The sequence below is a fragment of the Streptomyces sp. NPDC056628 genome, from assembly GCF_042792555.1.
Taxonomy (GTDB): domain Bacteria; phylum Actinomycetota; class Actinomycetes; order Streptomycetales; family Streptomycetaceae; genus Streptomyces.
In genome coordinates, this window is sequence record NZ_JBHTWG010000008.1 from 55,967 (window position 1) to 169,657 (window position 113,691).

Genomic DNA, 113,691 nt, shown 5'->3' on the forward strand with positions numbered 1-113,691 from the left:
CCGACGGGGCCGGGTTGGGGCTGTTGAGCGGCGGAAGGTCCGTGTAGTACGGCGAGTTGCCGGTCGCGCTGTCGGCGGCGGGGGCGTCCGGGGACGGCTGGGTGCCGGTGGTCACCTGTCTGCCGGCGCCGTCGGTCGTCACTCCCGGAGCCTGGGACGCGGCCAGCGCCGCGACCACGACCGCGGCGACCGTGGTGTTCACCGCCCCCTTGCGGAGCCTGCCGAATTCCGCCGCCATGTGGTGGACCCCTCCCGTGGACGCCCTGACGTCCGTGTCGGTCTGCCGGGCCCGCCGTGCCGGGCCCGCCCCTGTAGTGACGATCGACCCGCCACGACAGTTGCCCTCGCGGCGGGGATTGCGTCGCCGTTCATCTGTTCGTTCGCGGGTCCTGGCACTGTGACCCAGGCGACCCTACGACAACTTCCCTTGCACGCACACCCGTTGCCGCCCGATATTTCCCGGTTGGCCACACGCCGTCCTCCGGCCGGGCCGTCCCGCATACTGGCTTCGCCGACGAGGGGGGCCGGACGGGTCCCGTCAAGACCGCATCCGAGGAGCCCTGTTGCCGTTCACGCTCAGCCACGCGGCCGCCGTCCTGCCCGCCCTGCGCATCGGGGGAACCGGCCGGGCTGGACTCGTACCGGCGGTCCTGGTGGCCGGTTCCTTCGCTCCCGACATGACCTACTACGCGGCGAGTGTCCTGTCCGGGGCCATGGAGTTCGGGGACGTCACGCACTCCGTCCCCGGTGTCCTCACCGTCGACGTCGTCATCGCCTGGGCGCTGGTGGGGGTGTGGCTGCTGCTGCGCGAGCCGCTGGTGGCGCTGCTGCCGGCCCGGCTCCAGCCGCGGCCGGCCGCGCTGCTGCGGTGCGGGGCGCCTCGCGCGCGGGTGACGCCGGCGCTCGCCGGGCGCTGGTACCTCTCCGCCGTCCTGGGCGGGCTCACCCATGTGGTGTGGGACGCGTTCACCCATCTCGACCGCTGGGGGATGCGGTTGTTCCCGGTGCTCGGTGAGGAGGTCGCGGGGTCGCCGCTGTACTGGTACCTGCAGTACGGGGGGTCGGCGGTCGCGGCGGTCGTCATCGCGGTGTTCGTGTCGGTGGCGCTGCGGCGCGCGCGGGTGGCGGGGCCGGGGAGTCCGGTGCCGGGGGTGCCGGTGCTGTCCGTGCGGGACCGGTGGTGGGCCGTGCTGGCCGTCGGCGGGTGCGCGGCGGTGGCGGCGTTCCAGCGGGCGTCCCGCTGGTGGGAGTACTGGGGGGCCACCGCGAAGTACTGGGAGCTGATCCCGACGCTGTGCTTCGGAGCGGGCGCCGGACTCGTCGTGGGGCTCCTTCTGTACGGCGCCGCCGTCAGGCTGTGGCGTCCCGTCCCGGTCCCTGGCAGTACGGGGACGGGTGGTACCGAGCGGGAACGGAGCCGGCCGGGGGTGCGGTGACGTTGTCCGTGCCGGTTGCCGTGCCGGTTGCCGTGCCGGCGGCTTCGGGAGTGCTGGTTCCTGTACTCGCCTCGAAGATCGTGACCCTGCGGTGTGGGCGGCAGCGAGGGATCAGGGTGAGGGCCAGGGCCGCGTAGGAACGGGCGAGTTCGGTCCAGGCGCGGAGCCGTCGGATCAGATGCCGGCGGGCGGCCGTCATGGTGCGCCGTACGGTGCCGATGAGTTGGGCGGGGATGCGGGCGGTGCTCGCGTCGGGGGCGAGTGCGGGGGCCTGCGGCGGTGTGGGGGGCTCGGGCCGGTCGGCGTGCGCCGGCGCCCTGGCCGTCCGGCGGTTGAGCGTGCGTATACCCATGTCGGCATCCTTACGGGCGGGGAGTGCCGGGGGCGTTCTGGCGGGGGCCAGGTGGGTGACCGGTCCCTGCGGGGCTGGGCGGGGGCGCCTCTTCGTGTGCCGGGGGCGGTGTGTTTCGCGGGTGCGGGCGAGTGGGGGCTGGGCGCGCAGTTCCCCGCGCCCCTGAGGGGGTGGTCCTGCCCGGTGAGTCGTGTGCGGGCCGTAGGGGTGCGGCGCGCAGTCCCCGCGCCCCGGGGGCGGGCCTCCGGCACGCCGGGCCGGTGTGGGGCCGGTCCGGCGTGCTTGCGTGCCGTCTGCCGGAGGCGTCAGTGGGCCGCGGACTCCCAGTCGGGGCCCACGCCCACCGAGACGCCCAGGGGGACCCTCAGGTGGACCGCGTTCGACATTTCGCGGCGGACCAGTTCCTCCACCGCGTCGCGCTCGCCGGGGGCGATCTCCAGGACGATTTCGTCGTGGACCTGGAGGAGCATGCGGGAGGCGAGGCCGGACTCGCGCAGGGCCCGGTCCACGTTGAGCATGGCGATCTTGACGATGTCGGCCGCCGTGCCCTGGATCGGCGCGTTCAGGGCCATGCGCTCGGCCGCCTCGCGGCGCTGGCGGTTGTCGCTGTTGAGGTCGGGCAGATAGCGGCGGCGGCCGAAGAGGGTCGCCGTGTACCCGGTGGCCCGCGCCTCGTCGACCGCGCGGCGCAGGTAGTCGCGGACGCCGCCGAACCGCTCGAAGTAGGCGTCCATCAGGGTGCGGGCCTCGGCCGCCTCGATGTTCAGCTGCTGGGAGAGGCCGAAGGCCGAGAGCCCGTACGCCAGGCCGTACGACATCGCCTTGATCTTGCGGCGCATCTCCGCGTCCACGGCGGACGGCTCCACCCCGAAGACCTGGGAGGCGGCCGTGGTGTGCAGGTCCTCGCCGGAGGTGAACGCCTCGATCAGGCCCTCGTCCTCGGACAGGTGGGCCATCACGCGCAGCTCGATCTGGCTGTAGTCCGCGGTCATCAGGGACTCGAAGCCCTCGCCGACGACGAAGCCCCGGCGGATCGCGCGGCCCTCGTCGGTGCGGACCGGGATGTTCTGCAGGTTGGGGTCCGTGGAGGAGAGGCGGCCGGTGGCGGCGACGGTCTGGTTGAACGTGGTGTGGATCCGGCCGTCCGTGGCGATCGTCTTGATCAGGCCCTCGACCGTGACCCGCAGCTTCGCCTGCTCACGGTGGCGGAGCATGATCACCGGCAGTTCGTTCTCCGTCTGGCCGGCGAGCCAGGCCAGGGCGTCGGCGTCGGTGGTGTAGCCGGTCTTGGTCTTCTTCGTCCTGGGCAGCGCCAGCTCGCCGAAGAGGACCTCCTGGAGCTGCTTGGGCGAGCCCAGGTTGAACTCGTGCCCGGCCGCGGCGTGCGCCTCCTTCACGGCCTGCTGCACGGCGCCCGCGAACAACAGCTCCATGGCCTCCAGGTGGGCCCGGTCCGCGGCGATGCCGTGCCGCTCCATGCGCGCGAGCAGGGCGGAGGTCGGCAGCTCCATGTCCCGCAGCAGCTCGGCGGCGCCGACCTCCCGCAGCCGGCCCTCGAAGGCCTCGCCCAGGTCGAGGACGGTACGGGCCTGGACCATGAGCGCCTCGGCCTCGGCTCCCTCGTCCGCCCCGAAGGCGAGCTGGCCGTCGGCGGTGGCGGCGGGCGCCAGCTCGCGGTGCAGGTACTCCAGGGACAGCGCGTCCAGGTCGAAGGAGCGGCGGCCCGGCTTGACCAGGTAGGCGGCGAGCGCGGTGTCCATGTGGACGCCCTCGATGCTCCAGCCGTGCTCGGCGAAGACCCGCATGGCTCCCTTGGCGTTGTGGAAGACCTTGGGACGCTCGGCGTCCGCGAGCCACCCGGCGAACGCCCGCTCGTCGGCCTCGTCCAGCTGGGAGGGGTCGAACCAGGCCGCCGCGCCGCTGTCCGCGGCCAGCGCGACCTCGGCGACCGAGCCGGCGCCGAGGGCCCAGGTGTCGACGGTGGCCACGCCGAGCGCCCCGCCGGCGTGCTCCGCCAGCCAGGGAGCCAGCTCGCCGGTGCCGAGGACGGTGCCGTCCAGGGCGACGCCCTCGGTGGAGATCGGGGCGGTCTCGGCCTCCTCGGCGCCCGGGTCGACGCCGAAGAGCCGCTCGCGCAGCGACGGGTTCCGGATCTCCAGGGTGTCCAGGATCATCGCGACGGCTTTGCGGTCGTACGGCTCGCGCGCGAGGTCGGTGACGGCCTTCGGCAGCTCGACCTGCCGCTCCAGCTCGGTGAGGCGGCGGTTGAGCTTGACGGCCTCCAGGTGCTCGCGGAGGTTCTGCCCGGCCTTGCCCTTGACCTCCTCGACGCGCTCGACCAGCTCCGCGAAGGAACCGAACTGGTTGATCCACTTCGCGGCGGTCTTCTCGCCGACGCCGGGGATGCCCGGCAGGTTGTCGGACGGGTCGCCGCGCAGGGCCGCGAAGTCGGGGTACTGGGCGGGGGTGAGGCCGTACTTCTCGACGACCTTCTCCGGGGTGAACCGGGTCAGCTCGGAGACGCCCTTGGTGGGATACAGCACGGTGGTGTGCTCGCTGACCAGCTGGAACGAGTCACGGTCGCCGGTGACGATCAGCACCTCGAAACCGGCGGCCTCGGCCTGGGTGGCGAGCGTGGCGATCACGTCGTCGGCCTCGAAGCCCTCGACGGCGAACCGGGAGACGCTCATCGCGTCCAGCAGTTCGCCGATCAGCTCGACCTGGCCCTTGAACTCGTCCGGGGTCTTGGAGCGGTTCGCCTTGTACTCCGTGAACTCCTGGGACCGCCATGTCTTGCGGGAGACGTCGAACGCCACGGCGAAGTGCGTGGGCGCCTCGTCACGCAGCGTGTTGGCCAGCATCGACGCGAAGCCGTAGATCGCGTTCGTCGGCTGGCCCGTCGCCGTCGTGAAGTTCTCCGCGGGCAGCGCGAAGAAGGCCCGGTAGGCCAGCGAGTGCCCGTCCATGAGCATCAGGCGGGGCCGGCCGCCGCCGGAGGTGCTGTCGGTCTGCTTCGATGCTGTCTCTGCCACGTCCCCGATCCTGCCACGCCGCACTGACAGCCGGGCCCCGCCGGGGTGCCGTCCGAGCCGCCGAGGTGGTGTGCGGAGCCCGAACACCCGCTCCCCGTAGGGCCGGTTCCGCGTGCGAGGATCAGAGACGTACCTCACACGTGTACCCGAAGGAGAGCGCGCGATGGCCAGCAAGCCGCCCACGGATGATCCGGTCCAGGACGCGCCCGAGGTCGCCCAGCCCCAGCACGCGGCGGCGGGGCTGCCCGCCGTCGGCCACACCCTGCGGGTCGCCCAGCGCCAGATGGGGATCAAGCGCACCGCGCTGACCCTGCTCCGGGTCAACCAGAAGGACGGCTTCGACTGCCCGGGGTGCGCCTGGCCCGAGCCGGAGCACCGGCACACGGCGGAGTTCTGCGAGAACGGCGCGAAGGCGGTCGCCGAGGAGGCCACCCTGCGCCGGGTCACCCCGGAGTTCTTCGCCGCGCACCCCGTGGCCGACCTGGCGACGCGCAGCGGCTACTGGCTCGGGCAGCAGGGGCGGCTCACCCACCCCATGTACCTGCCGGAGGGCGGCACCCACTACGAGCCGGTGACCTGGGAGCGGGCCTTCGACATCGTCGCCGAGGAGATCGCCGCGCTCGGCTCGCCCGACGAGGCCGTCTTCTACACGTCGGGCCGCACCAGCAACGAGGCGGCCTTCCTCTACCAGCTCTTCGCCCGCGAGCTCGGCACGAACAACCTGCCGGACTGCTCGAACATGTGCCACGAGTCGTCCGGGTCCGCGCTGTCGGAGACGATCGGCGTCGGCAAGGGCAGCGTCCTGCTGGACGACCTGTACCAGGCCGAGCTGATCATCGTCGCCGGGCAGAACCCGGGGACGAACCATCCGCGGATGCTCTCCGCCCTGGAGAAGGCGAAGGCGAACGGCGCCCGGATCATCACCGTCAACCCGCTGCCCGAGGCCGGACTGGAGCGGTTCAAGAACCCGCAGACCCCCCAGGGCATGCTCAGGGGCGCGGCGCTCACCGATCTGTTCCTGCAGATCCGCATCGGCGGCGACCAGGCGCTGTTCCGGCTGCTGAACAAGCTGATCCTGGAGACCGAGGGCGCCGTCGACGAGGACTTCGTCCGCGACCACACGCACGGCTTCGAGGAGTTCGCCGAGGCCGCCCGCGCCGCCGACTGGGACGAGACGCTGGCGGCGACGGGCCTCGCGCGTGAGGACGTCGACAGGGCGCTGGAGATGGTGCTGGCCTCGCGGCGCACGGTGGTGTGCTGGGCGATGGGCCTGACGCAGCACAAGCACTCGGTGCCGACGATCCGGGAGGTCGTCAACTTCCTCCTGCTGCGCGGCGACATCGGCCGTCCCGGCTCGGGCGTGTGCCCGGTGCGCGGCCACTCCAATGTGCAGGGCGACCGCACGATGGGCATCTTCGAGCGGCCCGCGCCCGCCTTCCTGGACGCCCTGGAGCGGGAGTTCGGGTTCGCGCCGCCGCGTGAGCACGGCCTGGACGTCGTACGGGCCATCCGGGCGCTGCGCGACGGCGAGGCGAAGGTGTTCTTCGCGATGGGCGGCAACTTCGTGGCGGCCACGCCGGACACGGCCGTCACCGAGGCGGCCGTGCGGCGGGCCCGGCTGACGGTGCACGTGTCGACGAAGCTCAACCGCAGTCACGCGGTGACGGGCGCGCGGGCGCTGATCCTGCCGACGCTGGGCCGTACCGAGCGCGATCTGCAAGGCGGCGGGGAGCAGTTCGTCACCGTCGAGGACTCCATGGGCATGGTGCACGCCTCCCGGGGGCGGCTGGAGCCGGCGAGCGGTCATCTGCTGTCGGAGCCGGCGATCGTGTGCCGGCTGGCCCGCCGGGTGCTGGGCGAGAAGAGCCGTACGCCCTGGGAGGAGTTCGAGAAGGACTACGCGACGATCCGGGACCGCATCGCCCGGGTCGTCCCCGGCTTCGAGGACTTCAACGCGCGCGTGGCGCGTCCCGGCGGCTTCACGCTGCCGCACGCCCCGCGCGACGAGCGGCGCTTCCCGACGGCGACCGGCAAGGCCAACTTCACGGCGGCGCCGGTGGAGTACCCGGAGGTCCCCGAGGGGCGGCTGCTGCTGCAGACACTGCGGTCGCACGACCAGTACAACACCACGATCTACGGCCTGGACGACCGCTACCGGGGCATCCGCAACGGCCGCCGGGTGGTGCTGGTCAACCCGGAGGACGCGCGGCGCCTCGGGGTCGCCGACGGTTCGTACGTCGATCTGGTCGGCGAGTGGAAGGACGGCGTCGAGCGGCGCGCGCCCGGTTTCCGGGTGGTGTCCTACCCGACGGCGCGGGGCTGCGCGGCTGCCTACTACCCGGAGACCAACGTGCTGGTGCCGCTGGACGCCACCGCTGACACCAGCAATACACCGGCCAGCAAGTCCGTGATCGTGCGTCTGGAACAATCGGCGGCCGACTGAGCGTTTGCTCAGGCGGTTGTCACACCGGTGACAACCGCCGACAGACCGCTGATCACACACACCGGGTGATCACGACGAACGGAGCCTGGCCCATGGGCGAGCAGCAGCACGTGACGTTCCCGCAGGAGATCATCGACGAGTACGCCGCGCTCGGCGTCGATCTCCAGGCCCTGTTCTCGGCCGGGCACCTCGGCACGCGCATGGGCGTCGAGATCGTGGAGGCGTCCGCCGAGCGGGTCGTGGGGACGATGCCGGTGGAGGGGAACACCCAGCCGTACGGGCTGCTGCACGGCGGCGCGTCCGCGGTGCTCGCCGAGACGCTCGGCTCGGTGGGGTCCATGCTGCACGGCGGCACCTCGAAGATCGCGGTGGGGGTGGACCTCAACTGCACCCACCACCGGGGCGCCCGCTCCGGCCTGGTGACGGGTGTCGCCACGCCGCTGCACCGGGGCCGCTCGACGGCGACGTACGAGATCGTGATCAGCGACGAGCAGGGGCGGCGGGTGTGCACCGCGCGGCTGACCTGCATGCTGCGGGACGTGAACCCCAAGGACGCGGAGCGGGTCCGCCCGACGGCGTGACGGCGGGTCAACTCTCCTTTCCCACCCCGCCGTTGATCCCGGCCGTGCGGCGGCATACGGTCGAGGCATGACCAAGGCAGGAGTGCGCCGGAAGGGGGCCGCGCTCGGACTGGCCCTGCTGGCCGCCTGCTCGGCGGGCGGCTGCGGGGGGCCGGGCGCGGACCTCTCGCCGACCGCCGCCCCGGCGAGCCGCGACTCCCCCTCCCCCACGGCGACTTCACCGGCCCGGCTGTGCACGCGGATCATCGCGTACTGGTCGCGCCGGGCGCTGAGCGGCGACACCTACGGCGACTACCAGTCGATGGGGCTGTCCGACGGGCAGTACGAGATCCTCCGAACGGTGGTGGACGCCGCCCGCGCCGAGCGCGAACGCACCGGTGACGAGGGGGCCGGCCGGCTCATCGACCGCCGCGCGCGCACGGCCTGCGAGAAGCGGTACCGAAACGGCGGACCCACCGGAGGCCCATGGGGCTGAGGAGTGACATCAGAAATTCCACTTTCGTGCCCTCTACACGAATACGGGGAGGCGCGCCGGGCGTCTTTCACCCGCGTAACTGTGCGTAATACGGCTGCAATAAACGGCGCCCCCTCTCCCGCGGCGCGACGCTTTGCCACGGAGCCCCGCGAGACCCCCGGCAGCCTTCGGCAACGAATGCGGTCATCACCAAAACCCCTGAACACTCGTGAAGAAGCTACGCGCGAACGCTGCGGGTTCTCACTATGTGGACAGGGCGAATCGGCCGGAAATCCGCTCTTCCCCCCACGCAGTACCGCTCAGGGATACCGCGTGTCATAACAAGAGCGTCACAGCCTTGGTCAGAGCCTCCTCCATGTTCCCCACCCGCGCTTAGAGTCACGGCCAGTCACCGAGCCATCGGATTCGAAGTCACTTCGTCCCCAGCGCTCGACTCGGCGCGTTCCATGGGGAACCGCCGTGCCAGGGAAAGGACCTGATTCGTGCGTCAACGTTCGATCATCGCCATTACCGCCGCGCTCGCGGCGGGATCGCTGACACTCACGGCTTGTGGGTCGCGTGACGACGACGGCGGCAGCAGCAACGGCGACAAGACCACGGTTGTGATCGGCCTCGACGCCCCGCTGACCGGCGACCTCTCCGCGCTCGGCCTCGGCATGAAGAACTCCGCGGACCTGGCCGCCAAGACGGCCAACAAGAAGGAGTTCGTCAAGGGCGTCGAGTTCAAGATCGAGGCCCTGGACGACCAGGCCCAGCCCCAGGTCGGCCAGCAGAACGCCCAGAAGTTCATCAGCAACAAGGACGTCCTCGGCGTCGTCGGCCCGCTGAACTCCAGCGTCTCCCAGCAGATGCAGAAGCCGTTCAGCGACGCCGGCCTCACCCAGGTCTCCCCGGCCAACACCGGCACCGAGCTGACCCAGGGCGACGGCTGGAAGACCGGCGACTCGGTCCGCCAGTTCAAGACCTTCTTCCGCACCGCCACCACGGACGAGATCCAGGGTGCCTTCGCCGCCGACTACCTGTACAACAAGGCGAAGCTCAAGAAGGTCTACCTGATCGACGACCAGAAGACCTACGGCGCCGGCCTCGCCGCGTCCTTCAAGGCGAACTTCACCAAGTTCGGCGGCAAGATCGTGGGCACCGACCACATCAACCCCGACGACCGTGACTTCAACGCCGTGGTCGCCAAGATCAAGAAGACCGGCGCCCAGGCCCTGTACTACGGCGGCGAGTACCCGGCCGCCGGCCCGCTGAGCCAGCAGCTCAAGGACAGCGGCCAGAACATCCCGCTCATGGGCGGCGACGGCATCTACTCCGGCGAGTTCCCGAAGCTGAACAAGAAGGCCGAGGGCGACCTCGCCACCTCCGTCGGCCGGCCCGTCGAGCAGCTCCCGTCCGCCAAGACCTTCATCGCCGACTACAAGGCCGCCGGCTACGAGGACGACTACGAGGCCTACGGCGGCCTCACCTACGACGCCACCTGGGCCATCATCGAGGCCGTCAAGCTGGCCGTCGAGGGCAACGACGGCAAGGTCCCGTCCGACGGCCGCAAGACGGTCCTGGACGCCATGGCCAAGGTCAAGTTCGACGGCGTCACCGGCACCATCTCGTTCGACGAGTTCGGTGACACCACGAACCACACCATGACCGCGTACAAGGTCAAGGACAACGCCTGGGCGCCCGAGTTCAGCGGCGAGCCCAAGCTCGGCTGACGAAGGACGAGTCAGGGAACCCATCCTCCTCACACATTGATCCAGGCCGCGCGGGAAGCGCCCACCAGCGCTCCCCGCGCGGCGCCATATCCGAACCACTCCACGGAGGCCCTGCGGTGCACGAACTGCCGCAACAGCTGGCCAATGGACTCATCCTCGGCGCGATGTACGGACTCATCGCGATCGGTTACACGATGGTCTACGGCATCGTCCAGCTCATCAACTTCGCCCACGGCGAGATCTTCATGGTCGGGGGCTTCGGGGCCCTCACCGTCTGGATGGTCCTCCCCGACGGCTTCGGCCTCGGGGCGGCGGTCCCCCTCATGATCATCGGCGGTGTCCTCGTCTCGGTCGCCGTCGGCACCGCGGCGGAACGGTTCGCCTACCGTCCCCTGCGCGGCGCACCCCGCCTGGCGCCCCTCATCACCGCGATCGGCCTGTCCATCGTCCTCCAGCAGGCCGTATGGATGTGGTACCCCGACGCCAAGAAGGACGTCCCCTTCCCCCGCTTCCAGGGCGACCCCGTCGAGATCCTCGGCGCCAACATCCAGCGCGGCGACCTCTTCGTCCTCATAGCCGCCCCGCTCTGCATGATCGCCCTCGGCCTGTTCGTCAACAAGACGCGCTCCGGCCGCGGCATGCAGGCCACCGCCCAGGACCCCGACACCGCCAAGCTCATGGGCATCAACACCGACCGCATCATCGTCATGGCCTTCGCCATCGGTGCCGCGTTCGCCGCCGTCGCGGCCGTCGCCTACGGCCTGAAGAACGGCCAGGTCGGCTTCCGCATGGGCTTCCTGATGGGCCTCAAGGCCTTCACCGCCGCCGTCCTCGGCGGCATCGGCAACATCTACGGCGCCATGCTCGGCGGCCTCGTCCTCGGCGTCGCCGAGTCCCTCGCCACCGGCTACATCGGCGAGATCCCCGGCATGGACCTCTTCGGCGGCGGCGCCTGGAAGGACGTGTGGGCGTTCAGCCTCCTCATCCTCGTCCTGCTGTTCAGGCCACAGGGCCTGCTCGGCGAACGCGTCGCGGATCGGGCGTGATACCCATGACCACCGACATCCCCATGGACAAGACCACCGGCGACACCCCCAAGGTGTCCACCCCCGAAGCCACCCCGATCATCCCGCTGCCGCACGCCGCGGCCCGCGGACTGACGGTCGCCGGCTCCGCACTCGCCCTCGTCGGCACCTTCCTCGCCTGGACCTGGACCGACGAGTTCCCGGGCAACCTGACCGTCACCGGCTACCCCGGCGGCCTCCAGGTCCTCACCCTCGTCGGCTCCCTGCTCACCCTCCTGTTCGCCCTCGCCGGCTACGGCATCCGCGGACTGGGCTGGCTCACCCCCGGCGGCAAGAACAGCCCCGTCCTGCTCGCCGCCCTCGGCGTGCTCGGCGTCACCGGCTACGCCATGGGCGCCATCGCGCAGGAACTCGGCGGCCTCGTCAACCTGGAACCGGGCGCCTGGGTCTCCGGCCTCGGCGCCCTCGTCGCCGTCGTCGGCGCCCTCGGCCTCCCCGTCGACCAACCCTACGACGCCGGCGACCCCGACCCCCACCTGTGGGGCCGCGTCCGCCACGCGCTCACCTCCCCCGAACCCGGCCCCGCCAAGGAACTCCCCTCCTGGCTCGAGATCCTGATCATCGCCGCAGGCTTCGGCGTCGGCCTGTACGTCTTCGCGTACGGCATCAGCACCGAGTACTCCGAGCTGTTCATCGGCTTCCTCATCCTCGCGGCCTTCGGCTTCACCGCCGTCACCCGCGCCGGACTGCTGAAGCGGCTCTCCGCACTCACCGCCAAGCACCGCAACGTCACCCTCGGGGCGGCGTTCGCCGCGGCGATCTGCTTCCCCTTCACCCAGACCAACGACCAGTTCGCCCTCATCGGCGCGAACATCCTGATCTTCGCCACGGTCGCCCTGGGCCTCAACGTCGTCGTCGGCCTCGCCGGCCTCCTCGACCTCGGCTACGTCGCCTTCCTCGGCGTGGGCGCCTACGCCGCCGCCCTGGTCTCTGGCTCCCCGTCGTCGACCATCGGCGTCACCTTCCCGTTCTGGGCCGCCGTCCTCACCGGCGCCGTCGCCTCGCTGATCTTCGGCGTCGTCATCGGCGCACCGACCCTGCGACTGCGCGGCGACTACCTCGCCATCGTGACGCTCGGCTTCGGTGAGATCTTCCGCATCACCATGAACAACCTGAACGGCAACAGCGGACCGGACGTCACCAACGGCTCCAACGGCATCCCGCAGATCCCCGACCTGGAGATCTTCGGCTTCAACCTCGGAGTCCCCCACGACGTCCTCGGCCACGAGCTCACCCGCTCGGCCAACTACTACCTGATGATGCTGCTGTTCACAGCCATCGTCGTGCTGGTCTTCCGCCGCTCCGCGGAATCCCGCATCGGCCGCGCCTGGGTCGCCATCCGCGAGGACGAGACCGCCGCCACCGCCATGGGCATCAACGGCTTCCGCCTGAAGCTGCTCGCCTTCGCCCTCGGCGCCTGCCTCGCCGGCCTCGCCGGCACCGTCCAGGCCCACGTCTCCTACAGCGTCACCCCCGAGCAGTACCAGTTCGCCGGCTCCGTGCCGCCGAACTCGGCCTTCCTGCTCGCCGCCGTCATCCTCGGCGGCATGGGCACCATCAGCGGACCGCTGATCGGCGCCGCGCTGCTCTACCTGATCCCGGCCAAGCTCCAGTTCATGGCCGAGTACCAGCTGCTGCTCTTCGGTATCGCCCTGATGCTCCTGATGCGCTTCCGCCCCGAGGGCCTGGTCGCCGACCGCAGGAAGCAGCTCGAATTCCACGAGACCGGACAGCTCGACGTACCGGAGGACAAGCCATTGCCCGAAGGCGCGACCGGCGTCGCCAAGGCAGGGGCGTGACCGCCATGACCACCACCACGACCGCACCCACCACGACGGTGCTCGACGCCAGCGGCGTCACCATGCGCTTCGGCGGCCTCACCGCCGTCCGCGACGTCGACCTCACCGTCAACACCGGCGAGATCGTCGGCCTCATCGGCCCCAACGGCGCCGGCAAGACGACCTTCTTCAACTGCCTCACCGGCCTCTACGTCCCCACCGAGGGCAAAGTCGCCTACAAAGGCACCGTCCTGCCGCCCAAGCCCCACCTGGTCACCCAGGCCGGCATCGCCCGGACCTTCCAGAACATCCGGCTCTTCGCCAACATGACCGTTCTGGAGAACGTCCTCGTCGGACGGCACACCCGCACCAAGGAAGGCCTCTGGTCCGCCCTGCTGCGCCTGCCCGGCTTCAAGAAGGCCGAAGAGGCGTCCCGCGAACGGGCCATGGAACTCCTGGAGTTCACCGGCCTCGCCGCCAAGGCCGACCACCTCGCCCGCAACCTGCCCTACGGCGAACAGCGCAAGCTGGAGATCGCCCGGGCCCTCGCGAGCGAACCCGGCCTGCTCCTCCTCGACGAACCCACCGCCGGCATGAACCCCCAGGAGACCCGCGCGGCCGAAGAACTCATCTTCGCCATCCGGGACCAGGGCATCGCCGTCCTCGTCATCGAGCACGACATCCGGTTCATCATGAACCTCTGCGACCGGGTCGCCGTGCTCGTCCAGGGCGAGAAGATCGTCGAAGGACCCGCCGAGGTCGTCCAGGCCGACGAGCGCGTCATCGCCGCCTACCTCGGCGAGCCCTTCGAGGGCGCGCCGGGTGCCGCCGAAGCCGCCGAGGTCGAGGCCGCGGAGGGCGACGCGCACAGCACCACGGAAGGGGACGACAAGTGACCGCTCTGCTCGAGGTCGAGGACCTCAGAGTCGCCTACGGCAAGATCGAGGCCGTCAAGGGCATCTCGTTCAAGGTCGAAGCGGGCGAGGTCGTCACCCTCATCGGCACCAACGGCGCCGGGAAGACCACCACCCTGCGCACCCTCTCGGGACTCCTCCAGCCCCTGTCCGGCGACATCAAGTTCGACGGCAAGTCGCTGCGGAAGATCCCCGCCCACAAGGTCGTCTCGCTGGGACTCGCCCACTCCCCCGAGGGGCGGCACATCTTCCCCCGCATGACGATCGAGGACAACCTCCGCCTCGGCGCCTTCCTGCGCAACGACAAGGACGGCATCGAGAAGGACATCCAGCGCGCCTACGACCTCTTCCCCATCCTCGGGGAACGCCGCAAGCAGGCCGCGGGCACCCTCTCCGGCGGCGAGCAGCAGATGCTCGCCATGGGGCGGGCGCTGATGTCCCGGCCGAAGCTGCTCATGCTCGACGAGCCCAGCATGGGCCTCTCGCCGATCATGATGCAGAAGATCATGGCGACCATCCGGGAGCTCAAGGCGTCGGGCACCACCATCCTGCTCATCGAGCAGAACGCCCAGGCCGCGCTCTCCCTGGCCGACCACGGCCACGTCATGGAGGTCGGCAAGATCGTCCTCTCCGGCTCCGGGCAGGACCTCCTGCACGACGAGTCGGTCCGCAAGGCGTACCTCGGCGAGGACTGACGCCCCACGGCAGAGGCCCGTGCCCCCCGGTCAGGGGCACGGGCCTCACGCTTGTCCGGGAAGGTCAGCCCTTGGCGGCCTTCTTCTCCTCGGCGTCCTGGATCACGGCCTCGGCGACCTGCTGCATCGACATGCGGCGGTCCATCGACGTCTTCTGGATCCAGCGGAACGCGGCCGGCTCGGTCAGCCCGTACTGCGTCTGCAGGACGGACTTCGCCCGGTCCACGAGCTTGCGGGTCTCCAGGCGCTGGCTGAGGTCCGCGACCTCCTTCTCCAGCTCCTTCAGCTCCGTGAACCGCGAGACGGCCATCTCGATCGCCGGGACGACGTCGCTCTTGCTGAACGGCTTGACCAGGTACGCCATGGCACCGGCGTCGCGGGCGCGCTCCACGAGGTCGCGCTGCGAGAACGCCGTCAGCATCAGCACCGGGGCGATGCTCTCCTCGGCGATCTTCTCGGCCGCCGAGATGCCGTCGAGCTTCGGCATCTTCACGTCGAGGATCACGAGGTCCGGCCGGTGCTGGCGCGCCAGCTCGACAGCCTGCTCACCGTCACCGGCCTCACCGACGACGGTGTACCCCTCCTCCTCGAGCATCTCTTTGAGGTCGAGCCGGATCAGGGCCTCGTCCTCGGCGATGACGACACGGGTCGTCAGCGGAGGCACGTGCGACTTGTCGTCGTCGGGCGTGTCCACGGGCTGGGGCGACTCGGGGGCGGTCACGGGGGCTCCTTGTTGCGGGCCGGGCAGGTGCTGCTGCTTAGGCAGCCTACCTAGAGGCGGGGAAGTGCGGTGACCCGGTATGCTTTCGCGCAGCCATACTCGCCGGGTTGGCGCAACTGGTTGACGCGGAGGTCTCAAACACCTCTGTCCGCAAGGACGTGTGGGTTCGAATCCCATACCCGGCACCGTGGAAAAGCGGATGTTCCCGTTCTCGTGAACATCCGCTTTTTGCTGCTCACTGTCACCATCCATGACACAGAGTGGCCATATGAACGCGCATGGCACTGCCGTACGAGCCAAAGCTCTCGCTCTTCTGCACGCCGGTGCGAGCAACGCGGACGTGGCACGTCACCTCGCGATCGCTCCCGGCACGATCGGCTACTGGAAGCACCTGGACCGCACGCAGCGCGGCGAGTGTCCCGGCCGGCACGACCCGAAGTGCCCCCGGTGCGACGGCCGGGATCTCGACCGGCCGGCCTACGCCTACCTGCTCGGCCTCTATCTCGGCGACGGGCACATCAGCCACTACTCAGCACATCGCGTCCCGAACCTCATGATCACCTGTGCCGAGTCGTGGCCGGGTCTCATGGACGCCTGCGAGAGAGCCATGCGTGCCGTGTTCCCCGACAACGCCGTCTGCCGCGTCCGCAAGACGGGCTGCCGGAACGTGAAGGTGTACTCGAAGCATCTCCCCTGTCTGTTCCCGCAGCACGGGCCGGGCCACAAGCACGAGCGGACCATCGCCCTCGCACCGTGGCAGCAGGAGATCGTCGACGATCACCCCTGGGAGTTCGTCCGAGGGCTGATCCACTCCGACGGCTGCCGCATCACCAACTGGACCACCCGGCTGGTCGCCGGCGAGCGCAAGCGGTACGAGTATCCGCGCTATCTCCTGGCCAACAGGTCGGACGACATCCGGAGACTCTTCACCGACACGCTCGACAAGCTCGGCGTGCGGTGGACCACCCTCGCACGCGGCAGCGACCCGTTCACCGTCTCCATCGCCCGCAAAGCATCCGTAACCCTCATGGACGCCCACGTGGGCCCCAAGTACTGACCGTCAGTTCGGGGTGTCGGCCTCGCCGATGCGGTGGACGCGGACGAGGTTGGTCGAGCCCGGGACTCCCGGTGGGGAGCCCGCCGTGATGACGACCGTGTCGCCCTTGCGGCAGCGGCCGTACTGGAGGAGCAGTTCGTCCACCTGGTCGACCATCGCGTCCGTGGAGTCCGCGTGCGGCCCGAGGAACGTCTCCACGCCCCAGGTCAGGTTCAGCTGCGACCGGGTGGCCGGCTCGGGGGTGAAGGCGAGGAGGGGGATCGGCGAGCGGTAGCGGGAGAGGCGGCGGGCGGTGTCGCCGGACTGGGTGAAGGCGACGAGGAAGCGCGCGACGAGGAAGTCGCCGATCTCGGCGGCCGCGCGGGCGACGGCGCCGCCCTGGGTGCGGGGCTTGTTGTGTTCGGTCAGCGGGGGCAGCCCCTGGGAGAGGAGGTCCTCCTCGGCCGCTTCGACGATCCTCGCCATGGTGCGGACGGTCTCGACGGGGTACTTGCCGACGCTGGTCTCGCCGGAGAGCATCACGGCGTCGGTGCCGTCGATGACGGCGTTGGCCACGTCGGACGCCTCGGCCCGGGTGGGCCGGGAGTGGTCGATCATGGAGTCGAGCATCTGGGTGGCCACGATGACGGGCTTGGCGTTGCGCCGGGCCAGTGTGATCGCGCGCTTCTGGACGATCGGCACCTGTTCGAGCGGCACCTCCACGCCGAGGTCGCCGCGGGCGACCATGATGCCGTCGAAGGCGGCCACGATGTCGTCGAGGGCGTCGACGGCCTGGGGTTTCTCGATCTTGGCGATGACGGGGAGGCGGCGGCCCTCCTCGTCCATGATGCGGTGGACGTCGTCGATGTCGCGGCCGGAGCGGACGAAGGACAGGGCGATGACGTCGAAGCCGGTGCGCAGGGCCCAGCGCAGGTCGTCCTCGTCCTTGTCGGAGAGGGCGGGGACGGAGACGGCGACGCCGGGGAGGTTGAGGCCCTTGTGGTCGGAGACGATGCCGCCTTCGACGACGGTGGTGCGGACGCGGGGGCCGTCGACGGCGGTGACTTCGAGGCAGACCTTGCCGTCGTCGACGAGGATGCGTTCGCCGGGGGTGACGTCGGCGGCGAGGCCGGCGTAGGTGGTGGCGCACTGGTGGCGGTCGCCTTCGGCGGCCGGGTCGACGGTGAGGGTGAAGGTGTCGCCGCGTTCGAGGAGTACGGGTCCTTCGGTGAAGCGGCCGAGCCGGATCTTCGGGCCTTGAAGGTCGGCGAGGAGGCCGACGCTGTGCCCGGTCTCGTCGGACGCCTTGCGGACCTGCCGGTAGCGCTCCTCGTGCTCGGCGTGGGTGCCGTGGCTGAGGTTGAACCGGGCGACGTCCATTCCGGCCTCGACCAGTTCCCTTATACGGTCGTAGGTGTCGGTGGCGGGGCCCAGGGTGCAGACGATCTTGGCTCGGCGCATGGTTCGACTCTATGACTTACCGGCGGGTAGTGGATTGGCCGCGAGTGACGACCTGAAGGGTTATTGACAAGAGTTGAATTGTGCGGCGGGGTGCTCCGATGAGCAATTCCGGGGCACCCCATCGGGGGATCCGGGGAATGCGCGAGGTCTCACAGCCGGGGCGGGGTCATGGTGAAGCGGGCGTCGACCTGGGCGGTGACGTGCTGTCGTTGGGGTTCGAGGTCGAGGGGTGCGGCGGGGGCGTCCTCGGCGGCTCCGTAGGCCAGGGAGCGGGTGCGGACGCCGCGGGGCGGTGCGGGGCTGTCGGAGCCGGTGTCGGCGAGTTCGACGAGGGCGGCGAGGCCGGCCCCGAGGGCTTCGGCGTATTCGCGGGCGCGTTGGACGGCCTCGCGGACGGCCTGCTGCCGGGCCTGCCGGTGGGCGGGTGAGCCGGGGCGCAGGGCCCACCAGGGGCCGTCGACGCGGGTGAGGTCCAAGTCGGCCAGTCGGGTGGTGAGTTCGCCGAGGGCGGTGAAGTCGGTGAGGTCGGCGGTGAGGTGGACGCTGCCGTGGTAGGCGTGGACGCGTTCGCCGCGGCCTTTGTCCTTCAGTTCGGGGCTGAGGGAGAAGGCGCCGGTCTCCAGGCGTTCGACGGCGTCGCCGTAGCTCTTGACGAGGTCGAGGACGGCGGTGTTGCGCCGGGTGAGGTCGTCGAGGGCGGTGCGGCGGTCCTTGCCGCGGGAGGTGACGGTGACGCCGATGCGGGCGATCTCGGGGTCGACTTCGAGGTGGGCCTCGCCGCGGACGGCGATGCGGGGGGCGTCGGGGGTTCCGTAGGGGGCGGCGGGCTGGGGGTCCTCTGAAGGGGTGGCCATACGTCCCACTCTGTCATCGCTTGCTCGGTTACGAGCCCGGCGGGTCATCAATTCGAAACCTGTGGGGGCTGTTGCCGGCTGCCGTGCTCAGGTCAGAATCTACGCGCGTTGTTGGCCCTTTCCCCCGGGGAGATGCACTCATGCCGTTGGACCGCCGGAAGTTCCTGAAGAAGTCGGCCGTGACCGGAGCGGGAGTGGCGGTGGCCGGCGCGGTGGGCGCCCCGGCGGCCCAGGCCGCGCAGCCGGCGCAGGCGACGGGGCCGAAGAAGAAGCGGTACGCGCTGAGCGTGCTGGGCACGACGGACCTGCACGGCAACGTCTTCAACTGGGACTACTTCAAGGACGCGGAGTACTCCGACACCGCGGGCAACGCGAGGGGCCTGTCGCGGGTCTCGACGCTGGTCGACCAGGTCCGCAAGGAGAAGGGGCGCGGCAACACGCTCCTCATCGACGCGGGCGACACGATCCAGGGCACCCCGCTGACGTACTACTACGCGAAGGTCGACCCGATCACCGCGAAGGGCGGCCCGGTCCACCCGATGGCGGCGGCGATGAACGCGATCGGGTACGACGCGGTGGCCCTCGGCAATCACGAGTTCAACTACGGCATCGAGACGCTGCGCAAGTTCGAGTCCCAGTGCGACTTCCCGCTGCTGGGTGCGAACGCGCTGGACGCGAGGACGCTGAAGCCCGCCTTTCCGCCGTACTTCATCAAGAAGTTCCATGTGCCGGGCGCGCCGCCGGTGAAGGTGGCGGTGCTGGGTCTGACGAACCCGGGCATCGCGATCTGGGACAAGGCGTACGTCGAGGGCAAGCTGGTGTTCCCGGGTCTGGAGGAGCAGGCGGCGAAGTGGGTGCCGAGGCTGCGGTCGATGGGCGCGGACGTGGTCGTGGTGTCGGCGCACTCGGGTGCGTCGGGCACGTCGTCGTACGGTGACCAGCTGCCGTACGTGGAGAACTCGGCGGCGCTGGTGGCGCAGCAGGTGCCGGGGATCGACGCGATCCTCGTCGGGCACGCGCACACGGAGATCGCGGAGCTGCGGGTCACGAACGAGAAGACGGGCCGGACGGTCGTGCTGTCGGAGCCGCTGTGCTACGCGCAGCGGCTGTCGGTGTTCGACTTCGAGCTGGTCCTCGAGCGGGGCTGCTGGAAGGTCGAGTCGGTCAGGGCGTCGCTGCGGGACTCGAGGACGGTTGCGGACGACCCGCGGATCACGCGGCTGCTGAAGGACGACCACGACCTGGTCGTGGAGTACGTCAACCAGGTCGTCGGCTCGGCGACCGAGACGCTGACGACGGTGGACGCCCGGTACAAGGACGCCCCGATCATCGATCTGATCACCAAGGTCCAGGAGGACGTGGTGAAGGCGGCGCTGGCGGGTACGGAGTACGCCGCGTTGCCGGTGATCTCGCAGGCGTCGCCGTTCTCGCGGACGTCGGAGATCCCGGCCGGTGACGTGACGATCCGGGATCTGTCGAGCCTGTACGTGTACGACAACACGCTGGTCGCGAAGCTGATGACGGGCGCGCAGGTCAGGGCGTACCTGGAGTTCTCGGCGGGGTACTTCGCGCAGACGGCGGCGGGTGCGCCGGTGGATGTGGAGAAGCTGACGAACGCGAACAACCGGCCGGACTACAACTACGACTACGTGTCGGGGCTGTCGTACGACATCGACATCGCGCAGCCGGCCGGGAAGCGGATCAGGAACCTGTCGTACCAGGGTGCGCCGCTGGACGACGCGCAGAAGTTCGTGTTCGCGGTGAACAACTACCGGGCCAACGGTGGCGGGGCGTTCCCGCATGTGGCGTCGGCCCAGGAGCTGTGGTCGGAGTCGACGGAGATCCGGACCCGGATCGCGGAGTGGGTGACCGCGAAGGGTGTGCTGGATCCGAAGGACTTCGCGTCGGTGGACTGGAAGCTGACCCGTGAGGGCACTCCGGTGTTCTGACGGTGGCTCTCAGGAGCCCCGGATCCCGTCGGTGAGCGGTGTCAGTGCCTCGGGGCGCCGCGCTCGCGGGATCCGGGGCTCCTGCTGTTTTAGGCCGAAGGTGGTGAAGGCGGTCCGGTTGGGCAGGGGGTAGGTCTCCTTGCCGGTCACGGAGTTGAGGATGGTGGCGCTGCGCCAGGCGGCGAGTCCGAGGTCGGGGGTGCCGACGCCGTGGGTGTGGCGTTCGGCGTTCTGGACGTAGACGTGGCAGCCGGAGCTCGTGACGGACGGGTCCATGAGGAGGCGGTAGGCGTCGTCGACGCGGGGGCGTTCCTGGCTGTCGCGGCGCAGGTAGGGGTCGAGGCCGGCGAGGAGGCGGTTCAGGGGGCGTTCGCGGTAGCCGGTGGCGAGGACGACGGCGTCGGTGGTGAGGCGGGTGCGGGCGTTCTGGTCGGGGTGCTCCAGATGGAGTTCGATCTTGGTGGTGGCGAGGCGTCCGGCGGTGCGGACGGCGACACCGGGGGTGAGGACGGTGTCGGGCCAGCCGCCGTCCAGGGTGCGGCGGTAGAGCTCGTCGTGGATGGCGGCGAGGGTGTCGGCGTCGATGCCTTTGTGGAGCTGCCACTGGGAGGCGACGAGCCGGTCGCGGACGGGTTCGGCGAGGCTCTGGAAGTAGCGGGTGTAGTCGGGGGTGAAGTGCTCCAGGCCGAGCTTGGAGTACTCCATGGGGGCGAAGGACTCGGTGCGGCCGAGCCAGTGGAGCCGTTCGCGTCCGGCGGGCCGCCGGCGGAGCAGGTCGAGGAAGATCTCGGCGCCTGACTGTCCGGAGCCGACGACGGTGATGTGGTCGGCGGCGAGCAGGGTGTCGCGGTGGGTGAGGTAGTCGGCGGCGTGGACGACGGGGACGCCGGGGGCGTCGACGAGGGGTCGGAGCGCGTCGGGGACGTCGGGTTCGGTGCCGATGCCGACGACGATGTTGCGGGCGTAGGTGCGGCTGAGTTCCTCGGTGCCGCCGTCGGGGTCGCGCCGGATGTGGTCGACCTCGAAGACGTCGCGTTCGGGGTTGAAGCGGACGGCGTCGACGTGGTGGCCGAAGTGCAGTCCGGGGAGGTTCTCGCTGACCCAGCGGCAGTAGGCGTCGTACTCGGCGCGCTGGATGTGGAAGCGCTCGGCGAAGTAGAAGGGGAAGAGCCGGTCGCGGGTGCGCAGGTGGTTGAGGAACGACCAGGGGCTGGCGGGGTCGACGAGGGTGACGAGGTCGGCGAGGAAGGGGACCTGGATGCGGGCGCCGTCGAGGAGGAGTCCGGGGTGCCAGGAGAAGGCGGGGCGCTGTTCGTAGAAGACGGCGTCGACTTCGGCGAGGGGGTGGGCGAGGGCGGCGAGGGAGAGGTTGAAGGGGCCGATGCCGATGCCGACGAGGTCGCGGGGGGCGTCGGGGGCGGGGCGCCGGGGCTGGGACTGCGGGGTCATCCGGGGGTGTTTCCTTCCACCAGTTTCAGGAGGGCGGCCAGATCGTCGGGGCGGGCCCGCGGGTTGAGCAGGGTGGCTTTGAGCCAGAGGCGCCCGTCGGCGTGGGCGCGGCCGAGGACGGCCCGGCCGTCGGCGAGGAGCCGGCGGCGTGCGGCGGCGACGGCGGTGTCCGTGGCGTGCGCGGGCCGGAACAGGACCGTGCTGATGGTGGGCTGGTCGTAGAGGTCGAAGCCGGGGTGGTGGGCGACGAGGTCGGCGAGGTCGGCGGCGCGGTCGCAGACCTGGTCGACGAGCCGGCCGAGCCCGTCGCGGCCGAGGGTGGCGAGGGTGGCGGCGATCTTGAGGACGTCGGGCCGGCGGCTGGTCCGCAGGGAGCGGCCGAGCAGGTCGGGCAGGCCGGCGTCGGTGTCGTCGTCGGCGTTGAGGTAGTCGGCGCGGTGGTGCAGCGCGGCCAGGTCGGCGGGGTCGCGGGCGGTGAGGAGTCCGGCGGCGACGGGCTGCCAGCCGAGTTTGTGCAGGTCGAGGGTGACGGTGTGGGCGGCGTCGAGGCCGGTGAGCCGGTGGCGGTGGCGGTCGCTGAACAGCAGGCCTCCGCCGTAGGCGGCGTCGATGTGGAGGCGGGCGCCGTGGGCGGCGCACCGGGCGGCGATCTCGGGGAGCGGGTCGATGAGTCCGGCGTCGGTGGTTCCGGCGGTGGCGGCGACGAGGTGGGGGCCGGGGAGCCGGGTGAGGGCTTCGTCGAGGGCGGCGGGGTCGAGGACGCCGGCGGGTGCGGGGACGGTGACGGGTTCGGGGAGTCCGAGCAGCCAGGCGGCGCGGGGCAGGGAGTGGTGGGCGTTGGCGCCGTGCAGGAGGCGCGCGCCGGTGCCCTGGGTCTCGCGGGCGAGGAGGACGGCGAGTTGGTTGGACTCGGTGCCGCCGGTGGTCATGAGGGCGTCGGGGGTCGCGGGCGGGGGGTGGATCTCGTCGGCGAGGGCGCGGGTGACGAGGGCTTCCAGGGCGGAGGCGGCCGGGGCCTGGTCCCAGGAGTCCAGGGAGGGGTTGAGGGCGCTGGCGGCGAGGTCGGCGGCGACGGCCACGGCGAGGGGCGGGCAGTGCAGGTGGGCGGCGCACAGCGGGTCGGCGGGGTCGGCGGAGCTTTCGGCGAGGGTGTGGACGAGGCGCTGGAGGGCGTCGGGGTCGCCGCGCTCGGGCAGGACGTCGGGGAGGGCGGCCCGGACGCGGGCGGTGACGGCCCGAGGGCCGCCGGCGGGCAGGGGGCCGCCGCGGGCGCGGGTGCCCGTGTCGAGCGCGGTGAGCACGGTGTCGAGCATCGGCCGCAGGGCTTCGGGGCCTTCGGGGCCTGAGGCGAGCGGTGAGGGCGTGCTCATCGTGTCCTCCCGGGCGCGCTGGACGAGAAGGACCTCCAGCTTGGACCCGGTGGGGCGACGGCACCCGGAAAGCCCCCTGACCGGAACCCGAAAGGGGGTATTCCCGCACGGGGTGTGCGTGTCGTACGGCGTGTCGCCCGTTCGGCGGAGTAGGGGGCGCCGGCGGAACCGGCACCCCCTGCCGCCGCGTCCTAGTCGCCCTGTGCTTCCCGGACGCGCAGCGCCCGGGCGAGGTCGTCGAGGTGGTCGGCGAGCCGGCGGCGCAGGGCCGGGGCGGGGTCGGCGTCGTCCAGGCAGGTCTGCCCGAGCCGCAGGGTCTCGGTGTCGACGGCGTGCGCGGGGAAGGCGTAGCGGCCGGCGGCGTCGGCGATGGCGGGGCCGCGGCGGGCCGCGACGGTGGGCGCGTCCTGGAAGTACCGCGCCACGTACGGCCGTACCAGGTCGGCCTGTTCGGGCTGCCAGAAGCCCTGGGCGGTGGCGGTGAACAGGTAGTTGGACAGGTCGTCGGAGCCGAACATGGCGTCCCAGGCGCGGGCCTTGGACTCCTCGCCGGGCAGGGCGGCCCGGCAGCGTGCGGCGCCCTCCTGGCCGGTGGCGCTGGGGTCGCGGTCGAGTTCGGCGGCGATGGCGTCCTCGTCGACGGCGCCGAGGACGGCGAGCCGGGCGAGGGCGCGCCAGCGCAGGTCGGGGTCGAGTTCGGGTCCGCCGGGGACGGTGCCGTCGGCGAGCCAGGCGGCGATGGTCTCGGGGTGGGCGGCGACGTCGATGAAGTGGCGTACGGCGATCAGGCGCAGGCCGGGGTTGTCGCCGTCCTCGGTGCGGCGGATGAGGTCGCGGCACAGGCCGGCGAGCAGGGCCAGTCCGCCGGGCCGCTGTGCGGGGGTGAGGTAGCGATCGGCGATGTGCCCGGCGGCGAAGGCGAGGACGCCCTGGACGACGGCGAGGTCGTGTTCGCGCGGGAGGTGGGTGCGGGCGGCCTCCAGGTAGGCGAGGGGGGCGAGTTCGCCGTCGCGGACGGCGTCGCGCAGGGCGTTCCAGACGACGGCGCGGGTGAGCGGGTCGGGCAGTCCGGCGAGGCTCTTGCGGACGGTCTCGAAGGACGCGGGATCGAAGCGGACCTTGGCGTAGGTCAGGTCGCCGTCGTTGAGGAGCAGCAGCGCGGGGCGTTTGCCGACGGGCAGCGGGGCGCTCCGGGGGACGTCGAGGTCGAGGCGTTCGCGCAGGGTGAGGTGGCCGTCGTCGGCGCCGAGGTCCTGGTCGTAGAGGCCGACGGCGATGCGGTGGGGGCGGCTGCCGGCGCGGTCGACGGTGAGGGCGCAGGTGCCGTTCTCGCCGGGGGTGACGGCCGGGGTGAGGGTGTCGACGCCGGTGGTGCGCAGCCAGGCGTCGGCCCAGGCGTGGACGTCGCGTTCGGTGGCGGAGGCGAGGGAGTCGATGAAGTCGGCGAGGGCGGCGTTGGCGAACTTGTGCCGGGCGAAGTGGGTGTTGATACCGGCGAGGAAGTCCTTCTCGCCGAGCCAGGCGACGAGCTGGCGGAGCGCGGAGGCGCCCTTGGCGTAGGAGATGCCGTCGAAGTTGAGCAGGGCGGAGGCGGTGTCGTCGACGTTCTCGGGGGCGACGGGGTGGGTGGTGGGCCGCTGGTCGGCGTCGTAGCCCCAGGCCTTGCGGGCGACGCCGAAGTCGGTCCAGGTGTCGGTGAAGCGGGTGGCTTCGGAGCAGATCTGGTAGCCCATGTACTCGGCGAAGGACTCGTTGAGCCAGATGTCGTCCCACCAGCGCAGGGTGACGAGGTCGCCGAACCACATGTGGGCCATCTCGTGGGCGATGACCATGGCGCGGGTCTGGCGTTCGGTGTCGGTGACGGCGGAGCGGTAGACGAACTCGTCGCGGAAGGTGACGAGGCCGGGGTTCTCCATGGCGCCGGCGTTGAACTCGGGGACGAACGCCTGGTCGTAGGAGTCGAAGGGGTAGGGCTCCTCGAACTTCTCGTGGAAGCGGTCGAAGCACTGCCGGGTGATCTCGAAGAGTTCCTCGGTGTCGGCGTCGAGGTAGGGGGCCAGGGAGCGGCGGCAGTGGATGCCGAAGGGCAGGCCGCGGTGCTCGGTGCGCGCGGAGTGCCAGGGGCCGGCGGCGACGGCGACGAGGTAGGTGGAGATCAGCGGGGTGGTGGCGGCGCGCCAGCGGCCGTCGCCGAGGTGTTCGGTGACGCCGTTGGCGAGGACGGTCCAGCCGTCGGGGGCGGTGACGGTCAGGTCGAAGACGGCCTTGAGGTCGGGCTGGTCGAAGGCGGCGAAGACGCGCTGGACGTCGTCGAGGAACAGCTGGGTGTAGACGTAGGTCTCGCCGTCGCTGGGGTCGGTGAAGCGGTGCATGCCCTCGCCGGTGCGGGAGTAGCGCATGGCGGCGTCGATCCGCAGTTCGTGCTCCCCGGCGGTGAGGCCCTTCAGGGGGAGGCGGTTGCCGTCCAGGGTCTCCGGGTCGAGGGGGCGGCCGTCGAGGGTGACGGAGCGCAGCTGGGCCGGCTTGAGCTCGATGAAGGTGTCCGCGTCGGCGCGCGTGGTGAACGCGATGACGGTGTGCGAGTCGAAGGTGTCGTCCCCGGTGGTCAGATCGAGTGCGATCGTGTAGCGGTGGACGTCGAGGAGCTGGGCACGGGTCTGCGCTTCGTCGCGCGTCAGTACGGACATGAACGACATGCTGCCTGATGCCGCCGGTCAGGCACAGAGGAGGCCCGGTACGGGCGTGATGTCCGGTTCACCGGGGAGGGTGTGGGGCTGAGGGGGCGGAGCCGGTACCGGACCGGGGCGGCGCCGCCCCGCGGTCACTCGCCGGGGCCGGACCCGTTCGCGGCGGGCGTGGCGCCGGTGGTGTTGTCGACGGCGATGCTCTCGTGGTGCCGGATGACCTCGGCGATGATGAAGGTGAGGAACTTCTCGGCGAACGCGGGGTCGAGTTTCGCGTTCTCGGCGAGGGTGCGCAGCCGGGCGATCTGGCGGGCCTCGCGGGCCGGGTCGGCGGGCGGCAGCTGGTGGCGGGCCTTGAGGTGGCCGACCTGCTGGGTGCACTTGAAGCGTTCGGCGAGCATGTGGACGACGGCCGCGTCGATGTTGTCGATGCTGTCGCGCAGCCGGGCGAGTTCCTCGCGGACGGCGGGGTCGACGGCGTCGGGTGACGTGTTGCTGGTCATGGGCGCCCAGCCTACGGGGCGGGTGGGTGGTCCGTTCACCCGATCACGGGGGGGATCGGCGGGGTCGGGGGGATGACCGGGGGCGTCCTGCACGAGCGGCCCTGTCCGCCCGGCGTACGGGCGCGCGGGCTCTGCGGCTGGCGGCGCCGGACGGCGTCGGGGCGGGGCGGGAGGTGGCGTCGGGCGGGGTGCCCGGGACGGTGCCCCGGGGCTGTGCCGGGGCACCGTCGTGGTGCGGGCGCCGGTGACGCCCGGCTGGAGCTGCCGGAGGACCCGCGGGTCCGTGTGGGTCGCCGGCTTCCGCCTGGGCCGCTCCTGGTCCGCGGGCCCCGGTGTGCGCCGTACGTGCCCGGGCCGGTCCCGCGGGAGGGCGTCAACGACGTGTGGCTGCCGGAGCTGGAGGGCGCGTCCCCGGTCGGCGCGGGACGCGGTGCGCTCCTGCGGCCCGTGCGAGCGGGCCCGGCGGCCGTCCTACAGGGCGTCCGCCGCGCGGGCGATGTCCTTGGCGAAGTGGCTGACCTCCGTGTAGACGCCGGGCACACCCGTGCGGGCGCAGCCGTCGCCCCAGCTGACGATGCCGACCTGGATCCACTTGCCGGCGTCGTCCCTGCGGAACATGGGGCCGCCGGAGTCGCCCTGGCAGGTGTCGATGCCGCCGCTCTGCCAGCCGGCGCACAGTTCCTCCTTCGACACCAGCCGGTCGCCGTAGTGGCGCTCGCAGGTACGGTCGGCGACGAAGGGGACGGTGGCCTTGCGGAGCTTGGTCGTGCCCGTGCCGGCCCCTTCCCGGGTGTCGCCCCATCCGGCGATCGTGAACATGCCGCGGTTGTAGCGGTCCGTGGTGGCGATCTTCAGCGTCGGCTTGTCGATCGGCCGGGCCAGCTTGATCAGCGCCCAGTCCTTGCCGGTGCCGTCGTAGCCGCTGGCCACCTTGACCTTGGTCGACTTGACCTTGATCGCGGAGGAGGAGTTCAGGTCGTTGACGCCGGCGGTGACGGTGATGCCGGTGTTGGGGCCGGAGCCGTCCATGCAGTGGGCGGCGGTGAGGACGACGTCCTTCTTGTAGAGCGCCCCGCCGCAGCCCATGGAGAGGTGGACCATGAACGGGAACTCGTTCTGCGCGGCGGTCGTTCCACCGACGACGCGGGTCTCGGCGTGCGCGGTGAGGGGCTGCAGCGAGGCGGCCGCGAGCGCGACGGCGCCCACCGCCGCGGCTCGGGTGGCCAGGGATATGCCGGTTCTCTTCGGCGGACTCTGGGTCAACATACGTCCTTTCATGGCGTGTTGAGCGGCCCGCAGTATGAAGATCGGCCGGGTGGTGTGGCAAGGACGGATCTCACGCCGGGGGTGTGGAACCTCGCCGGGGAAATCCCCCTCACCTCCCCGTAGAGTGGAATCGGGTTCGAGACGTCCAGGGGGTGCGGCGTGGCGAACGGCGGACCGGTCGAGCACGGCTTTCCGCACCTGGACACGGTGCGGGCGTCGATCACCGCGCTCTACCGGCGTCTGTCGTACGAGACCGTGCGGACCTTCGCGGCCAGTGTGGCGCCCGCCGACGTGGCGTTCGGCGACCTCGACGACCTGCATCTGGGGGCGCAGCGGGTGGCCCGCGAGCTGGTGCGGCACTTCCGGCTGCCGGACGCGCGCCTGGTCGTGGGATTCCGGGAGATGAGCCATGCGGCGAACGTCGAACTGACGGCGGGCCCGGAGTACTTCGTCGAGCTGAACGACCGTTTCCGTACGCATCGGCGGGACATCGGGGCGGCCTTGGCGCACGAGGTGGCCCATGTGTATCTGCACCGGCTGGACCTGTCGTTCCCCGGTACCCGGGACAACGAGATCCTGACGGACACGGTGACCACGTACCTGGGCGCGGGCTGGCTGCTGCTGGACGCCTACCGGGAGGACTCCGCGTCCTCGCAGAAGCTGGGCTATCTGACGCCGGAGGAGTTCGGGTACGTCCTCGCCAAGCGGTCGCTGCTGTTCGGTGAGGACCCGTCGGTGTGGTTCACCAGTCCGCAGGCGTACACGGCGTACGGCAAGGGCATGGACCGGGCGCGTGAGGACGCGCGGCAGCCTCCGCTGACCGCCGCGGGCTGGGCGGGCCGCCGGCGCTACGCGCACGACCGGCGCCGCGCGCGGGAGCAACGGGAGGGCGGGGAGCGGCCGGGGGTGCCGTACGCGTTCACCCCGCAGGACCGGGAGCCGCTCGGGGTGTCGTTCCCGTGCCCGACGTGTCAGCAGCGGATCCGGGTGCCGGTGCGGGGGCGGGTCCGCGCCCGGTGCGGGCTGTGCCGGACGGTCCTGGAGTGCGACACCTGACAGGGGAAGCGCGCGGTCAGGTCCCGTACACGCGGCGCGGGGGTGTCGCCTCCCGCAGCAGCGTCCGTGCCGTCTCCCCCGCCTCCCCGGGGGTCCACCGGGCCCCCTTGTCCGCCGTCGGGCCCGGCGTCCAGCCCTCCATCACGGTGATCCGGCCGCCCTCCGCCTCGAAGACCCGGCCGGTGACCCCGGTGCTCGCCGCCGAGCCCAGCCAGACGACCAGCGGGGAGACGTTCTCGGGGGCCATCGCGTCGAAGCCGGTGCCGGGCGCCGCCATGGTCTCGGCGAAGACGTCCTCGGTCATCCGGGTGCGGGCCGCCGGGGCGATCGCGTTGACCTGGACGCCGTAGCGGGCCAGCTCGGCGGCGGCGACCAGGGTGAGGCCCACGATCCCGGCCTTCGCGGCACTGTAGGCGCCCTGTCCGAGGGAGCCGAGCAGGCCGGCGCCGCTGCTGGTGTTGACGACGCGGGCGGCCGGGACGCGGCCCGCCTTCGTCTCCGCGCGCCAGTGCGCGGCGGCGTGCCGCAGGGGCAGGAAGTGGCCCTTGAGGTGGACGCGGACGACCGCGTCCCAGTCGTCCTCGGCGAGGTTGACCAGCATCCGGTCGCGCAGGAAGCCCGCGTTGTTGACGAGGGTGTCGAGCCGGCCGTACGTCCGCAGGGCCGTCGTGACCAGGGACGCCGCTCCGCCGGCGGTGGCCACGTCACCGGTGTGGGGGACGGCCTCGCCGCCCGCCGCGCGGATCTCGTCGACCACCCGCCGGGCCGGGCCGCCGTCGGCCGCCGTGCCGTCCGGGCCGACCCCGAGGTCGTTGACGACCAGGCGGGCGCCCTCGGCGGCGAACGCCAGCGCGTGCGCGCGGCCCAGGCCCCGGCCCGCGCCGGTGACGACGACGACCCGTCCCGTGCAGATCCCGCTCATGGCATGCCTCCGTCGGTGTCGGTCACGGCGTCCAGGAACGCGGGCCGCTCGCCGCCGCCGTGCACGAGCAGGCTCGCGCCGCTGATGTAGGCGGCGGCGTCGGAGGCGAGGAAGACGGCGGCCGCTCCGACGTCGGCGGGGTCGGCGAGGCGGCCCAGCGGGACGGTGCGGGCGACGCGGGCGGCACCGGTGTCGCCTCCGTAGTGCGGGCCCGACCGCTCGGTGCGGACCATGCCGACGACCAGGGTGTTGACCCGCACGCGCGGTGCCCACTCGACCGCCATGGACCGGGCGAGGCTCTCCAGCCCGGCCTTGGCGGCCCCGTACGCCGCCGAGCCGGGTGAGGGCCGGCCGCCGCTGACACTGCCGATCATCACGACGGAGCCCCGCGCGCGGGCCAGGTGCTCGTGGGCGGCCAGGGACGCGGTCAGCGGGGCCAGGAGGTTCAGCTCGATCACGCGCGCGTGCCGCTCGGCGCCGGCGTCGGTGAGCCGCCGGTACGGGGTGCCGCCCGCGTTGTTGACGAGGACGTCGAGGCGTGGCAGCGCCCCGAAGAAGTCCTGGACGGCCCCGGTGTCGCGCAGGTCCAGGGGGACGAACTCGGCGCCCGGTGAGGGTGCTTCGGGTGGGCGGCGGGCGCAGGTCAGCACCTCCGCGCCGGCCTCGGCGAAGGCCCGCGCGATCCCGGCGCCGACGCCGCGGGTGCCGCCGGTGACGACCACGACCTTCCCGTCCAGTCCCATGCCCCGCTACCCTCCACCTAACAAACGTTTGGTGGAAAGGTAGCTGATGCGGCCATGGGTGTCTCCACCTCGTCCCCCGGAAAGGGGACGGACCACGAGGGAATCGCCGTCGTCACGGTCGCCTTCCCACCGGTGAACGCCCTGCCGGTGGACGGCTGGTCCGCCCTGGCCGACGCCCTGCGGGCCGCCGGCCGCGACCCGGGGGTCCGCTGTGTCGTCCTGACGGCCGAGGGGCGCGGGTTCAACGCCGGGGTCGACATCAAGGAGCTCCAGCGCGGCGGCCACGACGCGCTGATCGGCGTCAACCACGCGTGCGCGGACGCGTTCGCGGCGGTGTACGAGTGCCCGGTGCCGGTCGTGGCGGCGGTGCACGGGTTCTGCCTGGGCGGCGGCATCGGCCTGGTGGGCAACGCGGACGCGATCGTGGCGAGCGAGGACGCCGTGTTCGGGCTGCCCGAGCTGGACCGGGGCGCGCTGGGCGCGGCCACCCATCTGGCCCGGCTGGTCCCGCGGCATCTGCTGCGCGCCCTGTACTACACCGCGCGCACGGCCACCGCGGCCGAGCTGCACGCGCACGGCTCGGTGTGGCGGGTCGTGCCGCGCGCCGAACTGCCGTCCGCCGCCCTGGAGCTGGCCCGGGAGATCGCGGCGAAGGATGGGCGGCTGCTGCGCCTGGCCAAGGCCGCGCTCAACGGCATCGACCCGGTCGACGTGCGCCGCGGCTACCGCTTCGAGCAGGGCTTCACCTTCGAGGCGGCCCTCAGCGGCGTCGCCGAGCGGGTGCGGGCCGGCTTCGGTGCGCCGGGAACGCGAGGGACGGAGGGGGCGTAGATGCGGGACAAGACGATGACCGCCGACGAGGCCGTCTCCCGGTTACGGGACGGCATGACGGTCGGGATCGGCGGCTGGGGCTCGCGCCGCAAACCGATGGCCCTGGTCAGGGCACTGCTGCGGTCCGAGGTCACGGGCCTGACCGTCGTGTCGTACGGCGGCCCGGACGTCGGGATGCTGGCGGCGGCGGGCCGGATCCGCCGCCTGGTCGCCCCGTTCGCGACGCTGGACTCCCTCCCCCTCGAACCGCATTTCCGCGCGGCGCGCGAGCGCGGGGAGCTCGACCTGACGGAGGTCGACGAGGCGATGTTCCTGTGGGGGCTGCACGCGGCGGCGAACCGGCTGCCGTTCCTGCCGGTGCGGGCCGGGCTCGGCTCCGACGTGATGCGGGTCAACCCGGGCCTGCGGACGGTGACCTCGCCGTACGACGACGGGGAGACGTTCGTGGCCATGCCCGCGCTGCGGCTCGACGTGGCCCTCGTGCACGTCAACCGCGCCGACCGGCGGGGCAACGGGCAGTATCTGGGCCCCGACCCGTACTTCGACGACCTGTTCTGCGAGGCGGCGGACACGGCGTACGTCTCCTGTGAACGGCTCGTCGGCACCGCCGAGTTGTCCAAGGGCGGGCCCCCGCAGTCGCTGCTGGTCAAGCGGCACAGGGTCACGGGCGTGATTGAGGCGCCGGGCGGCGCGCACTTCACGTCCTGCGCCCCCGACTACGGCCGGGACGAGGAGTTCCAGCGGACGTACGCGACGACGCCGTGGCCGGAGTTCGCCGCCCGCTACCTCGGCGGCGACGAACGGGCGTACCGGGCGGCGGCGGCCGGGGGGCGGCCATGACGGAGGTCTCCCGCGCGGAGTACTGCGTGATCGCGTGCGCGGAGGAGTGGCGGGGCGACGGGGAGGTGCTGGCGAGCCCCATGGGCCTGATCCCGTCCATCGGTGCCCGGCTCGCCCGGCTCACCTTCGCGCCGGAGCTGCTGCTGACGGACGGGGAGGCCCTGCTCGTCACACCGGACGGCACGGTCGAGGGGTGGCTGCCGTACCGGCAGCACCTCACGCTGGTCACCGGCGGCCGCCGGCACGTGATGATGGGCGCGAGCCAGATCGACCGCCACGGCAACCAGAACATCTCGTGCGTCGGCCCCTGGGAGCGGCCGGTGCGCCAGCTGCTGGGGGTGCGCGGGGCGCCGGTCAACACCCTGAACAATCCGACGAGTTATTGGGTGCCCCGGCACTCGCGGCGGGTCTTCGTGGAGCGCGTCGACATGGTGTGCGGGGTGGGCCACGACCACGCGGCCGGCGCCCGGTACCACTGTCTGCGGCGGGTGGTGTCCGACCTCGGCGTCTTCGACTTCGGCGCACCCGGCCGCACGATGCGGCTCGTCTCGGTGCATCCGGGCGTCACCGTGGAGCAGGTCCGGGAGGCCACCTCCTTCGATCTGGCCGTGGCCGGTGACGTGGCGGTGACCCGGTCGCCGTCCGCGGCCGAACTGCGGCTGATCCGCGAGGTCGTCGACCCCGGGAACACCCGGGCGAGGGAGGTCGCCGGGTGATGGAGACGGCACTGACCCGGCTGACCGGGGTGCGGCACCCGGTCGTGCAGACGGGGATGGGCTGGGTGGCGGGCCCGCGCCTGGTGGCGGCAGCGGCGAACGCGGGGGCGCTGGGCGTCCTGGCGTCGGCGACGATGACGGTGGACCGGCTGCGCGAGGCGGTGCGCGAGGTCAGGTCCCGTACGGACGCGCCGTTCGGGGTGAACCTGCGGGCCGACGCCCCGGACGCCGGTGACCGGGCCGACGTCCTGATCGCCGAGGGGGTGCGGGTCGCCTCGTTCGCTCTCGCGCCCTCCCCGGAGCTGATCGCCCGGTTCAAGGAGAAAGGGGTGCTGGTCGTCCCCACCGTGGGCGCCCGGCGGCACGCCGAGAAGGTCGCCGGCTGGGGCGCGGACGCGGTGATCGTGCAGGGCGCGGAGGGCGGCGGGCACACCGGCGCGGTGGCGACGACGGTGCTGCTGCCGCAGGTGGTCGACGCCGTGCGGATACCGGTCGTGGCGGCGGGCGGATTCTTCGACGGGCGGGGCCTGGTGGCGGCGCTCGCCTACGGGGCGGCCGGGGTCGCGATGGGGACGCGGTTCCTGCTCACCTCGGACTCGACGGTGCCGGACGCGGTGAAGGCGCGCTATCTGGCGGCGGCCGTCGGGGACGTGACCGTCACGCGGGCCGTGGACGGGCTGCCGCACCGGATGCTGCGCACGGATCTGGTCGACGCGCTGGAGCACTCCGGCCGGGTGCGGGCGCTGGCGCGGGCGGTCCGCGCGGCGGCCGGCTACCGGGCGCTGTCGGGCACCGGCTGGTGCCGGATGGTCCGGGAGGGCCGCGCGCTGCGCCACGGCAAGGACCTGACGTGGAGCCAGGTCCTGCTGGCCGCGAACACGCCGATGCTGCTGCGGGCGGCCATGGTGGACGGCCGGACGGATCTGGGGGTGATGGCCGCCGGGCAGGTCGCCGGGGTGATCGGCGACCTGCCGTCGTGCGCGGACCTCGTGGCCCGGATCATGCGGGAGGCCGAGGAGGCGCGGGGGCGGGTCGGGGGCTGCTGACGGGCGCTCAGAGCCGCTCGATGATGGTCACATTGGCCTGTCCGCCGCCCTCGCACATGGTCTGCAGCCCGAACCGGCCGCCCGTGCGCTCCAGTTCGTGCAGGAGCGTCGTCATCAGCCTCACGCCGGTCGCGCCGAGCGGATGCCCGAGCGCGAGGGCGCCGCCGTTCACGTTGACCCGGTCGGGGTCGGCGCCGGTCTCCTTCAGCCAGGCGAGGACGACCGGTGCGAACGCCTCGTTGATCTCCACGAGGTCCATGGCGTCGATCGGCAGGCCGGTCTTCTTCAGGGCGTGGGCGGTGGCGGGGATCGGTGCGGTGAGCATCCGCACGGGGTCCTCGCCGCGCACCGAGAGGTGGTGCACCCGGGCCCGGGGCGTGAGCCCGTGCTCGCGCACCGCGCGCTCGGAGGCGAGCAGCATCGCCGCCGCGCCGTCGGAGACCTGCGAGGAGCACGCCGCGGTGATGGTGCCCCCCGCGACGACGGGCCGCAGCGCGGCCATCTTCTCCAGCGAGGTGTCCCGGCGCGGCCCCTCGTCCACGGCGACCGGCCCGTAGGGCACGATCTCCCGTTCGAAGCGGCCCTCGTCGACGGCCCGCAGCGCCCGCCGGTGCGAGCGCAGCGCGAACTCCTCCTGTTCGCGCCGGCCGATCCGCCACTTCGCGGCGATCATCTCGGCCCCCGCGAACTGGTTGACCGGCTTGGTCCCGTACCGGGCGCGCCAGCCCTCGCTGCCCGCGAAGGGGCCCTCGGTCAGGCCCAGCGGTTCGGCGGCCTGCCGGGTGGCGAAGGCGATGGGGATCATCGACATGTTCTGCACGCCGCCCGCGACCACCAGGTCCTGGGTGCCGGACAGCACGGCCTGCGCGGCGAAGTGGACGGCCTGCTGCGAGGAGCCGCACTGCCGGTCCACGGTGACGCCCGGCACCTCCTCGGGCAGTCCGGCCGCCAGCCAGCAGGTCCGCGCGATGTCGCCGGCCTGCGGCCCCACCGCGTCCAGGCAGCCGAAGACGACGTCCTCGACGGCGGCCGGGTCGACGTCCGCCCGGCCGAGCAGCGCGGTGAGGACGTGGGCGCCCAGGTCGGCGGGGTGGACCGCGCCGAGCCCTCCCCCGCGCCGCCCGACGGGCGTACGGACCGCTTCGACGATGTAGGCCTCGGCCATGGCGACTCCCTGCCGTCTAGGGGCTATTCACGTACGGCGATCCCGTCCAGCACCATCGACAGGTACTGCCGGGCGATCTCCTCGGGGCTGTGCTGTCCGCCGGGCCGGTACCAGGACGCGGCGACCCACACGGTGTCGCGGACGAACCGGTAGGTCAGGCGGACGTCGAGGTCGGGCCGGAACACCTCGGCCGCGACGCCGCGCTCCAGCGTCGACAGCCACGCCTTCTCGAACCGGCGCTGCGACTCGGCGAGGAACGCGAACCGCTGCTGGGCGGCGAGCTGCCGGTTCTCCTTCTGGTAGATCGCGACGGCGGCCCGGTGCCGGTCGATCTCCCGGAACGACTCGGTGACCAGCGCCTCCAGCGTCTCGCGGGGGCCCAGCCCGGCCTCCAGGACGGCGTCGTAGCCGGCCCACAGCTCGTCGAGGAAGGTCCGCAGGATCTCCTCGAGCATCGACTCCTTGGAGTCGAAGTGGTAGTAGAGGCTGCCCGCGAGCATGCCGGCGTGGTCGGCGATCGTTCGGACGGTGGTCGCGTTGTAGCCCTGTTCGGCGAAGACCTCGGCCGCGGTGTCGAGGAGTTCACGGCGTCGGGCGGCCGCGGCGGTCACCTGGGGTTCCTTCTTCTTGGTCGGCACCGGTCCATTGTCGTCGGTCGTCCTAGGCGTGCTGGCTGCTGACGGAGACGGTCTCCCCGGTCATGTACGAGGAGTAGTCCGACACGAGGAAGACGATCACGTTGGCCACCTCCCAGGGTTCGGCGGCCCGCCCGAACGCCTCGCGGGCGGTGAGTTCCTCCAGCAGTTCGGGGGTCGTCACGCGGGCCAGGTGCGGGTGCCGGGCCAGGCTCGGCGCCACCGCGTTGACGCGCACCCCGTACGCGGCGGCCTCGATCGCGGCGCACCGGGTCAGAGCCATCACCCCGGCCTTCGCGGCCGCGTAGTGGGCCTGCCCGGCCTGGGCGCGCCAGCCGACGACGGAGGCGTTGTTGACGATGACGCCGCCGGTGGCGCGCATCCGGCGCAGGGCGGCCCGGGTGCAGCGGAAGGTGCCACCGAGGGTGACGTCGAGGACCTGCGTCCACTGCGCGTCGGTCATGTCGACCAGGGGTGCCGTCCCGCCGAGCCCCGCGTTGTTGACGACGATGTCGAGCCGGCCGTGCGCCCGTTCCGCGGTGTCGAACAGGGCGCGTACCTGGGACTCGTCGGTGACGTCGCACACCGCGGACGTCACGGCGTCCTCGAATTCGCGGGCCAGCCGCGCCCGGTGCTCCTCGAGCCGCCGGGTGTGCGGATCGCTGATCAGCACCCGCGCGCCCTCCTGGAGGAGGCGCCGGGCGGTCGCCCCGCCGATGCCGGTGCCCGCCGCCGCGGTGACGACGGCCGTGCGCCCGCGGAGCAGTCCGTGCCCGGGAACGTACGCCGGTGCCTCGACGGGTGTCATGGCAGCACGCTAACCTACCAAACACTTGTTAGGGAAGACCGTCAGGGAAGGCTCCGCTCGTCCGTAGGGAGGGGGACGGCCGTGGACCTCACGTACTCCACCGCCGACGAGGCGTTCCGCGCCGAGGCCCGCGCCTGGCTGCGGGCGCATGTGCCGGCCCGTCCGCTGCCGTCGCTGGAGACCGCGGAGGGCTTCGCCGCGCACCGCGCCTGGGAGGCCGAACTGGCCGCCGGCCGCTGGTCGGTCGTCGACTGGCCGGCCCGGTACGGCGGCCGGGACGCCCCGCCGGCGCGCTGGCTGCTGTTCGAGGAGGAGTACTACGCGGCGGGCGCACCGGGCCGTGTCGGGCAGAACGGCATCAGCCTGCTCGCCCCGACCCTCTTCGCGCACGGCACCGAGGAGCAGCGCGCGCGGGTGCTGCCGCCCATGGGCACCGGGGAGGTGGTGTGGGCGCAGGCGTGGTCGGAGCCGGAGGCGGGCTCGGACCTGGCCGCCCTGCGGTCGAAGGCCGTCCGGGTGTCCGGCGGCTGGCTGCTGTCGGGGCAGAAGACCTGGTCCTCGCGTGCCGCGTTCGCGGACCGGGCGTTCGGGCTGTTCCGCTGCGACCCGGATGCCGAGCGGCCCCACCAGGGGCTCGTCCACGTGATGTTCGACCTGCGCGCCCCGGGCGTGACGGTCCGTCCGATCGCCCGGCTGGACGGCAGTCCGGCCTTCGCGGAGCTGTTCCTGGACGACGTGTTCGTGCCGGACGACGACGTGATCGGGGAGCCCGGCGAGGGCTGGCGGATCGCGATGGCCGCGGCGGGCAACGAACGCGGTCTGATGCTGCGCTCCCCCGGCCGCTTCCTCGCGAGCGCCGACCGGCTGCACCGGCTGTGGCGGGCGCGGGGCGAACCGGAGAGCGCGCGGGCCCGGGTGGCCGACGCGCTGATCGGGGCCCGCGCCTACCAGTTGTTCGCCTGCGCCGCGGTCTCCCGGCTCGCGGACGGCGGATCGATCGGCCCGGAGTCCAGCCTGAACAAGGTGTTCTGGTCGGAGTACGACATCGCGCTGCACGAGACCGCCCTCGATCTGCTCGGCCCCGAGGGCGAGGCGGCCGACACCGAGTGGGCCGAGCGGTACGTCTTCTCGCTGGCCGGGCCGCTGTACGCGGGCACGAACGAGATCCAGCGGGACATCATCGCCGAGCGCCTGCTCGGCCTGCCGAAGGGGCGCCGCCGATGACGTGTCCGCCCACCCTGCCGAAAGGGCGCCGCCGATGAGGTTCCCGCCCGCACCGCCGAAGGAGTGCCGCCGATGAGGTTCCTGCTCGACGCCGAGCAGCGCGCCTTCACCGGCTCGCTGGACACGATGCTGACGGCGGCGGACACCCCGGCGGTCGTCCGGGCGTGGAGCCGGGGCGAGCACGCGGCGGGGCGCGCGCTCTGGTCCCGGCTCGCCGAGGCGGGCGTGTGGGCGCTCGCGGTCCCCGAGTCCCGGGGCGGGCTGGGCCCCCGGCCCGTGGAACTCGCCGCCGCCTTCGTGGAACTGGGGCGGCACGCGGTGCCGGGCCCGCTGGCGGAGACGGTCACGGCGGCGGTGCTGCTGGCCGGGCTGCCCGGTTCGGGTCCCGCCGGGCGGCTGCTGCCGGCCCTGCAGGCGGGCGAGGCGCTGGCGACCGTGGCGTGGGACGCGCCGTACGCGCTGGACGGGGACGTGGCCGACGTCCGGCTCGCGCTCACCGGCGAGGGGATGTTCCTCTCCCCCGGGCACGGTCCGGTGCGCCGCTCCCTGGACCCGGCCCGCCGTCTGACCCCCCTCACGCCCGGAGGGGAGCCGCTCGCCTCCGGCCCGCCGCCCGCCCGGGCCCTCCGGTACGCCCGCCTGTGCACCGCCGCGCAGGCCCTCGGCGTCGGGGAGGCCCTGCTCGGCCGGGCGGTCACCCATGTCCGGCGGCGCACCCAGTTCGGGGTCCCCGTCGGCTCGTTCCAGGCGGTCAAGCACCGGCTGGCCGACGCGAGGATAGGGCTGGAGTTCGCCCGGCCCCTGGTGTTCGGGGCGGCGCTCACCCTGGACCCCGCCGACATCGCCGCCGCCAAGGTGGCCGCCGGTGAGGCCGCGTACGCCACCGCCCGCGCCGCGCTCCAGGCGCACGGGGCGATCGGCTACACCGCCGAGTGCGACCTGTCGCTGTGGCTGACCAAGGCACGTGCGCTGCTGGGCGCCTGGGGCGACCCGGACACCTGCCGGACCGAGGTGCTGCGGAGCGCGGGCCTCGGGTGAGCGCGGGCCGCCGTCAGGCCGGGGGCACGATGCCCCGCGCCCGCGCCGCCGCCAGCCACTGCGGGAACTCCCCGACGAGACGGTCGTACAGCTCGCCGTCCGGCATCGCCGACGGGTTCGAACCGGCGTGGAAGAACCCGGCGTTGTCGACGACCCGCTTGTCCGGCACCGGAAGCTCGTCGAGCCGGCGCAGGAAGTCGAACTGCTTGCTCCCCCGGTCGCCGAACCCGACGAACTGCCAGAACAGCGGCAGCCGCGCCGCCTTGCACAGGTACCGCTCGGCGGCGAGCCGGTTGACGGGCCCGCCGTCGGTCTGGAAGACCACCAGGGCGGGATCCTTGGAACCGCTGTCCAGGTAGTGGTCGATGACCGCGTCCATGGCCAGGTGGTAGCTGGTTCTGCCCATGTGCCCGAGTCCGGACACGATCCGCTCGATCCGGCCCCGGTGGCCGTCCAGCGCGATCTCCGTGACGGCGTCGACATCGGTGGAGAAGAAGACGACGGGGACCCTGCCGTCGTCGTCCAGGTGCGCCGACAGCCCGAGCACCCGGTCGGCCAGGACCTGCACACTGCCGTCCTTGTAGAACGGCTTCATCGACCCGGAGTAGTCCACCACCAGGTAGACGGCGGCCCGCGCCCCGTCCAGCCCGTGCTTGCGCAGGGACACCCCGGCGCTGCGATACGGGCCCGCCAGCGCGGGCGCGGTCTCCTCCACCTTGCTCAGACTGATCGCGGCCATGTCCCCTGCCCCCCTCGTACGGCACCCCGGCGGCCCGACCCTACGGCACACCCGTCCCGCTCCCCCCTGCCGTTCTGCACCGGCATTCGATTTCGGCACCGGGGTTCGATATTTTGTTCGCCGCCGCCCCCACCGGCTCACCGTTCATTCGATCTCCAGGGAGCCGGCAGTGGAGCCCGAGCCCACCGACGCAGCCGTCACCACGTGCTACCGCCACCCCAAGGTGGAGTCCCACGTGCGCTGCACGCGCTGCGACCGCCACATCTGCCCGTCCTGTATGCGGGAGGCGGCCGTCGGGTATCAGTGCGTCGAGTGCGTGAAGGAGGGGGCGCGCTCGGTCCGGCAGGCCCGCACGCTCGTCGGCGGACGGATCACGAGCACCCCGCTGGTGACGACGGTCCTCATCGGCCTGAACGTGATCGCGTACCTCGCCGAGCTGGCCCGTCCGGAGCTGGTCGACCGGTTCGCGATGGTGTCCGCCCGCCTGACCGGTCCGGACGGCGGCTTCTACGTCTACCGGCCCGGGCACCCGCCCGACTTCCAGCCGTCCGGCCTGGTCGCCGGGGAGTGGGAGCGGTTGCTCACCAGCGGCTTCCTCCATCTGCCGCCGACCGAGGGCACCTTCGGGCTGCTGCACATCGTGCTGAACATGCTCGCGCTGCTGCAGCTCGGCCGGGTCGTCGAGCCCCTGCTGGGGCGGCTGCGATTCGTCGCGCTGTACCTGCTGTCGACGCTGGGCGGCTCCGTCCTGGAGCTGATGCTCACCGACGTGAACACGGAGTCGCTGGGTGCGTCCGGCGCGATCTTCGGACTGGGCGCGGCCTCCTACGTGCTGGCCCGCCGGATCGGCGCGGACATGCGGAACGTCAACCGGCTCATGGTGTTCCTGCTGCTGTGGCTGCTGCTGTCCGCGGGCCTGACCTCCTGGCAGGGCCACCTCGGCGGGCTGCTGACCGGCGCGGCGGTGTCCGCCGCCTTCGCCTACGCCCCGCGCGGACCGCGCCAGGTTCCGATCCAGGCGGCCGCGTGCGCGGGCGTCCTCGTCCTGCTGGCCGTGGCCGCGTTCGCCAAGGTCTCCGAGCTGACCGGTGGAGGGATTCCCCAGTGAAGCGTTCCGGCATCCTGATCTTCGCGGCGGCCCCGCTGGCGCTCACCGCGGCGGCGTACTTCCTCATGCCGGCCGACTCCGCCGGGAGCCCGGGCTCCCCGGCCGTCACCACCCAGGCGGCGGCCCGGCAGGAGGCCAAGTCCCGTGCGGAGAAGGAGAGGTCGGCGGACGACGAGCTGATCGCGGACCAGCCGCCCGGCCTCGCCGCCCCGGCCATGAAGACCCTGGCCCAGCAACTGGTCTCCAGCGCCGAGAACTCCACCCTGAACTGGCGTGACACCTTCGGCTACATCGAGGACATCGGCGACGGCCAGGGCTACACGGCGGGCATCATCGGCTTCTGCACCGGCACCAACGACCTGCGCGTCCTGGTCGAGCGCTACACCGCCGACCACCCGGACAACGGGCTCGCGAAGTACCTGCCCGCGCTGCGCGCCGTCGACGGCACCGACTCGCACGAGGGCCTGGACCCCGGCTTCACCGACGCGTGGAAGGCGGAGGCCCGCAAGCCCGAGTTCCAGCAGGCCCAGCTCGCCGAACGCGACCGCGCCTACTTCGAACCGGCCGTGCGCCTCGCCAAGCTCGACGGCCTGGGCACCCTGGGCCAGTTCATCTACTTCGACGCGATGGTCTTCCACGGCCCCGGCATCGACGACGACGGCTTCTACGTGCTGCGCGAACGCGCCCAGCGCGAGGCGGACACCCCCGCCCAGGGCGGCTCCGAGAAGGCGTACCTGGACATCTTCCTCGACATCCGCCGCGCGGCCATGAAGGACAAGCGCACCGGCATCGACACCACCCGCATCGACACCGCCCAGCGGGAGTTCCTGTACGACGGCAACCTCGACCTCGAGCCGCCGCTGACGTGGAAGGTGTACGGGGAGACGTACCACCTGCCGTAGACCGCCGGCCCGGACCGTCCGGGACATGCCGACGGCGCCTGCCCGTTCGTCCGGTCGGGGACGAGGCAGACGCCGTCTCGGGGGGTCCGGGGGAAGCCCCCGGATTTCCCGCCCGTACGCCGTTGTACGGGACGTTCTCGGTTGATCCGGGGGATCAGACCGCCAGGGCGCGGTCCGTCGGGCGGATCGGGGCCGGCAGCTCGCTGACGCCGGTCAGGAAGCGGTCGCAGCCGCGTGCGGCCGAGCGGCCCTCGGCGATCGCCCACACGATGAGCGACTGGCCGCGGCCCGCGTCACCGGCGACGAACACACCGGGCACGTTGGTCTGGAAGTCGGCGTCGCGCGCGATGTTGCCGCGCTCGTCGAGCTCCAGGCCGAACTGCTCGACCAGGCCGTTCTCCCGGTCGGTGCCGGTGAAGCCCATCGCGAGGGTGACCAGCTGGGCGGGGATCTTGCGCTCGGTGCCCGGCTTCTGCGTCAGCTTGCCGTCGACGAACTCGACCTCGGTGAGGTGCAGCCACTGGACGTTGCCGTCCTCGTCGCCCTCGAAGTGGGTGGTGGAGACGGAGTAGACCCGCTCGCCGCCCTCCTCGTGCGCGGACGTCACCTTGTAGAGCATCGGGAACGTCGGCCACGGCTGGGCGACCTGGTTCCGCTCGTCGCCCGGGCGGGGCATGATCTCCAGCTGCGTCACCGAGGCCGCGCCCTGGCGGTGGGCGGTGCCCACGCAGTCGGCGCCGGTGTCGCCGCCTCCGATGACGACGACGTGCTTGCCCTCGGCGGAGATCGGGGAGGTGACGTAGTCGCCCTCCTGGACCTTGTTCGCCAGCGGCAGGTACTCCATCGCCTGGTAGACGCCCTTCAGCTCCCGGCCGGGGACCGGCAGGTCGCGGGCGGTGGTGGCGCCGGCGGCGATGACGACGGCGTCGTACCGCTTGCGCAGGTCGGTCGCCTTGAGGTCGCGGCCGATCTCGACGCCGGTGCGGAAGCGGGTGCCCTCCGCGCGCATCTGCTCGATACGGCGGTTGATGTGCCGCTTCTCCATCTTGAACTCGGGGATGCCGTAGCGCAGCAGGCCGCCGACGCGGTCGGCGCGCTCGTACACGGCCACGGTGTGGCCGGCCCGGGTCAGCTGCTGGGCGGCGGCCAGGCCCGCCGGGCCCGAGCCGATGACGGCGACGGTCTTGCCGGACAGGCGCTCGGGGATCTGCGGGGCGACGTCCCCGGTCTCCCACGCCTTGTCGATGATGGAGACCTCGACGTTCTTGATGGTGACCGGCGGCTGGTTGATGCCGAGGACGCACGCCGACTCGCAGGGCGCGGGGCAGAGGCGACCGGTGAACTCCGGGAAGTTGTTGGTCGCGTGCAGCCGCTCCTGGGCGGCCGCCCAGTCCTCGCGGTAGGCGTAGTCGTTCCACTCCGGGATGAGGTTCCCGAGCGGACAGCCGTTGTGGCAGAACGGGATGCCGCAGTCCATGCAGCGGCTGGCCTGCTTGCTGATGATCGGCAGCAGGGAGCCGGGGACGTAGACCTCGTTCCAGTCCTTCAGACGCACGTCGACCGGACGGGACCGGGCGACCTCGCGGCCGTGGTTCAGAAAGCCCTTGGGATCAGCCATTGGTCGCCGCCTCCATCATCTTCTCGGTGATCTCGGTCTCGGTGAGACCGGCTCGCTCGGCGGCGTCCTTGGCGGCGAGCACTGCCTTGTACGTGCTGGGGATGATCTTGCTGAAGCGGTCCACCGCGGTGTCCCACTCGGCGAGGAGCTTCTCGGCGACCGTGGACCCGGTCTCCTCCTGGTGGCGGCGCACGACGTCGTGCAGCCACTGCTTGTCGGCCTCGTCGAGCGCCTCGACGGCACCCACGTTGCCGGCGTTGACGTTGTCCCGGTCGAGGTCGATCACGTAGGCGACGCCACCGGACATGCCGGCCGCGAAGTTGCGGCCCGTCTCGCCCAGGACCACCGCGTGACCGCCGGTCATGTACTCGCAGCCGTGGTCGCCCACGCCCTCGGAGACGACCAGCGCGCCGGAGTTGCGGACGCAGAACCGCTCGCCGGACCGGCCGCGCAGGAACAGCTCGCCGCCGGTCGCGCCGTACGCGATCGTGTTGCCCGCGATCGTCGAGTACTCGGCGAGGTGGTCGGCGGCCCGGTCCGGCCGGACCACGATCCGCCCGCCGGACAGGCCCTTGCCGACGTAGTCGTTGGCGTCGCCCTCCAGGCGCAGCGTGACACCGCGCGGGAGGAAGGCGCCGAAGGACTGGCCCGCGGAACCGGTGAAGGTGATGTCGATGGTGTCGTCGGGCAGGCCCGCGCCACCGAACTTCTTCGTCACCTCGTGGCCGAGCATGGTGCCGACCGTGCGGTTGATGTTGCGGACCTTGACCTGGGCGCGCACCGGCTGGGCGTCGTTCGCGGAGTCGGCGGCGAGGGCGTCGGCGGCGAGCTTGACGAGCTCGTTGTCGAGCGCCTTCTCCAGGCCGTGGTCCTGCTCGACCAGCTGGTGGCGCACCGCGCCGGCCGGAAGGTCGGGCACGTGAAACAGCGGCTCCAGGTCCAGGCCCTGCGCCTTCCAGTGGTCGACCGCGCGGGTCACGTCGAGCGCCTCGGCGTGGCCGACGGCCTCCTCGATGGAGCGGAAGCCCAGCTCGGCGAGGAGCTCGCGGACCTCTTCGGCGATGTACCGGAAGAAGTTGACGATGTACTCGGCCTTGCCGGCGAAGCGGTCGCGCAGCACCGGGTTCTGGGTGGCGATGCCGACCGGGCAGGTGTCCAGGTGGCAGACGCGCATCATGACGCAGCCGGAGACGACGAGCGGCGCGGTCGCGAAACCGAACTCCTCGGCGCCGAGCAGCGCGGCGATGACGACGTCACGGCCGGTCTTGAGCTGGCCGTCGGTCTGCACGACGATCCGGTCGCGCAGGCCGTTGAGCAGCAGGGTCTGCTGGGTCTCGGCGAGGCCGAGCTCCCAGGGGCCGCCCGCGTGCTTCAGCGAGGTCAGCGGGGAGGCGCCGGTGCCGCCGTCGTGACCGGAGATGAGGACGACGTCCGCGTGCGCCTTGGACACACCGGCCGCGACCGTGCCGACACCGACCTCGGAGACCAGCTTGACGTGAATGCGCGCCTGGGGGTTGGCGTTCTTCAGGTCGTGGATCAGCTGGGCCAGGTCCTCGATGGAGTAGATGTCGTGGTGCGGCGGCGGGGAGATGAGCCCCACGCCCGGCGTCGAGTGACGCGTCTTCGCGACCCACGGGTAGACCTTGTGGCCGGGCAGCTGGCCGCCCTCGCCGGGCTTGGCGCCCTGGGCCATCTTGATCTGGATGTCGTCGGCGTTGACCAGGTACTCGCTCGTCACACCGAAGCGGCCGGAGGCGACCTGCTTGATGGACGACCGGCGCGCGGGGTCGTACAGGCGGTCCGGGTCCTCGCCGCCCTCACCGGTGTTGGACTTGCCGCCCAGCTGGTTCATGGCGATGGCGAGGGTCTCGTGCGCCTCCTTGGAGATGGAGCCGTACGACATGGCGCCGGTGGAGAAGCGCTTGACGATCTCGCTGACCGGCTCGACCTCCTCGACCGGGATCGAGGGGCGGTCCGACGCGAAGCCGAACAGGCCGCGCAGCGTCATCAGGCGCTCGGACTGCTCGTTCACGCGCGCGGTGTACTTCTTGAAGATGTCGTAGCGGCCGGTGCGCGTGGAGTGCTGGAGGCGGAAGACCGTCTCCGGGTCGAACAGGTGCGGCTCGCCCTCGCGGCGCCACTGGTACTCGCCGCCGATGTCCAGGGCGCGGTGCGCCGGGGCGATGCCGCTGGCCGGGTAGGCCTTGGCGTGCCGGGCGGCGACCTCCTTGGCGACGACGTCGATGCCGACGCCGCCGATCTTGCTGGTGGTGCCGTTGAAGTACTTCTCGACGAAGGCCGCCTCGAGGCCGACGGCTTCGAAGACCTGGGCGCCGCGGTAGGAGGCGACGGTGGAGATGCCCATCTTGGACATGACCTTGAGCACGCCCTTGCCGAGGGCGTAGATCAGGTTCCGGATGGCCTGCTCGGCCTCGATGCCGGGCAGGAAGGTGCCGGCGCGGACCAGGTCCTCGACCGACTCCATGGCGAGGTAGGGGTTGACGGCGGCGGCGCCGTAGCCGATCAGCAGGGCGACGTGGTGGACCTCGCGGACGTCGCCGGCCTCGACCAGCAGGCCCACGTGGGTGCGCTGCTTGGTGCGGATGAGGTGGTGGTGGACGGCCGCGGTGAGCAGCAGCGACGGGATCGGCGCGTGCTCGGCGTCGGAGTGGCGGTCCGACAGGACGATCAGCCGGGCGCCGTTCTCGATGGCGGCGTCGGCCTCGGAGCAGATCTCCTCGATGCGCGCGGCGAGGGCGTCGCCGCCGCCGGAGACCCGGTACAGGCCGGACAGGGTCGCGGCCTTGAAGCCGGGCATGTCGCCGTCGGCGTTGATGTGGATGAGCTTGGCCAGCTCGTCGTTGTCGATCACCGGGAAGGGCAGGGTGACCGAGCGGCAGGAGGCGGCGGTCGGCTCCAGCAGGTTGCCCTGCGGGCCCAGCGAGGAGCGCAGCGAGGTGACGAGTTCCTCGCGGATGGCGTCCAGCGGCGGGTTCGTGACCTGCGCGAACAGCTGGGTGAAGTAGTCGAAGAGCAGCCGGGGGCGGTCGCTCAGCGCGGCGATCGGCGAGTCGGTGCCCATCGAGCCGATCGGCTCGGCGCCGGCCTTGGCCATCGGCGCGAGGATGATGCGCAGTTCTTCCTCGGTGTAGCCGAAGGTCTGCTGGCGGCGGGTGACCGAGGCGTGGGTGTGCACGATGTGCTCACGCTCGGGCAGGTCCGACAGCTCGATCTCGCCGGCCTCCAGCCACTCCGCGTACGGCTGCTCGGTGGCGAGGGCGGCCTTGATCTCGGCGTCCTCGATGATGCGGTGCTCGGCCGTGTCGACGAGGAACATGCGGCCCGGCTGGAGGCGGCCCTTGCGGACGACCTTGGCGGGGTCGATGTCGAGGACGCCGACCTCGGAGCCGAGGACGACGAGGCCGTCGTCGGTGACCCAGTAGCGGCCGGGGCGCAGGCCGTTGCGGTCGAGGACCGCGCCGACCTGGGTGCCGTCGGTGAAGGTGACACAGGCCGGGCCGTCCCAGGGCTCCATCATCGTGGAGTGGAACTGGTAGAAGGCGCGGCGGGCCGGGTCCATGGAGTCGTGGTTCTCCCACGCCTCCGGGATCATCATCAGCACCGAGTGCGGCAGGGAGCGTCCGCCGAGGTGGAGGAGTTCGAGCACCTCGTCGAAGGACGCCGAGTCGGAGGCGTCGGGCGTGCAGACCGGGAAGATCCGCTCGAGGCCGCGGTCGCCGAACAGGTCGGAGACGAGCCGCGACTCGCGGGCCCGCATCCAGTTGCGGTTGCCCTTGACGGTGTTGATCTCACCGTTGTGGGCGACGAAGCGGTAGGGGTGCGCGAGCGGCCACGACGGGAAGGTGTTCGTGGAGAAGCGCGAGTGGACGAGCGCGATGGCCGAGGCGAAGCGGCGGTCGGACAGGTCCGGGAAGAAGGGCTCGAGCTGGCCGGTGGTCAGCATGCCCTTGTAGACGATGGTGCGGGACGACAGCGAGGGGAAGTAGACCCCGGCCTCGCGCTCGGCGCGCTTGCGCAGGACGAACGCCTTGCGGTCGAGCGCGATACCCGTCGAAGGCACCGCGGAGCCGTCCGCGACGAAGATCTGGCGGAAGGCCGGCATCGTCGAGCGGGCGGTGGCGCCGAGCAGTCCGGGAGCGACCGGGACCTCGCGCCAGCCGAGGACGTCGAGGTCCTCCTCGGCGGCGATCGCCTCGATGCGCGCGACGGTGTCCTCGGTGCCGTCCTCCGGCAGGAAGGCGATGCCGACGGCGTAGGCGCCGGCCTGGGGGAGCTCGAACCCGGCGACCTCGCGCAGGAAGGCGTCCGGCACCTGGGAGAGGATGCCCGCGCCGTCACCCGAGTCGGGCTCGGAGCCGGTGGCGCCGCGGTGCTCGAGATTGCGCAGAACGGTCAGCGCCTGCTCGACCAGCGTGTGGCTCGCCTCTCCGGTGAGGGTGGCCACGAAGCCGACGCCGCAGGCGTCGTGCTCGTCGCGGGGGTCGTACATACCCTGCGCAGCAGGGCGAGCATCCATGAAGGACCAGTTCTGGCCGTTCGCGGAGTGCTGGGACGGCTGGCGCGGCGTACGCATCGGCTCTCCCGTCGTCGTCATTTGGCTGGAGGTTCCCCGGAAACCGAGCCGGGGAACAGGTGCAAGGGACGACGTTGGCCCTCTGCGTGATCGCAAAATTTCGTGCAGGTTACATGATGGAACGGCTCTCGGGAACCGGGATACTCCGTTCCACCATGCGGACACCACGGCCTGCGACAGGGGTTCCGCGCACGTGGCTCGAAGTATGAGGGGGACCGGACGAGGCAGATCCTTGCCCGCCGGTCCACAGGGAGGCGGAAGGGGCGTTGCCGCCCACCCCGCGCGTGCGCCGCAGGCGTCATTGCCCACAGTGCTTACGGCTCATGCCCGGTGGTCACGCTCCCGAAACCAGCGAGTAACGGAAACTTATGCGGTCCCTCGCATATGTTCCGGCCGCGCTATCCTACGGCCGTCCCGAAGAAGCTGCCCAGGGCGTACGTCACACCGGCCGCCGCGCCACCCAGGGCGAGCTGCCGCAGACCGCTGTACCACCAGTTGCGCGCCGTCACCTTGGCCACGACCGCGCCGCACAGGAAGAGCCCGGACAGCGCGAGCAGCACCGCCGGCCACAGCGCGGTGGCGCCGAGCAGGTACGGCAGGACAGGCAGCAGGGCGCCGAGGGCGAACGACCCGAACGACGACACGGCCGCGACCACCGGCGAGGGCAGGTCGCCCGGGTCGATGCCGAGCTCCTCCCTGGCGTGGATCTCCAGGGCGATCTCGGGGTCGCGGGAGAGCTGTTCGGCGACGGCCCGGGCGAGGTCCGCGTCCACGCCCCGCGCCTCGTAGAGGGCCGCCAGCTCGGCCTCCTCGTCCTTGGGGTGCTTGCTCAGCTCCCGCCGCTCGACGGCCAGTTCGGCCTCGACGAGCTCGCGCTGCGAGGCGACCGAGGTGTACTCGCCGGCCGCCATGGAGAAGGCGCCGGCGGCGAGCCCCGCGAGGCCGCTGAGCACGATGGTCTGATGGCTGACGGCACCGCCGGCGACACCGGTCATGAGGGCGAGGTTGGAGACCAGGCCGTCCATCGCGCCGAAGACCGCGGGGCGCAGCCAGCCGCCGTTCACATCGCGGTGGGTGTGGTTGTCGCGGTGCGCCTCGTGCAGCGCGGCCTCGGTCTCGATGATCGCCATGAGATTCCCCCCGGAGGAAGTCAGGTGGTCCGAAAGCCTCGAAGCCTGGAAGTCAGGTAAGGCTGTCTTTAGACGCGTTCTACTCTTCGACAACGCCAAATCTACGCCTCCACATTCCCTCCCGCCAGCAAGGAAAGGCTGCGCTAACCTGCGGTTTTCCCCGGGAAGCCGCCATGCGGCCGGGGCCTCGGCGGACAGGTCGACCGGGTGACAGTGGCCCCGGTGAGGCACAGGTCAACCGCCGACGGTGGGACACATCCGCAAAGGGCTCCGGCGCCCTGGGCGGAGCCCCCGGAGGAGAGGCCGCGTATGGCATCGATCGCCTGCATCCCCTCGGTTCCGGCGCCCGGTGGCGCCGGAGACCTCCGCGAGCGGGCCCGGGGCGCCCTGCTGGGCCTGGCGGTGGGCGACGCGCTGGGCGCCCCCGCCGAGAACATGAAGCCCTCGGAGATCCGTGCCCGGTGGGGCCGTATCACCGGTTTCGTGGCCGAACGCCCGTGCGGCACCGACGACACCGAGTACGCGATCTTCTCGGGGCTGCTGCTCGCCCGGCACGGCTCGGCCCTCACCCCGGCCCATGTCGAGGCGGCCTGGCACGAGTGGATCGCGGACCGGGCCGAGGGGCCGTTCCGGGGCGCCGGGTTCAGCGAGCGGGGCACGCTGGAGAATCTGCGCCGCGGCCTCGCCGCCCCCATCTCCGCACAGCACCGGCACGCCTGGAGCGACGGGCTGGCCATGCGGGCGGCGCCGTTCGGCGTGTTCGCCGCGGGCCGCCCGGCGGAGGCGGCCCGGCTGGTCGCGATCGACGGCTCGGTGAGCCACGACGGCGAGGGCATCTACGGCGGCCAGGCCGTGGCGGCCGGCGTGGCCGCGGCCATGGCGGGGGCGCCCACCCCGGTGGTGGTGGCCTCCGCGCTGGCCGTGGTCCCGGACGACTCGTGGACGGCGCGTTCCCTGCGCCGGGCCGCCGCGGTCGCCCACGAAGGCGAGCGCGCGGTGCGCTCCGCGGTCGTCATCGGCGGCTACCCGTGGACGGACCTGGCGCCCGAGGCGGTCGCCCTGGCCTTCGGGGCGTACGCGGCGGCCGACGGCGACTTCGTGCAGGCGGTGCTGACGGCGGTGAACATGGGCCGCGACGCGGACACGACGGCCGCGGTCGCGGGAGCGCTGGCCGGAGCGACCCAGGGCGAGCGGGCGATCCCCCCGGACTGGGCGGCCGTGATCGCCCCGGCCCGCGGCAGCTGCCTGCCGTCGATGGCGGGCCACCACGTGCTGGAGGTGGCGGAACTCCTGGCCCCCGGGGACGACCGCAAATGGATCACCGGAGCCCTCACCCCTACCAAGGAGCCCCTCGGATGACACCCCCGACCCCGTGGTCAGAACCCCAGGACGGAGACACGGCCTCACCCACCGCCGGCCCGGCGCTCCTGCCCCCACCCCCCGATCCCGAGACCGCCGACGGCGGGCCCGCCGGGATGGGGCCACCGCCACCCGCACCCGACGACGAGAGCCGCACGGGGGGTGCGGCCGGGAAACTCCCGGCCACAGGCGAAGCCACCGCCACCCTCCAGCCGGCGCAGCACACCCGTGCGACCGGGAAACTCCCCGCCGAAGGCGAAGCCGAAGCCGAAGCCGAAGCCGAGGCCGCGGCCGCCCCCAGGCACCGCGCGGCCCACCGCGTGCGGGGCCTCCTCCTCGGCCTGGCCGCCGGCGACGCCGCCGGCTGGCCCGCCGCCCGGCACCGCGCCGCCCGTATGCCGGACTGGACGCGCCGGCTGACCCGCGAGCTGGAGACGTTCGCCGAGCAGAACGCGACCACCACCCTCCCGGTGCCGATCGCCCTCAACCAGCCGCCCGAGCCCCTGTGCCTCGGCCCCTCCGACGACGCGGAGTGGGCGGCCTTCACCGCCGAGGCCCTGCTGCGGGCCGGCGACGACACCGCCCTCGGCGACCTCAGCCGCGACCGCCGGGTCCGCGCCGCGATCGACCTCACCTGGAACGCCGTCGCCGGCGAGGTCGCCGCCGCGGCGGACCGCGCCCCCGAGGTCGAGTCGGCGGTCCTCCCGCTGCGGGCGCGCATCTCCGTCCGCGCGGGCCTGGGCAACCTCGCCACCGGCCTGCGCCCGCCCGCCACCGGCCACGACAACCCGCACTTCTTCGACGACGCGGCCTGCGTCCGGGCCTGCGTCCTGGCCGTCGCCCACCCCGGCGACCCCCGGCGCGCCGCCGGCCTCGCCGAGTTCGACGCCCGTTACACCCAGGACGGCGACGGCGTCCTCGGCGCGCGGGCGATGGCGGCGGCCGTCTCCCTGGCCCTCACCGGCGCGCCCACCGAGACCTGCGTGGCGGCGGCGCTCGTCGAGCTGCCCGCCGGGACGGAGATCGGCCGCAACGCCCGTCACGCCGTGGACCTCGCCCGGGCCGCCGACGGCGCCTTCGCCCTGGTCCCCCTCCTGGAGCACCAGATCGTCGACCACGTCTACAGCTACGGCGTCGCCGCCGCCGAGACCGTGCCGGTCGCCCTCGCCCTCGCCCTCGCGGCGGGCGGCCGTATCGCCGAGGCGGTCCCGGCCGCCGCCTGTCTGTCCCGGGTGGCGGACTCGGCCCCGGCCCTGACCGGGGCGCTCACCGGCGCCCTGGGCGGCGACGCCTGCGTCCCGGCGGCCTGGCGCGACGCCTGCCGCACCCTGTCCGGCTGCGCGCTCCCCCGGCTCACCGGCACCGACCTGGTGGAACTCGCCGACCTCCTGGAAGCCGCCCAACCGGACCGACCAGGAGGATGATTCCGGCATGACGCCCAAAACAGATGAAAGCAGTGGTCCGCGTCTCGACGAACGGATCACCGGCGCCCTGGTGGGCGCGGCGGTCGGCGACGCCCTCGGCGGCCCGGTGGAGGGCTACTCCCCCGACCAGATCCTGGAGCGCCACGGCGGCCGCGTCCACGGCGTCGTCGGCCCCTGGAACGGCGACGACTGGCGCACGGCCCGTCCCATCGCGCCGTACCACAAGGGTGACGGGCACGTCACCGACGACACCTTGATGACGCACGCGCTGGTCCGCGTCTACGCGGCCGTCCGCGACCACCTCGACGCGTACGCGATCGCCGACCACCTGGTCCCGGACCTGATGACGACCCCGCGCTGGATCCCGGAGCTGGAGGCCGAGGCGCTCCCCCTGCACCGGGTCTTCCTCGCCGAGAAGTGGCTCGTCGCCCGTCTCCACTACGGGCACGTGGACCCCCGGGAGGCCGGCGTCGGCAACATCGTGAACTGCGGCGCCGCGATGTACATGGCCCCGGTCGGCCTGGTCAACGCGGCCGACCCCCGGGCCGCGTACGCCGAGGCGCTGGACGTCGCGGGCGCCCACCAGTCGTCGTACGGGCGCGAGGCGGCGGGTGTGTTCGCGGCGGCGGTGGCCGCTGCCTGCGCCCCCGGCGCGACCCCGGACTCGGTCGTCGGCGCCTGTCTGTCCCTGGCCCGGGACGGCACCCGCGAGGCCATCGAGAAATGCTGCGAGACCGCCGCTGCCCACAGCGACTTCGAGTCGGCGCTGGTCCCGCTGCGCGAGGCCGTCGCCCCCTACGACACGGTCGGCCCCGACTACCGCCGGCCCTCGCTCGGCGCTCGCCGCCCCTCCCGGCTGCACGCCGTCGAGGAGCTGCCGATCGCCCTGGCCATGGTGCTGGTCGCCGGCGGCGACCACCGCGGGGCGGTGCTCGGCGCGGTGAACTACGGCCGGGACTGCGACTCGATCGCGACGATGGCGGGCGCCGTGACCGGCGCCCTCGGCTCCCCGGTCCCCGACGAGTGGGCGAAGACGGTCGCGGAGGCCAGCCGGCTCGACCTGTGGGAGCCGGCCCGCGTCCTGGCCGACGTGGCCCGCGAGGTGCACGCCCGTGACGTGGCCCGCCGCCGGGCCCACGAGGCGGCGTTCCGCGTACTGGAGGGCCGGCCGTGCTCCGGCTGACGTGGGTGCAGCCCGAGGACCTGATCGGCCACGAGCTGAGGCAGGCCGCCCTGGACGGCCGGGAGCCCGCGCGGATCGCGGCCCGCTGGGAGGCGGCGGGCGGCCGTACGGCCCCGGTACGGGCAGGCGCCTCGGCGGAGCCGGCGTCCCGGTATCTGCGGACGCTGGCCGAGGACCTGCTGGACGAACTGGCGGACCTGCCCAGCCGGAGCGCCGACCGGGAGCCCACCGACCTCGCCGCCGTCAAGGCGCTCTGCCCGGACTGGCCCGCGCCGGCCGCCCCCGCCCGGACCACGCCGGCCCGCCTGGAGGCCGCCTGGCTGGGCCGGGCCGTCGGCTGTCTGCTCGGCAAGCCGGTCGAGAAGCTTCCGCTCGACGCCATCCGCGCGCTCGCCCGGCCGGCCGGCAACTGGCCCCTGCGCGGCTACTTCACCGCCAGGGGCGTCCCGGCGGACCTGCTCGCCGCCCACCCCTGGAACCGCCGCTCCGCCACGACCTCGCTCGCCGAGAACATCGACGGCATGCCCGAGGACGACGACCTCAACTACCCGCTCCTCAACCTCCTTCTGCTCCAGCGGTACGGCCGGGCCTTCAGCACCGCGGACGTGGCCCGGCTCTGGCTGGACGAGCTGCCCGCGGGCCGTACGTTCACGGCCGAACGTGTCGCGCTGCGCAACCTCCTCCTCGGTGTCGAGCCGCCGCACACGGCCCGCCACCGCAACCCGTTCCGCGAGTGGATCGGTGCCCTCATCCGGGCCGACGTCCACGGCTGGACCCACCCCGGCGACCCTGGCGCCGCGGCCGAACAGGCCCACCGGGACGCCACCCTCACGCACACCGCCAACGGCGTCTACGCGGCGATGTTCGCGGCGGCGGTCATCGCCCGGGCGGCCCGCGCGACCGGGCCGGAGGACGTCCACGCCTGTCTGCGCGCCGGACTCGCGGTGATCCCGCCGGAGTCCCGGCTGGCCCGGGCGGTCGGGCACGCGACGGCGCTGGCGCGGACGCACGAGGACTTCGACACGGTCGTCGACCTCCTCCACGCCCGGTACGCGCCGGACCACCACTGGGTCCACTCCGTCCCCAACACGGCCCTGACCGTCGCCGCCCTCACCCACGCGGACGGCGACTTCACGGGCTCCATCTGCCGTGCGGTGTCCGGCGGCTGGGACACCGACTCCAACGGGGCGACGGCGGGCAGCGTCGCCGGTCTCCTCGCCGGCTCGCCCGCCGCCCTGCCCGACCACTGGACCACGCCTCTGAAGAACCGTCTCGCCACCTCCGTCGGCGGCCTCGACGGCACCGGCTTCGACACCCTCGCCCGGCTCACGCACGACCTCGCCCAGGACCTCACCCCCTTGGAGGCCACACGCCCATGACCGACATCGTCGTGCTCGGCAGCACGAACATGGACCTCGTCACCTACGTAGAGAAGGCCCCGCAGCGCGGCGAGACCGTCACCGGCCGGGAGTTCCGCACGATCCCCGGCGGCAAGGGCGCCAACCAGGCGACCGCCGCGGCCCGCGCGGGCGGCGGCGTGCTGATGATCGGCGCCGTCGGCAACGACACGTACGGCACCCAGCTGCGCTCCGCGCTCGAACACTCCGGGGTGGACACCGACGACCTGCGCACGGTCGAGGGCCCCTCGGGCACCGCGCACATCGTCGTGGACGACGAGGGCGGCAACGCGATCGTCGTCATCCCCGGCGCCAACGGCACCCTCGACCACCTGAGCCCCGGCGACGAGGGCGTCATCGCCGCCGCCGACACCCTGCTGCTCCAGCTGGAGATCCCGCTGGCCGCCGTGCTCGCGGGCGCCCGCGCGGCCCGCCGCCACGGCGTCCGCACGGTCCTCACCCCGTCCCCCGCCCAGCCGCTCCCCGACGAGCTCCTCGGCACGATCGACCTGATCGTCCCCAACGAGCACGAGGCCGCCACCCTCACCGGCCGCACCGACCCCCGCGAGGCGGCCGGCGTCCTGCTGGACCTGGTCCCGGAGGTGGTCGTCACCCTGGGCGCGTCCGGCAGCCTGTACGCGGCCCGGGGCGCCGAGCCGCTGACCGTCCCGGCCCCGAAGGTCACCGCCGTCGACTCCACCGGCGCCGGCGACACCTTCGTCGGCGCCCTCGCGGTGGCACTCGGCGAGGGACGCCCGATGCCCGACGCGCTGACCTGGGCGTCCTGCGCGGCCGCCCTGTCCGTGCAGCGAGAGGGCGCCACGGTGTCGATGCCGTACCGCCCCGAGATCGACGAACGGTACGCGTCATGACCGCGGCGGCCCCGGCACCCCTGGCCGGCCTGCGCGTGCTCGATCTGGCCACCCTGTTCGCAGGACCCCTCGCCGCCACCATGCTCGGCGACTTCGGCGCGGAGGTGATCAAGGTCGAGCACCCGGAGAAACCCGACCCGTCCCGCGGCCACGGCCCCGCCAAGGACGGGGTGGGACTGTGGTGGAAGGTCCTCGGCCGCAACAAGCGCACGATCACCCTGAACCTGTCCCGGCCCGGCGGCCGCGCCACCCTGCTGCGGCTCGCCGCCACCGCGGACGTCGTCATCGAGAACTTCCGCCCCGGCACTCTGGAGAAGTGGGACCTCGGCTGGCCGGAGCTCTCGGCCGCCAACCCGCGCCTGGTCCTGACCCGGGTCACCGGCTTCGGGCAGTTCGGCCCGTACTCCCACCGCCCCGGTTTCGGCACCCTGGCCGAGGCGATGAGCGGCTTCGCCGCGCTCACCGGGGAACCCGACGCGCCCCCGACGCTCCCGCCCTTCGGCCTGGCCGACTCGATCGCGGGCCTCGCCACCGCGTACGCCGTGATGACGGCCCTCGCGGCCCGCGAGCGCACCGGCGAGGGGCAGGTCGTCGACATGGCCCTCATCGAGCCGATGCTGCTGGCCCTCGGCCCCCAGCCGACCTGGTACGACCAGCTCGGCTACGTCCAGGAACGCACCGGCAACCGCTCCGCCAACAACGCACCGCGCAACACCTACCGCACGGCCGACGGCACCTGGGTCGCCGTCTCCACGTCCGCCCAGTCGATCGCCGAGCGGGTGATGCGGCTCGTGGGGCGCCCCGACCTGATCGACGAGCCGTGGTTCGCGACGGGCGTGGACCGGGCCCGGCACGCCGACGTGCTGGACCGGGCGGTCGGCGACTGGATCGCCCGGCACACCCGCGCCGACGTGCTGGCCGCCTTCGAGAAGGCGGAGGCGGCGGTGGCCCCGGTCCAGGACGTCCGGGACGTGATGACCGACCCGCAGTACACCGCGCTCGACACGGTCACCACCGTCGACGACCCCGAGCTGGGCGCGCTGCGGATGCAGAACGTCCTCTTCCGGCTCTCCGCCACGCCCGGCGCGATCCGCTGGGCGGGCCGCCCGCACGGCGCGGACACCGACGAGGTCCTCACCGGTCTCGGCCTGTCCCCCGCCGATCTCGCGGCCCTGCGGGAGGAGGGCGCCCTGTGACCGGCCCGGCGGAGACCACCCCGTACCCGCTGACCTGGTTGTACGCCCCCGGGGACCGGCCGCGGGTGGTGGCCGGGGCGCTGGCGTCCGGCGCCGACGTCGTCATCGTCGACCTGGAGGACGCGGTGGCCCCGGACCGCAAGGACTACGCACGGGCGGCCACGGCCGAACTGCTCAGCGCGCCCGGGCACCCCGTGCCCGTCCACGTCCGGGTGAACGCGCTGGACACCCCGGCGGGGGCGCGGGACCTCGCCGCGCTGGCCGCCCTGCCCGGTGTGGCCGCCCTGCGGCTGCCGAAGGTGACGTCGGCCGACCAGGTCATCCACCTCGCCGAGACCACGCCGGCCGCGGCCCCGGGCACGACCCGGCTGCACGCACTGCTGGAGTCGGCCCTCGGCATCGAACGCGCGCACGCGATCGCGTCCGCGCATCCGGCCCTGCGCGGCATCTCCCTCGGCGAGGCGGATCTACGGGCCGACCTGGGCGTACGGGGGGACACCGGGCTCGACTGGTGCCGTTCCCGAGTGGTCGTCGCCGCGCGGGCGGCCGGTCTGCCCCCGCCGGCCCAGTCCATCCACCCGGACATCCGCGATCTGGAGGGTCTGGCGGCGTCCTGCGCGCACGGCCGCGCGCTCGGCTTCCTGGGCCGCGCGGCCATCCATCCCCGCCAGCTGCCCGTGATCGAGCGGGCGTATCAGCCCACGGAGCGGGAGCTGGAGCGGGCGGAGACGATCGTCAAGGCGGCGGCGACCGGCCAGGGGGCGCTGGCCCTGCCGGACGGGCGCTTCGTCGACGCGGCGGTGGTGGCGGCCGCGCGGCGCACGCTGTCCCTGGCGCGCCGCGCCTGAGACACCAGACACCACGAAGGGCGCCGGGGCCCCGGGGCGCCCTTCGTGGTGTGACGGGCAGGGGTCAGCCCTTGCGGGCCGACTCCGCCTCGTCGCGCGACTCCTTGGTGTCCTCGGCAGCGTCCTCGGTCTCGGTCTCGGTCTCGGTCCCGGCGTCCGCCTCGGACGTCTTCCCGCCGTCGGTGTCGGCGTCCGTGTCCGTCTTCTTCTCACCGGACGCGTCGCCCGAGTCGCCGTCGGCCGCACCGGGCTCGACGACGGCCTCACGGCCGGGCCGCTTCCTCGCCGACACCACGATGTAGACCACGGCGAGCACGAAGACCAGCAGCGCGGTCCAGTTGTTCAGCCGCAGGCCGAGGATGTGGTGGGCGTCGTCGACCCGCATGTACTCGACCCAGAACCGGCCGGCACAGTACGCGGCGACGTACAGGGCGAACGCCCGGCCGTGGCCCATCTTGAAGCGGCGGTCGGCCCAGATCACCAGCACGGCGACGCCGACGCACCACAGGGACTCGTACAGGAACGTCGGGTGGTAGGTGCCCGGCACCCGCCCGTCCGTGGAGGACGTGATCTCCAGCGCCCACGGCACGTCGGTGCGGCGGCCGTACAGCTCCTGGTTGAACCAGTTGCCCCACCGGCCGAGCGCCTGCGCGAGGGCGATGCCGGGGGCGACGGCGTCGGCGTACGCGGGCAACGGGATGCCACGGCGGCGGCAGCCGATCCACGCGCCCAGCGCGCCGAGCGCGATCGCGCCCCAGATGCCGAGACCGCCCTCCCAGATCTTGAAGGCGTCCACCCAGTCACGGCCCTCGCTGAAGTACAGCTCGTAGTCCGTGATCACGTGGTAGAGGCGACCGCCGACCAGGCCGAACGGGACGGCCCAGACCGCGATGTCCGCGACCGTGCCGGCGCGCCCGCCCCGGGCGATCCAGCGCTTGTTGCCGAGCCAGACGGCTACGAAGACACCGATGATGATGCAGAAGGCGTAGCCGCGCAGCGGAATGGGTCCGAGGTGGATCACCCCGCGCGACGGGCTGGGAATGTAGGCAAGTTCCATGGCAAGGTCGACGCTACCCTGCCGGGCGGCACCGATGTCGGGCTGCCCGGCTACGGGTCCATAACAGGCCGCGCCCGTACGGGCGCTCAGCCCTTGGCGTTCGCCTCCACCATCTGCTTGAGCTTGGCCGGTGTCATGGTCTGGTCCTGGTAGATGTTCTTGCCGTTGAGCAGCACCGTGGGCGTGCCGCTGAAGCCGCCCGTCTTGAAGGCGTCGTTGGACTTCTCCACCCAGCTGTTGTGCGTGCCGTCCTCGACACACTTGCGGAAGGCGGGCGTGTCCAGGCCGTCCACCTTGGCCGCGAGCTTCAGCAGCGTGCCGTTCTCCGCGAAGGCGTCGTCGGCCTCCGGCGGCTGGTTGCGGTACAGCACGTCGTGGTACGCGACGAACTTCCCGGCGTCCTGGGCGCAGGCCGCGGCGTTCGCCGCGTTGCGGGAGCCGGTGCCGCCCATGTTGCCGTCGATGATCGTCGCCAGGTGGTACTCGACCTTGAGCTCGCCGGAGCCGGTCAGCCCGTGGATCGTCGAGCGGTAGGCGTCCTCGAAGGACTTGCAGGCCGGGCAGCGGAAGTCCTCCCAGACCGTCAGCGTCGAGGGGGCGCTCTCCTTGCCGACCGGAATGGCGAGCCCGTCCTTGCCCTGGGCTCCGGAGGGGCCGACGACCGGCCCGGCGTCGCTGCCGCTGTCCTTGCCGGCGTTGGCCGCGACGACCCCGATCACGGCGGCGAGGCCCAGCACGCAGACGACGCTCGCGCCCACGATCAGCGTGCGGCGCCGCCGGTCCGCCGCCTTCTGCTTCTCCCGCTCGACCGCCAGCCGCTCCCGGGCGGTCCGCTTTGCGTCACGATTCTTTTCGCTCACAACCGCAGAAACGAACCGGGGAGGCGCACCGCGCCTCCCCGGTCCCAGGTCCACCCGTTCGGGCGACTCGTACGGAAGGCCCTCCTTCCGACGATGTCCCGCGCCCGCGCGGGTACCGGCTACGCCCGCCGCCGGCGCACGCCCTCCGCCAGTTCGCCGGCGAGGGCCCGGACGGCCTCGACACCGGCCGCGTCGTCCGGCGCGTCCAGCATCCGCTTGACGAAGGCCGAGCCGACGATCACGCCGTCCGCGAACCCGGCGACCTCGGCCGCCTGCTCGGCGTCGGAGACGCCCAGGCCGACGCAGACGGGCAGATCGGTGCCGGTGGCCCGGGTGCGCTCGACCAGCTCGTGCGCCTGCGCGCCGACGGACGCGCGGGTGCCGGTGACACCCATCAGGGAGGCGGCGTACACGAAGCCGCTGCCGGCCGCGGTGATCTCGGCGAGCCGCGCGTCCTTGCTGCTCGGCGCCACGACGAACACGGTCGCCAGACCGTGCTTGTCGGCGTGCTCCCGCCACAGCGCCGACTCCTGGACGGGCAGGTCGGGCAGGATGCAGCCGGCGCCGCCCGCCTCGGCCAGCTCGGCGGTGAACCGCTCGACGCCGTAGCGGTCGATGGGGTTCCAGTACGTCATGACGAGGATCGGCTTCCCGGTGGCCGCGTGGGCCTCGCGGACCGTGCGCATCACGTCGGCGATCCTCACCCCGCCGCGCAGGGCGATGTCGTCGGCGGTCTGGATGACCGGGCCGTCGAGCACGGGGTCGCTGTGCGGCAGGCCGACCTCCACGACGTCGGCGCCGCCCTCCAGGGCGGCCTTGACCGCCGCGATGCCGCCGTCCACGGTCGGGAAGCCGGCCGGCAGGTAGGCGATCAGCGCGGACCGGCCCTCGGCCCCGGCGGCCGCGAGGGTGTCCGACAGCAGCTGGATGTTCCCGCTCATCGGGCGTCCCCCTCGATCTCGGCGGTGTCGGCGGCGTCGGCCGGGACCTCGGCGTCGGTGCCCTCGTCGTACAGCCCGAAGTAGCGGGCGGCGGTGTCCATGTCCTTGTCGCCCCGGCCGGACAGGTTGACGATGATCAGCCCGTCCTTGCCGAGCTCCTTGCCGACCTCCAGGGCTCCGGCGAGGGCGTGGGCGCTCTCGATGGCCGGGATGATGCCCTCGGTGCGCGACAGCAGGCGCAGGGCCTGCATGGCGGCGTCGTCGGTGACCGCGCGGTACTCGCCGCGTCCGCTGTCCTTGAGGTAGGAGTGCTCGGGGCCGATGCCCGGGTAGTCCAGGCCGGCCGAGATGGAGTACGGCTCGGTGATCTGGCCCTCGTCGTCCTGGAGGACGTAGGAGCGGGAGCCGTGCAGGATGCCGGGCTCGCCGGCGGTGAGGGTGGCCGCGTGCTCGCCGGTCTCCACGCCGTGACCGGCCGGCTCGCAGCCGATCAGGCGGACGGAGGCGTCCGGGATGAAGGCGTGGAAGAGGCCGATGGCGTTGGAGCCGCCGCCGACGCAGGCGACGGCCGCGTCGGGCAGGCGTCCGGCGCGCTCCAGGATCTGGCGGCGGGCCTCGACGCCGATGACCCGGTGGAAGTCGCGGACCATGGCGGGGAAGGGGTGCGGACCGGCGACGGTGCCGAACAGGTAGTGGGTGCGGTCGACGTTGGCGACCCAGTCGCGGAACGCCTCGTTGATGGCGTCCTTGAGGGTGCGGCTGCCGGACTTCACGGCGATGACCTCGGCGCCGAGCATGCGCATCCGGGCCACGTTGAGCGCCTGGCGCTGGGTGTCGATCTCACCCATGTAGATCGTGCAGTCGAGGCCGAACAGGGCGCAGGCCGTCGCGGTCGCGACGCCGTGCTGGCCCGCGCCGGTCTCGGCGATGACCCGGGTCTTGCCCATGCGCCTGGTGAGCAGGGCCTGGCCCAGCACGTTGTTGATCTTGTGCGAGCCGGTGTGGTTGAGGTCCTCGCGCTTGAGGAAGACGCGGGCGCCGCCCGCCTCCGCGGCGAACCGCGGGACCTCGGTCAGCGCGCTGGGGCGGCCGGTGTAGTTCACCAGCAGGTCGTCGAGCTCACGGGCGAACTCGGGGTCGTGCTTGGCCTTGTCGTACTCGACGGCCACCTCGTCCACGGCGGCGACGAGGGCCTCCGGGATGAACTTGCCGCCGAACGCGCCGAAGTAGCCCTCGGGGCTGGGGACCTGACCCTCCGGGTCGGGGATGAAGAAGTCGCTGGGCATGCGGAAACCTCACGGTGAGTGGTGTGTGAACAGCACTGATCGCCGTGGGGGCGGGGATGGTCAGTCGACCGCGACGCCATCGTGGCCGGTCGCGCCCGCGCGGCGGTGGCCGCACGTCGAAGGGAGCCCCGCGCCCCTGACGGGGCGCTGCCATCGGCGGCCGTTGACCTGCCCGGGCTCGTCTCCGATGACGTAGCGCACACGACGGCCGTGGACCCGGCGGGCGGGCGCGCGGCAGCCACGGGGGCGGCAGCCGCGCGCGAGGCGGGCGTACCGGTCCGTGGTGGTGGTCGTGGGCGTCATCGGGGGGATCCTATCGGGGCTCAGCCACGGCCGTGCCGCAGTGCCGGGTGCTCGCCCGCCGCCACCAGGTCGGAGACCGCGGTCTTCGGGTCCTTGCCGGTGACCAGGGACTCGCCGACCAGGACCGCGTCGGCGCCGGCGTTGGCGTACGCGATGAGGTCGTGCGGGCCGCGGACGCCGGACTCGGCGACCTTGACGAGGGTGTCCGGGATCTCGGGCGCGAGACGCTCGAAGGTGCCCCGGTCGACCTCCAGGGTCTTCAGGTTCCGGGCGTTGACACCGATGATCTTGGCGCCGGCGTCGACCGCGCGGTCGACCTCGTCCTCGTCGTGCACCTCGACGAGCGGGGTGAGCCCGATGGACGCGGCGCGCTCGATGAGGGACTCCAGGGCGGACTGGTCGAGGGCCGCGACGATCAGCAGGGCGAGGTCGGCGCCGTACGCGCGGGCCTCCCACAGCTGGTACGAGGTGACGATGAAGTCCTTGCGCAGGACCGGGATGTCCACGCGGGCGCGGACGGCCTCCAGGTCGGCCAGCGAGCCGCCGAAGCGGCGCTGCTCGGTGAGGACGGAGATGACGGCCGCGCCGCCCGCCTCGTAGTCCGCGGCGAGCCCGGCCGGGTCGGCGATCGCGGCCAGCGCGCCCTTGGACGGGCTGGAGCGCTTGACCTCGCAGATGACCTTGACGCCGTCGCCGCGGAGCGCCGCGACACCGTCCTTGGCCGCGGGGGCCTTCGCCGCGCGCTCCTTGAGCTCGTCGAGGCTGACGCGCGCCTGCCGCTCCGCGAGGTCGGCACGGACTCCGTCGATGATCTCGTCGAGCACACTCACGCGAGCGGCCCCCTTCCAGACGGTTGGCTGAGAAAGCGGTTCAAAACCGATGGTCACTGCGATGGTATCCGGAGGCGGGCCGAGGCCCCGCATCCGGTTGACGCCGGTCCCAGTACCTGGACGTCCACCGGTTGTTCAAGGGTGCAGCAGGCCACCGAACGGCGAGTTCCGGACAACGGTGAACACCAGGGTCAGGGCGCCCACCGCCCACAGGTGCGCCGGCGCGAGGTCGATCCGCAGCGGGCGGCCCCGTACGGAACGGATCACCCAGACGGTCCACAGCACGGCGAAGAGCGCGTAGCCGGCCACCGCGAGCGCGTTGTCCTGGAGCGCCGCCGCGAGGTCGCCGTGCACGACGGCGTGCGCGCTGCGCAGCCCGCCGCAGCCCGGGCAGAAGATCCCGGTGTACTGCAGGAGGGGGCAGGCGGGGTAGTGGCCCGGTTGACCGGGGTCGACCGCGCCGACGTACGCGAAGGCCCCGGCGACGGCCGCGAGCACGCCCGCCGGGACGGCCACGCGGCGGGCGAGGGCGGCCGCGCCGGTCGCCGGCGTCCTGCGGCTGTCGGTGTCCACGTCGAGCATTGTGCCCCGGACAGGCGTGAGGGGCGCCCCCGGGCACTCCATCGGTGCGGGGTCGCCCCTCGGTGCGTCACGCGGTGCTCAGCCCTTGGCGCCGGCCGCCTGGCGCTCCTCCGTGGTGAGGTACGGCTCGTGGGCGTCCTTGGGCTGGCCCAGCCCCATGGAGCTCATGAGCCAGCCGACGATACCGCCGAGGACCACGATGCCCATACCGGCCCAGAAACCCGCCGGCTGGGCCATCACCATGAAGGCGCCCGCCACGCAGAACCCGATGAAGGCGATCGTGACACCGGTCCAGGCGGCCAAAGTGTGACCGTGGCTGTTGCCCGCCATTGCTTGCTCCTCGTTGCCGTGTACGTGTCGTACGTGGGGTGAGCCGGTCGCTCCCCGTCATTGTCCCGCACGCGCGCGCGTGCGGTCATCGGGGGTCGCGGCGGCGGACGTCAGGCTCCGGTGGGGTCCTCGCCCCGGTCGAGAGCCTTCCAGATCTCCTCGGGACGGTCGGGGTCGGCGGGGCGGGCCGTGGGGCGCGGGCGCGGTGCGCCGTTCCGCTCGTAGCGGCCGGACATGCCGGGCCAGATCCGGCCGTAGCGCAGGGCCAGGAGTCCGGCCAGCAGGATCAGGGCGCCGCCGGCCGCGGCGGCGTACGGCCAGGCGGTGTGGGTGAGGGACTCGACGGTGGCGGCGGTGTCGCCGGAGGCCCGGGCGGCCTGCTCGTCCAGCGCGGAGCTGTCCGAGGCGCCCAGCAGGGCGGCGACGACGGTACCGGCGCCGGAGAGCGCGAGCAGGGCGGCGACCAGGACGCGGCCGGCCCGGCGCACGGCGAAGACGGCGACGAGCGCGGCCAGCCCGACTATCGCCAGGGCCGCGGGCACGCCGGTGACGTCGCTGCCCTTTGCGGTGAGGGGGAAGGAGCCGCCCGCCACCGCGGCGGTGCCCTCCGACCAGCGCTGCCGGGTGGCGAGCAGGGCCACGGCCGCGCCGAGCGCCCCGCTCAGCAGGGCGAGGGCCAGACTCAGACGGCCCGCGCGGGCGGAGCCCGGGGCTTCGGAACGGGAGTGAGGAACAGCAGTCACGTACTCCACTATCACCCGAACCCCGCCCGGGCGGGGACCCGGGGTTCGGGTGACTGACGCCACGTGGCCGCCCGGGGGCTCAGGACAGCCGGTTCGCGGTGTGCACGGCGCGCAGGACGGCGGCCGCCTTGTTGCGGCACTCGGTGTCCTCGGCGACGGGGTCGGAGTCGGCGACGATGCCCGCGCCGGCCTGGACGTAGGCGGTGCCGTCGCGCAGCAGGGCCGTGCGGATGGCGATGGCGGTGTCGGAGTCGCCGGCGAAGTCGAGGTAGCCGACGCAGCCGCCGTACAGGCCGCGCCGGGACGGTTCGAGTTCGTCGATGATCTGCATCGCGCGGGGCTTGGGCGCACCGGAGAGGGTGCCGGCCGGGAAGCAGGCCGTCAGCACGTCGAAGGCGGTGCGGCCCGGCGCGACGCGACCGGTGACCGTCGAGACGATGTGCATGACGTGGGAGTAGCGCTCGACGGACATGAAGTCGACGACCTCGACGGAACCGGGCTCGCAGACCCGTCCGAGGTCGTTGCGCCCCAGGTCGACCAGCATCAGGTGCTCGGCGCGCTCCTTGGGGTCGGCGAGCAGCTCGTCGGCGAGGGCCTGGTCCTCCTGCGGGGTCGCCCCCCGCCACCGGGTCCCGGCGATCGGGTGCACCATGGCCCGGCCGTCCTCGACCTTGACGAGGGCTTCCGGCGAGGAGCCGACGACGTCGAACCCGTCGAAGCGGAACAGGTACATGTACGGCGACGGGTTGGTCGCCCGGAGCACCCGGTACACGTCCAGGGCGCTCGCGGTGCACGGCGTCTCGAAGCGCTGGGAGGGGACGACCTGGAACGCCTCGCCGGCCCGGATGCGCTCCTTGATGTCCTCGACGGCGGCCTGGAAGTCCTCGCCGCCCCACAGCGCGGTGTACTCGGGCAGCTCCGAGGGCGGCAGGACGGCGGGCGGCTGGGCGACCGGGCGGATGAGGTCCGCCTGCATGGCGTCCAGGCGGGCGACGGCGTCGGCGTACGCCTCGTCGACGCCGGTGTCGAGGTCGTTGTGGTTGATCGCGTTGGCGATCAGCAGGACCGAGCCCTCCCAGTGGTCCATGACGGCGAGGTCGCTGGTGAGCAGCATGGTCAGCTCGGGCAGCCGCAGGTCGTCGCGTCCGCCGGGGCCGAGCTTCTCCAGGCGGCGCACGATGTCGTAGCCGAGGTAGCCGACCATGCCGCCGGTGAAGGGCGGCAGGCCCTCCTGGTGAGGGGTGTGCAGGGTCTCGACGGTGGCGCGCAGGGCGGCGAGCGGGTCGCCGTCCACGGGGACGCCGACCGGCGGGGTGCCGAGCCAGTGGGTGTGGCCGTCGCGCTCGGTGAGCGTGGCCGCGGAGCGCACGCCCACGAAGGAGTACCGGGACCAGGAGCGGCCGTTCTCCGCGGACTCCAGCAGGAAGGTGCCGGGGCGTTCGGCGGCCAGCTTGCGGTAGAGCGCGACGGGGGTGTCGCCGTCGGCGAGGAGCTTGCGGGTGACCGGGATGACCCGCCGGTCGGTGGCCAGCTTGCGGAACGTCTCGAGGTCCATGGCCGCCGACCCTACTGATCCGCGGCGGCCGCGCCGGAACCGGCGTCGCCGACGAGCACGTCCGCGTCGAAGCACGTCCGGGCGCCGGTGTGGCAGGCGGCGCCGACCTGGTCGACCTGGACGAGGAGCGTGTCGGCGTCGCAGTCCAGGGCGACCGACTTCACCCATTGGACGTGACCCGAGGTGTCGCCCTTGACCCAGTACTCCCGGCGGCTGCGCGACCAGTAGGTGCAGCGGCCGGTGGTCAGCGTGCGATGCAGCGCCTCGTCGTCCATCCAGCCGAGCATCAGCACCTCGCGGGTGTCGTACTGCTGGGCGATGGCGGGCAGGAGCCCGTCCGCGCTGCGCTTGAGGCGTGCGGCGATCTCGGGGTCCAGCCCACTGGGCGTGCGGGGCGTGCTCGTGGTCATGTCTGCCATTGTGCCGCGCGCCACCGGCTGTTCCGGGCGGCGTCCACTGGGCGGACCCGGTACGTGGTCGTAGGCTGACAGTATGTCGACCTTCGCACAGCGTGAACGACTCCTCCTCGCCGACCTCTTGGAGGCCGAGGGCCCCGAGGCCCCGACGCTCTGCGAGGGCTGGCTGACCCGTGATCTCGCGGCGCACGTGGTGGTGCGCGAGCGCCGGCCCGACGCGGCCGCCGCCCTGCTGATCAAGCAGCTGGGGCCACGCGTGGACAAGGCGATGGAGGAGTTCGCGGCGAAGCCGTACGAGGAGCTGCTCCAGCTCATCCGGACCGGCCCGCCGCGCTTCTCGCCCTTCCAGCTCAAGCAGATCGACGAGGCGTGGAACACCATCGAGTTCTACATCCACACGGAGGACGTGCGCCGGGCGCAGCCGGACTGGACGCCGCGCGAGCTGGACCCGGTCTTCCAGGACACGCTGTGGTCCCGCCTGGAGCGCGTCGCCCGCCTGATGGGCCGGGGCGCCCCCACGGGCCTGGTGCTGCGCCGCCCCGACGGCCAGACGGTGGTCGCCCACCGCGGCACCCCGGTGGTCACGGTGACCGGCGACCCCTCGGAGCTGCTGCTCTTCGCCTACGGCCGGCAGAGCGCCGCGAAGGTCGAGCTGGACGGCGACAAGGACGCGATCGCCAAGCTGTACGAGACGAAGCAGCTCGGGATCTGAGGGGTGTCCTGTCGATCAGGCCGGGTCAGCGCACCGGGTGCCCGGCGCCTCGCAGCGCGTCCTTGACCTGGCCGATCCTGAGGTCGCCGAAGTGGAACACCGATGCCGCCAGCACCGCGTCGGCGCCCGCCTCGACGGCGGGGGTGAAGTCGGCGAGCTTGCCGGCGCCGCCGGAGGCGATCACCGGGATCGTCACGTGCTTGCGCACGGCCCGGATCATCTGCAGGTCGTAGCCGTCCTTGGTGCCGTCCGCGTCCATCGAGTTCAGCAGGATCTCGCCGGCGCCCAGCTCGGCCGCGCGGTGCGCCCACTCCACGGCGTCGATGCCGGTTCCCTCACGGCCGCCGTGGGTGGTGACCTCGAAGGTGCCCTCGGGGGTGCGGCGCGCGTCGACGGAGAGGACGAGCACCTGGCGGCCGAAGCGTTCGGCGATCTCCCGGATGAGGTCCGGGCGGGCGATGGCCGCCGTGTTGACGCCGACCTTGTCGGCTCCGGCGCGCAGCAGCCTGTCCACGTCCTCCGCGGTGCGGACGCCGCCGCCGACGGTCAGCGGGATGAACACCTGCTCGGCGGTGCGGCGCACCACGTCGTACGTCGTCTCCCGGTTGCCCGAGGAGGCGGTGATGTCCAGGAACGTCAGCTCGTCGGCGCCCTCGGCGTCGTACACCTTGGCCATCTCGACGGGGTCGCCCGCGTCGCGCAGGTTCTGGAAGTTGACGCCCTTGACGACCCGGCCGTTGTCCACGTCCAGGCAGGGGATGACTCGGACCGCCAGGGTCATTGATCCACGGCTCCTCTGTATGCCTCTAGCTCTACTTCGACCAGGATGCGGGGGTCGACGAACCCCTCCACGACGAGCAGGGTCGTGATGGGGCGCACCGGGTCGAAGATCTCCTTGTGGGCGCGGCCCACCTCGTCCACGTCCCGCTGGTGGCTCAGGTACATCCGGGTGCGGACGACCGACTCCGGACCGAGGCCGAACGCGGCGATCGCCTCCAGCGCGCCGGCGAAGGCCACCTTGGCCTGCTCGTACGGGTCGCCCTCCCCGTACAGCGTCGGTCCCCGGAAGGCGGTGGTGCCGCCCACCAGGACGCGGTCGCCGGCCGCGACGGCGCGTGCGAACCCGAAGGACTCCTCCCAGGGGCTTTCGCTCCGCACGCGCCGCACGGGTTCGGACGTCATGACGCCACTGCCTCCAGGGCCTCCTCCAGCGTGAACGCCTTCGCGTACAGGGCCTTGCCGACGATGGAGCCCTCGACGCCGAGCGGAACGAGCTCGGCGATGGCCCGCAGGTCGTCCAGCGAGGACACGCCGCCGGAGGCGACGACGGGGCGGTCCGTGACCGCGCAGACGTTCTTCAGCAGTTCCAGGTTGGGGCCCTGGAGGGTGCCGTCCTTGGCGATGTCGGTGACGACGTACCGCGCGCAGCCCTCCTGGTCGAGGCGCTCCAGCGTCTCGTAGAGGTCACCGCCGTCGCGGGTCCAGCCGCGACCGCGCAGGGTGGTGCCGCGCACGTCCAGGCCGACGGCGATCTTGTCGCCGTGCTCGGCTATCACCTTGGCGACCCACTCGGGGCTCTCCAGGGCGGCCGTGCCGAGGTTGACGCGGGTGCAGCCGGTGGCGAGCGCGGCGGCGAGGGAGGCGTCGTCGCGGATGCCGCCGGACAGCTCGACCTTGATGTCCATGGCCTTCGCGACCTCCGCGATCAGCTCGCGGTTGTCGCCGGTGCCGAACGCGGCGTCCAGGTCGACCAGGTGCAGCCACTCGGCGCCGGACCGCTGCCAGGCGAGGGCGGCCTCCAGCGGGGAGCCGTAGGAGGTCTCGGTGCCGGACTCGCCGTGCACGAGGCGGACGGCCTGGCCGTCGCGGACGTCGACGGCGGGGAGGAGTTCGAGCTTGGCCATGTCTCTACAGGCTTCCGATCCAGTTGGTGAGCAGCTGCGCGCCGGCGTCGCCGGACTTCTCGGGGTGGAACTGGGTGGCCCACAGTGCGCCGTTCTCCACGGCGGCCACGAACGGCCTGCCGTGCGTCGACCAGGTGACCTTGGGGGCGGTCATCAGCGCGTTCTCGGTCTGGAAGCTCCACTCGTGCACGGCGTAGGAGTGCACGAAGTAGAAGCGCGCGTCGGCGTCCAGGCCGGCGAAGAGCTCGCTGCCGCCGGCCGCCTCGACGGTGTTCCAGCCCATGTGGGGCACGATGTCGGCCTGCAGCGGCTCGACCGAGCCCGGCCATTCGCCCAGGCCCTCCGCCTCGACGCCGTGCTCGATGCCGCGCGCGAAGAGGATCTGCATGCCGACGCAGATGCCCATGACGGGGCGTTCGCCGGACAGCCGCCGGTCGATGATCCAGTCGCCGCGGGCGTCGGTGAGGCCCTGCATGCAGGCGGCGAAGGCGCCGACGCCGGGCACGAGCAGCCCGTCGGCGTTCATGGCCTTGTCGAAGTCACGGGTGATCTCGACGTCGGCCCCGGCGCGGGCGAGGGCCCGCTCGGCGGAGCGTACGTTGCCGAAGCCGTAGTCGAAGACCACGACGCTCTTGGTGGTCAATTCCACACCTCCAGCCTCAAGACGCCGGCGACGAGGCACAGCGCGGCACTGACGGAGAGCAGCACGATGAGGCTCTTGGGCATCTGCTGCTTGGCGAAGGAGATGATGCCGCCGACCAGGAAGAGGCCGACGACGATCAGGACGGTGGACAGCCCGTTCATGGGGTTACAGCGCGCCCTTCGTCGACGGCAGGATGCCGGCCGCGCGCGGGTCGCGCTCGGAGGCGTAGCGCAGGGCGCGGGCGAGGGCCTTGAACTGGCACTCCACGATGTGGTGGGCGTTGCGTCCGTAGGGCACGTGCACGTGCAGCGCGATCTGGGCCTGCGCGACGAACGACTCCAGGATGTGCCGGGTCATCGTGGTGTCGTACTCGCCGATCATCGGCGCCATGTTCTCGGGCTCGGTGTGCACGAGGTAGGGACGGCCGGAGAGGTCGACGGTGACCTGGGCGAGGGACTCGTCCAGCGGGACCGTGCAGTTGCCGAAGCGGTAGATGCCCACCTTGTCGCCGAGGGCCTGTTTGAAGGCGGCGCCCAGCGCGAGGGCGGTGTCCTCGATGGTGTGGTGGGAGTCGATGTGCAGGTCGCCCTCGGTCTTGACCGTGAGGTCGAACAGGCCGTGGCGGCCGAGCTGGTCGAGCATGTGGTCGTAGAAGCCGACGCCGGTCGCCACGTCGACCTTGCCGGACCCGTCGAGGTCGATCTCGACGAGGACCGAGGTCTCCTTCGTCACCCGCTCCACGCGTCCTACGCGGCTCATGAGCTCTGCTCCTTCTTCATTTCACGGACCGCGTCGAGGAACGCGTCGTTCTCTTCGGGGGTGCCGGCGGTGACCCGCAGCCAGCCGGGCACGCCGTTGTCCCGGACCAGGACGCCCCGGTCGAGGATCTGCCGCCAGACGGCGTGCGCGTCGTCGAAGCGTCCGAACTGCACGAAGTTGGCGTCCGAGGCGGTGACCTCGTAGCCGATGGCGAGCAGTTCGGTCACCAGCCGGTCGCGCTCGGCCTTCAGCTGCTCGACGTACTTCAGCAGCGTGCCGGTGTGTTCCAGGGCGGCCAGGGCGGTCGCCTGAGTGACGGCCGACAGGTGGTACGGCAGGCGGACGAGCTGGACGGCGTCGACCACGGCGGGGTCGGCGGCGAGGTAGCCGAGGCGCAGGCCGGCGGCGCCGAACGCCTTGGACATGGTCCGGGACACGACCAGGTGGGGCCGGCCCTCGATCAGCGGCAGCAGCGAGTCGCCGTGGCTGAACTCGACGTACGCCTCGTCGACCACGACCATCGACGGCTTCGCCGCCTGCGCGGCCTCGTACAGGGCGAGGACGGTCTCGCGCGGGACCGCGTTGCCGGTGGGGTTGTTGGGGGTGGTGATGAAGACGACGTCGGGCCGGTGCTCGGCGATGGCCTTCCCGGCGGCGGCGAGGTCGATGGTGAAGTCCTCGTTGCGCGGCCCGGAGATCCAGCCGGTGCCGGTGCCGCGCGCGATGAGCGTGTGCATCGAGTACGACGGCTCGAAGCCGATCGCGGTGCGGCCGGGTCCGCCGAAGGTCTGCAGCAGTTGCTGGATGACCTCGTTGGAGCCGTTGGCCGCCCAGACGTTGGCGAGGCCCACCGGGTGGCCGGAGGTGTCGCTGAGGTAGGCGGCGAGCCGGGTGCGCAGCTCGACGGCGTCCCGGTCGGGGTAGCGGTTGAGGTCGCGGGCGGCCTCGCGGACGCGCTCGATGATCCGCTCGACCAGCGCCTCGGGCAGCGGGTAGGGGTTCTCGTTGGTGTTGAGCCGTACGGGGACGTCCAGCTGGGGCGCTCCGTAGGGGGACTTGCCGCGCAGCTCGTCCCGTACGGGCAGGTCGTCGATGTCGGTCACTTGCTCTCGGGTACCTTCCAGCCGAACCGTGCCTTGACCGCCGCGCCGTGTGCCGGCAGGTCCTCCGCCTCCGCCAGGGTGACGACGTGGTGCGCGACCTCGGCGAGCGCGTCGCGCGTGTAGTCCACGATGTGGATGCCCCGCAGGAAGGACTGGACGGACAGGCCCGAGGAGTGGCAGGCGCAGCCGCCGGTGGGCAGGACGTGGTTGGAACCGGCCGCGTAGTCGCCGAGGGAGACCGGCGCCCAGGGGCCGATGAAGATCGCGCCGGCGTTGCGCACGCGGTCCGCGACGGCCGCGGCGTCGGCGGTCTGGATCTCCAGGTGCTCGGCGCCGTACGCGTCGACGACCCGCAGGCCCTCGTCGACGCCGTCGACGAGGACGATGGCGGACTGCTTGCCCTTCAGGGCCGGCACGATCCGGTCGTCGATGTGCTTGGTGGCCGCGACCTGCGGCTCCAGTTCCTTCTCCACCGCGTCCGCGAGCTCCACGGAGTCGGTGACGAGGACGGCGGCGGCCAGCGGGTCGTGCTCGGCCTGGCTGATCAGGTCGGAGGCGACGTGCACCGGGTCGGCCGTGGAGTCCGCGAGGATCGCGATCTCGGTGGGGCCGGCCTCGGCGTCGATGCCGATCCTGCCGGTGAAGTAGCGCTTGGCGGCGGCGACCCAGATGTTGCCGGGGCCGGTGACCATCTTCGCGGGCGGGCAGGACTCGGTGCCGTGCGCGAACATCGCGACGGCGGTGGCGCCGCCGGCCGCGTACACCTCGTCGACGCCGAGCAGCGCGCAGGCGGCGAGGATCGTGGGGTGCGGCAGCCCGCCGAACTCGGCCTGGGCCGGTGAGGCGAGCGCGATCGACTCGACGCCGGCCTCCTGGGCCGGGACGGCGTTCATGATCACGGAGGACGGGTAGACCGAGCGGCCGCCGGGCGCGTACAGGCCGACGCGGTCGACGGGCACCCATTTCTCGGTGACCGAGCCGCCGGGGACGACCTGGGTGGTGTGCGCGGTGCGGCGCTGCTCGCGGTGGACGAGCCGGGCGCGGCGGATGGACTCCTCCAGGGCCGCGCGCACGGCCGGGTCGAGCTCCGCGAGGGCCTTGTCGAGGGCCTCCGCGGGGACCCGCACCTGGTCGAGCCGGACTCCGTCGAACTTCTCGGCGAAGTCGATCAGCGCCGCGTCGCCCCGATGATGCACGGCCTCGCAGATCGGACGCACCTTCTCCAGGGCGGCCGCCACGTCGAAGTCGGCTCGGGGCAGCAGGTCGCGCAGGGCGGGGCCCTCGGGAAGGGCGTCGCCGCGCAGATCGATTCGGGAGATCACGTACCCAATTCTCTCAGACCCGCGTCCGGCCCCGTGGACGCGTATCAATGGCTGATACAGAGTGTCCCGGGAACCCGGAAGATCCCCTTCACGTCTTGCGTTCGGGGCGTCACTCAGCGGGCATGACGGTGGTACGGGGCCACCGACTCGCGAGTAGCCGAGGAGGATGAGAAGGACGTGACCGAGGGGGCCGGCATCCGGGACGGGGACCTGCCGGACGATCTGACCGCCGCCGAGGCCGGGATGTGGCAGGCGTTCCGCAACGGCAGCGTGTACGACCTGAGCAGCGGCGACACGGTCGTCGACGATCCGCACGGCGGGCACCCCTGGGGCGAGGAGCGGACCGTGCGGGCCCGCATCGTGTGCTGGCTGCTGCTGGACGGGCCGCGGGCGCTGGCGGGCCGGGTCTCCTCGCTGAAGCTGGTGGGGGTGCAGGTCAGCGGCGCACTGGACCTGGCGGGCGGCACCGTGCACCCGTACGTCGAGATGCGGGGCTGCCGCTTCGAGCGGGAGGTCCTGCTGCCGGAGGCCCGGTTCACCACGCTGCGGCTGGTGGACTGCTCGGTGCCGCGCCTGGAGGCGGCGCGGGTGCACACCGAGGGCGATCTGCATCTGCCGCGCTGCCGCTTCCACAACGGGGTGCGGATCACGGACGCGCACATAGGCACGGATCTGCTGCTCAGCCAGGCGGTGGTGTACCGGGACCGCAGCGGCCGTTCGATCGCCGGGGACGGCATGAGCGTCGGCCAGGACCTCCAGGCGGAGATGCTGGAGTCGCACGGCGAGCTGAGTCTGCGCGGCGCGAGCATCGGCGTGTCGCTGAGCCTGCGCGGGGCGCGGCTGGTCAACCCGTACACCCGGCTCGCGCTGAACGCGCCGCAGCTGACCGTCGGGCGGACCCTGTACCTGACCCCGGCGGGGATCGGCAGTCCGCTGCTGAGCGGGCGCACCCCCGCGCGCGGGACGCGGGTGCAGCGGTTCGAGTGCCGGGGCGGGGTGCGGCTGGACGACGGGCGGTTCGGGGACGCGGTCGACCTGGAGCGGGCCCGGTTCGTCTTCACGGACGAGCAGGAGCTGTCGATGCGCCGCATCCAGACGCCGGAGCTGCGCTTCCTCGGGGAGCGGATGGAGCGCGGCCGGGTGGTGCTGTCGGGGGCGCGGGTGGTCAACCTGATGGACCGGGCGGACGCCTGGCCGGGGCCGGGGCTGCTGCACATGGGCGGCTTCGGCTACGAGAACCTGGTGCCGCGCGGCCCGTTCCCGCTGGAGCGGCGGCTGGAGTGGGTGGCCGCCGCGACCGCCGAGTACAACCCGGAGCCGTACGAGCTGCTGGCCTCCGTGCTGCGGGCGGGCGGGGAGGACGAGGACGCGCGCGAGGTGCTGCTCGCCAAGCAGCGCCGGCGGCGCGAGACGCTGCCGCCCGCCGGGAAGCTGTGGGGGTACGTCCAGGACTGGATGGTCGCCTACGGTTATCGGCCCGGACGGGCCGCGGTGTGGATGGCGATCCTGTGGGCGGCGGGCTCGGTGGCCTTCGGGTACGCCGACCATCCGCCGCTCAAGGGCGGCGAGCACCCGGCATGGAACCCGACGCTGTTCGCGCTGGACCTGCTGCTGCCGGTGATCGATCTGGGGCAGGTGGGGTTCTGGCAGCTCAGGGGCGTCTGGCAGTGGCTGGCTGCGGCGATGATCCTGCTGGGCTGGATCCTCGCGACGACCGTGGCGGCGGGGGCGACCCGGACGCTGCGCCGCAACTGAGGCCTGGGCGGGGCTCTGAGTGATGTGGGGATTTGTGTGACCGATGAGCTGATTTCATGGATGTCCGACTGTTGTTGAACACTTGACCTTTACCGGTTCTTGACCTGCCGGGATACAACTTTCGCCGTCTTGGCCGTTCCCTCTGGCGCGGGCGTGAGCTGCGGACTTTCAATGGTCGACACCATGGCTCTGCCGCTTCCGTTCGGCCGGGCGTCACGGACGCCCAGGCCCTCAGCGCAGCACCCCGCCGCCGGGCTCCCCGCCGACGACGAGGTGCTCCTCGACGCGCCCGACGACCGCCTCGGCCCCGCGCTGGTCGCGGCCGGGCAGGGATCCCACCGCACCGCGGCGGACCTGCTCGCCGCCACCCGCGCGCACCGGCGGTGGGAGGACCGCGACCGGTACGTCCTGCGTCTGGCCGCCTTCGCCCGCTCCCGGCCGGAGTGGGTGCAGGACTGGTACGCGGCCGCGCCGGACGACCCGGACGTCCTGCTGCTGCGCGCCCAGCTCGCCGTGGACCACGCCTGGCGGTCCCCGGCCCGGGCCGAGCTGCTGCGCGGCGTGAGTCCGCTGATCACCGCCGCCGCCCGGGCCGACGACCGCGACCCGGTGCCCTGGCGGCTCGCCCTGGACCACGCGCGCGGCTCCCGCGCCGGGCACACCTACTTCGGGGAGCTGTGGGAGGCGGCCCTGCGCCGCGCGCCGCTGCACTACGGCTGCCATGTCGCCGCCCTGCGCTATCTGGCCTCCTCCTGGCACGGCTCCCACCGGGAGTGCCTGGACTTCGCCGACCGGGCCGCCCAGGACTCCCCCGCCGACTCCCTCGTCCAGGCGCTGCCCGCCCGGGCGGCGCTCGCCTACCTGCACGACGGGTGCGGCCCCGGTGTGCCCCCGGAGCGGCTGCACGCGGCGGCCGACCGGGCGGTCGCGCTGTCGGCCCGGTTCCCGGCGGCCGACCCGTGGCCGGCCGCGGTGCGCAACAAGCTCACGTACGTCCTGGTCGAGCTCGGCCGCTGGGACGACGCCCTGGACCAGCTGCGGCTGATCGGGCCGTACGCCACGTCCTACCCGTGGAGCCGGTTCGCGGAGGATCCGCTGAGCCGCTTCCTGGAGGTACGCCACCAGGTCCGACGGCACGTGGGCTCCGTCACGGCCCCGGAGCGCTCCGGACATCCACCAGGTGGGCGCGCCGGACGCGCCGGACGGCGCGACCACTAGGCTTTGGCGCCGTGACCGTCCGCCTTCCGCTCTTCCCCCTGAACTCGGTGCTCTTCCCCGGGCTCGTCCTGCCGCTGAACGTCTTCGAGGAGCGGTACCGCGCCATGATGCGCGAGCTCCTGAAAACCCCCGAGGAGGATCCGCGCCGCTTCGCCGTGGTCGCCATCCGCGACGGCCACGAGGTGGCGGCGAGCGCCCCCGGGATGCCCGATCCCACCGCCGTGCCCGAGCGCGGCCCCGCCGCGGGCTTCGGGCCCGACCCGCTCCAGGCCTTCCACTCCGTGGGGTGCGTCGCGGACGCGGCGACGATCCGCGAGCGGGCCGACGGCACGTTCGAGGTGCTGGCGACGGGCACGACCCGGGTGCGGCTCGTCTCCGTGGACGCCTCCGGCCCTTTCCTGACGGCCGAGCTGGAGGAGCTCACGGAGGAGCCGGGTGACGAGGCGGGAGCTCTCGCGGAAGGCGTGCTGCGGGCCTTCCGGCAGTACCAGAAACGTCTCGCCGGCGCCCGCGAGCGGTCCGTGTCCACCACCGCCGACCTGCCGGAGCAGCCGTCGGTCGTGTCCTATCTGGTGGCCGCCGCCATGATGCTGGACACCCCGACGAAGCAGCGGCTGCTCCAGGCCCCGGACACCGCGTCCCGGCTGCGCGACGAGCTGAAACTCCTTCGCGCCGAGACCTCGATCATCCGTACCCTGCCCTCGCTCCCGGCGTCGGACCTGACCCGCGGACCGACCAGCCTCAACTGACGCACCACCCTGGGGAACGGCCACCGATGGCGAAGAAGTCGAAGAAGCAGCAGCCGGGCGGTACGCCGGCCACGGTCGCGCTGACCGCGGCCGGTGTCGCGTACACCGTCCACTCCTACGAGCACGACCCCGCGCACCCCTCGTACGGCGAGGAGGCCGCGCAGGCGATGGGCGTCTCACCGGACCGGGTCTTCAAGACGCTGGTCGCGGACGTGGACGGCGCCCTGACCGTCGCGGTCGTCCCGGTGGCGGGTCAGCTGGACCTCAAGGCGCTGGCGGCGGCGGTCGGCGGCAAGCGCGCCGCCATGGCGGACCCGGCGCTCGCCGAGCGCACGACCGGCTATGTGCGGGGCGGCATCTCCCCGCTGGGCCAGCGCAAGAAGCTGCCCACGGTCCTGGACGCCTCCGCCTCGGACCACGACACCATCTGCGTCTCGGCGGGTCGCCGGGGCCTGGAGGTCGAGCTCTCCCCCGGCGACCTGGCGGCGCTCACCGGCGCGGTCCTCGCTCCCGTCGGGCGTGCGTGAGCCCTCGGCAGCGGGGCCGTCCTCGGTCGCATACGTCGAGCACGTCGAGTACGCCGAGTACGGAAGACGTGCCGAAGAGGACGCGCAAGCGGAAGTGGCGTATCAGGAAGGACCGTTCGAACCACGGACACCGCCCGGCGTGACGTGACGGTCCACGCTCGGGGGACCGGCCACCTCCTGGGCCTCAGGCCGCGGGTGTGCCGTGGGCGTCCTTCGCCTGCCCCTGCGGGGGCTGCTGCTGATACGGGTCCGGCTCCCGCGGGCCGAACAGCGCCGTCAGCCCGAGGTGCACCACCAGGGCCGCGAGCGGCCAGGCCAGCCAGGCCCCCTTCGCGCCCAGCTGCAGCGGCGCCGAGAAGGTGACGCCCTTGCCCACCGCCTTGGCGTGGGCGATGACGTTATCCGTGGGGCCGAGCCAGACCCCGATCCGCCAGGCCAGCAGCGACCCGAGGAAGCCGCCCAGGGCCAGCCCCACCACCAGCGGCACACCGCCGCGCCGCCGCCACAGGAACGCGGCCACGGCGCTCACCAGGCCGAAGGCGAGCGCGAGCAGCGTGAACGTGCCGTCCACCCCGATGGCCTGCTCGCCCTCGGAGTCCTTGAAGTACACGACCCAGCCGTTGTCGACGACGTCCCCCACGAGCGGCACGCTGGGCGCCAGCCGCCACCACAGAACCCCCAGCAGCGCGCCGAGGAGCGCGACCACCACGGTGATTACGGCGCCCTCGCGCAGTTCGGTCTTCATGCCGGGACCGTCCTGTCCGTACGAGCCCGGCGCGCCGTACGGGCCGGGCGAGCCCTGCGGGCCGCCGGCGGCGTCGGATATGGCGTCGTGCGGCACGGCGGCCGTGTACCCGGCAGCGGGCGGCCCCCACCCCCCGGGGGAGGACGGGTCACGCGGCGGCGGGGGAGGAGTCAGCGGAGCGGTCACCCTGCCATCGTGCCAGGCCGCCGGGTGGGGCGCGTCACCGGACGGCCGCCCGGCGGTAGGCCCAGGTGGCGACGGCCAGCGAGACGACGCCGACCACCGCGCACACGGCCAGGTCACCGAGGACGAACGCCCAGGAGGGCCGCTCCCCGAAGGTCCGCGCGAACGCCTCCACGCCGTAGGTCGAGGGGAGCAGGTCGCGGGTGAACCGGACCACCTCGGGCATCCGGTCGGCGGGCAGGACGCCCAGCAGCAGCGCCGCCGACATCCCGAGCTGCCCGAGCAGCGTGGCCAGCTCGGGGCGCGGCGCGAGCAGGCCGAGGGCGGCGCCGAGCCCGGCGAGCGCGGCTCCGGCGAGCGGGATCACCGCGACGAGGATCCACAGATGGGTCATCGGCAGACCGAACAGCAGGCAGCCGGACACCGCGGTCACCACGGTCCCCGGCACCGTGAAGGAGGCGTACGCGCCGGCCGCGCCGAGCACCACGGCCGCGGGCGGCACGGGAAGCGTGGCGTAGTGGTCGAGTCCGCCGCTGGCGCGCAGCTGCCCGAAGTACTGGGCGAGCAGGTTCAGCGCGACGAAGGCGACGACCAGCACCGACGAGCCGGCCACCACGGCCTGCGCCTCGGTCCCGCCGTCGACGACGCCGCGCATCAGGATCATGATGCCGACCGACTGGAAGGTCGCCACGAACAGCAGCGGGATGCGCGCGACCCGCGCCCGGGACAGCTGGGCCCGGTACACGGCGCACAGCGACGGCACCAGCCGTGCGCGCGGCCCGAGCTCGGCCGGGGCCCGGCCGGACGTCTCGTCCGCGGCCAGGGCGCCACCCGGCAGAACCTCGGCGGGTACGACACTCACGTGGCGCTGCTCCCTTTCGCACGGGGGATCGAGACAACGGTGGCCCTGACGCGTACGGCGTCCTGTACGGATGCGGGGGTCCGCGTGCTCACGCCTTCACCAGTCCCTTCCGCGCGGCACCGCCCAGCGCCAGGTAGACGTCCTCCAGGCTGGGCGTGGCGAGCGTGAAGTCGTCGAGCGCGGCGAAGGCGGCCCCGCCGGTGACGGTGGCGACCACCGTGCGGGCCTCCTCGGGGGCGAGCCGCAGGGTCCAGCGGCGGCCGGACTCGAGGGCGCGGTCCCGGAGCGCGGCGACCTCGGGCACCTCCAGGGGCGCCCGCTCCCGCCACAGCAGCTCGACGCGGACCTCGCCCGCGACGCGTTCCTTGAGGCCGGACGGTGTGTCGCAGGCGATGACCCGGCCCCGGTCGAGGACGGCGACCCGGTCGAGGACGGTCTCGGCCTCGATGACGTTGTGGGTGACGAGCAGCACGGTGGTGCCCCGTTCGGCCCGGCGGCGGTCCACGGCCGACCACACGGCCCGCCGGGCCACCGGGTCCATGCCGGTGGTCGGCTCGTCCAGGACGAGCAGCGGCCGCTCCCCCACCAGCGCGGCGGCGAAGCAGGCCAGCCGCCGCTGCCCTCCGGAGAGCTTCTTCAGGGGGCGGCCGGCGATCGGGGCGAGCCCCAGTTCGTCGAGGACGGCGTCCCGCTCGGCCCGGGCCCGCCGGACGTCCAGGCCGCGCAGCCGCCCGGTGGTCTCGGCGGCGAGGGACACGGTCAGCTCGTCCAGGGCCGACGACTCCTGGCCGAGGTAGGCGAGGATCCGCGCGGCCCGCTCGGGGTGGCGCACGATGTCGTGCCCGAGGATCTCGACGCTGCCGGAGTCGGGCCGCATCAGCCCGGTCAGCTGCCGTACGAGGGTGGTCTTGCCGGCTCCGTTGGGTCCGAGCAGCCCGAAGATCTCGCCCTGGGCGATGTCGAGCCGGACGTCGTCGGTGGCCCGCAGCGCGGGGGTGCCGGGCGCTCCGCGCCGCCCCCGGACCGCCGGGTAGGTCTTGGTCAGCCCGCGCACGGCACACACGACGTCACCACCGTGCCGAAGTGCCTGTCCCGCGCGCGTACTCACAAGGCAAGAGGGTACGGGGTCCGGGTGCCCGATCCGTCCCCGGGGCGGCCGGTCGCGGCCGATCGCCTGTTCGCCGCCGCGTCGGGCACGCCGGGCGCGCGGGCCACGGCGGGGCGGGGCTCAGTCCCCGGCGGACGCGTGTTCCGCCGTCCGTACGTCGATCTCGCGCCAGAACCCGGCGCGGATCGCGTACCGGTCGTGCTCGTCGATCTGGTCGTCCTTGTGGGCGAGCAGCCCGAAGCGGGCCGCGTACCGCAGCAGCTCGCCGTCGATCCGGTGCGGGATGCGCGGGTACATCGAGGACAGCTTCTGCAGGTGCCCCTGCTCCCCCAGCCGTCCCATCCACCGGCGCGCGAAGACCTGCCCGACCTCGTACGGGTCGCCGCCGACCGTCGTGATGTCCTCCTCGCGGTCCGCCCAGCGCTGCTCGGCGGTGGTGAGCTGCGCGAGGGTCGGCATGGAGGCGATCTCGGGCGGTTCGGACGTGGCGCCGGGACGGTCGACCCAGCCCCTGTCCGAGGACCAGCGCAGGGTGGCGCTCGCCGGGTGCTGGGCGGTCTGGACGCCGGGCGCGCGCAGGGCGGCGAGGTCCTTCGGGGTGGGGACGCCCTTGGGCGCCGGGACCCGATCGGGGGCGCGGGTGTCCGCGTCGGCGGCCGGGCCGTGCTCGGGCTCCTCGGAGGGGCGCTCGGTCGTCGCGCCGAGTGCGGAGTCCGGCAGGGGCGCGGACAGGATCGCGGCGATCTCCGGACGGGGCACCGGCGCCGGCGCGCACACGCCGTTGAACTCCTTGGCGCGTACGGCCTGGGTGATCCAGGCGCGGTCGAGCACCCGCCGTTCGTCCGCCTCGGCGACCAGGTCCTCGGACTGGTTGTAGTCGCCGTCGGCGGCCTGCACGGCCCACAGGTGGACGGCGACCCCGTGCTCCTTGGCGGCCATCATGCCCGGCAGCAGGTCCCCGTCGCCGGTGACCAGCACCACGTCGGAGCAGGCGCGGTTGCGGGCGAGTTCGGTGAGTTCGGCGTGCATCGCGGCGTCCACGCCCTTCTGCGCCCAGCGGCCGTCGCTGCGGGTCAGGGCGCCCAGCCGGACGGTGACCCGCGGCATCACGCGCAGCCGGCGGTGTTCGGGCTGCGGGACGCGGTCGGGGGCACCGTCGAACCAGTAGATGCGCAGCAGGGGCTGCTGGGTGTCCGACTCGGCGCGTTGGCGCAACGCCTGGATGAGGGCGGCGTGGTCGACGCTGATCCGGGACCGGGAGGGTTCCCCGGCGAGCAGGCTGGCGGCGGCCCCCAGCAGATACCCGGCGTCCACCAGGACGATGCAGCGGTCCACACGACTCACCCTCTTCCCGGGAGGTTTGCTTCAGGCTTCCTTCGAGTCTGCCCGACCGTACGGGGGTTAACGGGCCGAACTCGATCTTCGGCGTGGCGTTTCGGCGGATCGGGCCGGTGCCTCGGCGATACGGGCGCCCCGACAACCGCCACTACACAGGGTAATTATCCGACATGCGCTCTTTGTCAGCCTATGTGAATCTGGTCCCGGCCCTGGCCCCTAGATCCCCCACAGGAGGCAGATCACCATGGCCAAGAACAAGAAGCAGGACCGTAAGCAGCCCCAGTCCGCGCGTGGTGCCCGGCAGAGCGAGACCACGGTGATGGAGTCGCCGTCGGAGCCCACGCTCGCGCAGGCGAGCCCGGGCGACATCGCCCGCAAGGGCCGGCAGAAGCGCTTCGGCCACAACTGAGATCTGCGTAAGGGTTGTTGAGACCCGGACACGACGAAGGGGCGCGTCCCGTGCGGGACGCGCCCCTTTCGTACGGCTGCGGGTGACCGCTCAGCCGGCCAGGCAGGAGGGGCCGAGCAGCACCTTGAGATCGCCGAACAGCGCCGGATCGGGCTTCACCCGGTGCCGGTCGAGACGCAGCACCGTCGTCTTGGTCGGGCCCTGGAGCTTGATGCGGACCTCGCTCTCGCCCCTGTGGTGGCTGAGGATCTCGCCGAGCCGGCTGACCATCGGCGGGGTCACCTTCATCGCCGGGATGGTGAGGATCACCGGCGCGTTGGCGCCCGCGTTGGACAGGTCGGGGACCTGGAGCTCCATCGCGACGAGCCGCGGCACGTCCTCGCGCTTGTCGAGCCGGCCCTTGACGAACACGACCGCGTCCTCGACGAGTTGGGTGGACACGAGCTGGTAGGTCGCCGGGAAGAACATGCACTCGATGGAGCCCGCGAGGTCCTCGACCGTGGCGATCGCCCAGGCGTTGCCCTGCTTGGTCATCTTGCGCTGCAGGCCCGAGATGATGCCGCCGATGGTGACGACCGCGCCGTCCGCGTGCTCGCCGCCGGTGAGCTGGGAGATGCCCGCGTCGGCCTTGTCGGACAGCACGTGCTCCAGGCCGAAGAGCGGGTGGTCGGAGACGTACAGACCGAGCATCTCCCGCTCCTGGGCGAGCAGATAGGTCTTGTCCCACTCGTCGTCGGTGAAGGTGACGTCGAGGCCGAAGCCCGGTTCGTCGCCCTGCTCCTCGCCCATCCCGCCGAAGAGGTCGAACTGGCCCTCGGCCTCCTTGCGCTTGACCGCCACCACGTTGTCGATCATCGGCTCGAAGTGGGCGGTGAGGCCCTTGCGGGTGTGCCCGAGGCTGTCGAACGCGCCCGCCTTGATCAGCGACTCGGTGGTCCGCTTGTTGCAGGCGGCCGCGTCGATCTTGTCGAGGTAGTCGGGGAAGGAGGAGTACTTCCCCTTCGCCTTGCGGCTCTTGATGATGGACTCGACGACGTTGGTGCCGACGTTGCGGACGGCCTCGAGGCCGAAGAGGATCACGTCGTCGCCCTGGGCGGCGAAGTTGTGCACCGACTCGTTCACGTTCGGCGGGAGCACGCGGATGCCCATGCGGCGGCACTCGTTGAGGTAGATCGCCGACTTGTCCTTGTCGTCCTTGACGGACGTGAGCAGCGCGGCCATGTACTCGGCCGGGTGGTTCGCCTTGAGGTAGGCGGTCCAGTACGACACCAGGCCGTACGCGGCCGAGTGCGCCTTGTTGAACGCGTAGCCCGCGAACGGGACCAGCACGTCCCACAGGGCCTGGATCGCCTCGTCGCTGTAACCGTTCTTGCGGGCACCGGTCTGGAAGATCGTGAAGTTCTTCGCCAGTTCCTCGGGCTTCTTCTTGCCCATCACGCGGCGGAGGATGTCGGCCTCGCCGAGCGAGTACCCGGCGATGATCTGGGCGGCCTTCTGCACCTGCTCCTGGTAGACGATCAGGCCGTGGGTGACGTCCAGGACCTCCCGCAGCGGCTCCTCCAGCTCCGGGTGGATCGGCGTGATCTCCTGCTGCTTGTTCTTGCGCAGCGCGTAGTTCGTGTGGGAGTTCATGCCCATGGGGCCCGGGCGGTACAGGGCCGACACGGCGGAGATGTCTTCGAAGTTGTCCGGCTTCATCAGGCGCAGCAGGGAGCGCATGGGGCCGCCGTCGAACTGGAAGACGCCGAGGGTGTCGCCGCGCTGGAGCAGTTCGAAGGTCGTGGGGTCGTCCAGCGGGAGGCTCAGGAGATCGATGTCGATCCCCTTGTTGGACTTCACCATCTTCACGGCGTCGTCCATGATCGTCAGGTTCCGCAGGCCGAGGAAGTCCATCTTCAGCAGGCCGAGCGACTCGCAGCTCGGGTAGTCCCACTGCGTGATGGTCACGCCGTCGGTGTGCCGGACCCAGACGGGCACGTGCTCGGTGATGGTCTCGCTGGACATGATCACGCCGGCGGCGTGCACGCCCATCTGCCGGACCAGGCCCTCCACGCCGCGCGCGGTGTCGATGACCTTCTTCACGTCCGGTTCGTTCTCGTACATCGCGCGGACCTCGCCCGCCTCCGAGTACCGGGGGTGGTTCGGGTCGGTGATGCCGGAGAGCGGGATGCCCTTGCCGAGGACGTCGGCGGGCATGGCCTTGGTGATGCGGTCGCCCATCGCGTACGGGTAGCCCAGCACGCGCGCGGAGTCCTTGATCGCGTTCTTGGCCTTGATGGTGCCGTAGGTGCCGATCATGGCGACCTTGTCGGCGCCGTACTTCTCCGTCACGTACCGGATCACCTCGACGCGCCGGCGCTCGTCGAAGTCGATGTCGACATCGGGCATGGAGATGCGCTCGGGGTTGAGGAACCGCTCGAAGATCAGGCCGTGCGGGATGGGGTCGAGGTCGGTGATGCCCATCGCGTAGGCGACGATCGAACCGGCCGCGGAGCCTCGGCCGGGGCCGACCGCGATGCCGTTGTTCTTCGCCCACATGATGAAGTCGGCCACGACGAGGAAGTAGCCGGGGAAGCCCATCGAGATGATGACGTCCATCTCGTAGTCGGCCTGCCTCTGCCGGTCCTCGGGGATGCCGCCGGGGTAGCGGCGCTCCATGCCCCGGCGGACCTCCTCCTTGAACCAGGTGACCTCGGTGTAGCCCTCGGGGATGTCGAACTTGGGCATCAGGTCGCGCTTCTCGAACATGCCCGTGGTGTCGACCATCTCGGCGACCAGCAGCGTGTTGGCGCAGCCCTCCTGCCAGGCGTCCGAGGAGTCGATGGCGTACATCTCGTCCGTGGACTTCAGGTAGTAGCCGGTGCCGTCGAACTTGAAGCGGTCCGGGTCGGAGAGGTTCTTGCCGGTCTGGATGCACAGCAGGGCGTCGTGGGCGGTCGCCTCGTGCGCGTACGTGTAGTGCGAGTCGTTGGTGACCAGCGGCGGGATGCCGAGCTTCCTGCCGATCTCCAGCAGGCCGTCGCGGACCCGGTGCTCGATGTCGATGCCGTGGTCCATCAGCTCCAGGAAGTACCGGTCCTTGCCGAAGATGTCCTGGTAGTCGGCGGCGGCCTTGAGCGCCTCGTCGAACTGGCCGAGCCGCAGCCGGGTCTGCACCTCTCCGGAGGGGCAGCCGGTGGAGGCGACGATCCCCTCGGACCACTGGGAGATGGTCTCCTTGTCCATCCGGGGCCACTTCTGCAGCCAGCCCTCGGCGTAGGCGTCGGAGGAGAGACGGAAGAGGTTGTGCAGCCCCGTGCTGTTCACGGCCCACATCGTCTTGTGGGTGTAACCACCGGAGCCGGAGACGTCGTCCCGCTTCTGGTGCGGCTGGCCCCACTGGATCTTGCGCTTGTTGCGCCGGGACTCGGGGGCGACATACGCCTCGATCCCGATGATCGGGGTGATCCCGGCCTTCTGCGCGGAGTGGAAGAAGTCGTACGCCCCGTGGAGGTTGCCGTGGTCGGACATGGCGATATGGGTCATGCCCATCTCGTTGCACGCGTCGAACATGTCCTTCAGCCGCGCGGCACCGTCCAGCAGCGAGTACTGGGTGTGGACGTGCAGGTGCGTGAACGGCGGCTTGGACACGACGTGGCCTCCATGGAAAACACTCGGTGACAGGCGGGCGGACACTTCCGGGGACAGCGTCGAAGTCTATGCCTCGGGACTGACACCTACGGGTCTCCCCCGCGTACCTTCACACCGAGGGCCCGCGGGCACTTTCCGGCGGGCCCGCCCGTTCGATACGACGGAAACGCTGTCGTACACACGCACCAGGAGGCACCCAGCGATGTCGGTCCCCCAGCTCAACGACGAGCAGCGCGGCGACGAGATCCTCGCCGTCTTCGACACCGCCTTCGGCGAGCTCCTGGCCGCCGACCCGGCCGCGTTCCGCGTGAAGTTCCGGAAGATGGCGGCCTCGGCCTTCGCGTTCTACCGGGGCACGGCGTGCCTCTTCTACCAGGACCTGGACGCGGAGAAGCGGGGCGGCCCGTACCTGGACGAGCGCACCTCGCGCGTGTGGATCCACGGCGACCTGCACGCGGAGAACTTCGGCACGTACATGGACTCCAACGGCCGGCTGGTCTTCAACGTCAACGACTTCGACGAGGCCTACGTCGGCCCGTTCACCTGGGACCTCAAGCGCTTCGCCGCCTCGGTCGCCCTCATCGGCTACGCCAAGGCGCTCAGCGACGACCAGATCACCGAGCTGGTGCGGATCTACGCGGACGCCTACCGCGCGCGAATCCACGCCCTCGCGGCCGGCGCCAAGAGCGACGAGGTGCCGCCGTTCACGCTGGACAGCGCCGAGGGCCCGCTGCTGGGCGCCCTGCGCGCCGCCCGCTCGCTGACCCGCTTCGAGCTGCTGGACTCCATGACGGAGATCCGCGACTTCGAGCGGCGCTTCGCCCCCGGCGGCGGTTCCGTCGAGCTGGACGCGGCCACCCGGTACAAGGTGCTCGCGGCCTTCGACGGCTATCTGGAGACGCTGCCGGACGCCTCGCTGGCCCGCCCCGACTCCTACCGCGTGAAGGACGTCGTGGGGCGGCGCGGCATCGGGATCGGCTCGGCGGGGCTGCCGTCGTACAACATCCTGCTGGAGGGCCACAGCGACGCCCTGGAGAACGATGTGGTGATCTACATCAAGCAGGCCCAGACCCCGGCCGTCTCCCGGCACATCACGGATCCGGCGATCGCCGGGTACTTCCAGCACGAGGGCCACCGCACGGTGATCTCCCAGCGCGCCCTCCAGGCGCACGCCGACCCCTGGCTCGGCTGGACGGAGCTGGACGGCGCGGGCCAGCTGGTCGCGGAGGTCTCGCCGTACGCCGTGGACCTGGACTGGAGCGACATCGACGACCCGGAGGAGATCGCGGCGGTCGTCGCGGACCTCGGCCGGGCCACCGCGGCGATGCACGCGGCGGCGGACGACACCTCCGGCGAGTCGCTGGTGCCGTTCTCCACCGAGCGCGCCATCGACGCGGCGATCGCCGCCGACGAGGACGGCTTCGCCGGGCTGCTGGTCTCCTTCGCCCACGAGTACGGGGCACGCGCGCGTGCCGACCACCAGATCTTCGTGGACCTGTTCCGCAACGGCCGGATCCCGGGTCTGTGACGAAAGGGTCGCCCACCGGCCGCCCGAGGCCCCTCACCGTCAGCCTTTAGGGGTCCCTTACAGCCCTTCGTGCCACACTCTTCTTTCGTTATGGACATCTCCGGGACCCAGCTGCGAGCGCTACGCGCGGCGCTGTTCACGTCACTCGTGGTGACGCTGAGCACGGCGTCGCACGTCCTGCTGTCCCGGGCGCCCCTGCCGCTGAACACGGTGGCCCTGCTGGCGGCCGCCGTGTTCGCCCTGGCGTACGCGCTGGCCGGCCGGGAGCGCAGCTTCGGGCGGATCGCCGCCCTGCTGATCCCGCTGGAGCTGGCCGCCGACACGATCCTCACCACCGGGCAGCACGTCTGCTACGGCAGGGCGGGCGGCCCGGTCGCGGGCCCGCTGGCCTCCGTCGGCTGGGACGTGCTGTGCGGCGACGGCACCCAGGTCGGCACCCCGCTGGCCCAGGTCACCGGCACCGCCCCGGACCGGCTCGGCGGGCTCCTCGCCCACGCGGACCCGGCCACCGCCTGGTTCCTGCTCGCCGCCCACGTCGGTGTGGGCCTCGCCGCCGCGGCCTGGCTGCGCCGGGGCGAGCGGGCGCTGGCCCAGCTGCTGTGCGCGGTGGGCGCGACCACGTTCCGGCCGCTGCTGCTGGCGGTCGCGGCGGTGACGGTCCGGCTGACCGCGCCGGCCCGGCGCCTGCCGCGCCCGGCGCACCGGGCGGCCTCCGCCCGCCTCCTGCTCCTCGTGCACTCCCTGGGACGGCGTGGACCGCCGTGCTCGCCCGCGTTCACCGTCGCGTGAACGCGCTCCGAGCAATACGGCCCACCCGTACGTATCCCGCACACGACGTGTGCGCGTCCCCATGCATGGAGAGCACCCAATGAGCAAGCGGAACAGCCAGGCGGCGAAGTCGGCGGCCCGAGAGCGCCTGCGCGCCGAACGCGAACGCGAGGCCAAGCGCGCCAAGGTCAGGCGCCAGATCATCGTCGCCGCGTCGGTCGTCGGCGTCCTGGCGGCGGCGGGCGGCATCGGCTACGCGGTCGTCCAGGCGAACAAGCCCGGTTACTGGGAGGCCGTCAAGGACGACAAGCTCGTCAAGCCGGCCAACGCCTCGGGCGAGAACGGCACGACCGTCGTCCTCGGCGAGGACAGCGCGAAGAAGACGCTCGTCATGTACGAGGACCCGCGCTGCCCGGCCTGCGCCCAGTTCGAGCAGACGGTCGGCTCGACCGTCGACAAGGACGTGAAGGACGGCAAGTACAAGATCCAGTTCGTCGGCGCGACCTTCATCGACAACAACGTCCCGGGCGAGGGCTCCAAGAACGCGCTCAGCGCGCTGGGAGCGGCCCTGAACGTCGGCCCGGAGGCGTTCCTCGAGTACAAGACGGCGCTGTACTCGACGAAGTACCACCCCGACGAGACCGAGGACCAGTTCAAGGACGACGCGTACCTGATCAAGGTCGCGAACACGGTCGACGCCCTGAAGGACAACAAGCAGTTCCAGACGGCCGTGAAGAAGGGCACCTACGACAAGTGGGCGCTGGTCATGAGCGAGAAGTTCGACACCGACGGCGGGAAGTACAACTTCCAGGGCACGCCGACGCTCCTCATGGACGGCAAGAAGATCACCGGCAGCGACGGCAAGAACACCCCGATGAGCGTCCAGGACTACACCAAGGCCATCGACGGGGCCCTCAAGGGCTGAGCCCTCGGCGCCCCGAGTCACTGACATCGCGCTGAAAAGCGGGCGAACTTTCGTCAGTTCGCCCGTCCGCGCGAGTACCGCTCAGTAACCTGATCGGCTGTGACCAGTCGATACAGATCTCCCGATCAGTACAACGCGCTCAGTCCACGCCGCCGTTCGGTCGTCAAGGCCGCGGCGGCGACGGCTGTCCTGGCCGGCCCGCTCGCCGGCGCCCTGCCCGCTCGCGCCGTCGACGCGGCCCCCGCCTTCCTGCACGGTGTCGCCTCCGGCGACCCGCTGCCCGACGGCGTCCTGCTGTGGACCCGGGTGACACCGACGCCCGACGCCCTGCCCGGCTCCGGGGTCGGACCGGACACCGCGGTGAGCTGGACCGTCGCCCTGGACAAGGGGTTCACGCACGTCGTCGCCCGGGGCTCGACCACCGCGACCGCGGCCTCCGACCACACCGTCAAGGCCGACATACGCGGTCTGTCACCGGCCACCGACTACTGGTTCCGCTTCTCCGCCGGCGGCACCGACTCCCCGGTGGCGCGCACCCGCACGGCGCCGGCGGCGGACGCCCCGGTGGCGAACCTGCGCTTCGGCGTCGTCTCCTGCGCCAACTGGGAGGCCGGCTACTTCTCGCCGTACCGCCACCTCGCGGCCCGCGGCGACCTCGACGCCTGGATCCACCTCGGCGACTACATCTACGAGTACGGCTCCGGCGCGTACGGCACCCGTGGCAAGGTCGTCCGCCCGCACGCCCCCACCCACGAGATCGTCACCCTCGCCGACTACCGCGTCCGCCACGCCACGTACAAGACGGACCCCGACCTCCAGGCCCTGCACGCCAAGGCCCCGGTCGTCGCGATCTGGGACGACCACGAGTTCGCCAACGACACCTGGTCGGGCGGCGCCGAGAACCACACCGAGGGTGCCGAGGGCGCCTGGGCGGCCCGGCAGGCCGCCGCCAAGCAGGCGTACTTCGAGTGGATGCCGGTGCGCCCGGCCATCGCCGGCACCACCTACCGCCGGCTGCGTTTCGGCAAGCTCGCCGACCTGTCCCTGCTCGACCTGCGCTCGTTCCGTTCCCAGCAGGTCTCCGTCGGCGACGGCGAGGTCGACGACCCCGACCGCACGCTCACCGGACGCGCCCAACTGGACTGGCTGAAGGCGGGCCTGAAGTCCTCGGACACGACCTGGCGGCTCGTCGGCAACTCCGTGATGATCTCGCCGTTCGCGATCGGCTCCCTCTCCGCCGACCTGCTCAAACCGCTCGCCAAGCTGCTGGGCCTGCCGCAGGAGGGGCTCGCCCTCAACCCCGACCAGTGGGACGGCTACACGGACGACCGCCGTGAACTCCTCGCGCACCTGCGGTCGAACGCGATCCGCAACACGGTGTTCCTCACCGGCGACATCCACATGGCGTGGGCGAACGACGTCCCCGTGGACGCCGGCACCTACCCCCTGTCCGCCTCCGCCGCCACGGAGTTCGTCGTCACCTCGGTGACGTCGGACAACCTGGACGACATCGTCAAGGTCCCCGAGGGCACCGTCTCGGCGATCGCCGCCCCGGTCATCCGCGCCGCCAACCGGCACGTCCACTGGGTCGACACCGACCGGCACGGCTACGGGGTCCTGGACATCACGGCCGAGCGCGCGCAGATGGACTACTACGTCGTGTCCGACCGCGCGAATCGGGACGCCACGTCCCAGTGGACCCGCTCCTACCGCACCCGCAACGGCACCCAGAAGGTCGAGCGCACGTACGACCCGGTGTGACCGAGGTCTAGAGGGTCTCCAGGAAGCCGAGTGCCACCCGCCAGGTGGTCTCGGCCGCCTCCTCGTCGTAGTCCGGGAGGTCCGGGTCGGTGTAGAGGTGTCCGGCGCCCGCGTACCGGTAGACCTCGACGTCGGCGCCGGCCCGGCCCATCTGGAGGTACCAGGCGCTCAGCCAGTCGTCCGTCTCGAACGGGTCCGGCTCGGCCACGTGCAGCTGCACCGGCAGGTCGTCCACGGAGGCGTTCGCCGCGATGTCCGAGGTGCCGTGCAGGAGCAGCAGCCCGCGGGCCTTGCCGTCGCCGAGCGCCAGCGTCTGCGCGACCGAGGCGCCGAGCGAGAACCCGGCGTAGACCAGCCCGCGGTCCGAGTACGGGGCCGCGGCCAGCACGGCCCGCTTCAGCAGCTCGTCCTTGCCGATCGACGTGTTGAACTCCATGCCCTCCTCGACCGTCTCGAAGGTGCGCCCTTCGAAGAGGTCCGGCGTCCACACCTCGTGTCCGGCGGCGCGCAGCCGGTCCGCGGCCTGCCGCACCGCGGGCCTGAGCCCATAGGTCGAGTGAAACAGCATGATGTTCATGAGGCCATGGTGCCAGCCGGGCCGGCGACACCGTGACCAGCGCCTCACCCGTCTCGATGTTCAGGCCCCCCGGTGGCTGGTTACGTTCGGGGGATGGAGACGATACTCCGCCCACTGCTCGTGATCGGCGGCTCGGTCCTGCTCACCCTGCTCATCGGGTGGGCCACCGACCGGCTGATGCGCAAGGCCGACGAACGGCACGGCGAGACCCCGATGTGGGGGCTGCTGCGCCGCGCCCGCGTGCCCTGGCAGGTCGTGCTGTGCACGGCCCTGCTCAGAGGGTCCTACGACGAGTCCCGGCTGCTCCAGGAGCACCACGTCGCCGTGGGCCGGGTGCTCACCCTCGTGCTGATAGGGGCGGCGGCCTGGCTGGCGATCCGGATCGCCGCCGCGGTCGTGGAGACGTCGTACAGCCGCTACGCCCGCGCGCACCACGACGCGGCGCGGGTCCGCCGGGTCCGCACCCAGGTGACCCTGATCATGCGGGTGGTGTCCGCGGTCGTCGGCGTGGTGGCGGCGGCCGCGATGCTGCTGACGTTCCCGGCGTTCCGCGCGGCCGGCGCCTCGCTGCTGGCCTCGGCCGGCATCCTCGGCATCGTCGCAGGTGTGGCCGCCCAGTCCACGCTGAGCAACATGTTCGCGGGCCTGCAGATCGCCTTCGGCGACATGGTCCGCATCGGGGACACGGTCGTCGTGGACGAGGAGTGGGGCACGGTCGAGGAGATCACGCTGACCTTCCTGACCGTGCGGACCTGGGACGAGCGCCGGATCACCATGCCGGTGTCGTACTTCACGGCGAAGGCGTTCGAGAACTGGTCGCGCGGCGGCCCCCAGATGACCGGCACCGTCTATCTGCACGTCGACCACTCGGCGCCGCTGGACGCGATGCGGGAGAAGCTCCGCGACATCGTCCGCGAGTGCCCCGCCTGGGACGGCCGTGACTACGGCCTGGTCGTCACCGACTCCACGCCCTCCACGATGGAGGTCCGCGCCCTGATCACCGCGAAGGACGCCGACGACCTGTGGACGGTGCGGGTCACGGTGCGCGAGCAGCTGATCCGCTGGCTGACCGAGCGTCATCCGTACGCGCTGCCCCGCGTCAACGCGGCGGACGCGGTGCTGCCGCCCGGCTTCCCGGTCCCCCATCGCGTCCCGCCCGTCCGCCGCACCCTCCCCCGCGGCCAGCAGTCGTCGGCGCGCGCCGAGCGCCCCTGACGGCCTCAGTGCCCGCGCTCGGCCCCGCCGTTGACCTGGACGACCTGTGAGGTGATGTGGCCGGCGGCGTGCGACGCCAGCCAGTGCAGCGTCGCGGCCACGTCGCCGGGCGTCCCGGCCCGCCCGTCGGACGTCTCGGCGACGAGCCGGGCGCGCCGCTCCTCGCTCATGGCGTCGCCGAAGAACCCGGTGTCCTCGATGTATCCGGGGGCGACGACGTTCACGGTGATCCCACGCGGCCCCAACTGCCGGGCCAGGTCGTGGGCGTACGGGTGCAGCGCCGCCTTGGACGCCGCGTACGCCCCGCTGCCCGAGCCGCGGAAGGCGGCGATGGAGCTGAGGAACAGCACCCGCCCGCCGGGGTCGGCGAGCCGGTCCTTGAGGGCCTCGGTGAGCAGGGCGGCGGTCAGCGTGTTCAGACCGAAGTTCAGCGTCCAGTCGTGCAGGACGACGTCGAGCGGTTCGTCGCTCTCCACCCGGGGTTCCAGCCCGCCCGAGCCGCCAGCGCTGTGGATCAGCACGTCCACGGTGCCGAACTCGGAGGCGACGAAGCGCTCCACGGCGCGCGCCCCGCGCGGCCTGCTCAGATCCGCCGCGTAGGTCAGGGCGCCGGGCACTCCCGCCTGTTCCAGGACCTCGGAGCGCCGCCCGAGCAGCAGCACCTGGTCCCCGTCCGCGGCGAACAACCGGGCCGTCGCGAGCCCGATCCCCGTACCGCCTCCACTGATGACAACGTTGCGAGCCATGATCAGATGGTACGAAGCCCAGGGCCGCGGCGGGCGGATCAGCGCAGACTGCGCACGTCCAGATGCCGCAGCACCCGGTCCACCACCTCGGGGTCGGACCCCGGCTCGGTGCGGGCCGCGAGCACCTCGTGGCGGGCCGCGCTCAGCAGTTCGCCCTGGATGCGCCGCACCCGCTTCAGCCGCTTGACCCGCTGCTGATGGGCCTCCCGGCGCTCCTCCTCGCCCAGGTCGGGGCTGATACGCACCCCGATCTCCAGGGCCCGCCGCAGCATCTGCTCGGACAGCTCGTCGGGCAGGTCCTCGACGGCCTCGATCTCCCGCAGTCTGCGTTTGGCCGCCTTGGCCGCGCGGGTCGCCAGCGACCGCTCGTACTCCTTCTCCCGTTCGCTGTCGGCCTCCACGCCGAGCCGTCTGACCAGCCACGGCAGGGTCAGCCCCTGGAGGACGAGGGTCGCCATGATCACGCCGAACGCGATGAAGATGATCTCGTCCCGGTCCGGGAAGGGGGAGCCCGCGTCGGTCTTCAGCGGGATGGCCAGCGCCAGTGCCACGGACGCCACCCCGCGCATCCCCGCCCACCACATGACGACGGTCTCGCGCCAGGTCATCGGGATCTCCTCCTCGACGTCCCGTCTGGCGTGCATCCGCTTGGCGAGCCGGCTGGCCGGCAGCAGGTACAGCAGCCGCACCACCACGACGACCCCGACCACCGCGCCCGCCCAGGTGAGCATCTCGCCCCAGCGCCCCGCCGCCGTGCTCAGCGCGTTGTGCAGTTCGAGTCCCACCAGGCCGAAGGCGACCCCGGTGACCAGCGTGTCGACGATGTCCCAGAAGGTGTGCCCGGCCAGCCGGGTCATCACGTCGTCGGCGTCGGTGGCGTACTCGGCGAGGAACAGCGCGGTGACGAGCACCGCGAGCACCCCGGAGCCGTGCAGCTCCTCCGCCATCACGTACGAGGCGTACGGCACCAGCAGGGAGAGCCCGATCTGCAGGGTGGGGTCGCCCAGCAGGTCCATCAGCTTGTTGGCGCCCCAGCCGAGGGCGAGTCCCACGGCCAGCGCGACCACGGCGGACAGGACCAGGTCGAGTCCGGCCTGCCACGGGGAGAAGGTGCCGCTCACGGCTGCGGCGATCGCCACGTGGTACAGCACGATCGCCGTGACGTCGTTGAACAGGCCCTCGCCCTCCAGGATGGACACCAGGCGGCGCGGCAGCCCGAGCTGTCCCGCCACGGCGGTGGCCGCGACCGGGTCGGGCGGTGCGACGAGGGCGCCCAGCGCCACGGCGGCGGCGATGGGCAGGCCCGGCACGATCGCCTGCGCGACCGCGGCCACGCACACCGTGGTGACGAACACCAGCGCCACGGCGAGCAGGAAGATCGGACGTACGTTCGCCGCGAACTGCCGCCAGGATGTGCGCCGTACGGCGGCGTAGAGCAGCGGCGGCAGCAGCAGTGGCAGGATCAGGTCGGGCGGGACGTCCACGTTGGGGACGAAGTCCAGCAGCGCGAGGACGATCCCGAGCAGGGTCATCAGCACCGGCGCCGGCAGACCGACCCGGTCTCCGACCGGGACGCTCACCAGGGCCCCGAGCAAAAGCACGAACAGCAGGGCCAACTGATCCACGGTCAGCGCTCCGACGAGTAGGCATCCACGGGACAGACCTCAAGCCTGCCACGCGGCGCGCCCCACCAGCGCGTTCGCGTCCTACCGGGTCAGGGCGCGCCGCATCGCGCGGTGGGGTGTCCCGGCGTCGGGGAACTCGGGTCCGTACGCCAGGTACCCCAGTCGCTCGTAGAAACCCAGGGCATGGGTCTGCGCGTGCAGGTCGACGGCCGTGAGTCTCCTCACGCGGGCCGCGTCCTCGACGGCGCGCACGAGGGCCGCGCCGACGCCGAGGCCCCGGGCCTCCTTCGTCACGGCGAGCCGGCCCAGCGATCCCACCAGGGGGTCCCCGCCGGTCTTGGCGGCGGCGGCCTCGCCGTACAGCAGCCGGCCGGTCCCGAGCGGCAGCCCGTCCTCGCGGACCGCGAGCACATGCACCGCGTCGGCGTCGTAGGCGTCGTACTCGATCTCCGGCGGGACGCCCTGCTCGGCGACGAAGACCTCCTTGCGCACCGCGAAGCACGCCTCGCGGTCGGCGGGGTCCTCGGCGACCCGCACGGTGTACGCGGGGGCGCTCACGCCCAGGTCTCCTCGCGCACCTGGTCGAGGGCCTGCTGGAGGTCGGCCGGGTAGTCGCTGGCGAACTCCACCCACTGCCCGTCCCCGGGGTGCTCGAAGCCGAGCCGCACGGCGTGCAGCCACTGGCGGGTCAGCCGCAGCCGCTTGGCGAGCGTCGGGTCGGCGCCGTAGGTGAGGTCGCCGACGCAGGGGTGCCGGTGGGCGGCCATGTGGACGCGGATCTGGTGGGTGCGGCCCGTCTCCAGTTTCACGTCGAGCAGGGAGGCCGCCCGGAACGCCTCGACGAGGTCGTAGTGCGTGACGGACGGCTTGCCGTCGGCGGTGACCGCCCACTTGTAGTCGTGGTTCGGGTGGCGGCCGATCGGCGCGTCGATGGTGCCGCTGGTCGGATCGGGGTGGCCCTGCACGAGCGTGTGGTAGCGCTTGTCGACCGTGCGCTCCTTGAACTGGCGCTTGAGCGAGGTGTACGCGTACTCGGACTTGGCGACGACCATGAGGCCGGAGGTGCCCACGTCGAGCCGGTGCACGATGCCCTGGCGCTCGGCGGCGCCGGAGGTGGAGATGCGGTAGCCGGCGGCGGCCAGGCCGCCGATCACCGTCGGTCCGCTCCAGCCCGGCGAGGGGTGGGCGGCGACGCCGACGGGCTTGACGATCACGACCACGTCGTCGTCGTCATGGACGATCTCCATGCCCTCGACGGGCTCGGCGACGACCTGGACGGGGGCGGGGGCCTGCGGCATCTCGACCTCCAGCCAGGCCCCGCCGTGCACCCGCTCGGACTTCCCGACCACCGACCCGTCGACCGTGACCTTCCCCGCGGCGGCGAGCTCGGCCGCCTTCGTACGGGAGAAGCCGAACATGCGGGAGATGACGGCGTCGACGCGCTCGCCCTCCAGGCCGTCCGGCACGGGCAGGGTACGGATCTCGGGAATCGTGCTCACCCGTCGAGTATGCCGGACGGGGCGGACGGCCCCGCACGGGCCTGTGGACAACCCGTGGCCGTCCGCGGCGGGCGGTCAGTCCTTGTGGACGGTCCCGTCCGGGTCCAGGCCCCGGAACGACAGCTGCACGATCAGGATGCCGCCGCACACGATCGCGGAGTCCGCGAGGTTGAACACGGCGAAGTGCTTGGGCGCGATGAAGTCCACGACGGCACCCTCGAAGACACCGGGCGCCCGGAAGATCCGGTCGGTGAGATTGCCGAGAGCCCCGCCGAGCAGCAGGCCGAGGGCGATCGCCCAGGGCAGGCTGTACAGCTTGCGGGCGAGCCGGGCGATCACCACGATCACCGCGGCCGCGATCACCGTGAAGATCACGGTGAAGGCCTCGCCGAAACCGAAGGCGGCGCCCGCGTTGCGGATCGCCTCGAACCTCAGCCAGTCCCCGATGATCTCGATGGGCGGGTGGTGCTCCAGCTTGGCGACGACCAGCATCTTGCTGACCAGGTCGAGGACGTACGCGAACGCGGCCACGCCGAAGAGCACGGCGATACGGCGCCTGCCCCGTGGCCGCTCGGCCGCCGCCGCGTCCTTCGCCCGCCGGTCGGACTGCTCCGGCCCGACGTCCCCCGCCCCCGGGGATTCCGGCGTACCGATGATGCGCTCCGCCTCTGCCACGTGAGTCCCTCGACCTAGGTACCTGACTGAGGACGAGAGTACGGCACGTCCCGCGTCACCCGCCTGCCGGTCAGTACCGGCGTTCCTGCTTCTGCTTGCACTCCACGCACAGCGTGGCGCGCGGGAACGCCTGCATCCGGGCCTTGCCGATCGGGTCGCCGCAGTTCTCGCACAGGCCGTAGGTCCCCGCGTCGAGCCGCTCCAGGGCGTGCTCGGTCTGGGTGAGCATCTCGCGCGCGTTGGCGGCGAGGGCGAGCTCGTGCTCGCGCGTGATGTTCTTCGCACCGGTGTCCGCCTGGTCGTCGCCGGCGCCGTCCCCGGAGTCCCGCATCAGACCGGCGAGGGCCCGCTCCGAGGAGCTGATCTCGTCGCGCAGCCGCGTCCCCTCCGCCTGGAGCCCGGCGCGCGCCTCCTCCACCTCCTCGGGGGTCCAGGGGTCCTCACCGGGGCGTACGGCCAGGTCGCCGGGGTCCGCCGCGGCGATGCGCGCCTTGGGAACGGCGGTCTTGTCCGCCGTGGCCGTGCCAGGAGTCTTCTTCGCAACCACTGTCGTGGCTCCCGTCTGCTCCGCGGTCTGCGCCGCGCCCGCCTTCTTGGCCCTGCTCCGGGTGGCCGGCCGCTCGCCGGCCGCCCGCCCCGCGTCCACCGTCTTCTTGCCGGTCCTGCTCGACGTGCCGGGCGTCTTCTTGGCGGTGCCCTTGCCGGTGCCCGGCTTCCCGCCCGCCTCCCGTGTCCCGGCCGTCTGCGGGGCGGCGGCGCTGTCGGCCACGGCCTCGGCCCTGCTCGCGCGGGGCGCCGCCTTCTTCTTCGGAGCGCCGCCTCCCGCGCGCGCGGCAGCGGCGGCCTTCCTCCTGGCGGCGGTTCCGGTCGCCGCCTTCTTCGCGCTCCCGCCCCCCTCGGCGCTCTTCCCGCCGTTCACGTCCTCGGCCGCGCCACCGGAGACGGCCGCACGGCCGGAGCCACCGGCACGGGTCGAACCGCTCGACGCCGACTGCTGTACGGCGGTCTTCTTCGCCACCATGCCGCGGCCCCTTCACATTTTATGATCTTGCTCGCGAACCGTGCTGGGACGATAAATCGACTCGAGTCCCGCGGCAACGGGGCACACCGCCCGATGCGCCCGCCCCGTGCGGGGAGAGCGCCGGACCTGCATCCGTTGTGCCCAGCTCCCCGCCGGGTATGCCGCCGGGAAGAACGTCCCGGGATCCGAGCGGGCGTGCCGCGCCATTCGAGTCACCGCGCGCCGCGCCGGCCCGCCCCCGCGCCCCTGCCTCCGGCACCGGTAAAACCGGTCGGCCGCCGCCCCCGCGGCGCCGTACACTGGGCTGAGCGAAAAGCGTGGATGGGGACGAGTAGCGGCGTACGCAGCCCAGAGCGACCCGGGGACGGTGTGAGCCCGGGGGCGAGCGCGACGTGAAGATCACCCCGGAGCCGCCGGAAGAAAGCCGCAGCAGCACCACCGCGACGGCGAGTAGAACCGGTCTCGCGACCCCAATGAGGGGGCTCACCGGCGCACACCCCGCACCGGAGGGCCAAGGAGGGTGGTACCGCGGGAGCGCGCCGAGCGGCGCACGGAAAGACCCAGCTCTCGTCCCTCCGGACGGAAGGCAAGAAGTCCGCCGGAGGAAGCTCGCTGATGACACAGCCGACGTACCGCCAGGTGCCCGCCCAGGTCGACCTGCCCGCGCTCGAGCACGCGGTGCTCGACTTCTGGCGCGAGCAGAAGATCTTCGCCAAGAGCCTGGAGCAGTCCGAGGGGCGCCCCGAATGGGTGTTCTACGAGGGCCCGCCCACCGCCAACGGCATGCCGGGCGCCCACCACATCGAGGCCCGCGTCTTCAAGGACGTCTTCCCCCGCTTCCGCACCATGCGCGGCTACCACGTGGCCCGCAAGGCCGGCTGGGACTGCCACGGCCTGCCCGTGGAGCTGGCGGTCGAGAAGGAGCTCGGCTTCTCCGGCAAGCAGGACATCGAGGGGTACGGCATCGCCGAGTTCAACGCCAAGTGCCGTGAGTCGGTGACCCGCCACACCGACGCCTTCGCCGAGCTGACGACCCGCATGGGCTACTGGGTCGACCTCGACGACGCCTACCGCACCATGGACCCGGAGTACGTCGAGTCCGTCTGGTGGTCGCTGAAGGAGATCTTCGGCAAGGGCCTGCTGGTCCAGGACCACCGCGTCGCCCCCTGGTGCCCGCGCTGCGGCACCGGCCTGTCCGACCACGAGCTGGCCCAGGGCTACGAGACGATCGTCGACCCGTCCGTCTACGTCCGCTTCCCGCTCACCTCCGGGCCGCTGGCGGGCGAGGCCGCTCTGCTGGTCTGGACGACGACCCCCTGGACGCTGGTCTCCAACACCGCGGTCGCCGCCCACCCCGAGGTGACCTACGTGGTGGCGACCAACGGCGAGGAGAGGCTGGTCGTCGCCGAGCCGCTGGTCGCGAAGGCCCTCGGCGAGGGCTGGGAGACCACCGGGCAGTCCTTCACCGGCGCCGAGATGGAGCGCTGGACGTATCAGCGTCCGTTCGAGCTGGTGGAGTTCCCGGTCGAGGCCCACTACGTGGTCAACGCCGAGTACGTCACCACCGAGGACGGTACGGGTCTGGTCCACCAGTCCCCCGCCTTCGGTGAGGACGACCTCAAGGTCTGCCGCTCCTACGGCCTCCCGGTCGTGAACCCGGTCCGCCCCGACGGCACCTTCGAGGAGGACGTCCCGCTGGTCGGCGGCGTCTTCTTCAAGAAGGCCGACGAGCAGCTGACAGCGGACCTCGACGAGCGCGGCCTGCTCTTCAGGCACCTCCCGTACGAGCACAGCTACCCGCACTGCTGGCGCTGCCACACGGCGCTGCTCTACTACGCGCAGCCGTCCTGGTACATCCGCACCACGGCCATCAAGGACCGTCTCCTCGAGGAGAACGAAGCCACCAACTGGTTCCCGGACACGGTCAAGAACGGCCGCTACGGCGACTGGCTCAAGAACAACGTCGACTGGGCGCTGTCCCGCAACCGCTACTGGGGCACCCCGCTGCCGATCTGGCGCTGCGAGGACGACCACCTCACGTGCGTCGGCTCCCGCGCGGAGCTCAGCGAGCTGACCGGCACCGACCAGTCGGGCCTCGACCCGCACCGCCCGTACATCGACGAGGTCACCTTCGCCTGCCCGACCTGCGAGAAGACGGCCACGCGCGTGCCGGAGGTCATCGACGCCTGGTACGACTCGGGTTCGATGCCGTTCGCGCAGTGGGGCTACCCGTACAAGAACAAGGAGCTGTTCGAGGCCCGCTACCCGGCGCAGTTCATCTGCGAGGCCATCGACCAGACCCGCGGCTGGTTCTACACGCTGATGGCCGTCGGCACGCTCGTCTTCGACAAGTCGTCGTACGAGAACGTCGTCTGCCTCGGCCACATCCTCGCCGAGGACGGCCGCAAGATGTCCAAGCACCTGGGCAACATCCTGCAGCCGATCCCGCTGATGGACCAGCACGGCGCGGACGCGGTGCGCTGGTTCATGGCGGCCGGCGGCTCCCCCTGGGCGGCGCGCCGCGTCGGCCACACCACCATCCAGGAGGTCGTCCGCAAGACCCTCCTGACGTACTGGAACACGGTCGCCTTCCAGGCCCTGTACGCCCGTACGTCGAACTGGGCGCCGTCCGCGGCCGATCCGGCCCCCGCCGACCGGCCGGTCCTGGACCGCTGGCTGCTGTCCGAGCTGCACGCGCTCACCGACCAGGTCACCCAGGCGCTGGAGGGCTACGACACCCAGCGCGCCGGCAAGTTGCTCTCCACGTTCGTCGACGACCTGTCCAACTGGTACGTCCGCCGCTCGCGCCGCCGCTTCTGGCAGGGCGACAAGGCCGCGCTGCGCACGCTGCACGAGGTCGTGGAGACGGTGACCAAGCTCATGGCCCCGCTCACCCCGTTCATCACCGAGCGGGTGTGGCAGGACATGATCCTGCCGGTGACCCCGGGCGCCCCGGAGTCGGTGCACCTGGCGTCCTGGCCGGAGGCCGACCTGTCGGCGATCGACCCCGAGCTGTCCCAGCAGATGGTCCTGGTCCGCCGCCTGGTGGAGCTCGGCCGCGCCACGCGCGCGGAGTCGGGCGTCAAGACCCGCCAGCCGCTGTCGCGCGCGCTGATCGCCGCCACCGGCTTCGACGCCCTGCATCCCGAGCTGCGCACGCAGATCACCGAGGAGCTGAACGTCGAGTCGCTGGCGTCGCTGTCCGAGGTCGGCGGCAGCCTCGTGGACACCACCGCCAAGGCCAACTTCCGCGCCCTGGGCAAGCGGTTCGGCAAGCGCGTCCAGGATGTGGCGAAGGCCGTCGCGGTCGCGGACGCCGCCGCGCTGTCCCTGGCGCTGCGCGCGGGCACGGCCTCGGTGGAGGTCGACGGCGAGACGGTCGCCCTGGCCCCGGACGAGGTGATCATCACCGAGACGCCGCGCGAGGGCTGGTCGGTGGCGTCCGACGCGGGTGCCACGGTCGCGCTGGACCTGGAGATCACGGAGGAGCTGCGCCGGGCCGGTCTGGCCCGTGACGCGATCCGCCTGATCCAGGAGGCCCGCAAGAACAGCGGCCTGGACGTGGCCGACCGGATCGCCCTGCGCTGGACGGCGACGGACCCGGCGACGGTCACGGCCCTCGACGGGCACGCCGGGCTGATCGCCGACGAGGTCCTGGCGACGGACTTCGCCCAGGGCGAGGCGGACGACTCCGGCTACGGTGACCCGTTCACCGACGAGGGCCTGACCCTGACGTTCCGCCTGCGGAAGGCGTGACGCAGGGCCGTCCGACAGCCGAAGGCCCGGCCCACCGAAGAATCATGGTGGTGCCGGGCCTTCGGCGTTGCGTGCGTCGGACATCCCACCCAGCACCGAACAAACGCCGTATACACCGTGAACACGCGTAGCAAAAGGGCGAGGCCCCGGAACTGAATCCGGGGCCTCGCCCTGAACGCTGCCGACGCCTGAGGCGTACTGCCGTCCGTCAGTTGTCGTCCTCGTCGATGAGGAAGCCGCGCATCGGCGACGGAGCCTGTCCCATCGGGGACGGGCCCTGCGGCCGGACCGGAGCCATCGGCTGGGTCATCGCAGGGGACATCTGCTGCTGGCCGCCGTAGGACGGGCCGGCCGGGGACGGAGCGCCGCCCATCCCCTGGTTGCCACCGTACGACGGGGCGCTCGCGCCGGCCGGAGCCATCGAGGGCGCCGGGGACGGCGGCAGGGACGCCGTGGCCGGAGTGCGCGGCGGGGCCAGCGAGTCGTCCGCCTGGGTCTCCAGCTGACGCAGCTGGGACTCGAGGTAGGACTTCAGCCGCGTGCGGTACTCGCGCTCGAAGCCGCGCAGGTCCTCGACCTTGCGCTCCAGCGTGGCGCGGGCGGACTCCAGGGAGCCCATCGCGACGCGGTGCTTCTCCTGCGCGTCCCGCTCCAGGGCGTCGGCCTTGGCACGGGCGTCACGCTCGAGACCCTCGGCACGCGAACGCGCCTCGCCGACGATCTTGTTGGCCTCGGAACGGGCCTCCGCGATCGCCTGGTCGGCGGTCTGCTGGGCGAGCGACAGGACGCGCGCCGCGCTGTCGCCGCCGGGGCCGCCCTGACCGGGACCGCCCATCGGGCCACCCATCGGACCGCCCATGGGGCCGCCCATCTGCTGCATGGGGGGCTGGCCCATCGGCCCCGGACCCTGGCCCATCGGACCGGGACCCTGAGGGCCACCCTGACCGCCGGGGCCGGCGGGCAGCTGCGGGGCACCGCTCGGCAGCTGGGGCGGACCACCCATGGGGCCACCCATCTGCTGCTGCGGCGGGCCCGATATCCCGGCGGGGACGGGTCCCCCGGGACCGCGCATGCCCTGCGGCATACCACCCTGCTGCATGCCGCCCTGCTGCATGCCGCCCTGCTGCATGCCGCCCTGCTGCATGCCGCCCTGCTGCATGCCGCCTTGCTGCATGCCGCCCTGCTGCTGGTCCTGCGGACCGCCCGGGCCCTCCGGAGGCTTGCGCATGTTCTGCTGGTTCTGGGCAGCAGCACGCGTCGCCGCGGCCAGCTTGGCGCGCAGGTCCTCGTTCTCGCGGAGCAGGCGGGTCAGTTCGGCTTCGACCTCATCGAGGAAGGCATCGACCTCGTCCTCGTCATAGCCTTCTCGGAGGCGGACGGTCGTGAACTGCTTGTTCCGCACGTCCTCGGGGGTCAACGGCATCTCTTCACCTCAACGTAGTCGTCGGCAGTCGGCAAGACCGTATCTGTCACATCGTTCACATCGCGCTCCGCACAAGCGTGATCAGGATGTAGACGATGATCAGCAGTACGAAGAAGGACAGGTCGAGCGCCACGCCCCCGAGACGCAGCGGCGGGATGAACCGCCGCAGAAGCTTCAGCGGTGGATCGGTGACAGTGTAGGTGGCCTCCAGAACGACCACCATCGCCTTGCCGGGTTGCCATGAGCGGGCGAACTGGAAGACGTAGTCCATGACCAACCGGAAGATGAGCACGATGAGGAACACCATCAGCGCGATGTAGAGAACTTGCATGACCACGCTCATGACTGGTGTTTCCCTCTCCCCTGTTCCCTGTCGGGTACTGCTCTTCCGGTGGTGCGTCTCAGCTCTGGTTGAAGAACCCGCCCTCTGCGATGCGGGCCTTGTCCTCCGCCGTGACATCGACGTTAGCAGGAGACAACAGGAACACCTTCTGGGTCACCCGCTCGATACTGCCGTGAAGACCAAACACCAAACCGGCCGCAAAGTCGACAAGTCGCTTCGCGTCTGTGTCATCCATCTCAGTCAGATTCATGATCACCGGGGTGCCTTCACGGAAGTGTTCCCCGATGGTACGGGCCTCGTTGTAGGTCCGCGGGTGAAGTGTGGTGATCCGGTACGGCTCTCGTTCCGACACGACCTTGGGCATGATCACCGGTGCGTTCTTCTCCAGGCTTGCGCGTTCTTGTGTGATGGACGCCACGGGCGCGATGCGCGCCGGGCGCCCGGATTCCGCGGACAGCGAAGCCGACCGGGCCACCGGTTCGCGGGGCGCGGGCGGTTGCACGATTCGCACCTCTTCGTCCCTTTGGGACTGATGTGCACTGTGAGGCGAGTGGGACGGCTCGTGCCGTCGATGGTCCCGCTCCGGCTCCGGGTCCAGTTCGGGCTCGAAGTCGTCGTCGGGGTCGAACCCCCGGCCGTCGTACCCATCGTCCTCCACGAGGCCGAGGTAGACCGCCATCTTGCGCATCGCGCCGGCCATTCTCTGAGTCCTCCGCTCTGTGGTGGATCGGCTGACGACTGCCAAGTGCCTTCGATCCACGCGGTCGTTACGTCCGCCTTTCGGCGACATTGACCATATTTTCTGCTGTGGTCCGACTTCTTGGCGACGTTACCCGAGCCTGGGGCGGACTCCGAGTACCGCAGTGCCGACGCGCACATGTGTCGCACCGGCCGCCACGGCCTCCTCGAGGTCCGCGCTCATCCCTGCCGACACCATGTTCGCAGCAGGATGGGCTCGGCGCAGGTCGGTCGACAAATCCATCAACCGCTCGAACGCCGCGCGTTGGCGTCCGGCGTACTCGCCGGTGAGCGGGGCGACGGTCATGAGTCCCGCCAGCCGCAGCCCCGGAGCCCCGGCCACCAGACCGGCCAACTCCTCGACGCCGCCCGGCGCCACTCCGCCGCGCTCCCCCCGCTCGCTCTCACCCGCGTCCAGCGCCACCTGGATCAGGCAGCCCAGCTCGCGCTCCCGCCGCACGGCCTCCTTCGACAGCGCCGTCACCAGACGGGCACGGTCGACGGACTGCACGAAATCGGCATAACCAGCCACGGAACGGACCTTGTTGGTCTGCAACTGACCCACGAAGTGCCAGGTGAGGGGCAGGTCCGCGCAGGCGGCGGCCTTGGGGGCCGCGTCCTGGTCGCGGTTCTCGGCGACGTGCCGCACACCGAGTTCCGACAGGATCCGCACGTCGTCGGCGGGGTACGTCTTGGTGACCACGATCAGGGTCACCTCGTCACGGGAGCGCCCGGCGGCCGCGCAGGCCGCCTCGATCCGACGCTCCACTTTTGCCAGGTTTTCGGCGAGTTCGCGCCTACGGTCCGTCATGTCCATTCAGTCCAGCCAGACATATCCCGCGAGTCGCCCCGTGGTGCGGTCGCGGCGGTACGAGAAGTGATCGGCCGACTCCCGGGTGCACACCGGGGACTGCTCCCGGTCGCGCACCCCGAGCCGGGTGAGCTGGGCGTGCACCCCGGCGGCGACGTCCACCGCGGGAGTGCCCCAGCTCGTCTCGGCGTGTGCCGCCGGTTCGACGGCGGCCACCTCGGCGCGCATCGCCTCGGGCACTTCGTAGCACCGGCCGCACACGGTGGGGCCGGTGCGGGCGACGATCCGGGCGGGGTCGGCGCCCAGCGAGGTCATCGCGCGCACCGCCGCCGGGACGACCCCGGCCACCATGCCCGGCCGTCCGGCGTGGGCGGCGGCGACGATCCCGGCCACCGGGTCGGCCAGGAGCACCGGCACGCAGTCGGCGGTCAGGACGGCGAGGGCGAGTCCCCGCCGTGCCGTGACGACCGCGTCGACCTCGGGCACCGGGGCCTTGCCCCACGGTCCGTCGACCACGGCGACGTCCGTGCCGTGCACCTGGTTCATCCAGACGACGTCGTCGGGGCCGAGCCCGAGCGACTTCGCGGCGATCTCGCGGTTGGCCCGGACGGCCCCCGGGTCGTCACCGACCGCCCCGCCGAGGTTGAGCTCCTCATACGGAGCGGCGCTCACCCCGCCCCACCGGTCGGTGAAGGCGAAGTGGGCGCCGCTCACTGTGTCGCGCTGTCCTATCACGTCAGAAGGATCACTTGAGGAAGTCCGGGACGTCCAGCTCTTCCGCCGCGCTGTCGGCGTAGGTCCGGGACGGCGGGACCGGCGGGGCGACCGGGACGTCGGCCACCGGCTCCGGGACCGGCTCGGGCTCCTCCTTCGGCGTCACGCTGCCGAGGGAGCCGAAGGACGGACGGCTCTCGGGCTGCGGCCGCGCCGCCGGGGCGGGCTCCTCGCGGCGGACCGGGGAGGACGAGGCCGAGCCGAGGACGTTGTCCCGGCGGGCCGGGGGCTGTCCGCCGTCGAAGCCGGCCGCGATCACGGTGACCCGGACCTCGTCGCCGAGCGCGTCGTCGATGACGGCGCCGAAGATGATGTTCGCCTCGGGGTGGGCGGCCTCGCTGACCAGCTGGGCGGCCTCGTTGATCTCGAACAGGCCGAGGTCGGAGCCGCCGGAGATGGAGAGGAGCACGCCCCGGGCGCCGTCGATGGACGCCTCCAGGAGCGGCGAGGAGATCGCCATCTCGGCGGCGGCCACCGCGCGGTCGTCGCCGCGGGCCGAGCCGATGCCCATGAGGGCCGAACCGGCCTCGGACATGACCGACTTGACGTCGGCGAAGTCGAGGTTGATGAGGCCGGGCGTGGTGATCAGGTCGGTGATGCCCTGGACACCGGAGAGCAGGACCTGGTCGGCCGACTTGAAGGCGTCCAGGACCGAGACCTGGCGGTCCGAGATGGACAGCAGCCGGTCGTTCGGGATGACGATGAGGGTGTCGACCTCTTCGCGCAGCTCCGCGATGCCGTCCTCGGCCTGGTTGGCGCGGCGCCGACCCTCGAAGGTGAACGGGCGGGTGACCACGCCGATGGTGAGCGCGCCCAGGGAGCGGGCGATGTTGGCCACGACGGGCGCGCCGCCGGTGCCGGTGCCGCCGCCTTCACCGGCCGTCACGAAGACCATGTCGGCCCCCTTGAGGACCTCCTCGATCTCCTCGCGGTGGTCCTCGGCGGCCTTGCGGCCCACGGCCGGGTTCGCTCCGGCGCCGAGTCCGCGGGTGAGTTCGCGGCCGACGTCGAGCTTGACGTCGGCGTCGCTCATCAACAGAGCTTGCGCGTCGGTGTTGATGGCGATGAACTCGACGCCCTTGAGACCGACCTCGATCATCCGGTTGATGGCATTGACACCACCGCCGCCGACACCGATGACTTTGATGACTGCGAGGTAGTTCTGCGGTGCTGCCACGTCGAAGGCCTCTCGCCTCGAGTTACGGGTCACCGGACGACGGAAGCGGTGCGCTTCGCGAACCCGGTGACTGATGCCGAATGGGACGGTCCATAGCGCCGACCCGAACCCTAACCCTGAAGTTTAGGGTTACCAGTGCGTCTGTTCCTTGAAGTCTTCTGAACAGGACACTAAGTCGACAAGTGGCGCACGTTCAACGAACACGCCGAACCTCCCGTTTTTCTTTTCACCCTATGTGATCAGCCGTGTCGCTGCCCAACCAGGGTGCTGGCCTGCGCGGATGTGCGTCAACTCCCTGATGACGCCGGGGCCGTGGGGACGCTGACGTCGAAGTGCCGCGCACGGGGGGAGGCTTTCATGAGAGCGTGGAGTGTGCGAGCCTTCGCCGCGCCGTTCTCGCCGCTGCCCCAGGCGACGGTCGTCCCGCCGGTCAGAACGAGCGAGATGTCGTCGTAGGAACGGACCTTGACGACCTGGGTGCCCCGTGCGACGGACGCCGGGAGGGCACCCGCGACCCGCACCGCCTCCCGCACCAGCCGGGCCTCGCCGAAGCGCCGCAGGCTCGCCGCGGCGGAACTCGACGGGGAGACCGTCAATTCCAGCGCGGGGACGCCTTTCGGGGGCTCGGGGACCGTGGCGAAACGGACGCCCTTCCTGTCCACTTCGACGAACTTTCCGCCGCTTCGAACAATGAGGACCGGAGTACGTTCCACCACTTTCACACCGATTCCGTGCGGCCAGTCGCGCGCCACCTCGACCTCGTCGATCCGCGGGAGTTCGCGGCGCAGGCGCGCCTCGATCGCCGCGGTGTCGACCGAGACGAGGGGCGCGCCCACGGGCACGTCGGCCGACTCGCGCACCTGCTCCGGCGTCAGGACCCGGGTCCCGGACACCGGCACCCGCTCCACACGCAGCCACGAGGAGCCGTAGAACAGCCAGACGGAGCCGGCGCCGAGGAGCACCAGGACGACGGAAAGAATGATGATCGTACGAAGGCGGGGCAGTCTCAACCGCCGCCGGGTGAGGGGCGGGTCGGACGACTCCTGCTGGCGTTCACCGCGCTCGGCGGTCGTCGATCCGGCCACGCTCCCTACCCTCCGTCATACGGTCACTGGCGGCGGTGCGAGGCGATCGCCTCGTACACCATGCCGACGAGCAGGTCGTCGGCGTCCCGGCGGCCGAACTCGCTTGCGGCGCGGGACATCTCGTACAGCCGGTGCGGGTCGGCGAGCACGGGCAGGACGTTCTGCTGCACCCACTCGGGAGTGAGTTCCGCGTCGTCGACCAGCAGGCCGCCGCCGGCCTTGACCACCGGCTGGGCGTTCAGCCGCTGTTCGCCGTTGCCGATGGGCAGCGGGACGTAGGCGGCCGGCAGTCCGACGGCGGAGAGTTCGGCGACGGTCATCGCGCCCGCGCGGCAGAGCATCATGTCGGCCGCGGCGTACGCGAGGTCCATCCGGTCCAGGTAACTTACCGGGATGTAGGGGGGCATCCCCGGCATCTGCTGCACGTGCGGCAGTTCGTTCTTCGGGCCGACCGCGTGCAGGATCTGGATGCCGGCCTGCTGGAGGTAGGGCGCGACCTGCTGGACGACCTCGTTGAGGCGGCGGGCGCCCTGCGAGCCGCCGGAGACCAGCAGCGTCGGCAGGTTGGGGTCGAGCCCGAACATCGCGCGGGCCTCGGGGCGGGCGGCGGCCCGGTCGAGGGTGGCGATGGTGTGGCGCAGCGGGATGCCGATGTAGCGGGAGTTGCGCAGCTTGCTGTCCGGGGTGGCGACGGCGACCTGGGCGGCGTAGCGCGAGCCGATCTTGTTGGCGAGACCGGGTCGCGCGTTGGCCTCGTGGATGACGATCGGCACCCCGAGGCGCTTGGCGGCGAGGTAGCCGGGCAGGGCGACGTAGCCGCCGAAGCCGACGACGGCGTCCGCCTTGGTGCGCTCCAGGATCTGCTCGGTCGCCTTGATCGTGCCGCGCAGCCGGCCCGGCACGGTGATCAGCTCGGGCGTCGGCTTGCGCGGCAGCGGCACGGCCGGGATCAGCGCGAGCTCATAGCCCCGCTGCGGTACGAGTGTGGTCTCCAGACCGCGTTCCGTGCCCAGGGCCGTGATCCCCACGGTCGGGTCCTGCCTGCGCAGGGCGTCCGCGAGGGCGAGCGCGGGCTCGATGTGGCCGGCGGTCCCCCCACCGGCGAGTACGACATGCACCGAAATTCACCGCTCTCCGGACGAGCGCGCCGCCGAGGCACGCCGTCGCATCGTGTTCCATCTCCGAGGCCCCCGAACAAGCCCGGCGCCTCCCGCACGCTTTTTACCAAAGCGTGGTTGCCGTACGGAAAGCGCTGCCCGCGCAGCGGGCTCGTCGCGCGCGAACGCGATCAGCAGCCCGATGGCGAACATGGTCGGCAGCAGGGCGGATCCCCCGTAGGAGAACAGCGGGAGGGGGACACCGGCGATCGGCAGCAGGCCGAGCACCGCACCGATGTTGATCACGGCTTGCGCGGTGATCCAGGTGGTCACACCTCCGGCGGCATACCTGACGAAGGGGTCCTCCGTGCGTCCGGCCACGCGGATACCCGCATAGCCTAGAGCCGCGAACAGACCCAGCACCGACAGCGTCCCCGCCAGACCCAGTTCCTCACCGGTGACGGCGAAGATGAAGTCGGTGTGGGCTTCGGGGAGTTGGCCCCATTTCTCCACACTCGCACCGAGTCCGGAACCGAAGATCCCGCCGGACGCGAGCGCGTAGATCCCGTGCACGGCCTGCCAGCAGTCGACGGGCCCGGCCTGCGGCTCGGTCGCGCCGAGGCACTGCAGGCGGGCCATCCGGTTCGCGCTGGTCTTGATCAGCAGCAGGCCGATCGCGCCGGCGACGGACAGCACCCCCACGAACAGCCGGGTCGGCGCCCCCGCCAGCCACAGCAGGCCGAACAGGATCGCGGACAGGATGATCGCGGTGCCCATGTCGCCGCCGAGCATGATCAGCCCGAGCAGCATGAAGGCGACCGGCACCAGCGGCACCAGCATGTGCTTCCACTGGGCCAGCAGCTTCTTGTCCTGCTTGCGGGCGATCAGGTCGGCGCCCCACAGCACCAGCGCCAGCTTGCCGAACTCGCTGGGCTGGATCTGGAAGGAGCCGCCGAGGGCGATCCAGTTCTGGTTGCCGTTCACCGCGACTCCTATCCCGGGCACCTGCACCAGCGCCATCAGGAAGACGGCGCCCGCGAGGATCGGGTAGGCCAGCGCGCGGTGCAGCTTCACCGGCATCCGGGAGGCGGCGAACAGCAGCCCGGCGCCGATCGCCGCGGCCAGCAGCTGCTTGCGGAAGAAGTACGAGCCGGGCAGCGACATCTGCAGCGCGGTGATCTGGGAGGCCGAGTAGACCATCACCAGGCCCAGCACGGTGATCAGGAGGCTGCCGCCGAAGATGAGGTAGTAGGCGGTCAGCGGCCGGTCCCAGGCCTTGCGCAGCCGCCTGTGGAGCCGCCGTACGGCGTTGTCGGGCACCGGGCGCGCGGCGGCCGGGCGCCGTACGGTCCGCTGGACGGGGGGCCGTCCGGTCCGGCTACCGGGCATCGGCGCTCACCGCCTCGCCAAGGGCGTACGTCCTGTCCGGCCACATCCGAGTCACGCGTCCCTCCAAGGGTCCCGAAGCACCCGCTGTGGCCGAGACCCGCCGTCAGGCGCCCGCGCCGAGTTCGCGGACCGCCGCCGCGAACGCGTCACCGCGCTGGTTGTAGTTGGCGAACATGTCCATCGAGGCACACGCCGGAGCGAGGAGCACCGTGTCGCCGGGCTGAGCGAGCCGCCGCGCCTCCTGGACTGCCGCGAGCATCGCCCCAGTGTCGGTCCGTTCGAGGTCGACGACGGGTACTTCCGGCGCGTGTCGCGCCAGGGCTTCGCGGATCAGGGCGCGATCGGCGCCCATGAGCACGGCGCCGCGCAGCCGCGGCGCGGACTTGGCGACCAGTTCCTCGAACTCGGCTCCCTTGGCGAGTCCGCCCGCGATCCACACGATGGACTCGTACGCCGCCAACGAGGCCTCGGCGGCATGGGTGTTGGTGGCCTTGGAGTCGTCGACGTACGCGACGCCGTCCACGTCCGCCACGTGCGCGATGCGGTGGGCGTCCGGGGTGAAGGCCCGCAGCCCGTCCCGTACGGCCTGCGGGGGCACCCCGAAGGCGCGCGCGAGGGCCGCCGCCGCAAGGGCGTTGGCGATGTTGTGCGGCGCGGGCGGGGTGACGTCGGAGACCTCGGCGAGTTCCTGGGCGTTCTTGTGCCGGTTCTCCACGAAGGCGCGGTCGACGAGAATGCCCTCGACGACGCCGAGTTGGGAGGGGCCCGGGGTGCCGAGGGTGAAGCCGACGGCCCGGCAGCCCTCCTCGACGTCCGCCTCGCGCACCAGGTCCTCGGTGGCCTTGTCGGCCACGTTGTAGACGCAGGCGACCCGGTTGCCCTCGTAGACACGGCCCTTGTCGGCGGCGTACGCCTCCATGGAGCCGTGCCAGTCGAGGTGGTCGGGCGCCAGGTTCAGCACGGCGGCGGAGTGGGCGCGCAGGGACGGCGCCCAGTGCAGCTGGTAGCTGGACAACTCCACCGCGAGGACGTCGTACGGCTCCTCGCCGAGGACGGCGTCGAGCAGCGAGACGCCGATGTTGCCCACGGCGGCGGTGCGCAGGCCGGCCGCGCGCAGGATGGCGGCGAGCATCTGCACGGTGGTGGTCTTGCCGTTGGTGCCGGTGACGGCGAGCCAGGGGGCCGCGTCGGGGCCCCGCAGCCGCCAGGCGAGTTCGACGTCGCCCCAGATCTCCACGCCGGCCGCGCGGGCCGCCTCGAACAGCGGCTTGTCCGGCTTCCAGCCGGGCGCGGTGACGACGAGTTCGGTGCCGTCGGGCAGGGTCGCCCCGTCGCCGAGTCGCACGGTGACGCCGAGCGCCTCCAGTTCGGCGGCCTGGGCACGGGCCCGGTCGTCGTCACCGTCGTTGACGACGGTGACGTTCGCGCCGAGGCCGTGCAGCACCTTGGCCGCCGGGATGCCGGAGACGCCGAGCCCGGCGACGGTGACGTTCTTCCCCTGCCAGTCGGTCACTTGTCCGCTGCCCATCCCGCATAGAAGAGGCCCAGTCCGACAATCACACAGATGCCCTGAATGATCCAGAAGCGGACCACGACGAGGACTTCGGACCAGCCTTTGAGTTCGAAGTGATGCTGGAGTGGCGCCATACGGAAGACGCGCTTGCCCGTGAGGCGGAACGAACCGACCTGGATGACCACCGACATGGTGATGAGCACGAACAGGCCGCCGAGGATGGCGAGCAGCAGCTCGGTGCGCGAGCAGATGGCGAGACCGGCGAGCGCGCCACCGAGGGCCAGCGAACCGGTGTCACCCATGAAGATCTTGGCGGGGGACGTGTTCCACCACAGGAAGCCGAGGCATGCGCCCATCAACGCCGAGGAGACGACGGCGAGATCGAGTGGATCGCGCACTTCGTAGCAGGCGCCCGGGTTGGTCAGGGTCTGCGCGTTGGCGCAGGACTCCTGGAACTGCCAGACGCCGATGAACGTGTAGGCGCCGAAGACGAGCACGGAGGCACCGGTGGCGAGGCCGTCCAGACCGTCCGTCAGGTTCACGCCGTTGGACATGGCCAGGATCATGAACAGCGCCCAGACGACGAACAGCACCGGGCCGATGGACCAGCCGAAGTCCTGCACGAAGGAGAGCTTGGTGGACGCCGGGGTGTTGCCGCGGTTGTCCGCGAACTGGAGCGAGAGGACCGCGAAGGCGATGCCGCCGAGCAGCTGGCCGGCCATCTTCGCCTTGGCCCGCAGACCCAGCGAACGGCGCTTGACGATCTTGATGTAGTCGTCCAGGAAGCCGACCAGACCCATGCCGGCCATCAGGCCGATCACGAGGATGCCGGAGAACGTCGGCGGCTTGCCGGTGATCAGCTTCGACAGGAAGTAGGCGGCGATCGTCGCCAGGATGAACGCGATACCACCCATGGTCGGCGTACCGCGCTTGCTGTGGTGCTCGCGCGGGCCGTCGTCCCGGATGTACTGGCCGTAGCCCTTGCGGGCCAGCAGCTTGATCAGCAGCGGAGTGCCGACCAGGGTCAGGAACAGACCGATGACACCCGAGAACAGGATCTGATTCATCATCGGGCGGCGACCTCACCCTCGGTACCGCCCGCGAGCAGCGCCTCGGCGACGCTCTCCAGACCGACCGAACGGGACGCCTTCACGAGCACGACATCCCCTGGGCGCAACTCGCTGCGCAACAGGTCGACCGCCGCCTGTGCGTCGGACACGTGCACCGACTCCTCACCCCACGAACCCTCGTTATATGCGCCCAGTTGCAGCCAGGACGCTTCCCTGCCCCCGACCGCGACGAGCTTGCCGACATTGAGCCGGACGGCGAGCCGTCCGACCGCGTCGTGCTCGGCGAGCGCCTCGTCCCCGAGCTCGGCCATCTTGCCGAGCACCGCCCACGTCCGGCGCCCCTTGCCCATCGCCGCGAGCGCACGCAGAGCGGCTCGCATGGACTCGGGGTTCGCGTTGTAGGCGTCGTTGACGACCGTCACGCCGTCCGGGCGCTCGGTGACCTCCATCCGCCAGCGGGAGAGGGAGCCCGCCTCGGAGAGCGCGGTGGCGATCTCTTCCGCGGACATGCCCAGCTCATGGGCGACGGCGGCCGCGGCGAGCGCGTTCGACACGTGGTGCTCACCGTACAGGCGCATGGTCACATCGCTGCACCCGGAGGGTGTGTGAAGCACGAAGGAAGGCTGTCCGCTGTCCGTGAGTCGCACGTTCTCGGCGCGAACGTCCGCTTCGTCGGACTCTCCGAAAAGGACCACCTTCGCCTTCGTACGGGAGGCCATGGCCCGCACGAGGGGGTCGTCGGCGTTGAGGACCGCGGTCCCGTCCTCGGGCAGGCTCTCCACGAGTTCGCCCTTCGCCTGGGCGATCTGCTCACGCCCGCCGAACTCGCCGATGTGCGCGGTGCCGACGTTGAGCACCAGGCCGACCTTGGGCGGCGTCAGTTCGGTCAGGTAGCGGATGTGTCCGATGCCCCGCGCGCCCATCTCCAGGACCAGGAAGCGGGTCTCCTCGGTGGCGCTGAGGGCGGTGAGGGGCAGTCCGATCTCGTTGTTGAGCGAGCCCGGCGTGAACACGGTCGGCGCCTTGTGGCGGAGCACCTGGGCGATGAGGTCCTTGGTGCTGGTCTTGCCGGCGGAGCCGGTCAGCGCCACGAGGGTCGCGCCGAGCCGGCGGAC

The 113,691-nt window shown here is 72.1% G+C and carries 102 protein-coding genes and 1 tRNA gene (2 of these 103 only partly in view); 40 read left to right on the forward strand and 63 right to left on the reverse strand.

The genetic code is table 11. The features are described from left to right. Positions 1-238, reverse strand: partial view of a lytic transglycosylase domain-containing protein gene (locus ACFRAC_RS13450; protein WP_382924028.1) — the beginning only. 1,517 nt of this gene lie to the left of the window's left edge; 238 of the gene's 1,755 nt are visible here — the first part of the coding sequence; the start codon lies at positions 236-238; its stop codon lies off the left edge, out of view. A 325-nt stretch (positions 239-563) separates the two neighbouring features. Here ACFRAC_RS13450 and ACFRAC_RS13455 point away from each other — a divergent pair, with 325 nt between their 5' ends. Next, the gene (locus ACFRAC_RS13455) at positions 564-1,436 is read left to right on the forward strand and encodes a DUF4184 family protein (RefSeq protein WP_382924029.1); all 873 of its coding nucleotides are present in this window, start codon (positions 564-566) and stop codon (positions 1,434-1,436) included. Here the strand turns inward: ACFRAC_RS13455 and ACFRAC_RS13460 are convergent. Both ACFRAC_RS13460 and polA read right to left on the reverse strand, forming a co-directional pair. After that, complete coding sequence (locus tag ACFRAC_RS13460) at positions 1,351-1,788, reverse strand: hypothetical protein (RefSeq protein WP_382924030.1); 438 nt, start codon at positions 1,786-1,788, stop codon at positions 1,351-1,353. The genes ACFRAC_RS13455 and ACFRAC_RS13460 overlap by 86 nt on opposite strands. Before the next feature lie 305 nt (positions 1,789-2,093). After that, positions 2,094-4,820 carry a DNA polymerase I gene (polA, locus tag ACFRAC_RS13465; RefSeq protein WP_382924031.1) on the reverse strand — a complete coding sequence of 909 codons (2,727 nt, stop codon included), beginning with the start codon at positions 4,818-4,820 and terminating at the stop codon, positions 2,094-2,096. A gap of 163 nt (positions 4,821-4,983) precedes the next feature. Between polA and ACFRAC_RS13470 the strand changes: the two genes are divergently transcribed. From ACFRAC_RS13470 to ACFRAC_RS13505, 8 genes are all read left to right on the forward strand, one after another. Next, the gene (locus tag ACFRAC_RS13470) at positions 4,984-7,263 is read left to right on the forward strand and encodes an FdhF/YdeP family oxidoreductase (RefSeq protein ID WP_382924032.1); all 2,280 of its coding nucleotides are present in this window, start codon (positions 4,984-4,986) and stop codon (positions 7,261-7,263) included. Between the two features lie 92 nt (positions 7,264-7,355). After that, positions 7,356-7,844: a hotdog fold thioesterase gene (locus tag ACFRAC_RS13475; protein WP_382924183.1), complete on the forward strand. Its 489-nt coding sequence runs from the start codon at positions 7,356-7,358 to the stop codon at positions 7,842-7,844. A gap of 67 nt (positions 7,845-7,911) precedes the next feature. Beyond that, positions 7,912-8,319 carry a hypothetical protein gene (locus ACFRAC_RS13480; RefSeq protein ID WP_382924033.1) on the forward strand — a complete coding sequence of 136 codons (408 nt, stop codon included), beginning with the start codon at positions 7,912-7,914 and terminating at the stop codon, positions 8,317-8,319. 482 nt (positions 8,320-8,801) lie between these two features. Next, positions 8,802-10,031, forward strand: a complete 1,230-nt coding sequence (locus tag ACFRAC_RS13485; RefSeq protein ID WP_382924034.1) for a branched-chain amino acid ABC transporter substrate-binding protein — start codon at positions 8,802-8,804, stop codon at positions 10,029-10,031. 116 nt (positions 10,032-10,147) lie between these two features. Continuing rightward, the gene (locus ACFRAC_RS13490) at positions 10,148-11,077 is read left to right on the forward strand and encodes a branched-chain amino acid ABC transporter permease (protein ID WP_382924035.1); all 930 of its coding nucleotides are present in this window, start codon (positions 10,148-10,150) and stop codon (positions 11,075-11,077) included. Between the two features lie 23 nt (positions 11,078-11,100). Further along, positions 11,101-12,915 carry a branched-chain amino acid ABC transporter permease gene (locus tag ACFRAC_RS13495; protein WP_382924184.1) on the forward strand — a complete coding sequence of 605 codons (1,815 nt, stop codon included), beginning with the start codon at positions 11,101-11,103 and terminating at the stop codon, positions 12,913-12,915. Between the two features lie 5 nt (positions 12,916-12,920). After that, positions 12,921-13,790 (forward strand): ABC transporter ATP-binding protein, encoded by an 870-nt coding sequence (locus tag ACFRAC_RS13500; protein ID WP_361342946.1) that lies wholly within the window; start codon positions 12,921-12,923, stop codon positions 13,788-13,790. Then, on the forward strand, positions 13,787-14,503 hold the full coding sequence (locus tag ACFRAC_RS13505) for an ABC transporter ATP-binding protein (RefSeq protein WP_382924036.1): 717 nt from the start codon (positions 13,787-13,789) through the stop codon (positions 14,501-14,503). The genes ACFRAC_RS13500 and ACFRAC_RS13505 overlap by 4 nt, the downstream gene beginning before the upstream one ends. Positions 14,504-14,567: 64 nt before the next feature. On the opposite strand, the gene ACFRAC_RS13510 is transcribed toward ACFRAC_RS13505, so the two are convergent. Continuing rightward, positions 14,568-15,224, reverse strand: coding sequence for an ANTAR domain-containing response regulator (locus ACFRAC_RS13510; protein ID WP_382924037.1), 657 nt, complete (start codon positions 15,222-15,224; stop codon positions 14,568-14,570). 101 nt (positions 15,225-15,325) lie between these two features. Here ACFRAC_RS13510 and ACFRAC_RS13515 point away from each other — a divergent pair. Continuing rightward, positions 15,326-15,409, forward strand: a tRNA-Leu gene (locus tag ACFRAC_RS13515). 83 nt (positions 15,410-15,492) lie between these two features. Next, positions 15,493-16,281, forward strand: coding sequence for a helix-turn-helix domain-containing protein (locus ACFRAC_RS13520; protein ID WP_382924038.1), 789 nt, complete (start codon positions 15,493-15,495; stop codon positions 16,279-16,281). A gap of 3 nt (positions 16,282-16,284) precedes the next feature. On the opposite strand, the gene pyk is transcribed toward ACFRAC_RS13520, so the two are convergent. Together pyk and ACFRAC_RS13530 are read right to left on the reverse strand one after the other, a co-directional pair. Further along, positions 16,285-17,721, reverse strand: coding sequence for a pyruvate kinase (gene pyk / locus ACFRAC_RS13525; protein WP_382924039.1), 1,437 nt, complete (start codon positions 17,719-17,721; stop codon positions 16,285-16,287). 149 nt (positions 17,722-17,870) lie between these two features. Beyond that, positions 17,871-18,575, reverse strand: a complete 705-nt coding sequence (locus ACFRAC_RS13530) for an SIMPL domain-containing protein (protein ID WP_382924040.1) — start codon at positions 18,573-18,575, stop codon at positions 17,871-17,873. 140 nt (positions 18,576-18,715) lie between these two features. Here ACFRAC_RS13530 and ACFRAC_RS13535 point away from each other — a divergent pair, with 140 nt between their 5' ends. After that, positions 18,716-20,524, forward strand: coding sequence for a bifunctional metallophosphatase/5'-nucleotidase (locus ACFRAC_RS13535; protein ID WP_382924041.1), 1,809 nt, complete (start codon positions 18,716-18,718; stop codon positions 20,522-20,524). 9 nt (positions 20,525-20,533) lie between these two features. Here ACFRAC_RS13535 and ACFRAC_RS13540 read toward each other — a convergent pair whose 3' ends face one another. From ACFRAC_RS13540 to ACFRAC_RS13560, 5 genes are all read right to left on the reverse strand, one after another. Continuing rightward, a complete protein-coding gene (locus ACFRAC_RS13540) occupies positions 20,534-21,973 on the reverse strand; it encodes a lysine N(6)-hydroxylase/L-ornithine N(5)-oxygenase family protein (protein ID WP_382924042.1) in 1,440 nt (479 codons plus the stop codon). After that, on the reverse strand, positions 21,970-23,343 hold the full coding sequence (locus ACFRAC_RS13545; protein ID WP_382924043.1) for a pyridoxal phosphate-dependent decarboxylase family protein: 1,374 nt from the start codon (positions 23,341-23,343) through the stop codon (positions 21,970-21,972). The genes ACFRAC_RS13540 and ACFRAC_RS13545 overlap by 4 nt, the downstream gene beginning before the upstream one ends. Positions 23,344-23,534: 191 nt before the next feature. Further along, a complete protein-coding gene (pepN, locus tag ACFRAC_RS13550) occupies positions 23,535-26,030 on the reverse strand; it encodes an aminopeptidase N (RefSeq protein ID WP_382924044.1) in 2,496 nt (831 codons plus the stop codon). Positions 26,031-26,164: 134 nt separating this feature from the next. Next, entirely contained in the window at positions 26,165-26,530 is a 366-nt protein-coding gene (locus ACFRAC_RS13555) for a chorismate mutase (protein WP_382924045.1), read from the reverse strand. 471 nt (positions 26,531-27,001) lie between these two features. Continuing rightward, positions 27,002-27,796 (reverse strand): S1 family peptidase, encoded by a 795-nt coding sequence (locus tag ACFRAC_RS13560; protein ID WP_382924046.1) that lies wholly within the window; start codon positions 27,794-27,796, stop codon positions 27,002-27,004. A gap of 159 nt (positions 27,797-27,955) precedes the next feature. Here ACFRAC_RS13560 and ACFRAC_RS13565 point away from each other — a divergent pair, with 159 nt between their 5' ends. Next, complete coding sequence (locus ACFRAC_RS13565) at positions 27,956-28,852, forward strand: hypothetical protein (RefSeq protein ID WP_382924047.1); 897 nt, start codon at positions 27,956-27,958, stop codon at positions 28,850-28,852. A gap of 16 nt (positions 28,853-28,868) precedes the next feature. On the opposite strand, the gene ACFRAC_RS13570 is transcribed toward ACFRAC_RS13565, so the two are convergent. Continuing rightward, the gene (locus ACFRAC_RS13570) at positions 28,869-29,774 is read right to left on the reverse strand and encodes an SDR family oxidoreductase (protein ID WP_382924048.1); all 906 of its coding nucleotides are present in this window, start codon (positions 29,772-29,774) and stop codon (positions 28,869-28,871) included. Next, on the reverse strand, positions 29,771-30,517 hold the full coding sequence (locus ACFRAC_RS13575) for an SDR family oxidoreductase (protein ID WP_382924049.1): 747 nt from the start codon (positions 30,515-30,517) through the stop codon (positions 29,771-29,773). The genes ACFRAC_RS13570 and ACFRAC_RS13575 overlap by 4 nt, the downstream gene beginning before the upstream one ends. Positions 30,518-30,571: 54 nt before the next feature. Here ACFRAC_RS13575 and ACFRAC_RS13580 point away from each other — a divergent pair, with 54 nt between their 5' ends. Genes ACFRAC_RS13580 through ACFRAC_RS13595 form a run of 4 tightly spaced genes read left to right on the forward strand, consistent with a single transcriptional unit; the run spans position 30,572 to position 33,950 of the window. Continuing rightward, positions 30,572-31,348: an enoyl-CoA hydratase family protein gene (locus tag ACFRAC_RS13580; RefSeq protein WP_382924050.1), complete on the forward strand. Its 777-nt coding sequence runs from the start codon at positions 30,572-30,574 to the stop codon at positions 31,346-31,348. Next, the gene (locus tag ACFRAC_RS13585) at positions 31,349-32,188 is read left to right on the forward strand and encodes a CoA transferase subunit A (RefSeq protein WP_382924051.1); all 840 of its coding nucleotides are present in this window, start codon (positions 31,349-31,351) and stop codon (positions 32,186-32,188) included. It begins immediately after the preceding gene. Beyond that, positions 32,185-32,904 (forward strand): CoA-transferase subunit beta, encoded by a 720-nt coding sequence (locus tag ACFRAC_RS13590; RefSeq protein ID WP_382924052.1) that lies wholly within the window; start codon positions 32,185-32,187, stop codon positions 32,902-32,904. Before ACFRAC_RS13585 ends, ACFRAC_RS13590 begins: the two co-directional genes overlap by 4 nt. Beyond that, positions 32,904-33,950, forward strand: coding sequence for an NAD(P)H-dependent flavin oxidoreductase (locus tag ACFRAC_RS13595; protein WP_382924053.1), 1,047 nt, complete (start codon positions 32,904-32,906; stop codon positions 33,948-33,950). The genes ACFRAC_RS13590 and ACFRAC_RS13595 overlap by 1 nt, the downstream gene beginning before the upstream one ends. A 7-nt stretch (positions 33,951-33,957) precedes the next feature. Here ACFRAC_RS13595 and ACFRAC_RS13600 read toward each other — a convergent pair whose 3' ends face one another. Genes ACFRAC_RS13600 through ACFRAC_RS13610 form a run of 3 tightly spaced genes read right to left on the reverse strand, consistent with a single transcriptional unit; the run spans position 33,958 to position 36,558 of the window. Beyond that, the gene (locus tag ACFRAC_RS13600) at positions 33,958-35,115 is read right to left on the reverse strand and encodes an acetyl-CoA C-acetyltransferase (protein ID WP_382924054.1); all 1,158 of its coding nucleotides are present in this window, start codon (positions 35,113-35,115) and stop codon (positions 33,958-33,960) included. A gap of 23 nt (positions 35,116-35,138) precedes the next feature. Beyond that, on the reverse strand, positions 35,139-35,753 hold the full coding sequence (locus ACFRAC_RS13605) for a TetR/AcrR family transcriptional regulator (protein ID WP_361342893.1): 615 nt from the start codon (positions 35,751-35,753) through the stop codon (positions 35,139-35,141). A 22-nt stretch (positions 35,754-35,775) separates the two neighbouring features. Continuing rightward, positions 35,776-36,558, reverse strand: coding sequence for an SDR family oxidoreductase (locus ACFRAC_RS13610; RefSeq protein WP_382924055.1), 783 nt, complete (start codon positions 36,556-36,558; stop codon positions 35,776-35,778). Between the two features lie 81 nt (positions 36,559-36,639). Here ACFRAC_RS13610 and ACFRAC_RS13615 point away from each other — a divergent pair, with 81 nt between their 5' ends. Then, entirely contained in the window at positions 36,640-37,782 is a 1,143-nt protein-coding gene (locus ACFRAC_RS13615) for an acyl-CoA dehydrogenase family protein (protein WP_382924056.1), read from the forward strand. 72 nt (positions 37,783-37,854) lie between these two features. Then, a complete protein-coding gene (locus tag ACFRAC_RS13620) occupies positions 37,855-38,820 on the forward strand; it encodes an acyl-CoA dehydrogenase family protein (protein ID WP_382924057.1) in 966 nt (321 codons plus the stop codon). Between the two features lie 13 nt (positions 38,821-38,833). Here ACFRAC_RS13620 and ACFRAC_RS13625 read toward each other — a convergent pair whose 3' ends face one another. Beyond that, a complete protein-coding gene (locus ACFRAC_RS13625; RefSeq protein WP_382924058.1) occupies positions 38,834-39,559 on the reverse strand; it encodes a vWA domain-containing protein in 726 nt (241 codons plus the stop codon). 169 nt (positions 39,560-39,728) lie between these two features. Between ACFRAC_RS13625 and ACFRAC_RS13630 the strand changes: the two genes are divergently transcribed. Beyond that, positions 39,729-40,667, forward strand: a complete 939-nt coding sequence (locus tag ACFRAC_RS13630; RefSeq protein ID WP_382924059.1) for a rhomboid family intramembrane serine protease — start codon at positions 39,729-39,731, stop codon at positions 40,665-40,667. Further along, a complete protein-coding gene (locus ACFRAC_RS13635) occupies positions 40,664-41,569 on the forward strand; it encodes a chitosanase (RefSeq protein ID WP_382924060.1) in 906 nt (301 codons plus the stop codon). The genes ACFRAC_RS13630 and ACFRAC_RS13635 overlap by 4 nt, the downstream gene beginning before the upstream one ends. Before the next feature lie 154 nt (positions 41,570-41,723). On the opposite strand, the gene ACFRAC_RS13640 is transcribed toward ACFRAC_RS13635, so the two are convergent. The 3 genes from ACFRAC_RS13640 to ACFRAC_RS13650 form a co-directional block, all read right to left on the reverse strand. After that, a complete protein-coding gene (locus ACFRAC_RS13640) occupies positions 41,724-43,187 on the reverse strand; it encodes a glutamate synthase subunit beta (RefSeq protein WP_382924061.1) in 1,464 nt (487 codons plus the stop codon). Further along, positions 43,180-47,781 (reverse strand): glutamate synthase large subunit, encoded by a 4,602-nt coding sequence (gene gltB, locus ACFRAC_RS13645; protein WP_382924185.1) that lies wholly within the window; start codon positions 47,779-47,781, stop codon positions 43,180-43,182. Before gltB ends, ACFRAC_RS13640 begins: the two co-directional genes overlap by 8 nt. A gap of 398 nt (positions 47,782-48,179) precedes the next feature. Next, positions 48,180-48,911, reverse strand: a complete 732-nt coding sequence (locus ACFRAC_RS13650; RefSeq protein ID WP_382924062.1) for a VIT1/CCC1 transporter family protein — start codon at positions 48,909-48,911, stop codon at positions 48,180-48,182. Between the two features lie 309 nt (positions 48,912-49,220). On the opposite strand from ACFRAC_RS13650, the gene ACFRAC_RS13655 reads away from it, so the two are divergent. From ACFRAC_RS13655 to ACFRAC_RS13685, 7 genes are read left to right on the forward strand one after another with little or no spacing between them, the layout of a single operon-like run. After that, positions 49,221-50,270 (forward strand): ADP-ribosylglycohydrolase family protein, encoded by a 1,050-nt coding sequence (locus ACFRAC_RS13655; RefSeq protein WP_382924063.1) that lies wholly within the window; start codon positions 49,221-49,223, stop codon positions 50,268-50,270. After that, complete coding sequence (locus tag ACFRAC_RS13660; protein ID WP_382924064.1) at positions 50,267-51,694, forward strand: ADP-ribosylglycohydrolase family protein; 1,428 nt, start codon at positions 50,267-50,269, stop codon at positions 51,692-51,694. The genes ACFRAC_RS13655 and ACFRAC_RS13660 overlap by 4 nt, the downstream gene beginning before the upstream one ends. A 7-nt stretch (positions 51,695-51,701) precedes the next feature. Beyond that, the gene (locus ACFRAC_RS13665; protein WP_382924065.1) at positions 51,702-52,877 is read left to right on the forward strand and encodes an ADP-ribosylglycohydrolase family protein; all 1,176 of its coding nucleotides are present in this window, start codon (positions 51,702-51,704) and stop codon (positions 52,875-52,877) included. Beyond that, positions 52,865-54,256 (forward strand): ADP-ribosylglycohydrolase family protein, encoded by a 1,392-nt coding sequence (locus ACFRAC_RS13670; protein ID WP_382924066.1) that lies wholly within the window; start codon positions 52,865-52,867, stop codon positions 54,254-54,256. The genes ACFRAC_RS13665 and ACFRAC_RS13670 overlap by 13 nt, the downstream gene beginning before the upstream one ends. Continuing rightward, positions 54,253-55,146 (forward strand): ribokinase, encoded by an 894-nt coding sequence (gene rbsK / locus ACFRAC_RS13675; protein WP_382924067.1) that lies wholly within the window; start codon positions 54,253-54,255, stop codon positions 55,144-55,146. The genes ACFRAC_RS13670 and rbsK overlap by 4 nt, the downstream gene beginning before the upstream one ends. Continuing rightward, positions 55,143-56,342 carry a CaiB/BaiF CoA transferase family protein gene (locus tag ACFRAC_RS13680; protein WP_382924068.1) on the forward strand — a complete coding sequence of 400 codons (1,200 nt, stop codon included), beginning with the start codon at positions 55,143-55,145 and terminating at the stop codon, positions 56,340-56,342. Before rbsK ends, ACFRAC_RS13680 begins: the two co-directional genes overlap by 4 nt. Next, positions 56,339-57,190, forward strand: coding sequence for an HpcH/HpaI aldolase/citrate lyase family protein (locus tag ACFRAC_RS13685; protein ID WP_382924069.1), 852 nt, complete (start codon positions 56,339-56,341; stop codon positions 57,188-57,190). The genes ACFRAC_RS13680 and ACFRAC_RS13685 overlap by 4 nt, the downstream gene beginning before the upstream one ends. Before the next feature lie 64 nt (positions 57,191-57,254). Here the strand turns inward: ACFRAC_RS13685 and lgt are convergent, their stop codons facing one another. The 11 genes from lgt to hisI all read right to left on the reverse strand — a co-directional run bounded on the left by lgt (position 57,255) and on the right by hisI (position 66,096). Next, positions 57,255-58,247 (reverse strand): prolipoprotein diacylglyceryl transferase, encoded by a 993-nt coding sequence (lgt, locus tag ACFRAC_RS13690; RefSeq protein WP_382924070.1) that lies wholly within the window; start codon positions 58,245-58,247, stop codon positions 57,255-57,257. 86 nt (positions 58,248-58,333) lie between these two features. After that, positions 58,334-59,107, reverse strand: coding sequence for a DsbA family protein (locus ACFRAC_RS13695; RefSeq protein WP_382924071.1), 774 nt, complete (start codon positions 59,105-59,107; stop codon positions 58,334-58,336). Positions 59,108-59,226: 119 nt separating this feature from the next. Next, positions 59,227-60,048 (reverse strand): tryptophan synthase subunit alpha, encoded by an 822-nt coding sequence (gene trpA / locus ACFRAC_RS13700; RefSeq protein WP_382924072.1) that lies wholly within the window; start codon positions 60,046-60,048, stop codon positions 59,227-59,229. Beyond that, the gene (gene trpB / locus ACFRAC_RS13705; RefSeq protein ID WP_382924073.1) at positions 60,045-61,334 is read right to left on the reverse strand and encodes a tryptophan synthase subunit beta; all 1,290 of its coding nucleotides are present in this window, start codon (positions 61,332-61,334) and stop codon (positions 60,045-60,047) included. The genes trpA and trpB overlap by 4 nt, the downstream gene beginning before the upstream one ends. Positions 61,335-61,394: 60 nt before the next feature. Next, positions 61,395-61,637 (reverse strand): tryptophan biosynthesis modulator TrpM, encoded by a 243-nt coding sequence (gene trpM, locus ACFRAC_RS13710; RefSeq protein WP_382924074.1) that lies wholly within the window; start codon positions 61,635-61,637, stop codon positions 61,395-61,397. Between the two features lie 20 nt (positions 61,638-61,657). Continuing rightward, a complete protein-coding gene (trpC, locus tag ACFRAC_RS13715) occupies positions 61,658-62,467 on the reverse strand; it encodes an indole-3-glycerol phosphate synthase TrpC (protein ID WP_382924075.1) in 810 nt (269 codons plus the stop codon). A gap of 135 nt (positions 62,468-62,602) precedes the next feature. Then, positions 62,603-63,049, reverse strand: a complete 447-nt coding sequence (locus tag ACFRAC_RS13720; protein ID WP_382924076.1) for a DUF2752 domain-containing protein — start codon at positions 63,047-63,049, stop codon at positions 62,603-62,605. A gap of 78 nt (positions 63,050-63,127) precedes the next feature. Continuing rightward, positions 63,128-63,379 (reverse strand): HGxxPAAW family protein, encoded by a 252-nt coding sequence (locus ACFRAC_RS13725; protein ID WP_382924077.1) that lies wholly within the window; start codon positions 63,377-63,379, stop codon positions 63,128-63,130. A gap of 110 nt (positions 63,380-63,489) precedes the next feature. Beyond that, positions 63,490-64,131 (reverse strand): TIGR02234 family membrane protein, encoded by a 642-nt coding sequence (locus ACFRAC_RS13730; protein ID WP_382924078.1) that lies wholly within the window; start codon positions 64,129-64,131, stop codon positions 63,490-63,492. 70 nt (positions 64,132-64,201) lie between these two features. Next, positions 64,202-65,677 carry an anthranilate synthase component I gene (locus tag ACFRAC_RS13735; protein WP_382924079.1) on the reverse strand — a complete coding sequence of 492 codons (1,476 nt, stop codon included), beginning with the start codon at positions 65,675-65,677 and terminating at the stop codon, positions 64,202-64,204. A gap of 11 nt (positions 65,678-65,688) precedes the next feature. Then, positions 65,689-66,096 carry a phosphoribosyl-AMP cyclohydrolase gene (gene hisI / locus ACFRAC_RS13740; RefSeq protein ID WP_382924080.1) on the reverse strand — a complete coding sequence of 136 codons (408 nt, stop codon included), beginning with the start codon at positions 66,094-66,096 and terminating at the stop codon, positions 65,689-65,691. A gap of 73 nt (positions 66,097-66,169) precedes the next feature. Here hisI and ACFRAC_RS13745 point away from each other — a divergent pair, with 73 nt between their 5' ends. Continuing rightward, positions 66,170-66,805, forward strand: coding sequence for a TIGR03085 family metal-binding protein (locus ACFRAC_RS13745; RefSeq protein ID WP_382924081.1), 636 nt, complete (start codon positions 66,170-66,172; stop codon positions 66,803-66,805). A gap of 25 nt (positions 66,806-66,830) precedes the next feature. Here ACFRAC_RS13745 and hisF read toward each other — a convergent pair whose 3' ends face one another. Genes hisF through hisD form a run of 8 tightly spaced genes read right to left on the reverse strand, consistent with a single transcriptional unit; the run spans position 66,831 to position 72,536 of the window. Continuing rightward, positions 66,831-67,586 (reverse strand): imidazole glycerol phosphate synthase subunit HisF, encoded by a 756-nt coding sequence (gene hisF, locus ACFRAC_RS13750; protein ID WP_382924082.1) that lies wholly within the window; start codon positions 67,584-67,586, stop codon positions 66,831-66,833. Beyond that, entirely contained in the window at positions 67,583-67,987 is a 405-nt protein-coding gene (locus ACFRAC_RS13755; RefSeq protein WP_361342819.1) for a RidA family protein, read from the reverse strand. The genes hisF and ACFRAC_RS13755 overlap by 4 nt, the downstream gene beginning before the upstream one ends. Continuing rightward, a complete protein-coding gene (priA, locus tag ACFRAC_RS13760; RefSeq protein ID WP_382924083.1) occupies positions 67,984-68,709 on the reverse strand; it encodes a bifunctional 1-(5-phosphoribosyl)-5-((5-phosphoribosylamino)methylideneamino)imidazole-4-carboxamide isomerase/phosphoribosylanthranilate isomerase PriA in 726 nt (241 codons plus the stop codon). Before priA ends, ACFRAC_RS13755 begins: the two co-directional genes overlap by 4 nt. Positions 68,710-68,713: 4 nt before the next feature. After that, a complete protein-coding gene (hisH, locus tag ACFRAC_RS13765) occupies positions 68,714-69,358 on the reverse strand; it encodes an imidazole glycerol phosphate synthase subunit HisH (protein ID WP_382924084.1) in 645 nt (214 codons plus the stop codon). Then, positions 69,349-69,513, reverse strand: a complete 165-nt coding sequence (locus ACFRAC_RS13770) for a hypothetical protein (RefSeq protein WP_382924085.1) — start codon at positions 69,511-69,513, stop codon at positions 69,349-69,351. Before ACFRAC_RS13770 ends, hisH begins: the two co-directional genes overlap by 10 nt. 4 nt (positions 69,514-69,517) lie before the next feature. Further along, positions 69,518-70,111 (reverse strand): imidazoleglycerol-phosphate dehydratase HisB, encoded by a 594-nt coding sequence (gene hisB / locus ACFRAC_RS13775; RefSeq protein WP_079309625.1) that lies wholly within the window; start codon positions 70,109-70,111, stop codon positions 69,518-69,520. Next, on the reverse strand, positions 70,108-71,214 hold the full coding sequence (locus ACFRAC_RS13780; RefSeq protein ID WP_382924086.1) for a histidinol-phosphate transaminase: 1,107 nt from the start codon (positions 71,212-71,214) through the stop codon (positions 70,108-70,110). Before ACFRAC_RS13780 ends, hisB begins: the two co-directional genes overlap by 4 nt. Continuing rightward, positions 71,211-72,536 (reverse strand): histidinol dehydrogenase, encoded by a 1,326-nt coding sequence (hisD, locus tag ACFRAC_RS13785; RefSeq protein WP_382924087.1) that lies wholly within the window; start codon positions 72,534-72,536, stop codon positions 71,211-71,213. The genes ACFRAC_RS13780 and hisD overlap by 4 nt, the downstream gene beginning before the upstream one ends. A gap of 177 nt (positions 72,537-72,713) precedes the next feature. Between hisD and ACFRAC_RS13790 the strand changes: the two genes are divergently transcribed. The 4 genes from ACFRAC_RS13790 (at position 72,714) to ybaK (ending at position 76,785) form a co-directional block, all read left to right on the forward strand. After that, the gene (locus ACFRAC_RS13790) at positions 72,714-74,291 is read left to right on the forward strand and encodes an oxidoreductase (RefSeq protein WP_382924088.1); all 1,578 of its coding nucleotides are present in this window, start codon (positions 72,714-72,716) and stop codon (positions 74,289-74,291) included. Positions 74,292-74,462: 171 nt separating this feature from the next. After that, entirely contained in the window at positions 74,463-75,509 is a 1,047-nt protein-coding gene (locus ACFRAC_RS13795) for a hypothetical protein (protein ID WP_382924089.1), read from the forward strand. A gap of 11 nt (positions 75,510-75,520) precedes the next feature. Then, positions 75,521-76,258, forward strand: a complete 738-nt coding sequence (locus tag ACFRAC_RS13800) for an LON peptidase substrate-binding domain-containing protein (RefSeq protein WP_382924090.1) — start codon at positions 75,521-75,523, stop codon at positions 76,256-76,258. Between the two features lie 26 nt (positions 76,259-76,284). Then, positions 76,285-76,785 carry a Cys-tRNA(Pro) deacylase gene (gene ybaK / locus ACFRAC_RS13805; protein ID WP_361342791.1) on the forward strand — a complete coding sequence of 167 codons (501 nt, stop codon included), beginning with the start codon at positions 76,285-76,287 and terminating at the stop codon, positions 76,783-76,785. Between the two features lie 184 nt (positions 76,786-76,969). On the opposite strand, the gene ACFRAC_RS13810 is transcribed toward ybaK, so the two are convergent. The 4 genes from ACFRAC_RS13810 to ACFRAC_RS13825 form a co-directional block, all read right to left on the reverse strand. Beyond that, positions 76,970-77,716, reverse strand: a complete 747-nt coding sequence (locus ACFRAC_RS13810) for a hypothetical protein (protein WP_382924091.1) — start codon at positions 77,714-77,716, stop codon at positions 76,970-76,972. A 34-nt stretch (positions 77,717-77,750) separates the two neighbouring features. Continuing rightward, complete coding sequence (locus ACFRAC_RS13815) at positions 77,751-78,575, reverse strand: ABC transporter permease (protein ID WP_382924092.1); 825 nt, start codon at positions 78,573-78,575, stop codon at positions 77,751-77,753. An 88-nt stretch (positions 78,576-78,663) separates the two neighbouring features. Further along, positions 78,664-79,638, reverse strand: coding sequence for an ABC transporter ATP-binding protein (locus ACFRAC_RS13820; RefSeq protein ID WP_382924186.1), 975 nt, complete (start codon positions 79,636-79,638; stop codon positions 78,664-78,666). A 165-nt stretch (positions 79,639-79,803) separates the two neighbouring features. Continuing rightward, a complete protein-coding gene (locus tag ACFRAC_RS13825; RefSeq protein ID WP_382924093.1) occupies positions 79,804-81,018 on the reverse strand; it encodes an NYN domain-containing protein in 1,215 nt (404 codons plus the stop codon). Between the two features lie 247 nt (positions 81,019-81,265). On the opposite strand from ACFRAC_RS13825, the gene ACFRAC_RS13830 reads away from it, so the two are divergent. Then, positions 81,266-81,430, forward strand: coding sequence for a hypothetical protein (locus tag ACFRAC_RS13830; protein ID WP_382924094.1), 165 nt, complete (start codon positions 81,266-81,268; stop codon positions 81,428-81,430). Positions 81,431-81,520: 90 nt separating this feature from the next. Here ACFRAC_RS13830 and dnaE read toward each other — a convergent pair whose 3' ends face one another. Further along, a complete protein-coding gene (dnaE, locus tag ACFRAC_RS13835) occupies positions 81,521-85,060 on the reverse strand; it encodes a DNA polymerase III subunit alpha (RefSeq protein WP_382924095.1) in 3,540 nt (1,179 codons plus the stop codon). A gap of 202 nt (positions 85,061-85,262) precedes the next feature. Here dnaE and ACFRAC_RS13840 point away from each other — a divergent pair, with 202 nt between their 5' ends. From ACFRAC_RS13840 to ACFRAC_RS13855, 4 genes are all read left to right on the forward strand, one after another. Then, positions 85,263-86,588: a DUF2252 domain-containing protein gene (locus ACFRAC_RS13840; protein ID WP_382924096.1), complete on the forward strand. Its 1,326-nt coding sequence runs from the start codon at positions 85,263-85,265 to the stop codon at positions 86,586-86,588. Positions 86,589-86,678: 90 nt separating this feature from the next. Continuing rightward, the gene (locus ACFRAC_RS13845; protein WP_382924097.1) at positions 86,679-87,377 is read left to right on the forward strand and encodes a hypothetical protein; all 699 of its coding nucleotides are present in this window, start codon (positions 86,679-86,681) and stop codon (positions 87,375-87,377) included. Positions 87,378-87,456: 79 nt separating this feature from the next. Next, positions 87,457-88,281 carry a thioredoxin domain-containing protein gene (locus ACFRAC_RS13850; protein ID WP_382924098.1) on the forward strand — a complete coding sequence of 275 codons (825 nt, stop codon included), beginning with the start codon at positions 87,457-87,459 and terminating at the stop codon, positions 88,279-88,281. Between the two features lie 99 nt (positions 88,282-88,380). Further along, positions 88,381-90,042 carry an alkaline phosphatase D family protein gene (locus tag ACFRAC_RS13855; RefSeq protein ID WP_382924099.1) on the forward strand — a complete coding sequence of 554 codons (1,662 nt, stop codon included), beginning with the start codon at positions 88,381-88,383 and terminating at the stop codon, positions 90,040-90,042. Between the two features lie 7 nt (positions 90,043-90,049). On the opposite strand, the gene ACFRAC_RS13860 is transcribed toward ACFRAC_RS13855, so the two are convergent. Beyond that, a complete protein-coding gene (locus ACFRAC_RS13860) occupies positions 90,050-90,619 on the reverse strand; it encodes a dienelactone hydrolase family protein (protein ID WP_382924100.1) in 570 nt (189 codons plus the stop codon). A 93-nt stretch (positions 90,620-90,712) separates the two neighbouring features. Between ACFRAC_RS13860 and ACFRAC_RS13865 the strand changes: the two genes are divergently transcribed. Further along, positions 90,713-91,834, forward strand: coding sequence for a mechanosensitive ion channel family protein (locus tag ACFRAC_RS13865; RefSeq protein WP_382924101.1), 1,122 nt, complete (start codon positions 90,713-90,715; stop codon positions 91,832-91,834). A 5-nt stretch (positions 91,835-91,839) separates the two neighbouring features. Here the strand turns inward: ACFRAC_RS13865 and ACFRAC_RS13870 are convergent, their stop codons facing one another. The 6 genes from ACFRAC_RS13870 to ACFRAC_RS13895 form a co-directional block, all read right to left on the reverse strand. Beyond that, a complete protein-coding gene (locus tag ACFRAC_RS13870; protein WP_382924102.1) occupies positions 91,840-92,580 on the reverse strand; it encodes an SDR family NAD(P)-dependent oxidoreductase in 741 nt (246 codons plus the stop codon). Between the two features lie 38 nt (positions 92,581-92,618). Then, positions 92,619-94,205: a Na+/H+ antiporter gene (locus ACFRAC_RS13875; RefSeq protein WP_382924103.1), complete on the reverse strand. Its 1,587-nt coding sequence runs from the start codon at positions 94,203-94,205 to the stop codon at positions 92,619-92,621. Between the two features lie 81 nt (positions 94,206-94,286). After that, complete coding sequence (locus tag ACFRAC_RS13880) at positions 94,287-94,763, reverse strand: GNAT family N-acetyltransferase (RefSeq protein WP_382924104.1); 477 nt, start codon at positions 94,761-94,763, stop codon at positions 94,287-94,289. After that, a complete protein-coding gene (locus ACFRAC_RS13885; RefSeq protein ID WP_361342751.1) occupies positions 94,760-95,704 on the reverse strand; it encodes an RluA family pseudouridine synthase in 945 nt (314 codons plus the stop codon). The genes ACFRAC_RS13880 and ACFRAC_RS13885 overlap by 4 nt, the downstream gene beginning before the upstream one ends. Positions 95,705-95,779: 75 nt before the next feature. Further along, positions 95,780-96,379, reverse strand: coding sequence for a signal peptidase II (gene lspA / locus ACFRAC_RS13890; RefSeq protein ID WP_382924105.1), 600 nt, complete (start codon positions 96,377-96,379; stop codon positions 95,780-95,782). Positions 96,380-96,449: 70 nt separating this feature from the next. Further along, positions 96,450-97,400 (reverse strand): TraR/DksA family transcriptional regulator, encoded by a 951-nt coding sequence (locus tag ACFRAC_RS13895; protein ID WP_382924106.1) that lies wholly within the window; start codon positions 97,398-97,400, stop codon positions 96,450-96,452. Between the two features lie 615 nt (positions 97,401-98,015). Here ACFRAC_RS13895 and ileS point away from each other — a divergent pair. Next, complete coding sequence (gene ileS / locus ACFRAC_RS13900; protein ID WP_382924107.1) at positions 98,016-101,156, forward strand: isoleucine--tRNA ligase; 3,141 nt, start codon at positions 98,016-98,018, stop codon at positions 101,154-101,156. Between the two features lie 208 nt (positions 101,157-101,364). Here ileS and ACFRAC_RS13905 read toward each other — a convergent pair whose 3' ends face one another. The 12 genes from ACFRAC_RS13905 to murF all read right to left on the reverse strand — a co-directional run. Then, positions 101,365-102,579, reverse strand: a complete 1,215-nt coding sequence (locus ACFRAC_RS13905) for a DivIVA domain-containing protein (protein WP_382924108.1) — start codon at positions 102,577-102,579, stop codon at positions 101,365-101,367. A gap of 55 nt (positions 102,580-102,634) precedes the next feature. Then, positions 102,635-102,922, reverse strand: a complete 288-nt coding sequence (locus ACFRAC_RS13910; RefSeq protein WP_062674960.1) for a YggT family protein — start codon at positions 102,920-102,922, stop codon at positions 102,635-102,637. Between the two features lie 58 nt (positions 102,923-102,980). Next, positions 102,981-103,622 carry a cell division protein SepF gene (locus ACFRAC_RS13915; protein ID WP_361342737.1) on the reverse strand — a complete coding sequence of 214 codons (642 nt, stop codon included), beginning with the start codon at positions 103,620-103,622 and terminating at the stop codon, positions 102,981-102,983. Positions 103,623-103,751: 129 nt separating this feature from the next. Further along, positions 103,752-104,471: a YggS family pyridoxal phosphate-dependent enzyme gene (locus tag ACFRAC_RS13920; protein ID WP_382924109.1), complete on the reverse strand. Its 720-nt coding sequence runs from the start codon at positions 104,469-104,471 to the stop codon at positions 103,752-103,754. A 6-nt stretch (positions 104,472-104,477) separates the two neighbouring features. Beyond that, a complete protein-coding gene (pgeF, locus tag ACFRAC_RS13925) occupies positions 104,478-105,206 on the reverse strand; it encodes a peptidoglycan editing factor PgeF (protein ID WP_382924110.1) in 729 nt (242 codons plus the stop codon). 10 nt (positions 105,207-105,216) lie between these two features. After that, positions 105,217-106,422: a cell division protein FtsZ gene (ftsZ, locus tag ACFRAC_RS13930; protein ID WP_361342730.1), complete on the reverse strand. Its 1,206-nt coding sequence runs from the start codon at positions 106,420-106,422 to the stop codon at positions 105,217-105,219. Positions 106,423-106,709: 287 nt separating this feature from the next. Then, complete coding sequence (locus ACFRAC_RS13935; protein ID WP_382924111.1) at positions 106,710-107,507, reverse strand: cell division protein FtsQ/DivIB; 798 nt, start codon at positions 107,505-107,507, stop codon at positions 106,710-106,712. A gap of 23 nt (positions 107,508-107,530) precedes the next feature. After that, positions 107,531-108,625: an undecaprenyldiphospho-muramoylpentapeptide beta-N-acetylglucosaminyltransferase gene (gene murG, locus ACFRAC_RS13940; protein WP_361342724.1), complete on the reverse strand. Its 1,095-nt coding sequence runs from the start codon at positions 108,623-108,625 to the stop codon at positions 107,531-107,533. A gap of 6 nt (positions 108,626-108,631) precedes the next feature. Then, positions 108,632-109,993 carry a putative lipid II flippase FtsW gene (gene ftsW, locus ACFRAC_RS13945; RefSeq protein ID WP_382924112.1) on the reverse strand — a complete coding sequence of 454 codons (1,362 nt, stop codon included), beginning with the start codon at positions 109,991-109,993 and terminating at the stop codon, positions 108,632-108,634. 103 nt (positions 109,994-110,096) lie between these two features. Continuing rightward, positions 110,097-111,521 carry a UDP-N-acetylmuramoyl-L-alanine--D-glutamate ligase gene (gene murD / locus ACFRAC_RS13950; RefSeq protein ID WP_382924113.1) on the reverse strand — a complete coding sequence of 475 codons (1,425 nt, stop codon included), beginning with the start codon at positions 111,519-111,521 and terminating at the stop codon, positions 110,097-110,099. Then, positions 111,503-112,576: a phospho-N-acetylmuramoyl-pentapeptide-transferase gene (mraY, locus tag ACFRAC_RS13955; protein WP_055621619.1), complete on the reverse strand. Its 1,074-nt coding sequence runs from the start codon at positions 112,574-112,576 to the stop codon at positions 111,503-111,505. The genes murD and mraY overlap by 19 nt, the downstream gene beginning before the upstream one ends. Further along, a protein-coding gene (gene murF / locus ACFRAC_RS13960; protein ID WP_382924114.1) for a UDP-N-acetylmuramoyl-tripeptide--D-alanyl-D-alanine ligase crosses the window boundary here: on the reverse strand, positions 112,573-113,691 show its 3' portion. 288 nt of this gene lie beyond the right edge of the window; the window shows 1,119 of its 1,407 coding nt (coding positions 289-1,407); its start codon lies off the right edge, out of view; the stop codon is at positions 112,573-112,575. The genes mraY and murF overlap by 4 nt, the downstream gene beginning before the upstream one ends.

Coding starts and splice junctions, on each gene's coding strand:
- ACFRAC_RS13545 (WP_382924043.1), bottom strand. CDS start 23,343: ATGAGCACGCCCTCACCGCTCGCCTCAGGCCCCGAAGGCCCCGAAGCC.
- ACFRAC_RS13480 (WP_382924033.1), top strand. CDS start 7,912: ATGACCAAGGCAGGAGTGCGCCGGAAGGGGGCCGCGCTCGGACTGGCC.
- ACFRAC_RS13590 (WP_382924052.1), top strand. CDS start 32,185: ATGACGGAGGTCTCCCGCGCGGAGTACTGCGTGATCGCGTGCGCGGAG.
- gltB (WP_382924185.1), bottom strand. CDS start 47,781: ATGCGTACGCCGCGCCAGCCGTCCCAGCACTCCGCGAACGGCCAGAAC.
- ACFRAC_RS13735 (WP_382924079.1), bottom strand. CDS start 65,677: ATGGACCTCGAGACGTTCCGCAAGCTGGCCACCGACCGGCGGGTCATC.
- ACFRAC_RS13755 (WP_361342819.1), bottom strand. CDS start 67,987: ATGACGTCCGAACCCGTGCGGCGCGTGCGGAGCGAAAGCCCCTGGGAG.
- lgt (WP_382924070.1), bottom strand. CDS start 58,247: ATGGAACTTGCCTACATTCCCAGCCCGTCGCGCGGGGTGATCCACCTC.
- ACFRAC_RS13920 (WP_382924109.1), bottom strand. CDS start 104,471: ATGACGGACCGTAGGCGCGAACTCGCCGAAAACCTGGCAAAAGTGGAG.
- ACFRAC_RS13910 (WP_062674960.1), bottom strand. CDS start 102,922: ATGAGCGTGGTCATGCAAGTTCTCTACATCGCGCTGATGGTGTTCCTC.
- hisI (WP_382924080.1), bottom strand. CDS start 66,096: ATGGCAGACATGACCACGAGCACGCCCCGCACGCCCAGTGGGCTGGAC.
- ybaK (WP_361342791.1), top strand. CDS start 76,285: ATGGCGAAGAAGTCGAAGAAGCAGCAGCCGGGCGGTACGCCGGCCACG.
- ACFRAC_RS13725 (WP_382924077.1), bottom strand. CDS start 63,379: ATGGCGGGCAACAGCCACGGTCACACTTTGGCCGCCTGGACCGGTGTC.
- trpM (WP_382924074.1), bottom strand. CDS start 61,637: ATGACGCCCACGACCACCACCACGGACCGGTACGCCCGCCTCGCGCGC.
- ACFRAC_RS13585 (WP_382924051.1), top strand. CDS start 31,349: ATGCGGGACAAGACGATGACCGCCGACGAGGCCGTCTCCCGGTTACGG.
- trpB (WP_382924073.1), bottom strand. CDS start 61,334: ATGCCCAGCGACTTCTTCATCCCCGACCCGGAGGGTCAGGTCCCCAGC.
- ACFRAC_RS13845 (WP_382924097.1), top strand. CDS start 86,679: ATGGACATCTCCGGGACCCAGCTGCGAGCGCTACGCGCGGCGCTGTTC.
- ACFRAC_RS13905 (WP_382924108.1), bottom strand. CDS start 102,579: ATGCCGTTGACCCCCGAGGACGTGCGGAACAAGCAGTTCACGACCGTC.
- ACFRAC_RS13560 (WP_382924046.1), bottom strand. CDS start 27,796: ATGTTGACCCAGAGTCCGCCGAAGAGAACCGGCATATCCCTGGCCACC.
- ACFRAC_RS13460 (WP_382924030.1), bottom strand. CDS start 1,788: ATGGGTATACGCACGCTCAACCGCCGGACGGCCAGGGCGCCGGCGCAC.
- ACFRAC_RS13625 (WP_382924058.1), bottom strand. CDS start 39,559: ATGGCCGCGATCAGTCTGAGCAAGGTGGAGGAGACCGCGCCCGCGCTG.
- ACFRAC_RS13745 (WP_382924081.1), top strand. CDS start 66,170: ATGTCGACCTTCGCACAGCGTGAACGACTCCTCCTCGCCGACCTCTTG.
- ACFRAC_RS13720 (WP_382924076.1), bottom strand. CDS start 63,049: ATGCTCGACGTGGACACCGACAGCCGCAGGACGCCGGCGACCGGCGCG.
- ACFRAC_RS13595 (WP_382924053.1), top strand. CDS start 32,904: ATGGAGACGGCACTGACCCGGCTGACCGGGGTGCGGCACCCGGTCGTG.
- ACFRAC_RS13600 (WP_382924054.1), bottom strand. CDS start 35,115: ATGGCCGAGGCCTACATCGTCGAAGCGGTCCGTACGCCCGTCGGGCGG.
- ACFRAC_RS13500 (WP_361342946.1), top strand. CDS start 12,921: ATGACCACCACCACGACCGCACCCACCACGACGGTGCTCGACGCCAGC.
- murD (WP_382924113.1), bottom strand. CDS start 111,521: ATGGGCAGCGGACAAGTGACCGACTGGCAGGGGAAGAACGTCACCGTC.
- ftsW (WP_382924112.1), bottom strand. CDS start 109,993: ATGCCCGGTAGCCGGACCGGACGGCCCCCCGTCCAGCGGACCGTACGG.
- ACFRAC_RS13840 (WP_382924096.1), top strand. CDS start 85,263: ATGTCGGTCCCCCAGCTCAACGACGAGCAGCGCGGCGACGAGATCCTC.
- trpA (WP_382924072.1), bottom strand. CDS start 60,048: ATGAGCGGGAACATCCAGCTGCTGTCGGACACCCTCGCGGCCGCCGGG.
- ACFRAC_RS13520 (WP_382924038.1), top strand. CDS start 15,493: ATGAACGCGCATGGCACTGCCGTACGAGCCAAAGCTCTCGCTCTTCTG.
- pyk (WP_382924039.1), bottom strand. CDS start 17,721: ATGCGCCGAGCCAAGATCGTCTGCACCCTGGGCCCCGCCACCGACACC.
- ACFRAC_RS13655 (WP_382924063.1), top strand. CDS start 49,221: ATGGCATCGATCGCCTGCATCCCCTCGGTTCCGGCGCCCGGTGGCGCC.
- ACFRAC_RS13475 (WP_382924183.1), top strand. CDS start 7,356: ATGGGCGAGCAGCAGCACGTGACGTTCCCGCAGGAGATCATCGACGAG.
- ACFRAC_RS13915 (WP_361342737.1), bottom strand. CDS start 103,622: ATGGCCGGCGCGATGCGCAAGATGGCGGTCTACCTCGGCCTCGTGGAG.
- ACFRAC_RS13540 (WP_382924042.1), bottom strand. CDS start 21,973: ATGACCCCGCAGTCCCAGCCCCGGCGCCCCGCCCCCGACGCCCCCCGC.
- ACFRAC_RS13660 (WP_382924064.1), top strand. CDS start 50,267: ATGACACCCCCGACCCCGTGGTCAGAACCCCAGGACGGAGACACGGCC.
- ACFRAC_RS13865 (WP_382924101.1), top strand. CDS start 90,713: ATGGAGACGATACTCCGCCCACTGCTCGTGATCGGCGGCTCGGTCCTG.
- ileS (WP_382924107.1), top strand. CDS start 98,016: ATGACACAGCCGACGTACCGCCAGGTGCCCGCCCAGGTCGACCTGCCC.
- hisB (WP_079309625.1), bottom strand. CDS start 70,111: ATGAGCCGCGTAGGACGCGTGGAGCGGGTGACGAAGGAGACCTCGGTC.
- ACFRAC_RS13795 (WP_382924089.1), top strand. CDS start 74,463: ATGGTCGACACCATGGCTCTGCCGCTTCCGTTCGGCCGGGCGTCACGG.
- ACFRAC_RS13640 (WP_382924061.1), bottom strand. CDS start 43,187: ATGGCTGATCCCAAGGGCTTTCTGAACCACGGCCGCGAGGTCGCCCGG.
- ACFRAC_RS13535 (WP_382924041.1), top strand. CDS start 18,716: ATGCCGTTGGACCGCCGGAAGTTCCTGAAGAAGTCGGCCGTGACCGGA.
- ACFRAC_RS13665 (WP_382924065.1), top strand. CDS start 51,702: ATGACGCCCAAAACAGATGAAAGCAGTGGTCCGCGTCTCGACGAACGG.
- ACFRAC_RS13575 (WP_382924049.1), bottom strand. CDS start 30,517: ATGGGACTGGACGGGAAGGTCGTGGTCGTCACCGGCGGCACCCGCGGC.
- ACFRAC_RS13620 (WP_382924057.1), top strand. CDS start 37,855: ATGAGGTTCCTGCTCGACGCCGAGCAGCGCGCCTTCACCGGCTCGCTG.
- priA (WP_382924083.1), bottom strand. CDS start 68,709: ATGGCCAAGCTCGAACTCCTCCCCGCCGTCGACGTCCGCGACGGCCAG.
- ACFRAC_RS13770 (WP_382924085.1), bottom strand. CDS start 69,513: ATGAACGGGCTGTCCACCGTCCTGATCGTCGTCGGCCTCTTCCTGGTC.
- ACFRAC_RS13860 (WP_382924100.1), bottom strand. CDS start 90,619: ATGAACATCATGCTGTTTCACTCGACCTATGGGCTCAGGCCCGCGGTG.
- rbsK (WP_382924067.1), top strand. CDS start 54,253: ATGACCGACATCGTCGTGCTCGGCAGCACGAACATGGACCTCGTCACC.
- pepN (WP_382924044.1), bottom strand. CDS start 26,030: ATGTCCGTACTGACGCGCGACGAAGCGCAGACCCGTGCCCAGCTCCTC.
- ACFRAC_RS13580 (WP_382924050.1), top strand. CDS start 30,572: ATGGGTGTCTCCACCTCGTCCCCCGGAAAGGGGACGGACCACGAGGGA.
- ACFRAC_RS13495 (WP_382924184.1), top strand. CDS start 11,101: ATGGACAAGACCACCGGCGACACCCCCAAGGTGTCCACCCCCGAAGCC.
- ACFRAC_RS13555 (WP_382924045.1), bottom strand. CDS start 26,530: ATGACCAGCAACACGTCACCCGACGCCGTCGACCCCGCCGTCCGCGAG.
- ACFRAC_RS13680 (WP_382924068.1), top strand. CDS start 55,143: ATGACCGCGGCGGCCCCGGCACCCCTGGCCGGCCTGCGCGTGCTCGAT.
- ACFRAC_RS13850 (WP_382924098.1), top strand. CDS start 87,457: ATGAGCAAGCGGAACAGCCAGGCGGCGAAGTCGGCGGCCCGAGAGCGC.
- ACFRAC_RS13530 (WP_382924040.1), bottom strand. CDS start 18,575: ATGGCCACCCCTTCAGAGGACCCCCAGCCCGCCGCCCCCTACGGAACC.
- ACFRAC_RS13650 (WP_382924062.1), bottom strand. CDS start 48,911: ATGGCGATCATCGAGACCGAGGCCGCGCTGCACGAGGCGCACCGCGAC.
- mraY (WP_055621619.1), bottom strand. CDS start 112,576: ATGATGAATCAGATCCTGTTCTCGGGTGTCATCGGTCTGTTCCTGACC.
- ACFRAC_RS13830 (WP_382924094.1), top strand. CDS start 81,266: ATGGCCAAGAACAAGAAGCAGGACCGTAAGCAGCCCCAGTCCGCGCGT.
- ACFRAC_RS13870 (WP_382924102.1), bottom strand. CDS start 92,580: ATGGCTCGCAACGTTGTCATCAGTGGAGGCGGTACGGGGATCGGGCTC.
- ACFRAC_RS13610 (WP_382924055.1), bottom strand. CDS start 36,558: ATGACACCCGTCGAGGCACCGGCGTACGTTCCCGGGCACGGACTGCTC.
- hisF (WP_382924082.1), bottom strand. CDS start 67,586: ATGACCCTGGCGGTCCGAGTCATCCCCTGCCTGGACGTGGACAACGGC.
- ACFRAC_RS13570 (WP_382924048.1), bottom strand. CDS start 29,774: ATGAGCGGGATCTGCACGGGACGGGTCGTCGTCGTCACCGGCGCGGGC.
- ACFRAC_RS13470 (WP_382924032.1), top strand. CDS start 4,984: ATGGCCAGCAAGCCGCCCACGGATGATCCGGTCCAGGACGCGCCCGAG.
- ACFRAC_RS13895 (WP_382924106.1), bottom strand. CDS start 97,400: ATGGTGGCGAAGAAGACCGCCGTACAGCAGTCGGCGTCGAGCGGTTCG.